Here is a 110,123-nt window from a genome sequence, read left to right on the forward strand (position 1 = left end):
CCCCAAAACCCCCCCCCCCCCCCCCCCCCCCCCCCCCCCCCCCACCCCCCCCCCCCCCCCCCCCCCCCCCCCCCCCCCCCCCCCCCCCCCCCCCCCCCGCGCCCTTTTCCCTGCAGGGCGCTCTGCTCGCCGGAGAGCTAGTGGTCGTAGACCTGGTGGCAGATCCGCGACGCGTCCCCGTCCTTCTGCCACTTGCCGTAGCTGTCGCCGAGGGAGCAGACGGTGCGGCCCTTGGTGCCCGGCCGGTCGGGGGCGGCGGGGGCGGGCGCCGGGGCCTCCTGGTGGGGGGCCTCCGGACGCCGTTCCTCCGGGCGGTGGTTCTCCCGCGCCGGGGGTTCGTGGCGCTCGGGGGGCGCGGGGCGTGGTTCCTCGCGCCGGGATTCCGGTGGCGGCTGCCGAGGGGCGGCGGGGGCGGGGGCCTCCCGGGAGTCCGGGGCCGGCCGGGAGGGCGGGGGAGCGGCGGAGCGCGGGGGGCCGGCCGGCTCCCCGGTCCACCGGGCGGGCCCGCCGGGGCCGGGCGGCGCCGGGGCGGGCAGGGACGGGGGCAGGAGCGGCCCGGGTTCGTGGTCATGGTCCGGGGGGCGACCGGGGAGCCAGGGCAGACCCCAGGGGAGCGGCCGGTCCGGGTCCGCCGGCGGTCCGAGGAGCGGCGGCGGGGCGGACGACGAGGGATCGCCGGCGGGGCCGCGCGCCGTCCCGCCGCCGACGGTGACCAGGGACTCGCGGTCGGGCGCGGGGCCGTTCTCCGGCGCGGAGGAGCGCGCGAGGCGGTGGGGTCCGGACCCGTCGGTGGAGGGGGAGACGGAGACACAGCCGGCGGCGGCCGACATCGCCACCGCCACCAGGACCGCCGCCGCGGGCATTCGCTGCACCCGCCCAACCCTGCACGCGGGCGCGGGCGGTTGTGAACTCCCCGGGGGAGTGGCCCAGGATCACGACCCGCCCCGCACGCCGCCCCGCGCCCCACCGCTCCGGCGCCCAGGCGGGCTTGGCGACGTCCGGTGCGGTTCGGCAGCGCCAAAGGGGCGCGGGCGCGACCGGCCACGACACATCCGCGGCCGGCTCACCGGACTTCCCGCGGAGCGCTCAGCGTTCGCGCCCGAGCATGCCGCGCAGCAACTCCGTCATCCCGGCGCGCAGCTGGTCCTCGTCCGGCACCTCCGCGTGGTACGACCCGGCGGCGCAGGAGAACATCAGCCCCTCGCACCAGGCGATGAGGGACAGGGCGTGGCGCTCCGGGTCGGCCGAGCCCGCCGCGGTCATCAGCGCGACCACCGGTTCGCGGAAGAAGCCCCGGCCCGTCGCGTCGTAGATCTCCCGCAGCCCCGGCCGCCGGGCCGCCTCCAGCGCCAGCTCGTAGCGCGCGAGCAGGAGTTCGCGCTGCCCGGTCAGCGACCGGTGCAGGGCGCGCGCGAGCGCTCCGGCCAGCGCGTCGAGGCCGGCCGCGGGGTCGGGCATCTCCCGGGGCCCCAGCACCGCCGCCTCGCGTTCGGCCAGCCTCCGGACCGCCGTCTCCAGCAGGGCGGCGCGGGTGCGCGCGCGGTTGGACGTCGAGCCCGGGGGCAGGCCGGCGGCCTCGTCCACGGCGCGGTGGGTCAGCCCGCGCATGCCGCGCTCGGCGAGGAGGGCGAGGGCGGTGTCGGCGATGAGCCGGGTGCGGGAGGTGCCCGGGGGCGGGGAGGGGCGTTCCGTGGTCATGGAGCCAACCTAGCCGCTGCACTACGGGCGTAGTAATCTCTCACTACACCTGTAGTTACGAGGAGGAGTCATGGCACAGCCGCACGCCGTCGTCGTCGGCGCCGGAATCGGGGGACTCACCGCGGCCCTCGCCCTCCACCGCCGGGGCTGGCGGGTCACCGTCCTCGAACGCGCGGCCTCCCTCGAACCGGTCGGGGCCGGCATCTCCCTCGCCCCCAACGCCCAGCGCGCCCTGGATGTGATCGGGCTCGGCGACGACGTCCGCGCCCTGGCCGCCTGGCAGGGTGACGGCGGGGTGCGGACGCCGGGCGGCCGCTGGCTCTCCCGGACGAACAGCGCGGCCGCGGCCCGGCGCTTCGGCGGCCCCCTGGTCCTCCTCCACCGCGCCACCCTCGCCGGACTGCTCGCCTCCCACCTCCCCGAGGGCGCCGTCCGCACCGGGAACGCCGCGTTCCTGGCCGACCCCGGCGCCACCGACCGCCCCGCCGTCGTCGGCACGCCCGACGGCGATCTGGAGGCCGACCTCGTCATCGGCGCCGACGGCATCCGCTCCGCCGTGCGCCGCACTCTCTTCCCCGCCCACCCCGGCCCCGCCTACACCGGCTTCACCACCTGGCGCGTCGTCATCCCCGCCCCCGACCGGCCCTTCGCGCCCCACGAGACCTGGGGCGACGGCCGGTTGTGGGGCACCCAGCCGCTGAAGGACGGGCGGATCTACGCCTACGCGGCCGCCCTCGCCCCGGCGGGCGACCGGGCGCCCGACGACGAGAGGTCCGAACTGCTGCGCCGCTTCGGCACCTGGCACGCCCCCGTCCCCGCCGTCCTCGCCGCGATCACCCCCGGCGACGTCCTGCGCCATGACGTGTACGCCATGACCCTGCCGCTGCCCGCCCACCACCGCGGGCGGACCGTGCTCGTCGGCGACGCCGCGCACGCCATGGCCCCCACCCTCGGCCAGGGCGGCAACCAGGCCGTCGAGGACGCCGTCGTGCTCGCCCATCACGCGGATCCCGGCCTGCCGGACCCCGGGGCCGCCCTGGCCGCCTACACCCGCGACCGGCTGCCCCGGACCACGGCGATCGTGCGCCGGTCGGCCCGGGCCGCCCGGATGGCCCTCCTCTCCGGCACCCCCGCCGTGGCCCTGCGCGACCTCGGGATCGCCACCGCCGGCCGCCTCGCCCCGCGGCTCCTGCTGCGCGGCTTCGACGGCATAGCCGACTGGCGGCCACCCGTGCCCACGTATGCTGCGTCAACGGAACCCGTGACTCATCATTCACAGGAGGCACAGTGAAGGTCGGCTGCATCGGACTGGGCGACATCGCGCAGAAGGCCTACCTGCCCGTGCTCGCCGCCCACCCGGAGCTCGAGCCGCACCTCCACACCCGTACGCCCGCCACCCTCCACCGGGTCGGGGACACCTACCGCGTCCCCGGCGCCCAGCGCCACACCGACCTCGACTCGCTGCTCGCGGCCGGCATCGACGCGGCGTTCGTGCACGCCCCCACCGCGGCCCACCCCCGGATCGTCACCCGGCTGCTGGAGGCGGGCGTCCCGGTCTACGTCGACAAGCCCCTCGCCGACTCCTACGACCGGAGCGAGCACCTGGTCCGTCTGGCCCGGGAGCGGAACGTCCCGCTGGCCGTCGGCTTCAACCGCCGCCACGCGCCCGGCTACGTCCAGTGCCGTGAGCACCCGCGCGACCTGATCCTCATGCAGAAGAACCGGATCGGCCTCCCCGAGGCGCCGCGCAGCCTGGTCTTCGACGACTTCATCCACGTCGTCGACACCCTGCGCTTCCTCGTCCCCGGCCCCGTCGACCACGTCGGTGTCCGGGCGCGGGTGCGCGACGGCCTCGTCCATCACGTCGTGCTCCAGCTCGCCGGCGACGGATTCACCGCCATCGGCACCATGAACCGCATGAGCGGCTCCAACGAGGAGATCCTGGAGGTCTCCGGGCAGGACTCCAAGCGGCAGGTCGTCAATCTGGCCGAGGTGATCGACCACAAGGGGCAGCCCACCGTCCGCCGCCGCGGCGACTGGGTCCCCGTCGCCCGCCAGCGGGGCATCGAGCAGGCCGTCCACGCCTTCCTCGACGACGTCCGGGCCGGCCGGCCGGTCGACGCCGAGGACGCACTGCGCACCCACGAGCTGTGCGAGCGGATCGTCACCCTCGTCCAGGAGCAGGCCTCCTGAGGCGGCGCCGCCGGACGACGCCCAGCCCCTCGGCCGCGCCGTAGGCGGCCAGCACCGCCAGGGCCGCGTACACCACCCAGTCACCGAGCCGGACGTACGGGCTGGTGCCGCGCGCCAGCGGCACCTCGTACACGGCCGCCGCGGCGCGGTCGGTGCCGATCCGCTCGCCGACCCGGCGGCCGTGGGCGTCCACCACCGTGCTGACGCCGGTCAGCGTCGCGTGCACCACCGGCCGCCAGGTCTCCGCCGCGCGCAGCGAGGCGAGCGAGGCGTGCTGCGCCGGGGCCCAGCTGTGCTGGAAGGTGGAGGTGGCCGACTGGGCGACGAGCAGCTGGGCGCCGTCGCGCGCCAGCCGCCGGCTCATGTCGGGGAACGCCGACTCGAAGCACACCAGCGGGCCGATCCGCAGCGCTCCGTAGGCCTCCGGCAGCCGCATCACCACCGGCCCGTCGCCGCGCCGGCGGTCCTCGGTGGCCGCCTTCCCCACGGAGGTGGCCCAGCCCAGCAGCGAGCGGGCCGGGACGTACTCGCCGAAGGGGACCAGCCGCATCTTGTCGTACCGCTGACCGGTCGGCCCGTCCGGCCCCACGAGCACCGAGCTCTTGAAGATGCCCGGCCGGTCCGAGCGCCGGGCGTCGACGTTCACCAGCAGGTCGGCGCCGACCGTACGGGACAGCTCGGCCAGCCGCTCCCGGAGATCGGGCCGGTCGCCCAGGTCCTGGCCGACGCTGCTCTCGCCCCAGACCACCAGGTCCAGCCGGTGCCCGGCCAGGGTCCGGGTGAGCTCCTCCTCCTTGTCGAAGCGGCGCCGCACGCTGTCCCGCCCGCCCACCACGCCGGGCTGGACGATCGCGACGCGCGCCGTGCCCGCCGGCTCCGGCACGGGCGCCCAGGCCCACACCCAGCCGACCACGACGCCGCAGCCGATCAGGCCGAGCAGGGCCGTCCTACGGGCCCGGGGCGCCGAAACCAGCGCGGCCAGCGCCACGTTGACGGCCACCAGGAGGAAGCCGACGAGCCACACCCCGCCCACCGAGGCCAGCCGCAGCGCGGGCGCCACCTGCCACTGCCCGGCGCCCAGCAGCCCCCACGGTCCGCCCAAGTACTCCCAGGACCGGACGAGTTCGGCCAGCAGCCAGCCGGACGGCAGCACCACGAGCGCCGCGGCCACCCGCCCGGGGCCGGGCGAACCGCCCAGCAGCCGGTGGGCGAGCAGCCCCCACGGGACCCACAACAAGCCCAGCAGACCGGCCAGTACGAGAATGAAGACATGCAGACTCGGCAGCAGCCAGTGGTGCACCGCCAGCAGGAAGCCGGCGCCGCCCAGCCAGCCCAGGCGGGCGGCGTGGCGCGCGGTGACGGCCGAACGCAGCAGGAGCAGCCAGGGCACGAGCGCCACGTACCCCAGCCACCACAGGGAGGGGGCCGGAAAGGTCAGGGCGGGCAGCGCGCCCGCGAGGACCGCGGCGGCCCCCCGCCACCAGGGCGAGGCGAGAAGTCGCCCTCGCCGTCCCGCAGTCACCGCCATCCGCGCCTCCCTCGTTCCGGCAGGTCACCAGTGTGCGCCAGGGAGGGGGCCGGGCGCAGGGGGAGGCCCGTGCGACACGCGGTGACGCCTTGTCAGGGGGCGCGAATGGCACATGCCCAGCGCCCCCGTCGATCGTCCGCACACCAGGCCCGTGAGCCGGATCCGGCCATGTGGCGAGCGGCCGGAATATCGTCTGCCGTGAGGCCAAAACCCCGACAACGGCGCGCAATTTTCAGTCTTTCTGGTCTTCAAGTAAGGCAAAAATGACTTGTTTTGATCTAAAGTGAAGTCAACCGATCTAGGCCGTGCATGTCAGAAAGGCCCATGCCGGTACGTACCGTGGGTTATCGCTGACGCCCCGTGGGCAGGTACCGGGCAAATCTGGACAGGAACGCTGGTCGTACGTCGCCGTGTCCCGGAGGGAACCCATGGACAATTGCGTTGCTGAAGTGACTGCTGCTGCTGACGTGGTGCGTGATGAGACGCAGGTGCCCTCGTACTACTCCCGGAAGACCGCCGACATCCTCCATAAATACGGCCCCGGGCCACGGGTGCACTTCCACGTGGGACTCTTCGAGCCAGGGTCCGCGCCCAACACCACGGTCTCCCAGAGCATGCTGCGCCGCCGCCTGTTCGAGTCCCAGGAGGCCGCACTCGCCCACGCCGCGACGACCTGGCGGGTGGCCGGGAACCCCCCGGCCCAGCTCTTCGACATCGGCTGCGGGCTCGGCGGCGGATCCATCTACTGGGCCCAGGAGTTCGGCTGCTCGGTCACCGCCATCACCGTCACCGCCAAGCACGTCCCCGTGATGGCCGACCTGGTCCGCCAGGCCGGCGCCGAGGACCTCGTCACCCCGGTCCTCGGCGACATCCACGACCTGCGCGAGGAACGGACCTACGACGCGGCCGTCGCCATCGAGAGCTCCGGGTACATGGACCGCGAGCGGCTGTTCTCGGTGGTGGCCAAGGCCCTCAAGCCGGGCGGCTGGTTCGGCATCCAGGAGCACTTCCTGTGCCGCCCCGAGTGGACGTCGTTCATCGACGGCTACTACAAGACCCGCCTGGGCACCCTGCCCGAGTACATCGCCGCCGCCAACGCCGCCGGCTTCGTCCTGGAACAGGACGAGGACCTCACCGACCGGGTGGCGGAGTTCTGGGTGCAGTCCATGGCCTGGACCACGGCCGAGCTCGACCACCTGGAGCACGGCGGGACCACGTCCCCCATCTCCACCGACCGGCTGCTGGAGTCGGCCGTCGCCCACGGCAAGCTCTTCCGTGTGTGGCGCGACCACGCCGTCGAGACCCGGCAGCTCCTCTTCCGCCTCGAGGGGCGGTGACATGAAGGACGACGACGTGAGCGATACGGTGCGCGCCTCCGCGATCGGCTGGCGGCTGCCCCCGTTCTACTGCCCGATCGAATCGGCCGTCCACCCGCGGGTGGAGGAGCTGGAGCGACGGACGATCGCGTGGCTGGACTCCACCGGCATCTTCCGCGACGAGACCGACCGGGCCTGGAGTATCGCCACCCACAGCACCGACTTCAGCTGCCGGATCATCCCCTACGGGGAGGACGAGCCGCTGCTGCTGTTCATAGCGTGGAACCACTGGGCCTTCGCCCTCGACGACCTGTGGCACGACACCGGCAGCGCCGACATCCGTACCGCCGCCATCGTCGACCTCAACGCCCGGATCTCCCGCTGCCTGGAGGCGCCGGGATCGGCCATGCTCGGCGACACTCCGTTCGACGCGGCCCTGGAGGGCCTCGCCGCCCGGACCCGCGCCCTGGCCACCCCCGTCCAGCTCCGGCGCGTCACCGAGGGTCTGCGGGACTGGCTGCTCGGCGCCGCCTGGCAGGTCAGCAACATCGAGCGCCGGGTGATGCCCACGCTCTCCGACTACGTCGCGCTCCGGCCGTCCATCAACGGCACACGCTTCTCCCTGGCCTGGAGCGAGATCGCGAACGGCCTCGACATCCCGGACGACGCGCTCTTCTCCGCCCCCGTCCAGGCCCTCACCGACGCCGCCGGCTTCATCGTCAGCTGCGACAACGACCTGTTCTCCTACGCCAAGGAGGACAGCCAGGAGACCACGGACCAGAACATCGTCAACGTCCTCGTCCACCACGACGGCAGTTCCCCGGAGCGGGCGCTGCGCGACGCCCTCGCCATAAGGGACCGCGCCATGACGCTCTTCCTCCGGCTGCGCGAGCAGATCGCCCGCGGGGCCGACCCGGAGCTGCTGCGCTACCTGGAGGCGCTGGGCCACTACATCTCCGGCTGCATCCGCTGGATGAACGCCGCGCCGCGCTACGCCAGCCCCCGGAACCGGTACGACCGTCCGGTCCCGGGAGCGACCTACGGCATCACCTGGCGGGACACCCCCAGCGACCCCGACACCCGGCCGCTGCCCATCGCGTCCGCGGCCTGGTGGTGGGACCAGCTCGACGCCACCGCTCAGCGGCGCCGCAGCCACCGGGTCAGCGACGACCACCACGAGGCGCGGGTGCCGGAGGCGCGGACCGGCGGTGCCGGGATCGCGGTGGGCTGCTCGGGCGGCGCGGGCCGGTCGGCCGGGTGATCCGTCTCCGCGGTCGTGTCCGGCTCGTCCTTCTCGGGCGGCAGCGGCTGTGCGGCGGTGAACTTGACCGGCAGGTCGACGAGATGACGTGACATCAGGGAGGAGATCCAGGACAGCTCGTCCTCGGCGACGGCCAGCTGGACGTCGGGCAGCCGGTTCAGCAGCGCCTCGATGCCGGTGTCCGCGATGGCCCGGCCGATGTCCTGGCCGGGGCACTCGTGGGCCCCGCCGCTGAAGGCGAGGTGGGACCGGTTGCCGTGGACGGGGGCGGTCGGGTCGGGCCGCACGGCGGTGTCGACGTTGGCCGCCGCCAGCCCCAGCACCAGGACGTCCCCGGCCTTGATCTTGTGGCCGGCCAGTTCGGTGTCCTGGGTCGCCCAGCGGCCCAGGATGGTGGTGAAGGGAGGCTCGTCCCAGAGGACCTGCTCGACCGCGTCGGGCAGCGTCATGTGCCCGCCGGCCAGATTGGCGCGGCACCGGGGGTCGGTCAGCAGCATCCGCAGCGTGTTCGCGATCAGGTTGGCGGTGGTCTCGAACGCGGCGATGAGCACCAGCCGCAGATGCTGCTGCACCTCGTCGTCGGTCAGCTCGGCCGCGTGCTCCAGCAGCCAGCTGGTGAGGTCGGGGCCGGGGTCGGTGCGCTTGCGGGCGACGAGCTTGCGCAGGGCCTCCTGCACGTACTCGTTGCTGGCCACGGCGGTCTCGGTGCCCTTGATCATGTCGCGGGCCGCCGTGACCAGCCGGGGGCCGTACTCCTCCGGCATGCCCAGCAGCTGGGTCATCACCAGCATGGGCAGCGGCTCGGCGAACTCGTGCACCAGGTCCGTGCCGCCCCGCAGACAGAAGGAGTCGACGAGCTGGTTGGCGAAGCGGGTGATGTGCCGCCGGACCCCGCGCCGGTCGAAGCGGCCGAGGGAGTCGTTGATGGCACCGCGCCACCGCTCGTGGACCTGGCCGTCGGCGAACGCGCAGATGGGCTGCCAGGTGGAGATCGGCGCCAGGGGGTGGTCGAGGGGCAGCCTGCCCTCGCGCATGTCGCGCCAGTTGCGGGAGTCGCGCGAGAAGCGCGTGGGGGTACGGGCGACGTCGAGGTTCTCGCGGTACCCCAGGACCAGCCAGGCCGGCAGGTCGCCGTGGAGGAGCACCGGCGCCACGGCGCCGTGCCGGTCGCGCAGCTGCTCGTAGAGCCCCATCGGGTCGGCCTCGGCGGTCGGACCGTACAGCCGGGCGACGCCTCCCGGGCCGTAGGCGTGGGCCGGGCACTGCGGCGGGGGAGCGGCGAGGGTGGAGTCCGCCGGTGAGGGCTCGTGGGGTGGGGTCACTGTGGCTCCGAGATCTCGTTCGTGAGGTGGTAGAGGTAGCGCATGAGCGCCATGAGCGTGTCCCGGCAGGAGACGCGGTCCCGCGCGTCGCAGGTGAACATGGGGACCGACTCGGGGAGGTCCATGGCGGAGCGCAGCTCCGCCATGGGGTGGACCGGCGACCCCGGGAAGGTGTTGACGGCGACCACGAACGGCACGCCGCGCTCCTCCAGAAGGCCGATCACGTCGTAACTCACCTCCAGGCGGCGGGTGTCGAGCAGGACGACCGCGCCCAGGGCGCCCTCGAAGAGGCCGTCCCACAGGAACCAGAAGCGCTCCTGGCCCGGAGTGCCGAACAGATACAGCACCAGCTGTTCGTTGATGCTGATCCGGCCGAAGTCCATGGCCACGGTGGTCTCGATCTTGTGCTCGATGCCGGCGAGGTCGTCCACCCCGACACCGGCCTGGGTCATCGTCTCCTCGGTGGTCAGCGGCCTGATCTCGCTCACCGTGCCCACCAGGGTCGTCTTGCCGACCCCGAATCCGCCGACGATCACCACTTTGACGGCCGCCGCGGCCGAGGAGGGGAGGATGTCCTCCCTCCTGGGGCCGGCGTACGACTCAGAGGTTTTGTAGTCCATGCATCACCGCCTCCAGGAGTTCGACGTTGGGCAGTGCGGCGACCGGTACGGGGGGCCTGGCTTCCACCTGGTCTTCCTTGAGCAGGTCGGTGACCAGGACGGTCACGGTACTGACGGGTAAGGTGAGATAAGCGGATATCTCGGCGATCGAGAGCGGGTAGTCGCACATCCGCACGATGGCGGCGTGCTCCGGCTGGAGAGCGGGGTCGGGGTCGGCCCGGGCGACGACCAGCGTCACCAGATCGAGCCTGGTCCGCTTGCCGGAACGGCTGCGGCCGCTGGTGATGATGTACAACCGGTCCGGATTGCCGGGGTCCCACGCTTTTCCGGCTTTGCTCATGCCACCGGCCCGCTGACGCGCGGCGGACTGGTGAGATGCTCGCCGATGCGGGCCACCAGGTCACGCATCCGCTGCCCCATCAGACCGGCGTCGACGTCGTCGTCGGCGAGCACCGCCAGGTACGCGCCCGCGCCGGCCGCCATCAGATAGAAGAAGCCGCCGTCGACCTCGATCACGACGAGGCGCATCTTGCCGTCGCCGTTGGGGAATTCGGCGGCCACCGCCGTGGACAGGCTCTGCAGTCCGGCGCAGGCGGCCGCCAGGCGATCCGCGGCGTCCGTGTCCGAACCGTGCTGAGCCATGCGCAGGCCGTCCGAGGACAGCACGATCACGTGGCGCGTCTGAGGGACGCTGGTTGCCAGGTCCTTGAGCATCCAGTCCATGTTGAACCGCGGCTGCGTCACTATGGCTACTCTTTCTCGTCTGACGATTCATCACTGTCCGGCCCCACCGCATCCACCGGTCGGGCCTCGCCGTTGACGGCACTGGTGAAGGCGGCCAGCCACATGCCCGGCTGCGGGGGAGGCTCGGCGGCCGGTTGACGACGGGGGGCGGCCGGGGACGCCGCGGCCCGTACGCCGCGCGCGGCCATCCCCGGGGCCCGCCGGCGGCGCTGCGGGAGGCCGCCGGAGCCGGGAGCGGCGGTCGCCTGGGCGTCGAACGGCAGGTCCGGAAGCGGCCGGCCCGGCTTCTTCCTGACCTTGGGCGGCGGCAGGGTGGCCGCCCGGGCGATCTCGCCGCCCGGTGTGGCGCTCGGGGTGGTGAGGTTCTCCGGCACGATCAGTACCGCGCGCACCCCGCCGTACGCCGAGGGCCGCAGCGACACCCGGAAGGCGTAGGTGCGGGCCAGCCGGCTGACGACCGCGAGGCCGAGCCGCGGGGTCTCGCCGAGGTCGTTGAGGTCGAGTCCGCGGTCGGCGACCTCCAGCACGGCCTCGGCGCGCCGCCGGGCCTCGTCGGTGAGGCCGACGCCGGCGTCCTCGATCTCCACCGCCACCCCCGACTGCACCTCCACGGCGGTCAGGTGGACGCGGGTCTGCGGCGGGGAGTAGCGGGTGGCGTTGTCGAGCAGCTCGGCCAGGGCGTGGATGAGCGGCTCCACCCCGGGGCCCACCACGGCCACGTCCGCCACCGAGTGGAGGTCCACCCGGCGGTAGTCCATGATCCTCGACATCGCGCCGCGCAGGACGTTGTACAGCGGCACCGGGTTCTTCCACTGACGGCCGGGGCGGGAACCGCCCAGCACCGCGATGCTGTCGGCGAGGCGGCCGACCAGCGCGGTCTCGTGGTCCAGGTGCAGCAGGTCGCCGAAGACCTCGGGGTTGGCGCCGTGCCGGTCCTCCATCTCGCGCAGGTCGGTGGCCTGCTGGTGCACGATCGCCTGAACGCGCCGGGCGATGTTGACGAACGCGCGGTGCGCGGAGTCGCGCAGCCCCTCCTCGGCCTGCACGGCCTCCAGCACCGAGCGGAGGACCGCGCGGTGCGCGGCCACGAACGAGGGGTCGAGCGAGCCGTGGGGGGTGACCCGGCGGAGCACGTCCTCCGTCGGGGCGCCCTGCTGCAGCATCCGGATCGCCCGGGGCAGCAGCTCCCGCGCCAGTCGCTGGGTCTCCACCTCCTGCTGGACGAGCCGGTGGCGCAGGACGGCCTCCTGCTCACGGAGCCGCCGGCGGAGCCCGTCGAGGGCCCGGCCCCGGCGCGCCGTCTCGGAGGAGGTGAGGGCGACGGCCACGGTCGCCGCCGAACCGCACCAGAGGGCCGGTTCGCGGGCCGCGGCGGGTGTGAGAAAGGCCGCGGCGGCCGTACAGACCGCGAGCATGACGGGAGGCACCAGCCATATGAGGGAGGAGGCGGTCCGCCTGCCTTGCTGTGACGATCCAGTACCAGCCATCGAGGTCCTCGAGCTCCTGGGAAATGATGTGCCTGTGGCAGGGAGAAAAGGAGGGACGCCGAGGGACGCCGCCCTGCCGGGAATATCGCGCGGCGGTCTCGTCCGGCCGCGCAGCGCGTCAGCGGACAGCGGCGTGCCGCGGCTGCCGCAACCCGCTGCGCGACATGGAGCGTAGCGGGCCGCGCGGTGTGACGACGTGAAGTTGTCATATTCGCGGAATGGGCTGACAGGCGAATTCGAAAGGGTTCACAATGACCCCGTACCGCGACCGTCGAATGAATCTTTGATAACAGGGTTGAGTGTTCGATTCGTTGGTGGGGTCACGCTCCCGGGTGGTTCGGCTGGTGGAACCCTGTCCCCAACGGTGGCCGACGGGTCTAGGCTCGCTGCACCACACTCGTAGGGAGACAGTCTTATGACGGGGCACCAGCGTGAACGACGCCCGCACAACGCCCTGTTCGAGCGGGAGCAGGAGATCGCCGAGGCGCGGCAGGCCCTGGAGGGCCTGTGCGACCGGGTCGCCCAGGGGGACCCGCCCCAGGGCGGTCTGCTGCTGCTCAGCGGGGACGCGGGAGCGGGGAAGACGGCCCTGCTCGGCGAGCTGCGCCTGATGGCCGCCGGGCACGAGCACTGCACCGTGCTCCACGCCCGGGGCAGCGCGTCGGCGGAGAGCGTCCCCTTCCACATCGTCCGGCAGCTGATGCAGCCCGCGCTCGCCGCCATGAAGCCGCAGGAGCGCGAGGAGCTGCTCGGCCGCTGGTTCGACATCGCGGGCCCGGCCCTCGGCATCGCACCGCCCACCGGACCGCCCGCCGACCCCCAGGGCGTGCTCGACGGCATCGACTGGCTCGTCACGCAAATGGCGCTGACCCGCGCCCCGTTGCTCATGGTCGTCGACGACGCGCACTGGGCCGACCCCGAATCGCTGGCCTGGCTGTCGGCGTTCGCGGTGCGGGTGGACGAGCTGCCGCTGCTGATGGCCGTCGCCTACCGGCCCCATGAACTCCCCTCCCACACGCCCTCCTTCCAGGAGCTGGTCGCCGGCCGCGGCCACCGCCCGGTCGTCCTCCACGCCCTCACGCCGCGCGCGGTGGCCGAACTCGTCCGCGTCGCCCTGGGCGAGGAGGCCGACGACCCGTTCTGCCGCGAGGTCTGGGCGGTGACCGGCGGCAACCCCTACGAGACGACCGAGCTGATCGCCAAGGCGTGCGACCGGGGGCTGAAGCCGGCCGAGGAGTCGGCGGTGCTGCTGCGCGAACTGGGCGCCACGGCCCGGGGCAGCGGCCTGGTGACCCGGCTGGAGCGGCTGGGCACGTCCGCCACCCGCTTCGCCTGGGCGGCCTCCGTGCTGGGCACGGAGATCTCGCCCCGCCGGGCCGCGATGCTCGCCGGGATGAGCCCGGCCGAGGCCGAGGACTGCGCGGACCGGCTGCGTGAGGCCCGCATCCTGACCGGCGTCGAGCAGCTGGAGTTCGTCCACCCGCTGATCGCCACGGCCGTCTACCAGGCCGTCCCGCCCGCCACCCGCACCGCCATGCACGGCCTCGCGGCCTGGGCGCTGACCAACGCCGGGCTCGGCGCCGCCGCCGCCTCACGGCACCTGCTGGAGGTCCACCCCGACGGGGACGCCGAGCTCGTCGCGTCGCTGCGCGAGGCGGCCCGCGAACACCTCGCCGTCGGCGCGCCCGAGGCGGCCAACCGCTGTCTTGAGCGTGCGCTCGCCGAGCCGCCGTCCCCGGACGACCGGCCCGCCGTCCTCTTCGAGCTCGGCTGCTCGGCCCTGCTCACGTCACCGCCCACCACCATCAACCACCTGCGGTCGGCACTGGAGCTGCCCGGTCTGCCCGAGGAGCTGCGGGCCGACGCCACCTTCCGGCTCGCGCAGGCCTACGCCCACAACAGCCAGCTGGAGGAGGCCGCCCGGGTGGTGGCCGAGCAGGCGGCGGTCACCCCCGAGGGGCAGGACCGCATGCGGCTGCAGTTCGCGCACTTCATGTGGCGGGGCATCCAGATGGAGGAGGAGGGCGCGCACGAGCGGTCCCGGCTGCTGGCCGAGATCGCCGGGCCCATGCGGGGCCGGGACGACGGCGAACGGGCGATGCTGACCCTGCGTGCCTTCGACGCGATGCTCCGCGGCGAGGACGCCATGGACGCGACCGCGATCCTCGACCGCATCCTGGAGAACGGCCGGCTCCCCGCGGGCATGTCGTGGACCAACAAGGAGTGGGGCTTCGAGATCCCCAGCATGATCGCCATCACCTGCGTCTTCACCGACCGGCTCGACCAGGCGGAGGAGCTCTTCACCGAGGCCGTGCGGTCCTTCGAGATCTCCGGCTGGCGCGGTGCCCACCTGGCCTTCGCCCATGAGTTCCTGGGCCTGGTCCATCTGCGGCGCGGCAGGCTCGACGTGGCGGAGGGCTTCCTGCGGCAGGGGCTGCGGCTGGCCGACCGGCTCGGCCCCGGACTGCCCATCCAGTGGGACGGCACCTGCATGCTGGTCGACACGCTGCTCGCCCGCGGTCGGGTGGAGGAGGCCCGGAGCATCGCCGACAAGTACTCCTTCGGCCCGCCCTACCCGCAGGCGATGGTCATGCCGGACGCGCCCAGCGTCGTCGGCCGGCTGCTGCTGGCGGAGGGGCGGCGCAAGGAGGCCGTCGCCGAGCTGGAGGCCGTCGGGCGGCGGCTGGAGGAGCGCGGCCGCAACAACACCCTCTGGGCGCCCTGGGCCCTCGACCTGGCGTTGGCCCTCGCGCCCGAGGAGCCCGAGCGGGCGCGGACGCTGGCGGACAGGGCCGTGCGGCACGCCGCCGTCTTCGGCACCGACACCGCCCTGGGCGAAGCCCTGCGGCGGTACGCGCGGGTGGCCGAGGAGCACGAGGTGCTGCCCAAGCTGGCCCAGGCCGTGGACTGCCTGCGCAGGTCGCCGTGTCGCCACGAGCTCGCGCTGGCCCTGGTGGACCACGGCGTCGCGCTGCGCCGCGCGGGCCGGGCCGCCGAGGCGGAGGCCACGATGCGCGAGGGCCTGGAGCTCGCCGTGCAGTGCGCGGCGGACGGGCTCGCCGCGACGGCCCGGGAGGAGCTGGTGATGCTCGCGGGGGAGGAGGGCGTGCCGGTCCGCTAGGGCCCGCCCGGTGCCGGGGGCTGTCCTAGCCCGCGCGCCGGCCGCCCGTCCTCTTGGCGGCGGCCGTCTTCCGCGCTGTGCCCTTGGACGTGGTGCTCTTGGCCGCGGCGGTCTTCTTCGCCTTGGCCGTCGTGGACGAGGCTGTCGATTTCTTTGCGGTCGTGCGCTTTCCCGTTTCGGCTGTGGTCGATTTCTTGGCGGAGCGGGTGGCTGATTTCGCGGTCTTCGCGGTCTTCACGGGTTTCGCCGGGGCCTTTCCGGCCGCCGTCCCCTTCCGCCCCGCCGTGTCGATGGAGGCCTGGAGGGCCGCCATGAGGTCGATGACGTTGTCGGGCGCCGCGGCGGTGGCCTTCCGGGGCGCGGGCCGGTGGTCGAGGTGGGCGCTGATGAGTTCGCCGAGGGCGACCTCGTACTCGTCCTCCAGCGCGTCGAGGTCGAAGTCCTCCGACAGGGTGTCCATCAGGCTCGTGGCCATCTTGAGCTCCTGCGGGCGCGCGGTGACGGAGTCCGGCGGGGCCAGCCCCGCGGAGTCGCGGATCTCGTCGGGCCAGTACATCGTGTGGAGGGTCAGCAGGTCGCCGTGGACGCGCAGCAGGGCCAGCGACTCCCGGGTGCGCAGGGCGATCTTGGTGACGGCCACCCGGTCGGTCTGCTTGAGGGTCTCGCGCAGCAGGACGTACGGCTTGTTCGCGGCGGCGCTGTCCGGCGCCAGGTAGTAGGCCCCGGCCAGTTGCAGGGGGTCGATGCGGTCGGCGTCGACGAAGGCCAGCACGTCGATGAGCTTCTTGCTGGGCAGGGGGAGGCCGGCCAGGTCGTTCTGGGTGACCACCGCGGTGTTGCCCTCGTCGTCCTCGAAGCCCTTGGCGACGTGCTCGTACGGGATCTCCTTGTTGCACGCGTCGCACACCCGCTTGAGGTGGATGCGGCCGCCGTCCTCGTCGTGGACCTGGTGCAGCCGGATGCCGTGCTCCTGGGTGGCGGCGTAGAGCCGTACGGGGACGGAGACCAGCCCGAACCCGATGGCGCCCTTCCACATCGTCCGCATAGCTCGTGTCCCTCCGTGGGAATTATCACCTTATGTCCAGCTCTTCGGAACGGCAGTCCGCGGAACCGCAGGCGGAACGGCAGGTGGTGGAGGTCGAGGGCCGCCGGATCTCCCTGTCCCACCTCGACCGGGTGCTCTTCCCGGAGTCCGGCCACACCAAGGCCCGCGTCCTGCGGTACTACGCGGCGGTCGCCCCGGCGCTGCTGCGGCACGCCGCGGGCCGCGCGGCGTCCTTCGTCCGCGCGCCCGAGGGCACGAGCGGCGAGAGCTGGATCGCCAAGACCCCGCCCAACGGTTCGCCCGGCTGGGTGCCCCGGGTGCCGGTGCGGCACAAGGACGGCGTCGCCGAGCAGGTGATGATCGACTCCACCCCCGCCCTGATCGCCATGGTGAACCTGGGGGCGTACGAGGTGCACGTGCCGCAGTGGACCGCCGAGGCGGGGCCCGAGGCCCATGACCGGCTGGTCCTCGACCTCGACCCCGGGCCCGGCACCGACCTCGTCGTCTGCTGCCGCGTCGCCCAGCGGCTGCGCCAGCTGCTCGCGGACGACGGCCTCACCGCGTACCCCGTGGTCTCCGGCGCCAAGGGCCTCCACCTCTACGCGCCCGTCGAGGCCGCCTCCGGCCGGGCCACCGGTCACTACGCCAAGCGACTGGCCACCCGGATGATGAACGAGCACCCGGGGCTGGTGGTGGTCTCCATGGCCAAGACCGAACGGCGGGGCAGGGTGCTCATCGACTGGTCGCAGAACGCCAGCGCGAAGACCACCGCGGCCCCCTACACCGTGCGTCTGCTGCCCGGCCGCCCCGGCGTCGCGGCCCCCGTCACCTGGGACGAGGTCGCCGCCTGCACCGACCCCGGCGACCTCGCCTTCACCCCCGAGGAGGTCCTCGACCGCCTCGGCGCGCACGACGACCCGCTGGCCCCGCTCGCCGGCGACCGCACCCGGGCACCGCTGCCCTGAGCGGCCCCGGCCTCACCCCAGCCGGGTCAGGTCCGGGCGCAACCGGTGCCAGGTCGGGTGGCGCAGCCGCTCGGCCGCCGTCCAGCCGGTGAAGACGATCTCGGCCACCAGGCGTGGTTCGACCCAGTGCGCCCCCGGCACGTCGACCGGCCCGGCGAACGGGGAGTCCGTCCGGGGGATCACCGACAGATAGCGCGCCAGCTCCCGCCGCTCGTACTCGGAGAGCCCGGACCCGACGGAGCCGACGTAGCGCAGGCCGGACGGCTCCCGCAGACCGGCCAGCACGGCCCCGGGGAGCCCGGTGAGCCGGCCGTGCCCCTCGGCCCAGCCGCCGATGACCACGTCGAGGGTGATCACGTGCTTGGTCTTGCGCCAGTCGGGTGACCGGACGCCCGGCAGGTAGCGGGACGTCAGCCGCTTGGCCAGGACTCCCTCGAAGCCGGCGCGCAGGGTGGCGTCCCACGCCTGCCGGCCGTGCCCCTCCAGGTGCGCGGGCACCGACCAGTTGGGGCCGCCCAGGCCCAGCGCGTGGAGCAGGGCGCGGCGCTCCCGGTAGGGGAGCTCGGTGAGCAGCGCGCCGTCGAGGTACATGACGTCGAAGAGCATCAGGTGCACGGGGCACTCCATGGCGAGGTGCGCCGCGCGGCGCGGATTGGTCACCCCCATCCGCCGCTGGAGCAGGCCGAAGTCCGGCCGCCCGTGTTCGTCCACGACCACGATCTCCCCGTCGAACACGGCGGGGCGGCCGGGCAGCCGCTCGCCCAGCCCCTGGAGCTCCGGATAGGTCCGGGAGGCGTCGTTGCCCGCCCGGGTCGTCAGCCGCAGCGTGCCGTCGCCCGGCGCGCCGGCCACGCAGCGCACGCCGTCCCACTTGACCTCGAACGCCCAGGACGCCTCGTCGTCCTCGGCCGGCAGCGGGGCGGGGGTGGCCAGCATGGGCCTGATCCCGGGGAGCGGGGGTGTCGTCGTCATGCGGCCCCGGTCCAGCGCAGCAGCTCGTCCGCCGTCCAGGTGGTGACCACGCGGTCGGCGGGTACGCCGCACTCCTCGGCGCGCGCACAACCGTGGATCTGCCAGTCGAGCTGGCCGGGGGCGTGCGCGTCGCTGTCGATGGCGAACAGCACCCCGGCGTCCATCGCCAGGCGGAGCAGCCGGCGCGGCGGGTCGAGGCGCTCGGGCCGGCAGTTGATCTCCACGGCGGTGTCGAAGCGGGCGCAGGCGGCGAAGACCATCTCCGCGTCGAACTCCGACTCGGGCCGGTGCCCGATGATGCGGCCCGTGCAGTGCCCCAGGACGTCCACGAGCGGGTTGGCGACGGCCGCCACCATCCGGCGCGTCATGGCGTCGGCGTCCATCCGCAGGCCCGAGTGGACCGAGGCGACCACCACGTCCAGCCGCTCCAGCAGCTCCGGCTCCTGGTCCAGCGAGCCGTCGGCCAGGATGTCGCACTCGATGCCGGTCAGCAGCCGGAAGCCGTCGCCGAGCCGTTCGCCGACCTCGGCGACGACCCGGAGCTGCTCGCGCAGCCGCTCCGGGGACAGGCCGCGGGCGATCGTCAGCCGGGGGGAGTGGTCGGTGAGGACGGCCCACTCGTGGCCCAGCGCCCGGGCGGTCCGGGCCATCTCCTCGATCGGGCTGCCGCCGTCCGACCAGTCCGAGTGGAGGTGGCAGTCGCCGCGCAGCGCCGCCCGCAGCTCCCGGCCGCCCTCGGCCAGCGGCCCGCCGGCCTCCTCCGTCAGCCGCGCCAGATAGCCGGGCACCTCGCCGCGCACCGCCTCGGCCACGACCGCCGCGGTCTTCGGGCCGATCCCCTTGAGGTCCGTCAGCGAGCCGTCGGCGGCGCGCCGGCGCAGCTCCTCGTCCGGCAGCGCGCCGACCACGGAGGCGGCCGTGCGGAACGCCTTCACCCGATAGGTGGGCGCCTGGGTGCGCTCCAGCAGGAACGCGATGCGTTCCAGCGCTTCCACCGGCCCGGTGGCCTCTGCTTCCACATCACCACCGTGCGCCCCCGGATGCGCGCACGCATGTGTTCGGAGGCGGCCGGGATGGGCAGAGACCCCGCATGAGCGACCCTACGAGCGGTCCCCTCGCGTCCGGGCCCCGCCGGGCCGTGGTCCTCGGCGGCGGGCTGGCCGGCATGCTGGCGGCGGCCGCGCTGGCCCCCCACACGGACGAGGTGGTGGTCGTCGAACGTGACCGGCTGCCGTCGTCGGCCCTGCCCCGCAGGGGCCTGCCCCAGGCCCGGCACGCGCATGTGCTGCTGTCCGGCGGGGCCCGGGCGATGGAGGCCCTGCTGCCCGGGACGACCGCCGCCTGGCTCGCCGCGGGAGCCCGCCGGGTGGCCCTGCCCACCGGCCTGGTGTCGCTGTCGGCGCAGGGCTGGATCCCCCGCGCGCCGGAGCGGCAGTTCCTCATCGCGTGCAGCCGTGACCTGCTCGACCTGGTCGTGCGGCAGCGGGTGCTGGCCCTTCCCGGGGTGGTTCTGCGCGAGGGCGCGGACGTCCGGGGCCTCGTCGGCGACGCCCGGCGGGTCACGGGCGTACGGCTCGGGGGCGCGGCGTCCGGCGCCACCGAGGAGCTGGCCGCCGACTTCGTGGTGGACGCCACCGGCCGGGGCTCGCGGGCCCCGCGCTGGCTGGCGGAGCTCGGTCTGCCCGCGGTGCCGGAGGAGACCGTGGACTCGGGGCTGGTCTATGCCAGCAGGCTGTTCCGGGCGCCGCCGGGCGCCGAGGACTTCCCGGTGGTGAGCGTGCTGCCGTCGCCGTCGCGCAGCCTGCCGGGCCAGGGGATGACCATGCACCCCGTCGAGGGCGGGCGCTGGCTGGTGACGGTCTCCGGTACGCGCGGCGGCGAGCCCTCCGGGGAGGAGGCGGGCTTCGAGCCGTTCGCGCGCCGCCTGCGCCACCCCCTGGCGGCCGACCTGATCGCCCGCGCCGAGCCGCTCACCGGCGTCCACCTCAACCGCTCCACCGTCAACCGGCGCCGTCGCTTCGAGCGCCTGGAGCCCTGGCCCGCCGGCTTTGTCGTCACCGGTGACGCGCTCGCCGCGTACAACCCCGTCTACGGGCACGGCATGTCCGTCGCCGCGCTGGGCGCCGTCGCGCTGCGCGAGGCCCTGGACGGGCAGGTGCTGGGCGACCCCCGGGTGTCCCGCGCCGCGCAGCGGGCGCTCGCCCGCGGCGCCGGGGCGGCCTGGGACATGGCGGTCGGCGAGGACATCCACTACCCGGGCGCGCTCGGCCCGCGGCCGCCGGCCGCCGCCCGGGTGCTGCGGGGGTACCTGCAGCGCGTGATGCGCACGGCGACGGTGGACCACGCCGTGACGCGGGTGCTGCTGGACGTGATGACGCTGTCGGCGCCGGTGTCGCGCCTGTTCGCGCCCGCCGTGGCGGTGCGCGTGGCGTGCGGCCCCGGGCGGGCGCCCGGGTACGAGCCGCCGGTCACCGCCGCCGAGCTGGCCCGCGCGGGCCTGGCCGGGCGCTGAGCGGGCCGGATCAGCGCGTGGCCAGCCGGGTCGGCGGGAGGTACTCGCGCTCCAGGGTGCGGTGCCACCAGGCGCCGGTCTCCCGCAGCTCCCGCCAGGTCGTGAAGCGGTAGAGGTAGAGCCGGGCGCGGACGTGGGTGGGCGGCGCGGCGGGGAAGGGGTTGTGCCGCAGCAGGCGCAGCGTCGCCGGGTCCCCGGTCAGCAGCCGTTCGACGAAGGGGCCGAACCAGTCGCGCGCGTAGCCCGGGGAGAGTCCCGCGAACCACATCAGCCAGTCCAGCCGCAGGTGGTAGGGCGCGAACTGGCGGGGCAGCCGGCGGGGGTCGCCCGGTTTGCCCTTGAAGCCGTACTCCTTCCACACCGTCTCGGGGGTCACCGTCTCCTCGTCGGTGCCCTCCACCACCACCTCGTGCCGGCTGCGGCTGATGCTGCCGAAGGCGCCGTAGGTGTTGACCAGGTGGAAGACGTTGAAGGACATGTTCATCCGCTGCTGCCGGGAGATCATGTTGCGCACCGGCCACCAGCTGAGCACCACCACCAGCGCGGCCGCCGCGAGGACCACCGCCTCGAACCAGGTAGGTGCCGGGCCGGCCGGCGCCGGGGGCGTGACGGAGAAGAGGTCCGCCATCGCCCGCCCGTCGACGGCGGCGAAGGCCAGGACGATCGTCACCCAGTTGAGCCAGGAGAAATTGCCGGAGGCGACCAGCCACAGCTGGGTGCAGATGATCACGCCGGCGGCGACGCTCGCCACCGGCTGCGGGGCGAAGAGCCCGAACGGCACCACCAGCTGGGCGACGTGGTTGGCGGCCGTCTCGACGCGGTGCAGCGGCCGGGGCAGCCGGTGGAAGAACCAGCTCAGCGGGCCCGGCATGGGCTGGGTCTCGTGGTGGTAGTACAGGCACGTCAGATCCCGCCAGCAGGGGTCGCCGCGCAGCTTGATCAGCCCGGCCCCGAACTCCACGCGGAAGACCAGCCAGCGCATCAGGAAGAGGACGACCACGGGCGGATCCGTCCGGGCGTTGCCCAGGAAGACCGCCAGGAAGCCGGCCTCCAGCAACAGCGACTCCCAGCCGAAGGCGTACCACGTCTGGCCCACGTTGACGATCGACAGGTACAGCACCCACAGCGCCAGCCACATCAGCATCGACGCCCACAGCGGCACCGCGTCCGCCGCGCCCGCCACCACCGCGGCCGACAGCAGCGCCCCGCCCCACGCCCAGGCCGCGAAGAACCGGTCGGAGTAGTGGAGGTGGAAGACGCTGGGCGAGCGCCGCGCGGGGACGTACGCGACGAAGGCGGGCACCGGCAGCATGCCCCGCGCGCCGATGAGCGCGCGGAACTGCGAGGCGGCCGAGAGGAAGGCCACCAGGTAGACGACGGCGAGCGCCCGCGTCAGGACCAGCCGGCTCAGCCCGTAGCCGGATGCCGTGAACCACTCCATGCCGTATCCGTACCACCGGGGGCGCCGGTCCGCTCGGTCACATCGAATCGGTCACATCGAAGAAACCGGCAAAAGGTGGCAGAGTGGCTCTATGGTTGATCGGGGAGCGCCGCCCGCCGCCCCAGCGCCGCCGGACGACTGGCCCGCTCGCCCGGAGCTCATCCACGCCCTCCACCGCACGGGCACCTTCGACTGGGACCTCGTGAGCGGACGGCTCCACCTGGACCCGGTGGCCCTCGACGTCCTCGGGATGCCGCCCGAGGAGTTCCACGGCCGGATCACCGACCTCACCGGTCGGCTGCCCCGCCCCGACTCCAGCCGGCTCGACGCCGAGGTCTCCCGCGCCCTGAAGGAGGGCAGCGAGAGCTACGGCGTCTACTACCGGGTGCGCGCCGACGACGGCACCCTGCGCTGGACGTACACCCAGGGCCTCATCCGGCGCGACGAGCACGGCAGACCCCAGCGCATCGTGGGCCTCGTCCGGGACGCCGGCGAGGAGCTCGGCCGGACCGGGCCGCGCGAGCGGGACCTGGAGCGCCACCACCAGACGACCGTCGTGGAGACCATCACCGCCGCCCTCGCCCACGCCCGCACCGTCCAGGACGTCATCGACTTCTTCAAGGACGCCCAGGCCGTCGAGCACCTCGGCTCCGACCTGCTCGTCCTCGGCCTCGTCGACGCCGGCCGGATCCACCTCGTCGCCGAGGGGCCCTCCGAGCACTTCATCCCCGGTACCCGCTACACCCGGATCGACGACAACTTCCCCATGAGCGACGTCATCCGCACCCTCAACCCGCGCTTCATCGAGTCCCGCGAGGAATTCGCCGCCTGCTACCCCTGGCTGTGGGAGCGCATCAAGGACATCGGCATCTCCTCCGCCGCCTACCTCCCCCTGGTCGCCCAGGCCCGCCCCATCGGCGCGCTGGGCCTGCTCTACCGGGAGACGCGCGGCTTCACCCAGCAGGAGCGCAACCTGTTCATCGCGCTCAGCAGCAGCCTCGCCCAGAGCATCGCCCGCGCCATGCTCTTCGACCAGGAGCACGACATCGCCGAGGGCCTCCAGCAGGCCATGCTCCCGCGCCGCATCCCCGACATCCCCGGCGCCCAGATCGCCGTGCGCTACCGCTCGGCCCGGATGGGCCGGGACATCGGCGGCGACTGGTACGACGCCATCCCGCTGCCCGGCGGCCGGGTCGGCGCCGTCATCGGCGACGTCCAGGGCCACGACACCCACGCCGCCGCCGTCATGGGCCAGCTGCGCATCGTCCTGCGGGCGTACGCCACCGAGGGCCACGCCCCCGCCACGGTCATGGCCCGCGCCTCGTCGTTCCTCCACGAACTGGACACCGACCGCTTCGCCACCTGCACCTACGCCGAGGCCGACCTCGCCACCGGCGTCGTGCAGCTGGTCCGCGCCGGCCACATCGACCCGCTGCTGCGGCACACCGACGGCACCGTCCGGCGGCTGCCCGTCTCCGGCGGTCTCCCGCTGGGACTGTCCGCCGAGTTCGGCCGCACCGCCTATCCCGTGACGACCGTCGAGCTGGACCCGGGGGAGACCCTGATGATGTTCACCGACGGCCTGGTCGAGGAGCCCGGCGCCGACCTCGACGAGGGTGTGCAGCAGCTCGCCGACGCCGTCCGCGAGGGACCGTACGACCTCCAGAAGCTGGCCGACCTGCTGTGCAACATGATCGGCGAGCGGGCCGGCGAGGACGACATGGCCGTCCTGCTGCTCCGCCGGCACGGACCGGCCGTCCGCGGCGGCGGCCGGCTCCAGCAGCACATCGCCCCCGCCGACCCCGAGGCCCTCTCGGCCGGCCGGCACATGATCCGCGCGGCGGTACGGGCCTGGGGCGCCCGGGAGCGTTCCGACGAGATCGAACTGGTCGCCGACGAACTGGTCACCAACGCCCTGCTGCACACCGACGGGGCGGCCGTGGTGACGATCCGGATGATGCCCGGCCCCGAACGCCGGGTCCGTGTCGAGGTCGAGGACAAGTCCAGCAGCCTCCCGCGCCGCCGGGAGCCCGGCGAGGCCGGCGTCTCGGGCCGGGGGTTGCTCCTGGTCGAGGAGCTGACCGACGTGTGGGGCGTAGAGCCGCGCGGCACGGGCAAGTCCGTCTGGTGCGAGTTCGTCGTGCCCGACCGGCACCACCCGGCCGTCTCCGGCAACGGCGACGGCGACCGGCCGGCCCCCGCGCCCGGCGGCCGGGGCCCGGCCTGAAGGCCACCGGGAAGATCGCGCGGGATTGCGCCGGGCGGTGATTTCGGGTGCACTGGCGCCTCACCCTGACGAACCGTCGGAAAGGCCCCCACCCGCCATGCCGATCCCCAGCAGAACCCGCGCCCCGCGCCGCGCCCCGCTGCTCCTGACCGTCGCAGCCCTGGCCCCCACGCTCCTGCTCACCGCCGGGGCCGGACCCGCCCGCGCCTTCGGCACCGTCAACAGCCTCGGCCAGCACGCCGAACACGAGCGGATCACCCGTGCCGCCCTCGCCTGCGCCCCCGGCACCCGCTCCGACGGCAGCTGCTTCGAACCCCGCTCCCTGGACCAGATAGCCGGCCACCAGGGCACCTTCGGAGCGGTCGGCGCACCGGACACCGACGAGATCCTGCGCCCCGAGGCGCACTGCGACAACGCCGACTTCCTCGCGGCGCCCGGCTACGCCCACAGCCGCGAGGAGGCCACCCGGCAGCTGCTGGCCTGCGTCGCCAAGCTCAGCGGCCGCTTCGCGGAGGGGGTCGACGCGGCCGGCGCGACCCTGAAGGCCGACGGCACCCCCGACGCGCGCGAGACCGACCTCGGCAAGGACTGCACCTTCAGCCTCGGGGTTCCCGGCCGCAACAAGTGCGAGGCCATCGAGGGGCTGGGCCGCGCCCTCCACGGCGTCCAGGACTTCTACTCGCACAGCAACTGGACCGACGCGGCCGCCTCCGGTCCCACCGGCAAGGACAACCCGCCCGGACTCGGCCTGCCCGCGCCCTCCCCGCTGCTCGCCCTGTCCACCGGAACGCCGCCCGCGGCGAGCGCCGTCCCCCGCGACCTGACCACCGGCTGCTTCTCGCTCGTCCCCCTCGGCTGCTCGAAGCGCGTCCAGCACTCCGCGCTCAACAAGGACAACGGCCTGATCGACCCGGTCACCGGCGCCGGCACCGGCCCCGGCACCCCGCGCGGCAAGGTGGCCGGCAACTTCGACCGGGCCGTCCGGGGAGCCGTCGCCGACACCCGCCGCCAGTGGGCCGACTTCCGCGCCGCCCTCGGCCAGCGGTACGGCAAGGACCGTGCCGCGACCATCGGTTGCGTCATCACCCACGACGACCCCGCCCGCGACTGCGCGCCCGGGCGCTGAGCCGGGGCCCGTTCACCCCCCGGCCACGGGCAGGACCGGGAAGAGGCCAAGGTCACAGCCGTTGCCCCTGCTGGGGGCGTGCCCGCTCGCCTAGCCTTCCCCCATGACGGTTCTGCCCGACGACGGCTTTCGGCTGGCCGCAGAGTTCCCGGACGCGACCCGCGAGCAGTGGCAGCGCCTCGTCGAGGGCGTGCTGAGCAAGGCGGGGACCGCGGCCGAGGGGCCGGCGGCCGAGGATGCGCTGGCCACCACCCTCCTGGAGGGGGTGACCATCCGTCCGCTGTACACCGCGGACGACGCGGGCGCCCTGCCCGGCCCGCCCGGCTTCGCGCCCTTCGTCCGCGGTGGCACCGCGGCCGGGAACGCCCTCACGGGCTGGGACGTGCGCCAGCACCACGGTGACCCCGACCCGCGCCGCGCCAACGAGGCCGTCCTCGCCGATCTCGAAAACGGCGTCACCTCCCTGTGGCTCACGGTCGGTTCGGCCGGACTGCCGGTCGACGCCCTCCCCGAGGCCCTCGACGGCGTCTACCTCGACCTGGCCCCCGTCGTCCTCGACGCGGGCGCCGAGTTCGAGACCGCCGCCCGGCGTCTGCTGGCCCTCCACGACGAGCGCGGCCTGCCGCGCGGCGCCGCCCACGGCAACCTCGGCGCCGACCCGCTGGGCACCCTCGCCCGTACCGGCGGCGACACCGACCCCGCCGGGGCCCTGGCCGCCGCCGCGGGGCTCGCCGCCCGCTGCCTTCGCGACCACCCCGGCCTCCGCGCCCTGACCGTCGACGCGCTGCCGTACCACGAGGCCGGCGGCTCGGCCGCCCAGGAGCTGGGCGCCTCGCTGGCCACCGGCGTCGCCTACCTCCGTACGCTCACCACCGCCGGGCTCACCGTCGACGAGGCCTGCTCCCAGCTGGAGTTCCGCTATTCCGCCACCGCCGACCAGTTCCTGACCATCGCCAAGCTGCGCGCCGCGCGCCGGCTGTGGGCCCGGGTCGCCGAGGTCAGCGGTGCCGCGCCCGAGGCCCGCGCCCAGCGTCAGCACGCCGTCACCTCCTCGGTGATGATGACCCGGCGCGACCCGTGGGTGAACATGCTCCGCACCACCATCGCCTGCCTGGGCGCCGGCGTCGGCGGCGCGGACGCCGTGACCGTCCTGCCCTTCGACGAGGCGCTCGGCCTGCCGGACGCGTTCGCCCGCCGTATCGCCCGCAACACCTCCTCGATCCTGATCGAGGAGTCGCACCTGGCCCGGGTGATCGACCCGGCCGGCGGCTCCTGGTACGTGGAGCGGCTGACGGACGAGCTGGCCCACGCCGGCTGGAGCTTCTTCCAGTGGATCGAGCGCACGGGCGGCCAGGCGGCGGCCCTGCGCGAGGGGCACCTGGCCAAGGCCCTCGCCGACACCTGGGAGGCGTACGGCGACAGGATCGCCAAGCGGCGCCACCCGATCACCGGCGTCAGCGAGTTCCCGCACCTGGACGAGAAGCCCGTCGAGCGCGAGCCCGCCCCCGCCGCGCCCTCCGGCGGGCTGCCGAGGGTCCGCCGCGACGAGGCGTACGAGGCCCTGCGCGCCCGCTCGGACGCCCACCTCGCCGCCACCGGCGCCCGGCCGCGCGTCCTCCTCGCGGCCCTCGGCCCCGCCGCCGCCCACACCGGCCGGGTCACCTTCGCCGCCAACCTCTTCCAGGCGGGCGGCATCGAGCCCGTGACCCGCCCGGTCACGGCCGAGGACGCCGCCGGCACCCTCACGGCCGAGGGCGCCACGATCGTCTGCCTGTGCTCCAGTGACGCCCTCTACGCCGAGCGGGCCGAGGCCGTGGCCGCGGCGCTCAAGGCCGCGGGGGCCACCACCGTCCTCCTCGCCGGCAAGCCCAGGGGCGAGCAGCGGGAGGCCTGGCTCCGGGCGGGGGTCGACGAGTTCGTCTTCGCCGGCGGCGACGCGGTCGCCGTCCTCTCCTCCGTCCTCGACCAGATGGGAGTGGCGTGATGTCGATCCCCGACTTCTCCGGCATCGACCTGGGGCCCGCGGCCGCCGCCCCCGACGACGCGGCGGCCTGGCGCGCGGCGCTGAAGGAGAGCACCGGCAGGAGCGTCGAGGACCTCCTGTGGGAGACCCCGGAGGGCATCGGCGTCAAGCCGCTCTACACCGCGGAGGACCTCCAGGGCCTGGACTTCCTCGGCACCTACCCGGGCATCGCGCCGTACCTCCGCGGCCCGTACCCGACGATGTACGTCAACCAGCCCTGGACCATCCGGCAGTACGCCGGGTTCTCCACGGCCGAGGAGTCCAACGCCTTCTACCGCCGCAACCTGGCGGCCGGTCAGAAGGGCCTGTCCGTCGCCTTCGACCTGCCCACCCACCGCGGCTACGACAGCGACCACCCGCGCGTCACCGGCGACGTCGGCATGGCGGGCGTCGCCATCGACTCGATCTACGACATGCGGCAGCTCTTCGACGGCATCCCGCTCGACAGGATGACCGTCTCCATGACGATGAACGGCGCGGTGCTGCCCGTGCTGGCGCTCTACATCGTCGCCGCCGAGGAGCAGGGCGTACCGCCCGAGAAGCTGGCCGGGACCATCCAGAACGACATCCTCAAGGAGTTCATGGTCCGCAACACCTACATCTATCCGCCCGGGCCCTCGATGCGGATCATCTCGGACATCTTCGCGTACACCTCGCGGAAGATGCCCCGCTACAACTCCATCTCCATCTCCGGCTACCACATCCAGGAGGCCGGGGCCACCGCCGACCTGGAGCTCGCCTACACCCTCGCCGACGGCGTGGAGTACCTGCGGGCCGGGCTCGGCGCCGGACTCGACGTGGACGCCTTCGCGCCCCGCCTGTCCTTCTTCTGGGCGATCGGCATGAACTTCTTCATGGAGGTCGCCAAGCTCCGCGCCGCCCGGCTGCTGTGGGCCCGCCTGGTGAAGCAGTTCGACCCGAAGAACACCAAGTCGCTGTCGCTGCGCACCCATTCGCAGACCTCCGGCTGGTCGCTGACCGCCCAGGACGTCTTCAACAACGTCGCGCGGACCTGCGTCGAGGCCATGGCCGCCACCCAGGGCCACACCCAGTCGCTGCACACCAACGCCCTCGACGAGGCGCTGGCCCTGCCCACCGACTTCTCGGCGCGCATCGCCCGCAACACCCAGCTGCTGATCCAGCAGGAGTCGGGGACCTGCCGGGTCATCGACCCGTGGGGCGGCAGCGCCTACGTCGAGCGGCTCACCCACGACCTCGCCCGCCGCGCCTGGCAGCACATCCAGGAGGTCGAGGCGGCCGGCGGCATGGCCCGGGCCATCGACGCGGGCATCCCCAAGCTGCGCGTCGAGGAGGCCGCGGCCCGCACCCAGGCCCGTATCGACTCCGGCCGCCAGCCGGTGATCGGCGTCAACAAGTACCGGGTCGACAGCGACGAGCAGATCGAGGTCCTCAAGGTCGACAACTCCTCCGTGCGCGCCCAGCAGATCGAGAAGCTCCGCCGGCTGCGCGCCGAGCGCGACGAGACGGCCTGCCGGGCCGCGCTGGACGCCCTCACCCGGGCCGCCGAGGCCGGCCCCGGCACCGGTCTGGAGGGCAACCTCCTGGCGCTGGCCGTGGACGCGGCCCGCGCCAAGGCCACCGTGGGCGAGATCTCCGACGCCCTGGAGAAGGTCTACGGGCGGCACGCCGGCCAGATCCGTACGATCTCCGGTGTGTACCGGGAGGAGGCAGGGATGTCGTCGGGGGTGGAGCGCACCCGCGCGCTGGTCGAGGCGTTCGAGCGGGAGGACGGCCGGCGGCCGCGCATCCTGGTGGCCAAGATGGGCCAGGACGGCCACGACCGCGGCCAGAAGGTGATCGCCACGGCCTTCGCCGACCTCGGCTTCGACGTCGACGTCGGCCCGCTCTTCCAGACCCCGGCCGAGGTCGCCCGGCAGGCGGTCGAGGCGGACGTGCACATCGTGGGCGTCTCGTCGCTGGCGGCGGGTCACCTCACGCTCGTCCCCGCGCTGCGCGAGCAGCTCCGGGAACAGGGCCGCGAGGACATCATGATCGTCGTCGGCGGGGTGATCCCGCCGCAGGACGTGCCCACGCTCCTGGAGATGGGCGCCGCCGCGGTCTTCCCGCCGGGCACGGTCATCCCGGACGCCGCCCACGACCTGCTGACGACCCTGGCCGGGGTCCTCGGCCACGAGCTGTGAGCGCCCATGGCCTCCCCCGTGCGCAAGGCCATTGACCTCGACGCCTACGTCAAGGGCGTGCTGGACGGCAACCGGGCCGCCGTCGCCCGCGCCATCACGCTGGTGGAGTCGCGGCGCGCCGACCACCGGGCGCTCGCGCAGCGGATGCTGACCGAGCTGCTGCCGCACGCGGGAGCGGCCCGGCGCATCGGCGTCACCGGCGTGCCCGGCGTCGGCAAGTCCACCTTCATCGACGCCTTCGGCACGATGCTCACCGGGCTCGGCCACCGGGTCGCCGTGCTCGCGGTCGACCCGTCCTCCAGCCGTACCGGCGGCAGCATCCTCGGCGACAAGACCCGCATGGAGCGGCTCGCCGTCGACCCGGCCGCGTTCGTCCGGCCGTCGCCCACCGCCGGCACCCTCGGCGGGGTGGCCAAGGCCACCCGCGAGACCATCGTGGTGATGGAGGCGGCCGGCTACGACGTGGTGCTGGTGGAGACCGTCGGCGTCGGCCAGTCCGAGACGGCCGTCGCCGGCATGGTCGACACCTTCCTGCTGCTCACCCTCGCCCGCACCGGCGACCAGCTCCAGGGCATCAAGAAGGGCGTGCTGGAACTGGCCGACCTCGTCGCGGTGAACAAGGCGGACGGACCGCACGAAAGGGACGCGAAGGCCGCCGCCCGCGAACTGGCGGGTGCCCTGCGTCTGCTGAGGTCCCCCGACGCCGCCTGGAACCCCCCCGTCCTGACGTGCAGCGCCCGTGAGAGCACCGGGCTGGACGTCCTGTGGGAGCGGATCGAGCAGCACCGGAGGGTGCTGGACGCCACCGGCGACCTGGCCGCCCGGCGTCGTGAGCAGCAGGTGGAGTGGGTCTGGAGCATGGTCCGCGACCAGCTCCTGGGCGAGCTCCACGCCCACCCCGGTGTCCGCCGGCTGGGACCCGGGCTGGAACAGGAGGTGCGCGAGGGGACCCTGACGGCGAGCCTGGCCGCCGAGCGGCTGCTGGACGCCTTCCGGTCGCCCCCGTGACCCCAGGGCGGCGGCGCGGTACGGGCCGGCCGCGCGCCATGACATCCTGAGCCGTCAGGTTCCGCCCGGGGCGGATCGGCGGATGTCCGGGATATCGAGGATGATGCAGCACATGAGACTCTGCTTCCTGGTGGAGGAGCAGTACCGGTACGACGGCATGCCGGTGGACGTGATCCGCCAACTCACCGCCTGGGGGCACCGGGTGGACGTGCTGCGCCCCGGCGGTTCGCTGCTGCGGCTCTCCGAGACGGTCCGGGCCGGCCGGCACGACGCCTGGGTCCTCAAGACGGTGTCGGGCGGTCCGGGGCTGGCCCTGCTGGAGAGCGCGGCGGCCGTCGGCCTGACCACCGTCAACGACGCCCGCGCGATACGCGGCGTCCGGGACAAGGCGCAGGCCGCGGTGATCGCCGAGTCCCGCGGCCTTCCCGTGCCGCCCACCTGGGCCGCGATGCGGGCCGAGGAGTTCGCGGAGCTCCCCGCGAGCGCCTACCCGCTGGTGGTCAAGCCCGCCGACGGCAGCTCGGGGCGCGCCGTGCGGCTCGTCCCGGACCCCGAACGGCTGGCCCTGCCCGGACCCGGCGCGGACGACGCCGCCCGCGGCGGCATGCTCATCGCCCAGCCGTACGTCCCCAACGCGGGCGTCGACCTCAAGGTCTACTGCGTCGACGGGGACCTCTACGCCACCGAGCGGCGCAGCCCGCTCCACCCCGACCACCCGGCCCGTGAGCGGCACGTCCCGCTGACGCCCGAGATCGCCGCCATCGCCGCCGAGGTCGGCGCGGTCTACGGCCTCGACCTGTACGGGGTCGACGTCGTCCTCGGCCCGGACGGGCCCGTGGTCGTCGACGTCAACGACTTCCCGAGCTTCCGGCAGGTGCCCGACGCGGTGGCCCGGGTGGCCCGCGCCGTCCTGCGCCTCGCCGGTGCCGGCCGGACGTCCCCGGTGCCCGCCCCACGGCGGGCCCCGGCCGCCGCCGCGCCGGCCGCGGGCGGCCCCGCATGAGGATCTGCCTGCTGACACCCGACCCCGAGCACCCCCTCCTGGCCGGCGCCACGACGCTGCTGACGGAGGCCCGGCACGATGTGGAATGGCTGGATCCGGGCCGGTCGGCCGGCTTCCCCGCCCCGGGCGGCCTCGCCGACGTCTACCTGCTCAAGACGCGCACCCCGCGCGCCCTGGCCCTGGCCCGCCACCTGGAGGAGCACGGCGCGCCCGTGCTGAACTCGGCCGCCGCCACCGAGCTGTGCCAGGACCGCACCGCCATGGCGGACGTCGCCCTGCGCGCCGGCCTGCCGTTCGTCCCCACCCGCACCGAGCCCTCACTGTGCCCGACCGGGCCGGAGGCGGAGCCCGTCTGGCCCGTGGTGGTCAAGAGCCGCCACAGCCGCCGCCACGACCTGGTCGCCCGCGTCGACGACGCCGCGCGCCTGCGCCGGCTGGCCGCGGCCTGGCCCGACGAGCCGGTGGTCATCCAGCCCTTCACCCCCAACAACGGCTGGGACCACAAGATGTGGGTGGTGGGCGACGAGGTCTTCGCCGGCCTCCGCCGGTCGGAACTGGCCGCCGGCGGCACGGACAAGCGCACCCGCACCATCGGGCTCGGCGACCTGCCGGGGGAGTGGCTGGACGTGGTGCGGCGGGTGGGCGAGGTCTTCGCGCTGGACGTCTACGGCGTCGACCTCCTGGACGCGGGCGGCGGCGCCCCCGTCATCGTCGACATCAACGCCTTCCCCGGCATCCGGGGGCAGGCGGGCGCCCCCGAGGCCCTGGCCGGCCTCGCCCTGAGCGCCGCGGCGGGGACCCGGCGGCCGCGCGTACCGGAGGTCCCCTGGCCGCCCGCGGCGACCGCGCCGAAAATCTGAGGCCAAGGCTCTCGCTGTCGGGCCGGTCCGGGCCGATACTGCCCACGCTCCGTCGTTCGTCCGCGGTACCGGAGGTGACCGGCATGCTTCACGGCATCGATGTCAGCAGCCACAACAGCGAGAGCTACCCCGTCGAGGGATTCGACTTCGTCTTCGTCAAGGTGACGGAGGGAACCTCGTACACCAACCCCAAATGGGTCGTCCAGCGCGACCGGGCCCGCCGCGCGGGCCTGGTCGTCGGCTACTACCACTACGTCACCCCCGGCTCCATGTCGGCGCAGGGCGACTACTTCCTCGGGAAGATCGCCTTACGCGCGGGCGACGTCCTCGCCCTCGACTGGGAACACCCCGACGTCTGGGGCCGCGACAAGGACCGCTGGCTGCGCTTCGTGCGCGACAGCGCGCCCGGCCACAAGGTCGTCCTGTACTGCAACCGCGACTACTGGTTCAACCGGGACACCACGAGCGACGCCGGTGACGGCCTGTGGATCGCCGACCCCGACCACGCCCCCGGCCAGCCGGCCGTCCAGCACCCCTGGACCTTCCACCAGTACAGCTGGTCCGGGGGCCTGGACCGCAACGTGGCCCGCTTCACCGACCGCGCGGCACTCCGGCGCTGGGCCGGTGCCGTGCGGGAGGGCGACTGAGGGCAGGGCTCAGCCCAGCACGGGCCGCAGCCCCGCCGGCCGTTCCCCGACCGGCAGATGCTCGACGAGACGCACGGCGCACCCGATCGCGGCGGCACCGCCGTCCGCGCGGGCGTTGTCCCCGACCATGAGGACGTCGCCGGGCGCCAGCCCCAGCGCGTCGCAGGCCGTACGGAACAGCCGCGGGTCCGGCTTCACCACGCCGTGCTCGTACGACAGCACATAGGCGTCCACCAGGTCGTCCAGCCCGTGCGCGCGGAACACCGGCCGGAGGTCCCAGCCGATGTTGCTCACCACGGCCGTCCGCACGCCACGCCGCCGCAGCGTGCCGAGCACCTCGGCGGCGTCGGCGTACGGGCGCCAGGCGGCGGGCTCCATGTGCCGGGCGTAGAGCGCCTCGTGGAGCCCCGCGGCGGGCAGCGGCACCGTGCGGGCGAGCCCCAGATAGGCGTCCCGGTGCGGCCCGGCACCCAGGTCGCGGCGCTCCCAGGCTCCGGCCAGGTGCTCCGGTATCCGGCGCGGGTCCGTGCCGCCGGGCTGCGCGCCGGCCTCCTCCAGCAGGGCGGCCAGCCGGTGGACCTCGGCGTCGTCCGCCGTGACACCCGCCCGGTCGAGGACGGTGCGCAGCCAGTCGGTGGCCGGCTCGACGCGGAAGAGCGTCCCGGAGAAGTCGAAGAGGACCCCCTGGATCCCCTGGACTCCCTGGACCCCCTGGACGCCCGTCACCGCGCGCGCCCCCGCGGCTTGAGCGGTACGGGTGGGAGGGCGGGGGCGTCGAGGCGGGGGCCGGCGTAGCCCTCCACCGCGCCGAAGCGGGAGTCGGCCGCCCAGTCCTCGCGGGCCCGTACGATCTCGTCGTTCGTGCGCGCGACGAAGTTCCACCACATGACGATCTTCTCGTCGAACGGCTCGCCGCCCAGCAGCATCAGGCCGGCGTCCGACGCGGCCCGCAGCGGCAGTTCGGTGCGGCCGCACCCCAGGTAGAGCATGGAGCCGGGCAGCACCGGGACCCCGTCGACGTGGACCTCGCCGGACATCGAGAGCACCGCGTACTCGAAGTCCGGTTCGAGCGGAAGGTTCGTGCGCGCCCCGTCCGCGAGCGTGATGTCGGCGCCCACGAGCGGGCTGTAGGTGGTGCCGGGCGAGCGCGTGCCGTCGAGGGTGCCCAGGATCACGGTCGCGCTCGCCCCGGGCGCCGTGACGACGGGCAGCCCGGCGTGGTGCTCGAAGTGCGGTGCCACGTGCCGGTGGGCGTCGGGCAGGGCCACCCACAGCTGGGCGCCGTGGAGGTAGCGGGGATGGGGGACGGGGCTCTCCTCGGAGTGGGTGATGCCCCGGCCGGACGTCATCAGGCCGAGCTCCCGGGGCCCCACGCGCTGGAGGCTCCCCACGCTGTCCCGGTGGAGCACCTCCCCCTCGTGGAGCCAGCTGACGGTCTGGAGGCCCATGTGCGGGTGCGGGGGCACCTGCATGCCGGGTCCGCCGGCGATGTCGTCGGGCCCGTAGTGGTCGACGAAGGCCCAGCCGCCGACCATGCGCCGGCCCAGGTTGGGCAGCAGCCGCCGGACGTAGGTGGATTCGCCGAGTGGCACCCGCTTGGGTTCGAGCAGTTCGTGAACCGGGCCGCCGGGAGTCCCGGCGCGGCCGCCGCACTGCGTGGGAGCGGGGTGCAGGTCGAGGTTGCTCATGGTGACAACGTAGCCGCACCGTGTGCGCCGCGGCGGGCCGGGCCCCCTGCGCGAGGCCGCCGGGGAGCGCGCGAGCGCGATGTCAATGTGGCGTCAGCGGGGCTTGATTGGATCGGTTTCCTTTTGGTCATTTACCCCAGGGGAGACCATGTACGAATTCAGTCATTCCCGCCTGTGCGACTACATATCCGAACAGGCCGACCACTTCGCCGACACGCTGCCGCGCATCGCCCACGACCGGGACATCGACGCCTGTCCCGGCTGGACCGCGGCCCACCTCGCCGCCCATGTGCACACGGCCCTCGTCTGGGCCGCGGGCCTCGTCACCAGCCCGGACGACGAGTTCCGGCCGCCGCACGCCTTCCTGCCGACCATGGCCGAGGAGCCGTTCGACCCCGCGGCGCCCTGGTCGTCCTACGTCGACGCGCTCGCCCGCGCCTACATCGGGGTGCCCTCCGGCGGGCGGGAGGCCGAGGAGCGGCTGGTGCCGCCGGTGGCGGAGTCCGCCCGAGCCCTCGTCACCGCGCTGCGCGCGGGCGGCCCGGACGCGCCCTCCTGGACGGCCTTCGGCGAGCACCGGGCCCGGTTCTGGGCCACCTGGGGCGCGCTGGAGATCGGCGTGCACCGCGCCGACGCGGACCTCGCGCTCGGCCGGGCTCCCCGGCTGGACCCCGAGGTGTCCCTGGACAGCCTGGACTTCTGGTTCTCCTCGCTGGACCAGCCGGGCGTCGCCGCCCTGCTCAACCCGCGCTTCGCGGACCTGCGCCGCACGGGCGAGCACATCCTGTTCCGCGCGGAGGACGGCTCGCCGGAGGGCGCCCGGGAGTGGCTGCTGAGGCTGTCCGACACCGGTCCGGGCCTCGTCGCGCCCGACGCGGGGCGCCCGGACGCCGTCGTGCGGGCACCGGGCGACACGCTGCTGCTCCTGGCCAAGCGCCGGCTGCCGGTCACCGCGCCGGGCGTCCGCGTCACGGGCGACGCCGGGCTGGTGGCGCACTGGCTCGACCACGTCCTCGCCTGACCGGGCAGGCCTGACCGGGCATGAGGAGAGCCCCCCGACCCGGCGGTTCCGCCGGGTCGGGGGGCTCGGTGCCGCCTGTGGCGTGGCGATCAGCCCTTGCGGGCGGTGATCTCCTGCGTCAGCTGCGGGACGACCTCGAAGAGGTCGCCGACGACGCCGTAGTCGACGAGGTCGAAGATCGGGGCCTCGGCGTCCTTGTTGATGGCGACGATGGTCTTGGACGTCTGCATGCCGGCCCGGTGCTGGATGGCACCGGAGATGCCCGCCGCGATGTACAGCTGCGGGGAGACCGACTTGCCGGTCTGGCCGACCTGGTTGGTGTGCGGGTACCAGCCGGCGTCCACGGCGGCGCGGGAGGCGCCGACGGCCGCGCCGAGGGAGTCGGCGAGGGCCTCGACGATGGTGAAGTTCTCGGCGCCGTTGACGCCGCGGCCACCGGAGACCACGATCGCGGCCTCGGTCAGCTCGGGGCGGCCGGTGGACTCGCGCGGGGTGCGGGAGACGACCTTGGTGCCGGTGGACTTCTCGCCGAAGGAGACGGCCAGCTGCTCGACCGTGCCGGCGGCCGGGGCGGCCTCCGGGGCCGCGGAGTTGGGCTTGACGGTGATGACCGGGGTGCCCTTGGTGACGCGGGACCGGGTGGAGTACGAGGCCGCGAAGACGGACTGCGTGGCCACCGGGCCCTCGTCGCCGGCCTCCAGGTCGACGGCGTCGGTGATGATGCCGGAGCCGATGCGGACCGCGAGGCGGGCCGCGATCTCCTTGCCCTCCGCGGAGGAGGGGACGAGCACGGCGGCGGGGGAGACGGCCTTGTACGCGGCCTCCAGCGCGTCCACCTTCGGGACGACGAGGTAGTCGGCGAACTCGGCGGCGTCGGCGGTGAGGACCTTCACCGCGCCGTACTCGGCCAGCGTCGCGGCGGCGGTGTCCGCGCCGGCACCCAGGTGCACGGCCACGGGCTCGCCGATGCGGCGGGCGAGGGTCAGCAGCTCGAGGGTGGGCTTGCGGACGGCGCCGTCCACGTGGTCGACGTAGACGAGAACTTCAGCCATGGATCTGCTCTCCTGCAGGTACGAAGGATCGGAGGGGGGAGGGCCGGGCTCAGATGAACTTCTGGCCCGCGAGGAACTCGGCGAGCTGCTTGCCGCCCTCGCCCTCGTCCTTGACGACCGTGCCGGCCGTACGGGCCGGGCGCTCCGTGGCCTCGTCGACCGTGGTCCAGGCGCCCCCGAGACCGACCTCCTCCGCCTCGATGCCGAGGTCGGACAGGTCCAGGGACTCCACCGGCTTCTTCTTGGCGGCCATGATGCCCTTGAAGGACGGGTAACGGGCCTCGCCGGACTGGTCCGTGACGGAGACGACGGCCGGCAGGGCCGCCTGGAGCTGCTCGCTGGCGGAGTCGCCGTCGCGGCGGCCGGTCACCGTGCCGCCCTCGACCTTGACCTCGGAGAGCAGGGTCACCTGCGGCACGCCCAGGCGCTCGGCCAGCATCGCCGGGACGACACCCATGCCGCCGTCGGTGGAGGCCATGCCGGAGACGACCAGGTCGAAGCCGACGTGCTCCAGCGCCTTGGCCAGCACCAGCGAGGTGCCCAGCGCGTCGGTGCCGTGGAGGTCGTCGTCCTCGACGTGGACGGCCTTGTCGGCGCCCATGGACAGCGCCTTGCGCAGGGCGTCCTTGGCGTCCTCGGGACCGACGGTCAGGACGGTGATCTCCGCGTCGTCGTCGGCCGCCTCCTTGATCTGCAGCGCCTGCTCGACCGCGTACTCGTCGAGCTCCGAGAGCAGACCGTCCACGTCGTCACGGTCGACGGTCAGGTCCTCGGCGAAGTGCCGGTCGCCGGTGGCGTCGGGCACGTACTTCACAGTGACAACGATCCTCAAGCTCACGCCGGCTCTCCTACTGCATCGTCTCTATCAAAGCTGCCTTGGCAGGCAGCATAGGCGCCTTGTGGGGGCGGACCCCGGCGGGTGCGGGCTGCGCCCCCGACCGGAATGTTACTCGTCAGTACATCGAGGGTGTCCGTCGAACGCAAGGCCGCTCGACTGTGATCTGCCCAACGCGGCGCGAGGGGATTCCACGACCCGGCGGAACGTTGGGACACCGGCGGTCGCGACGCGCCGCCGGGCGGGGGTCACGGCACGTCAGAGCACCGCGCCGAGCGCCGCGACGACGTCGGCCCGGCGCGGCTGTCCGGCGGCGCGGCGCACCTCCCGCCCTTCGGCATCGAGCACCAGCGTGGTGGGCGTGGCCCGCACACCGAGCGCCCGGACGAGATCCAGCCGGGCCTCCGCGTCGATCTCCACGTGCGCGACGCCCTCGACCATCGCGGCGACGTCCCCCAGGACGCGCCGGGTCGCCCGGCACGGCTGGCAGAAGGCGCTGGAGAACTGCACCAGCGTCGCCCGCGCCCCCAACTCCGCGCCGATGTCGGCGGCGTCCAGCCGCACCGCCCGTGTCTCCTGCCCCCGCACCCCGGCCCCTTCCGGTCACTCGTCCCACGCCCGTCGCGCGACTGTCCGGTTTCCAGGGTGCAGCACGCCCGGAAGCGGGGAAATTTCCCGACGTGACGAGGATCTCCCGGTCCCGGGTGCCTCCCGGCTGGATCGGGGGACGGACGTTCGGGCACGATCTGGCAAAACCCTACGTTCGCGTAACTTCAGCGTTTCAGCCGGGAGCACCCTCCCCAGGCCGGAAGGATCTTCCCGTAATGGCAGAGCTCGTCTACCCGCCGGTGATCGGTTTCGCCCGCACCATGTTCAAGGCGCTGGACCTGCGCTTCGACATCCAGGGCGGCGAGCACATCCCGCAGCGGGGCGGCGCCGTGCTGGTGAGCAACCACATCGGCTACCTCGACTTCGTCTTCTGCGGTCTCGCCGCCCGGCCCGCCAAGCGCCTGGTGCGCTTCATGGCGAAGGAGTCCGTCTTCCGGCACAAGGTCTCCGGACCGCTGATGCGGGCGATGAAGCACATCCCCGTCGACCGCGCCGCGGGCGCCGGAGCCTACGACCACGCGCTGTCGGCCCTGCGCTCGGGCGAGATCGTCGGCGTCTTCCCGGAGGCGACGATCTCCACGTCGTTCACCCTGAAGAACTTCAAGTCCGGCGCGGCCCGGCTGGCCCAGGAGGCCGGGGTGCCGCTGGTGCCGATGGCGCTGTGGGGCACGCAGCGGCTGTGGACCAAGGGCCGCCGGCGCGACCTCGGCCGCAACCACGTGCCCGTGACGATCCGCGTCGGGCAGCCCGTGACGGCCGATCCGGCCGAGTCCGCGGTCCGGACGACCGAACGTGTCCGCTCCCGGGTCCAGGAGCTCCTGGAGTCCGCCCAGCGTGCCTATCCGGTGCGGGCCGACGGCCCGGCCGACAGCTGGTGGATCCCGGCCCACCTCGGGGGCACGGCCCCCACCCCGGCCGAGGCCCTGGCGTCCGAGCGCCGCTGAACCCACGGAAACGGGAGCGGGGGGGGGGGGGGGGGGGGGGGGGGGGGGGGGGGGGTTTTTTTTTTTTTTTTTTTTTTTTTCCCCCCCCCCCCCCCCCCCCCCCCCCCCCCCCCCCCCCCCGGGCCCCCCCCCCCGGGACCCGTACCGGCAGCGGCGACCGTCAGCGCAGGTGCGCGGTGTCGTTCAGCAGGCGCACCGACGCGTTGCCGTCGGCGTAGTAGGCCACCGCCGACAGCGAGGCGGCCGACAGCTCCATCCGGAAGAGGGACTCCGGCGGGGCGCCCAGGGCGAGCCGGACCAGCGTCTTGACCGGGGTCACATGGGTGACCAGCAGGACCGTGCGGCCGGCATAGCGGGCGAGGAGCTTGTCGCGGGTGACGGCCATGCGGCGGGCGACGGCCGCGAAGCTCTCGCCGCCGCCGGTGGGCGCGGCCTTGGAGGAGGCGAGCCAGGCGTCGAGGTCCTCGGGGTGGCGCTCCTTGACCTCGGCGAAGGTCAGGCCCTCCCAGGCGCCGAAGTCCGCCTCGCGCAGGCCCTCGTCGACGCGGACCTCGAGGTTCAGCGCCCGGGCGACGGCCTCGGCGGTCTCCCGGGTACGGCGCATCGGCGAGCTGACGATCGCCTGGATCGTGCCGCGCGCGGCGAGCGCGGCCGCCACGGCCGCGGCCTGGCGACGGCCCGCGTCCGACAGCTCGGGGTCGGTGCCGCCGCTGCCCGAGAAACGCTTCTGCGGGGTGAGGGCGGTCTCGCCGTGGCGCAGCAGGACGAAGGTCGTGGGCGCGCCCATGTCCGCCGCGGCGCCCCAGCCGACGGGCACGGCCTTCGGTTCGGCGAGGGGCTCGGCGAGCGGTTCGGCGACGGGGGCGGCGGCCGACGCCGCGACGGCGAGGCCCGCCGACGAACGGCCCGGCTCCCACTGCCTGCCCGCCGCTCCCGCGTCCATGGCCTCGTTGGCGAGCCGGTCGGCGTGCTTGTTCTTCTCGCGCGGGATCCACTCGTAGGAGACCTGGCCCGGGGCGAGGATCCGCCGGGCCTCGGCGGCCAGCGGCTTCATGTCCGGGTGCTTGATCTTCCAGCGGCCGGACATCTGCTCGACGACGAGCTTGGAGTCCATGCGGACCCGGATCTCGGCGTCGGGGTCGATGGCCTTCGCGGCCTCCAGCCCGGCGATCAGGCCCTTGTACTCGGCGACGTTGTTCGTGGCCGTGCCGATGTACTCGGCGGCCTCGGCGAGGGCCTCGCCGGTGACGGCGTCGAGGACGACCGCGCCGTAGCCGGCGGGTCCCGGGTTGCCCCGGGACCCGCCGTCCGCCTCGACGATGAAGCGATGTGCCATCCGGGTCTACAGGCCCGACTCGGGCGTGCGGACCAGGATGCAGCTGCAGTTCTCGCAGCGGACGACCTCGTCGGTGGCGGCCTTGCGGACCTCGTTGAGCTCGGTGATGTCGAGCTCCAGACGGCAGCCCTCGCAGCGGCGCTGGTAGAGGCGGGCGGCGCCGACGCCGCCGGAGCGGGCACGGATCTTGTCGTAGAGCTTGATCAGGTCGGCCGGGACGGAGCCGGCGACGACCTCGCGCTCCTTGGTGACGGTGGCGACCTCGGCGTCGATGGTCGCGAGGGCGGCGTCGCGGCGGGCGACGGCGTCGTCGACCTTGGCCTGGACGGAGGCGACGCGGCCGGTCAGCTCGGCGGCGCGCTCGGCGGCGGCCTCACGGCGCTCCATGACCTCGAGGACGACGTCCTCCAGGTCGCCCTGGCGCTTGGCGAGGGAGGCGATCTCGTGCTGGAGCTTCTCCAGGTCCTTGGGGGACATGCCGGCGCCGGAGTCCAGGCGCTGCTGGTCGCGGGCGGCGCGCTGGCGGACCTGGTCGACGTCCTGCTCGGCCTTGGTCTGCTCGCGGGCGCAGTCGCCCTCCTCGGTCTGCGCGGCGACGAGCAGGTCGCGGTGCTGGGCGAGGTCGCCCTCGAGGGAGGTGATCTCGGCGTGCTCGGGGAGGCTCTTGCGCTTGTGGGCGAGCTGGGTGAGGCGGACGTCCAGGGCCTGGAGATCGAGGAGACGGATCTGGTCGGCGGGCGCGGCGTTGATTTGGGGGCTCCTGTTAGTGGTTGTGGGTGGAGGACGCCGCGTGGGCGGTCCAGGGGTCGGTGACCGTTCGCGAGACGTGGGTGCGCAGGCCCCAGCCGTGGCGGTCGGAGATCTCGTCGAGCTGGGCGGCGGCCTGCTCGGTCCAGGGCCATTCGGTGGCCCAGTGCGCGGCGTCGACCAGGGCCAGCGGGCTGTGCTGCTGGGCCTCGGAGGCCGGGTGGTGGCGCAGGTCGGCGGTGACGTAGGCGTCGACGCCGGCGGCGCGGACGTCGTCGAAGAGGGAGTCGCCGGAGCCGCCGCAGACCGCGACGGTGCGGATGGTGCGCGTGGGGTCGCCGGCGACACGGATGCCCTGGGCGGTCGCGGGCAGCCGCTTGGCGGCGCGCTCGGCGAAGTCGGCCAGGCTCATCGGCGGGTCGAGCTCGCAGACCCGGCCCAGGCCCCGGCGGCCGGAGGGGTCGCTCGGGTCGGGCACGAGGGGCCCGGTGACGCGCAGGTCGAGGGCGCCGGCGAGGGCGTCGGAGACGCCGGGGTCGGCGCTGTCGGCGTTGGTGTGCGCGACGTGGAGGGCGATGTCGTTCTTGATGAGGGTGTGCACGGCGCGGCCCTTGAAGGTGCCGGCCGAGACCGTCGTCGTGCCGCGCAGATAGAGCGGGTGGTGGGTGACGAGCAGGTCGGCGCCGAGGCGCACGGCCTCGTCGACGACCTCCTGTACGGGGTCGACGGCGAACAGGACCCGGCGGATCTCGGCCTCGGGGTCGCCGCAGACCGTGCCGACGGCGTCCCACTGCTCTGCCCGCTCCGGGGGCCAGAGGGCCTCGAGGGCGGCGATGACTTCAGACAGTACGGGCACGGGGAAAGGCTACCTTCCCTCGTGCCCACGGTTCGCTGACGCGTGCCGCCCCCGTTTCCCGCCCCCGTTTCCCGCCTCCGTTTCCCGGCCGGGGGCTACTTCTTCACGAGGAAGCCGCGGAGGTCGTCCAGGACACTGTCGGCGGCGGTGACGCCGAGGCCGAGGTACCAGGTCTCGTCCTTGACCATCTCGGCCTGTCCGTTCCTGACCGCGCCGAGGTTCTTCCACAGCGGGTTGTCCTCGGCGGCGTTCCGCTTGGTCTTCTCCGGGTCGCCGTAGACCCCGGTGAAGATCCAGTCGCCGTCGGCCTTGTCGATGTTCTCCGGGCTGATCTCGACGGCGAGCTTGTCGACGGCCTGGATCTTCGGGCGGGGCAGGCCGGCGTCCTTGAGGATGGTGCCGATGAACGACTGCTGGGCGTACAGGCGGGTGAACTGCGGCATGTAGCGCACCATGCTGATGGCCGGCTTCTTCTCGCCGATGTCCTCGCCCAGCTTCCTGGCCTTGGCCTCGTAGGCCTCCAGCTGCTTCTTCGCCTCGGCGGTCCTGTCGAGGGCCGCGGCGTTGAGGAGGTAGTTCTGCTTCCAGGTGAAGCCGGGGCGGATGGAGAACACCGTGGGAGCGATCTTGGAGAGGTCCTTGTAGCTCTTCTCCGCGCGCAGCTTGCTGCCCAGGATCAGGTCGGGCTTGAGCTCGTTGATGGCCTCGAGGTTGAGGTTGTTGATGGTGCCGACGCTCTTGGGGTCACCGGCTTCCTTCTTCAGGTACGCCGGGATCTCCTGGCTGCCCTCGCTGGAGGCCCAGCCGACGGGCTTGATGCCGAGGGAGACGACGTTGTCGAGCTCGCCGACGTCGAGGACGACGACGCGCTTGGGCGCTTCCTTGATCTCCGTCTTCCCCAGCGCGTGGGTGACGGTGCGCGGGAACCGGCCGGGCCCGGCGTCGGTGCCGAGCTTCGCGGTCTCCTCGGCGGCCGTCCCGAAGTCCTTGCCGCCCTGCGCGACGGCCTTGGAGCCCGCTCCGCCGTCCTTGCCGGCCTTGTCCTCCCCGTCGCCGGACGCGCCACAGGCCGTCAGGACGAGCGCGGCGGCGAGGGACAGGGCTGCGGCGGCGCTGCCGCGGCGACGGAGAGACATGGGGGCTCCAGGGGTGGTGCGGTGGGGTGACGGCGTGGGCGGGGGTCGACGGAGATGGCCGGGTCGGCCGAGGTGGCCGGGGACGGCCGAGGTCAAGGGCGCCGGTCGGCCAGATCCGGACGCACTTAGGTTCGCCTTGCCTTACTCGCACTTTAAACATGCGACGCGCGTGAAGCACAATCACCCCCCACGTACCGGGCAAACCAGAAATACGCCACCCTTACGCGTGAAGCGTCGGGAGTCGGAGGGTGGGGCCGCAGGCTCGATAACTACGTTCAGTGCCGGAGGTGACGTTTCTCATGACGGTCTGTGCTCCCCATGACGCCCAGCGCGCCCCGCAAGACACTTCCCCCAGTGCGTTGCCGGTGGACACGAGGCGTACGGCGTTCACTGTCACTGTCGACGGCTCGTACGCCGCCTGGCTGGCCCTGGGTCATGGCACCGACGGCTGGTTCCCCGAGCGCTGGACCCTCGACGGCCCCGAGCCGTACGCCGTGTCCCTGCCGGGCAGCCAGCCCGAGGAGCCGGACAGCCAGGTGCTCCCGCTGTCCGACGGACGGGTGCTCATCCGCCGCCGGGTGGCCGACCGCTACGCCCTTTCCCTCCTCTATCCGGCCGGGCGGGGGACGGGCGAGCTGCCACTGGGCGCCATCGACTGCCCGTATCTCTCCCTGCTGCCGCCCGCGCCCGACGGCACGTCGGCCTACGCGCTGGTGCACGGCGAGGAGCAGACGACGCTCTGGCGGGTCTACGGCGGCCCGGGCGGGCCGGAGCTGCTGGCGACGGTCCCGGGCCGCTGCGAGGGCGGGGCGTGGCTGGATCGCGCCGGGCGTCTGCTGGCGCTCGACCGGGAGCTGGAGGGGCTGACGAAGGCCGTCGTCGTCGACCTGGGCCGGGGCGGCGAGACCAGCCCGCTGCTGCAGATCACGGAGAAGAGCAACGACCGGCTGCTGCTGGCCGAGCCGGACAGCGGGCTGCTGGTCGTCGCGTCCGACGCGCCCGGTGTGGACCGGGTGGGGTGGGGGGTGCTCGGATCGGCGCGCCCGGTGCGCTTCCCCGAGTGCCTGCTGCCGCCGGACGCCTCGCTGACGCCGTTCGCCGCCCAGCCGGGGCAGGGGCTGTCGCCGGAGGGGTGCTCGGTGGCGTTCCGGATCGACCGGGCCGCGGACAGCTGGGTCGGGGTGTGGCGGCCCGGACGGAAGCGGTTGCAGCAGTTCCAGGGCCCGGTGGGGTGGCTGGTGGGCGCGGGGCTGTGGACGGCGGACGGCGAGCTGCGGCTGCCGTTCGTGACGCCGGGCGTTCCATGCGGGCTGGCGCGGCTGTCGCCGGCGGAGGACGGCGCCGGGGTGGTGCCCGGCGGGGCCCGGGAGGACGTCCACGGCGAGACCCCCGACGCGGACGACGACGATCCGCTGTCCGTCCCGGCACCCCGGCCCGTACCGCTGCAACAGGCCCCTTGCGCCCGTACGTCATAACGGGGGACATGGCGGACACGCGCTCGGGTACGGGTGGCTCGTTGATCAAGGTCCCGTTAAACTCGGCCGGGGGTTACGCAGCCGTACCGGCCGGGCACCCGGGTCAGACCGTGGTGAGCGGAACGGTCGTGCGTGGACAGCGTGTTGACGTCTGGTGATGTCCGTGACGCCTGCGCCACTGCGGTGGCCCCGACGCGCAGAGCACGCATCCCCATCCCACGGAGTGTCATTCCCCATGTCCGATGCCCGAACCGACACGACCGAGGCGCGCCCGCTGGAGGCGTCCGCCCAGGCCGCAGCCACTGCCCACGGCAGGCACCGCGGCCCGGCCGCCGCGGACGAGAACCGCGCGCCCGCCCACGGCAAGCACCGCCGCGCCGACGCGAGCTGATCAGCCCGCACGCATCGTTCCCACGGACCGGCCGGTGCGGCCGGTCCGATCCGCCGCCGGGCGGGCTCCTTCACCTCAGGAGCCCGCCCGGCGTCGCAGTTCCAGCACCTCGGGCGCCGCGAACGTCTCACCCACCGGCCGCTCCGCGTAATAAGGGGTCAGCGCGGCCGCCAGCTCCGCCACGTCGAAGACGTCGCCCGCCGCGTCGAACCGCGCGGCCACCCGCGGCCGCTCGACGACGGCCACCATCCCGCCGTGCACCACGAACACCTGCCCGCTCACCCCGGCCGCGGACGGCGACGCCAGATAGGCCACCAGGGGCGAGACGTGCTCCGGGGCGAGCGCGTCCACACCGCCGTCGGCGGCGGAGCGGGGCACGGAGGCGAAGACGTCCTCCGTCATCCGGGTGCGGGCCCTCGGGCAGATCGCGTTCACCGTCACCCCGTACTTGCGCAGCGCGTGCGCGGTGGAGGTGGTCAGGCCGACGATGCCGCCCTTGGCCGCCGCGTAGTTCGGCTGCCCCGGCGATCCCGCGAGGAACGCCTCCGAGGAGGTGTTGACGACCCGTCCGTAGACGGGCGCGCCGGTCGCCTTGGAGCGTTCTCGCCAGTGCTCGGCGGCGAAGCGGAGGGTGTTGAAGTGGCCCTTGAGGTGGACGCGGACGACCGCGTCCCATTCGTCCTCGGTCATCGAGAAGACCATGCGGTCGCGGAGGATGCCCGCGTTGTTCACCAGGACGTCGAGCGAGCCGAAGGTGCCGACGGCCAGCCGCACCAGGTCGCGGGCCCCCTCGAAGTCGGCGACGTCGCCGGCGTGGGCCACGGCCCGGCCGCCCGCGGCGCGGATCTCCTCGGCGACCGCCTCGGCGGGCCCGGCCGACGCCCGGCCCGAGCCGTCGCGGGCCGGCGTGCCGAGGTCGTTGACGACGACGGCCGCGCCGAGCCGGGCGAGCTCCAGGGCCTCGGCCCGGCCCAGCCCGCGTCCGGCCCCGGTGACCACGGCGGTCCGGCCGCGGAGGCTCACGGCGTGCTCGGGGGCGGCGGGCCCGCCGGGGGTCGCGGTCACATCGTCACCCAGGTGCGGAGCGCCTCGCCGGTGCGCATCTGCTCGATGGCGTCGTTGATGCGGGCCAGCGGTACGCGGTGGGTGATGAGCCCTTCGAGGTCGACGCGTCCGGCCCGCCACAGGGCGATGGCGCGTTCGTACGAGCGCAGGACGTCGCCGCCGCCGTAGAGGGACGGCAGGATCTTCTTCTCGTCGAAGAACAGCTCGAACATGTTGAGGCTGAGCTGGTCGTCGAGGGCGCCCGCGCCGACGATGCACAGGGTGCCGCCGCGGCGGGTGACGTCGTAGGCGGTGCGGGCGGTGCCGGACTTCCCGACGACCTCGAAGACGTAGTCGAAGCCCTCGCGGCCGGTGACGCGGCCCCGGGCGTCGGCGAGCCCCTCGGGGGCGACGGCCTCGCTCGCGCCGAAGCGGAGGGCGGCCTCGCGGCGGGACTCCACGGGGTCGACGGCCACGATGTGCGCGGCACCGCACACCCGGGCGCCCTGGATGACGGAGACGCCGACGCCACCGCAGCCGATGACGGCGACGGTCGAACCGGGCGCCACCCGCGCGGTGTTCAGCGCGGCGCCCAGACCGGTCGTGACGCCGCAGCCTATGAGCGCGGCGACCTCGTACGGCACGTCGTCGGGGATCGGCACGGCGCAGCTCGCGTCGACGACGACCTCCTCGGCGAACGTGCCGGTGCCCGCGAAGCCGTAGACGTCGGTGTCGCGCCGCCGGAAGTTGGGGACGCCGGCGTTGCGGAGCGAGGCGAGGCAGAGCTGGCCCTGGCCGCGCCGGCAGGAGGCGCAGCCGCCGCAGGGCGGCAGCCAGCAGATGAGGACGCGGTCGCCCTGCTTGAGGCCGGTGGCGCCGGTGACGCCGGGGCCGGTCTCGGTGACGACGCCCGCGCCCTCGTGGCCGGGGACGAAGGGGGCGTTCTGCGGCAGGACCCCGGACATCGCGGAGAGGTCCGAGTGGCACAGTCCGGCGGCGCGGAGGCGGATCCTGACCTTGCCGGGGCCGAAGCCGACGGCCTCGACGTCGTCGAGGACGTCGAGCGTCTCCTGCCCGGTCTTGTGCTGTACGGCGGCGCGCATGGCGGAGCTCCCTTCACGGGTGCGGGTTCGCTGCGGTGTCGCTGCGTTCGTCGCTGCGGTGTCGCTGCGTTCGTCGCCTCGGGGTCGTCGGGGTGTCACCGCGGCCCCCGCCGTCACACGTACTCGACGACCGTGTCGGTCAGCACCGGCGCGTCCTCGCGCTCGACGGCGGTGGCGGTGAGCTGCACCCGGCCGGGGCCCGGGGTGTCGCGCCACATGCGGACGCGCAGGGTCTCGCCGGGGTACACGACGCCCGCGAAGCGGGTGGCGTAGGCGCGCACCCGGGTCACGTCGCCGTCCAGGACGGTGTCGACGACGGCCTTGAGGGCCATGCCGTAGGAGCACAGCCCGTGCAGGATCGGCCGGTCGAAGCCGGCCTTACGGGCGAAGGCGGGGTCGGCGTGCAGGGGGTTCCAGTCGCCGGAGAGGCGGTAGAGGAGGGCCTGGTCCTCGCGGATCGGGCGGTCGGTGGTGAGGTCGGGCGGCGTGGTGGGGGCGGCGGGCCGGCCCTGGCCGCCCTGGCCGCCGGACGGGCCGCGTTCGCCGCCGAAGCCGCCCGCGCCCTTGACGAAGATCTGGCTCTCGGCGGTCCACAGCGGGCCCTCGGTGTCCGCGACGTCCGCGCGCAGCACGATGACGGCGGCCTTGCCCTTGTCGTAGACGGCGGCGACGCGTGAGGTCTGGGTGGCGCCGGAGGAGCGGACGGGCAGCGGGCGGTGGAGGGTGACGGACTGTCCGCCGTGCAGCACGGCGGCGAGGTCGACCTCGATGCCGGGCAGCGTGAGACCGCCGGCCAGGGCCGTGCCGCCGCCGGCGACCGTCGCGAACGAGGGCAGGACGTGGAGCGCGCTCTCCAGGGTGTAGCGCAGCTCGGCCGGGTCGGTGGCGGGGACGCCGGCGCCGATGCCGAGGTGGTAGAGGAGGACGTCCTTGTGGTCCCAGGCGAGGGGGACGGTCCGCGGCTCGGCGGAGGTGGCCCTGGCGGGGTCGATGGGCATGGAGGGGTGTGCTCCTTACGCCGTTGCGGGTCCGCCGTCGCGCCGCCGGTTTCGGTGGGAACGCGCCGGTCCCGGTGAAGAGAACGTGTTCTACAGCCCTGCGGTACGCCCTGTGTATAGCCGATCTCCGATGGGGTGGGAAGACAAATGTCACGGTTGGCCAGGGACATTCGCTCCTGCCGGGGCGCGGCGGGCGTTCCGTAGGCTCGGCGCCATGAGAAGGAGCTGGTGGGCGGGCGACGAGGAGCGGATGAAGCCGCCGACGATGCGCACGTTCCTGCCCTGGCCGCTGTTCGTCACCGGTGACGTCGTCGATCTGATCCGGGGTCGGCTGCCGCTGCCCTGGCTCGGCGGCCTGGGCGTGCTGGTGTTCGTCGCCCTCTACTACACGGCGGTCCACGCCGGGTTGCACGAGGAGCGGCGGCACACCCGCTTCCCGCTCGTCGCGCTGGGCGGGCTGGCCGCCGTCACCTACGCGCTGGCCCTGGGCTACGGCGGTGACTGGCTGCTGTGCTTCCCGCTGCTGTCGCTCGCCGCGGGCGTCGTGCTGCGGGCCGGGGCCCGGCTCGGGGCGGCGTTGGGTGTGCTCGGCGCCACGGTCGGCGTCGTCATGGCCTCCCAGGACACCACGGCGAATCTGATCGCGGTCGTCTGGGGCACGGCGTTGTCCGGCCTCGTCGCGGCCACGGTGCTGCGCCTCTTCGAGGCCAACGCCAAGCTGCGCGGCACGCGCGAGGAGCTGGCGCACGCCGCCGTCGAGCGCGAGCGGCTGCGCTTCTCCCGCGATCTCCACGACCTGCTGGGGCACACCATGTCGGTGGTCGTGGTGAAGGCGGAGGCGGTGCGGCGGCTCGCACCGCGGGATCTTCAGGCGGCGCTGGGCCAGGCCGCCGACATAGAGGCGGTGGGCCGCCAGGCCCTCACGGAGATACGCGAGGCGGTGACGGGCTACCGCGAGGGTGTCCTCACCGCCGAGCTGGAGAGCGCCCGTTCGGTCCTCGACGCCTCCGGCATCACGGCCGAGATCCGCCAGTCGGGTCCCGTGCTGCCGCCGCAGACGTCGGCGTTGCTGGGGTGGGTGGTGCGCGAGGGCGTCACCAATGTCGTCCGGCACAGCGGGGCCGGGCGGTGTGCGATCGAGGTGCGGTGCGAGCCGGACCGGGTACGGCTGGAGATCTGCGACGACGGCCGCGGCGTAGGCTCGGCGACCGGCGCGTCCGGTGCGGGGGGCAACGGCCTGAAGGGGCTGACGGAGCGCCTGGCGGCGGCGGGCGGGTCCCTGACGTCCGGCCCCGACGGCCGGCGCGGGTTCCGGCTCGTGGCCGAGCTTCCGGTGGACGACAACGACGAGGAGGGGCCGGCCACGTGAGCGGCGAGCTGACCAAGGTGTTGCTGGCGGAGGACCAGGGGATGATGCGGGGCGCGCTGGCGCTGCTGCTGGGCCTGGAGGAGGACCTGGAGATCGTCGCCCAGGTCGGCGACGGCGACGCGATCCTCCCCACGGCCCTGGAGGTCCGGCCCGACATCGCCCTCCTCGACATCGAACTCCCCGGCCGCAGCGGCCTCGACGCCGCCGCCGACCTGCGCCGCCGGCTCCCCGGCTGCCGCATCATGATCCTCACCACCTTCGGCCGGCCCGGCTATCTGCGCCGTGCGATGGAGGCGGGCGCCTCCGGCTTCCTCGTGAAGGACGGCCCGGTCGAGGACCTCGCGGCCGCCATCCGCCGCGTCCTCGCCGGGGAGCGCGTCATCGACCCCGCGCTGGCGGCCGCCGCGCTCAGCGCCGGGCCCAATCCCCTGACCCAGCGCGAGCGCGACGTCCTCGCCGCGGCGGTCGACGGCGCCACCGTCGCCGACATCGCCGCCAAGGTCCACCTCTCCCCCGCCACCGTCCGCAACTACCTCTCGGCGGCCATCGGCAAGACCGGCACCCGCAATCGCATGGAGGCGGTACGGGAGGCGCGGCAGCAGGGGTGGCTGTAGGCGGGGCGCGGGCGGGGCCGGGGCCCCGCCCCCGGGCCGGCCGGGGGCGTACGGCAGCATGGGGGCGCGAAACCGAAAGCCGATGGACACGCAGGACGGGGGACGACATGGCACCCGAGCCCGGGATGATCGACGCCTTCGAGGCGGCGAAGGGGTTCATGCCGCTGGACGAGGGGCTCGCCCTTCACGCGGCCGCCGAGGAGGCGGGGCGGCTGGGGCTGCCGCTGCTGGAGGTGGGCACGTACTGCGGGCGGTCGACGATCCTGCTGGCCGACGCGGCCCGCGCGGCCGGCACCGTCGTGGTGACGGTCGACCACCACCGCGGCAGCGAGGAGCAGCAGCCGGGCTGGGAGTACCACGACCCGTCGGTCGTGGACGACGCCCCCGGCGTGGGCCGGATGGACACGCTGCCGACCTTCCGCAGGACGCTGTACACGGCGGGCCTGGAGGAGCACGTCATCGCGGTCGTCGGGCGCTCGCCGCAGGTCGCCGCGGTGTGGGGGCGGCCGCTGGGGCTGGTGTTCATCGACGGCGGTCACACCGACGAGCACGCCAACGCCGACTACGACGGCTGGACGCCGCATCTGGCGCCGGGCGGTCTGCTGGTCATCCACGACGTCTTCCCCGACCCCGCCGACGGCGGTCAGGCGCCGTACCGCGTGTATCTCCGGGCCCTGGAGTCCGGGGCGTTCACCGAGGTCTCCGTGACCCGCTCGCTGCGCGTTCTGCGGCGTGCGGTGTGACGGCCTTCCTTCCCATACATGTCCCGTAGCCCGGGTGCCGGCGCTAGGCTCGCTCGCGTGTCCTACGGCAGCGGTATCCCCATGACCCGGCGTCTCGCGGCCGGGGCTGCGGTGCTGTTCCTGGCCGCGGGCCTGGCGGGCTGTGGCGACGGCGGCGCCGAGGACAGGGCGCAGAGCGCGCACGGCGGCGGGCACGCGCCGGCCTCCGACGCGTCCCCCGCCGCCGGCGCGGCGGCCTCGCCGCCGGCGCCCAGCCAGCCCAGGGCGGACTCCTCCGCCCCGTCCGCGTCCGCCTCCACCGGCCCTTCCGCCTCCCCCGCGGCCGGCGTCCAGGGTGACGCGCCCGCGGCGGACGGTCCGCTCAAGGGCAAGGTGGTCGTCGTCGACCCCGGTCACAACACCCGCAACAACGAGCACACCGCCGAGATCAACCGTCAGGTCGACATCGGCACCGGCCACAAGGAGTGCGACACCACCGGCACCGAGACCAACTCCGGTTACTCCGAGGCGGCCTTCAGCCTGGACGTCGCGCACCGGCTGCGCCGGATCCTGCTGGAGCGCGGCGCCAAGGTCGTGCTGACCCATGACGGCGACCGGCCGTTCGGGCCGTGCGTGACCGAGCGCGCGGCCATCGGCAACGCGGCGCACGGCGACGCGGCCATCTCGATCCACGCCGACGGCGCGGCGCCCGGACAGCGCGGGTTCCATGTGATCCTGCCCGCCTCGGTGCGCGGCGGCGCGGCGAACACCTCCGCCATCGTCGGGCCGTCGAAGGAGCTGGGGGCGCGCGTCGCGGGCAAGTTCCTGGAGTCGACGCGCAGCGGGCCGTCGAATTACATCGGCGAGGGCAGCGGTCTCGACACACGTGGCGATCTGGGCGGCCTCAACCTCTCGACGATTCCCAAGGTTTTCATCGAATGCGGCAATATGCGCGATTCCGAGGACGCCGCTCGGCTCACCGACGAGGCCTGGCGCGAAAAGGCGGCGCAGGGGATCGCGAACGGCATCACGGACTTCCTGCACGGGTAAGGAACGGCAGGCCACGACCGTGTCACGAGGGTGATACGAAGAGGACGCCCGGGCCGCCCAGGCGATAGGTTCACCGTACGATGGGTGGCCGCCACCCCCGCGTCCGCGCGACCACCGGCATCTCGCGTCCGGCGACAGCGACGATTACTGACAGCACTGACAAAGGATTTTAGGTGAACATCCGCTCCCTCACTCGAGGCGACGGCGGGGTGATCGGAGCAGCGGTGTTGCTGTTCATCGCCTCGTTCCTCAGCTTCCGCTCGTACGACTGCGGACAGAGCTCGTTCTGCCCCAAGGAGCCGTCGGGCTGGAAGAGCGAGCTCTTCCCCGTACTGCCGTCGATCTTCCTCGCCGGGATCATCGCCGCCGGGCTCATCGTCGCCTCGCGCTTCCAGCCCGAGGGCCGCAAGGTGCTCGGCCTGGGTCTCGACCAGTGGGGCACGGTGCTCGCCGTCTCCGCCGCCTGGTCCTCGCTGTGGACCATCTTCGGCGGGCCGGACGCGGACCAGGTCTCCCCGGGCGTCGGCCAGATCCTGGCGCTCATCGCCAACCTCGCGCTGGCGGCCGTCGCCCTGCTCACCCCCCGGACCCCGGCCCTCAAGGCCCCGCTGATGGGTGCCCCGCAGGCCCCGTCCCCGTACGGCGCCCCGCAGGCGGGTTACGGCTACCCGGGCCAGGCCGGCATGCAGCAGCAGCCGGGCGCCCCGTCGCCGTACGGTGCCCCGCAGGCCCAGCAGCCCTACGGTGCCCAGCCGGGCCCGACGCAGGTCCAGCCGCAGGCCGACGCCGGTGCCGCCGCCCAGCCGGCGGCCTCGGGCCAGCCCGCCGCTGCCCCGGCCGGTGACTTCGCGCCGTTCTGGTTCGCCGTGCCGGTGAGCCGTCCGCTCTACGCGGAGGACGGCTCGCAGACGCCGATCGCCGAGCTCGCGCCCGGCACCTGGTACCTGGCGGTGGACCAGCGCGGTCCGGCGCTCGTCGCCCAGACGCAGGACGGCCGTCGCGGCGTCCTCCAGGACACCACGGGCATCCAGCGCGGCTGAGTCGCGCGCCTCTCCGTACGGCGGCCCGCCGGGGTTCCTCCCCGGCGGGCCGCCGTCGTTGTGCGGTCGTCGTCGCGTCCGGCCGCCGGTGTCTTGCCGACGCACCCGGCACGGTCCTACAGTCCTTCCGTCCGCTCAGCTGACGATCCGTCAGTTCAGCGTGTGTCCGGACGGGAGGTCCGCCAATGCGCCTCGGTCTCGCCCTCGGCTACTGGGGCCGGCACCCGGACCCCCGTCAACTGGACGTCGTACGGCTCGCCGAACGGCTCGGCTATCACTCCGTATGGACCGCGGAGTCCTGGGGCTCCGACGCCTTCACCACCCTGACCTGGATCGCCGCCCACACCCGGCGCATCGCGCTCGGCACGGCCGTGGCCCAGATGGCCGCCCGCTCGCCCACCGCCACCGCCATGCACGCCCTCACCCTCGACCACCTCTCCGGCGGCCGGCTGCTGCTCGGACTCGGCCTGTCGGGCCCGCAGGTCGTCGAGGGCTGGTACGGACGCCCGTTCCCGCAGAGCCCACTGACGGCGACCCGGGAGTACGTGGACGTCGTCCGGCAGGTGCTGCGCCGGGAGGCGCCCGTCACCCTGGACGGCCGCTTCCACCCGCTGCCCTACACCGGGCCCGGCGCGAGCGGGCTCGGCCGGCCGCTGCGGTCCATCACCCACCCGCTGCGCTCCCACGTGCCCGTCCTGCTCGGCGCCGAGGGCCCGCGCAACGTCGCCCAGACCGCCCGCATCGCCGACGGCTGGCTGCCGCTCTACTGGTCGCCGGAGCGCACGGACCTGTACACCGAGGCCCTCGCCGGCGCCGCCGAGGGCTTCATGGTGGCACCCATGGCCCGGGCGCACGTATGCGCCGACCCGGTGGAGGGCCTGCGCCCGGCGAAGGCGATGCTCGCCTTCTACATCGGCGGCATGGGCCACGCCACCCGCAACTTCCACGCCGATCTGATGGCGCGCATGGGCTACGAGGACGGGGCGCGCCGCGTGCGGGAGCTGTTCCTGGCCGGGCGCCGGAACGAGGCCGTCGAGGCCGTGCCGGACGCGTTCGCCGACGAGATCTCCCTCGTCGGCCCGCGCGAGCGCATCGCCGAGCGGCTCGACGCGTGGCGCGCGGGCCCGGTCACCGACCTCCTGGTGACGGCACCGGACCCCCACACCCTGCGCGTGCTGGCCGAACTCGCCGCGTAGGGCCGCGCAGGGCCGGCGCCTGCCCGGCGGCCGTCAGAAGGAGGCCTTCTCCAGCCAGCCGTCCAGCACGGCACGGTCACCGACGACCTCGATGCCGGGGTTGTCCACGGGGAGGCGGCGGTAGAGGACGAGCAGAAGGTCCGTCATCGTTCCACGCACGGCGACGGCCGCCTTCTCATGGGCCCGCCGCCAGTGGACCTCCTCGCCGGTGGCGTCGATGAGCCACTCGGCGTTCAGCTCCGCCGGAGTGTCCGTGGCGTGGAGGTGGAGGGTGCGGCCGGGGCCGGTGAGCTCGTTGAGAGCCGGCTTCCAGGCCCTGGGCATGGGCGCGGTGACGATGCTCAGCCATTCGTCGAGGCAGTCGGCGGCGACGTCCGGGGCGACGGTGAACTCCGCGCCGGCGACGGCGGCGACCGCGTCGGCCCGGTGCATGACCGTCTCGTGCGTCATGCGGCGGGCCCAGAAGGCGGACGTCTTCTCCCGGCCGAAGGACCACATGCCGACGTCCGGGCCGGCCTCGCGCAGGACCTTCACCAGCTCCTCGGCGCCCTCGGCCAGGTGGCGGTCGAGGGACTCGTGGTCGAACTCCTCCGCACCCTCGACGCCGGAGACGTCGCCCTTGGGCGGGGTGAAGTCGGTGACGCGGTTGCGCACCATCTCGGTGATGCCCCGGTGCGCGCTGCTGACGTGCGTCACGAGCTGGGCGAGGGTCCAGTCGGGGCAGGTGGGGACGGTGACGGAGAGGTCGGCGCCGCGGAGCAGCTCGCGCATCCGCGCGGTCTGCTCCAGCACCTCGGCACAGTAACGCTCATGGCTGAAGAGGGTCATGACGCCACTGTAGATCGCGGGTACGACAACTCCTCGGCCGCACTCGTCCGTTGACCTGCGAGAACGGAACCGGAGATTACGCCTCCGCGCCGCAGGGGCAGTCCGGCTCCAGACCCACCGGCAGCCGCTCGCCGCCGAAGACCGCCGTCGTCGCCTCGTCGCCGCCGAGCGCCGCGACGGCGAGCAGCAGCGCGCCGGCCGTCCAGCTCGTGAGCTCCTCCGGCCAGATCGCCTTGTCCTCGAAGACGTAGCCGGTCCAGTACATGCCGTCCTCGGCACGCAGGTGCTGGATCCACTGGAGGATCTCCACGGCCCGGTCCGACTCGCCCATCACCCACAGGGCGAGGGCGAGTTCGCAGCTCTCGCCGCCGGTCACCCAGGGGTTGGGCAGCACGCAGCGCACGCCGAGGCCGGGCACGACGAAGTCGTCCCAGTGCGCCTCGATGCGCTCCTTGGCCGCCGGGCCGCTCAGGGCGCCGCCGAGGACGGGGTAGTACCAGTCCATGGAGTAGCGGCTCTTGTCCAGGAACCGCTCGGGGTGGTGGCGGATGGCGTGGCCCAGCAGGCCCACCGCCAGCTCCCAGTCCGGCTGGGGCTCCTCGCGGTGCTCGGCGATGGCCAGGGCGCAGCGCAGGGCCTGGTGGATGGAGGAGGAGCCGGTCAGCAGGGCGTCGGTGACGTCCCGGCCGCCGTCCTCGGGGGCCTCCCGCTTCCAGCCGATCTGCCCGCCGGGCTGCTGGAGCGCTAGGACGAACTCGACGGCGGCGAAGACGGTCGGCCACATGCGGTCGAGGAAGGCGTCGTCGCCGGTGGAGAGGTAGTGGTGCCAGACGCCGACGGCGACGTAGCCGACGAAGTTGGTCTCGCGGGAGCGGTCGGTGGGCTCGTCGGCGGCACCGTCGGCGTACGCGGCGTACCAGGAGCCGTCGGGGTTCTGGTGCTCGGCGAGCCAGCGGTAGGCGGCCTCGGCGCGGTCGTGCTCGCCGGCGGCGTCGAGGGCCATGGCGGCCTCGACGTGGTCCCACGGGTCGAGGTGGTGGCCGCGGAACCAGGGTATGGCGCCGTCGGGGCGCTGGACGGCGGCGATGCCGGCCACCGTGCGGACCGCCTGGTCGGCGGTGAGGACACCGGGCAGGACGAGGCGTTCCGTGCGACCGGGGCCCGGGCCGAAGGCGGTCACTCGGCGGCGCCCGCGGACAGCTTCGGCTTGGTCGCGTAGGCCACGAAACTCTTGCCGATGACGGGGTTGAGCAGCTGCTCGGCGACCCGGGTGGCCTTGGGCCTCTTCATGATGTCCCAGACCAGGAGCTTGTGGTACGCGCGGACGGGCAGCGCCTTGTCGTTGTCGACGCCGAACGCGCACTTCAGCCACCAGTACGGGCTGTGGAGGCCGTGGGCGTGGTGGGTGCCGTAGGGCTCGAGTCCGGCCTCCTCCATCCTGCGCAGGAGTTCGTCCGCCTTGTAGATGCGGATGTGGCCGCCCTCGACCTCGTGGTACGCGTCGCTGAGCGCCCAGCAGATCTTCTCCGGCCCGTAGCGCGGGACGGTGACGGCTATCCGGCCGCCGGGCCTGAGGACGCGCACCATCTCGGCGAGCACGCCCTTGTCGTCGGGGATGTGCTCCATGACCTCGGAGATGATGACGACGTCGAAGGTGTCGTCGGGGAACGGCAGCGCGAGCGCGTCGCCCTCCATGGCCGTGGCCGTGGCGCCCTCGGGGGCCTCACCGGCCTCCTTCATGGCGGCGAACCACTTGGCGACCTCCCGGATCTCCTCGCCGTTGCGGTCGACGGCCACGACGCGGGCGCCGCGCCGGTAGCACTCGAAGGCGTGCCGCCCGGCGCCGCACCCCAGGTCGAGGACGCGGTCGCCGGCGGCGAGCGGGAATCGGGAGAAATCGACGGTCAGCACGTTTTTGCTTTCGTCCGGCGGGTCGGGTGGGTGGCGGCGGTGGCCGCCGGGTACGGGGGACGCGGTGCGTGCCGCCGCATCAGGCACGCCCACGGGCGTGCGCGATCGCCCTGCGGTAGTGCTCCGCCGTGCCGATCGCCGCCTGGCGCCAGGTGAACTTCGCCAGGACGCGTGCGCGCCCCGCCGCGCCGAGGCGGCGCCGCAGGTCCGCGTCGTCCAGCAGCCGGCCGAGGGCGCTGGCCAGCGCGTCCGCGTCGCCCGGCGGCACGGCCAGACAGGTCTCCCCGTCCGGTCCGGCGACCTCGGGGATGGCGCCGCCGGTGGTGGCGACCAGCGGGGTGCCGGTGGCCATGGCCTCGGCGGCCGGCAGCGAGAAGCCCTCGTAGAGGGAGGGCACGCAGGCGACCTGGGCCGAGCGGACGAGGTCGACGAGTTCGGCGTCGGTGATGCCCTTGACGAACTCGACGGCGTCGCCGAGCCCGTGGCGCCGGATGGCCGCGGCGACGGGGCCGTCCTCGGCGCGCTTGCCGACGACGACGAGGTGGGCCTCCGGGTTCCGGGACCGGACCGCGGCGAGCGCGTCGACCAGGTGCACCAGGCCCTTGAGCGGTACGTCGGCGCTGGAGGTGGTGACGATGCGGCCCGGCACCTCGGCGACGGCGGGGTCCGGCGAGAAGAGCCCGGTGTCGGCGCCGATGTGGACGACGTGGATCCGCTCGCCCGGCACCCCGAGGTGCTCGGCGATCTCCTGGCGGGAGGAGCCGGAGACGGTGAGCACGGACGGCAGCCGGCGCGCGACGCGCTTCTGCATCGTGGTGAACCCGTACCAGCGGCGCACGGCGGCGCGGCGCTTCCAGTCCTCGGCGGCGTCCAGCTCCAGCTGCCGGTCGACGGTGATGGGGTGGTGGATGGTGGTGACCAGCGGGGCGCCCAGCGCGGCGGGGCCGCCGAGGAGGCCGTAGCCGAGGGTCTGGTTGTCGTGGATGACGTCGAACTGGCCGAGGCGCGCGGCCAGATGGCGGCGGGCGCGCAGGCTGAAGGTCAGTGGCTCGGGGAAGCGGCCGGCCCACATCGTGCCGACCTCCAGCGCGTCGATCCAGTCCCGGTACTCCTCGCGGCGCGGGGTGCGGAAGGGGTCGGGCTGGCGGTAGAGGTCGAGACTGGGGAGCTCGGTGAGGCGTACGGTGCCGGGCGCGGTGTCGTCCTCGTCGTCGAGGACCGGGTAGGGCTGGGCGCCGATGACCTCGACGCTGTGGCCGAGCCGGGCGAGTTCGCGGGAGAGGTGGCGTACGTAGACGCCCTGGCCGCCGCAGAAGGGGTTGCCCTTGTAGGTGAGCAGCGCGATGCGCAGCGGACGGTCGCCCTCCGCGCCGGCCCCCTCGTCCAGGAGGCCGTGCTCTCGCGTGAGCGATGCCTCCGTGGCCTCAGCGGTCACTCCGGCCTCCTTCTCGCTGGCTGTTCCGCCGGAGCGTAACGGGTCGCGCTAATCTAGAACAAGTTTCAGACTGGGTCGTCGGAGCTTGAATCTACCGGGATGTCAGGGGCGGGAAAGAGCCCTGCCAGGTGATTCGCGCCACGACGCGACCCCTGCCATGCTGTGCCGTCCGGGGCGCACCGACAGCGCCGGTTGGAGTCGTACGAAACGCCATGGAACGGGACATATGACGACGGAACCCAAGTCGGCTTTGACGTCTGCCGCGTCGATGGCGTCCGCCTCCGCGCCGACCACTCCCCTGACGGAACGTCAAGAAGCCCGCCGTCGCAGCATCCTGCGGGCCACCACCCACCTCGCCGGCCGGGGCGGCTTCGACGCGGTGCAGATGCGCGAGGTGGCCGAGTCCTCGGGCGTCGCGCTCGGCACGCTCTACCGCTACTTCCCCTCGAAGGTCCACCTCCTGGTGGCCACCATGCAGGACCAGCTGGCCCAGCTCCACGCGACCCTGCGCAAGCGCCCGCCGACCGACGAGGACCCCGCCGCGCGCGTCGCCCAGACCCTGATGCGGGCCTTCCGCGCGATGCAGCGCGAACCCCACCTGGCCGACGCGATGGTGCGGGCGCTGACCTTCGCCGACCGCTCGGTGAGCGCCGAGGTCGACATGGTGTCCCGGCTGACCACCGCCATCATCCTGGACGCGATGGGCCTGCCGGGCCCCGCCGGACCCGAGCAGCTGTCCGTGGTGCGCGTCATCGAGCACACCTGGCACTCGGCGCTCATCACCTGGCTGTCCGGGCGGGCGTCCATCGCCCAGGTCAAGGTCGACATCGAGACCGTGTGCCGCCTCATCGACCCCGCCCCCGGCCGGACGGCGCCCGCGCGCCGTCCATGACGCCCGTGGCGCCGACGGTGCCGGGAGAGTACGCCCCCACGCCCTTACGCCCCCCGCGTAGCGGGTAACCGCCCCCGAAGCGGTGACTCCGCCGGTATGAATTTACCGACGTGCCCAAGTGGTTCGCGACCGGGAGCGGGAGAGCAACGTGACACGCGTGCTTCTGATACACGACACCTTTCTGCTGCGCACCGCCCTGGCGGCGTGGCTCGGCAGAGAGCCGGACCTCGAGGTGTCCTCGGCGTCGTGGCAGGGCGCCGTCGCCGCCTCCCGGGCCCACGGCCCGGACGTGTACGTGGCCGACATGGACAGCCCCGGGGCGGGTGAGGGGTGCGGGCGCATCAGGGAGGCGGCGGGCGGGCGATGTACCGACGGGGACACCGGGGACGCGCGGGGAGCACTGCTGGCCCTGGCGACCGCCGGACGGCCGGGGCCGCTGCGCCGGGCCTATGAGGTGGGGGCCTTGGGGTTCTTGAGCAAAAACGCTTCTCCCGACCGCTTGGTCGAGGGCATACGACGGGTCGCCAAGGGCGAGCGCTACATCGACGAGTCGCTCGGCTACGGCTTCCTCCAGGCCGCGGAGATCCCGTTCACCCGCCGCGAGCTCAGCGTGCTGTCACTGGCCGCCGAGGGCGCCTCCGTCGGCGAGATCGCGCGCAGCCTCCACCTGTCGAACGGGACCGTGCGCAACTACATGGCCGCCATCACCCGCAAGACCGGCGCCCGCAACCGCGTCGACGCCATCCGCATCTCCCGCTGCGCCGGCTGGGTCTGAGCCGTCGGCGCCCATCAGGTCCCGGTACAGCGCCGAGCGCGCCAGCAGCTCCGCGTGCGTACCCGCCGTCGTGCCGGGGCCGTCCACCACCAGCACCCGGTCCGCGCGCCGGGCCGAGCCCGCCCGGTGGGCGACGACCACCAGGGCGCCCCCGGGCCGCGCCGCGAACGCCCGCTCCGCGCGCGCCTCCGCGGCCGGGTCCAGATGACAGGCCGCCTCGTCCAGCACCGCCAGGGGCGCCGGCGAGAGGTGGGCGCGGACCAGCGCGATCAGCTGCCGCTCCCCCGCCGACAGCTCCTCCGGCACGACCGGCGCCGCGAGCCCGCCCGCCCGGCGGACGAGCCCGGCCGCGCCGACGGCCCCGGCGGCGGCCAGCACCTCCCGGTCGGACGCGTCCTCGCGCAGATAGCGGAGGTTCTCGCCGAGGGTCCCGGAGAACACGTACGCCTCCTGCGGGATGAGCACCCGGCGCGCCGCGGCCCCCTCGGCCCGGGCCGGCACCCCGCCCACCCGTACCTCCCCCGCGTCCGGCGCGAGCAGGCCGGCGACGAGCGCGGCGAGCGTCGACTTGCCCGCGCCGCTGGGCCCCACGACCGCCAGCCGGCCGCCGGCGGGCAGCACCAGGTCGAGGCCGCGCAGCACGGGCTCGGCGTGGGGGCCGTACCGGAAGGTGACGCCCCGCAGTTCGACGGCCGGGGCCCCGGCGGGTGCCGCGCCCGGCGGCGGGGCCGGGAGCGGGGCCCGGATGCCTGCCGCGCCGGACGGTGGGGCGTTCAGCCGGCGCAGGACCACCGCCAGCCGGGCCCCGCTAGTGCCCAGACCGTGGACCAGCGCCTGGAGCGCGGGCAGCAGCGACTGCGTCAGGTACGCGAGGGCGCCCACCAGCGCGCCCGGGGTGACGCCGTGCCGCAGCAGCCAGGGCGTGGCGGCGAGCAGCGGGACGACGGGCAGCCGGCCGGCGACGGTCAGGGCCCCGACCCGGACGACGGACCAGCGGGCCAGGGCGGTCGCGGTGCGCCGCCCCTCGTCGGCGAGGGCGCCCGTCTCCGCCCGTACGAGCTCCTCGGCACCGGCCGCCGTGATGTCGCGCAGGCCGGCGCAGGCCGCGTCCGCCGACCGGGCCAGGGCCTCGTCGGCCGCCAGGTACGCCTCCTGCCGACGGGCCATCGGACGCAGCGTCAGCGCGAACAGCACGAGGCCGAGGACGAGGGGCGGCGCGACGACCGCGAGCAGGACGGGCGCGAGCAGCAGGAGACCGGCCAGGGCGCCGGCCGCGGTGACGACGAAGGTGCGCGCCACCATCAGCAGGCCCGCGCAGGTGTCGCGGGCGATCTCCACCTGGTGCGTCAGCCGGGAGACGGCGGCGCCGTCGCCGTCCGCGAGCGCGCGCGTGACCACGCGCCGGACGAGGCGGTCGCGCAGCGGCTCGACGAGACCGGCGACGCCCCGGTAGGTCCGGCCGGTGGCGTGGGCCCCGGTGACGACGGCCAGGGCGGCGGCCGCGAGCCACGCCGTGCCGGTGCCGGGCCGCCCGGCGAGGTACCCCGCGTCCAGGGCGCGGGCGAGGGCGTAGCCGGTGGTGAAGGTCTGCACGGCCTCGACGAGGGACCAGGCGGCGAGCCCGCCGAGGGCGCGCCGCTCCCCGGCGTCCAGGGCGGCCGCCACCCGGGCCGGCCACCGCTTCCTCCCCGACGTATGCCTCCCCGACCGTTTCCTCCCCGGCGGCCTCATCCGGTGAACACCGCCCGGTACGCCGGGTCCCGCCACAGCTCCGCGTGGGTGCCCACCGCCCGGATCCGGCCGTCGTCCAGCCAGGCGACGCGGTCCGCGCGGGCCGCGGTCGCCGGGCGGTGGGCGACGACCAGGCGGGTGCGGGCCGCGACGTCCGTCAGCAGCGCGGCGGTGACCCGGCGTTCGGTCACCGAGTCGAGGCTGGAGGTGGCGTCGTCGAGGACGAGCAGCCGCTCCGCGTGGGCGAAGGCGCGGGCCAGGCCGAGGCGCTGGGCCTCGCCGCCCGAGAGGGGCGCTTCGGCCGCCGCCGTGGCGTAGCCGGCGGGCAGCCGCCGTACGAAGCCGTCGGCGCGGGCCGCGCGGGCCGCGGCCGTGACCGCCTCCGGTGGCGGGACGAAGGAGCCGAGGGCGATCGTGCCGGCGATGGTGCCGCCGAGGAGGGCGGGGCGGGCGAAGGCGTGGCCGACGGCGCGGCGGAGCTCGTCGTGGGCGAGGTCGCGCAGCGGGACGCCGTCGAGCGTGATCTCACCGGCGTCCGGGTCGGCCAGCCGGCCGGCGAGGGACGCCAGGACGGACTTGCCGCCGCCGGACCGTCCGACGAGGGCCAGCGTGGTGCCGCCGGGGACGACGAGGTCGACCGAGCGCAGCACGGTCCGCCCGCCGCGTTCCGCGCGCACCCCGGTCAGCCGCAGCGTGCCGTCGCCGCCGGCCGGCAGCCGGCGGGTGCCGTACCGGAGGGCCGGCAGGTCCGCCACGCCGGCCAGCCGGGCGGCGGCGGTCCGGGCGTGCACCAGGGCGTTGAGCTGCCCGACGAGCATGCCGGCGCCGGTGGCGAGGGCGGCGTAGCGGTCGGCGGCCAGCAGGTCGCCGACGCTCAGCAGCCCCCGGGACAGCTGGAGTCCGGCGACCGCGAGGACCGCGATCCGCAGCAGCGGCACGAGCGTGGCGGCCTGGGCGGCGGAGCGCCCCTGCACCCGCCACACGTGGTGGCCGTGGCGGGAGAGAGCGGGCAGCGGGGCGAGGACGCGCTCCCGCTCGCGGTCGGCCGTGCCGGCGGCGGCGATGGTACGGGCGCCGCGCAGCGCCTCCAGCAGCCGGGAGGCGATGTCGCCCTGGAGGCGCTGGTAGGCGGTGAGCGAGTCGGTGGAGGCGCGGGCGAACGCGCGCAGCAGCAGGGCGAGCAGGGGCGCCCCGGCGAGGAAGGCGGCGGCGAGCCAGGGGTCGAGGACGCCCAGGGCGACGATGCCGCCGAGGGGGGCGGCGAGCGCGGCGGCGGTGCCGGCCAGGGAGGCGGGCGCCGCACCGGCGTGGGCGGTGTTGCCGACGAGCCGGGTGACGAGGTCGCCGGCGGGGACGCGGGCCGTCGCCCCGGGGCCGGCCGCGAGGATCTCGCCGAGGGCGCGGTGGCGCAGCCGGGTGGTGGCGCGGGCCGTGGTGGTGGCGGTGAGGAGTTCGTCGAGGGCGTCGAGCCCGGCGGGGACGCAGATCAGCGCGGTGCTCAGCAGCACCCAGCGGCCGGCGCCGGGACGCCCCGCGAGCAGCAGGTCGAGGGTGTGCCCGAGGACGGCGGGCAGCAGCAGGGCCGCGCCGGTGCTCGCGACGGAGACGAGGGCGAGGGCCAGGGCTCGGCCGGCGACGTGCCGGAGCGCGGCGGCGAGGACGCGGTCGCCGCCGCGCGCGCCCGCCTCGGGGCGCGGGGCGGTGACGGCCATGGACGACACCCCCCTTCTCTTCACGGGCCGGGGCCCGGCCGGACGTGCCGGTGGGCCCTCCGCCGGGGAGGGCCCACCGGGCCGCGGTCATCCGCGGACGGCGGTCAGCCGGTCACAGGCAGAGCGCGACGCTGGCCGTGCTCCAGCAGAGCAGCAGGCTCACGTTGCTGCCGCCGCCACCGCCGTGGCCACCGCCGTACTGCTCGTCGGACTCGAGGCTCTGGAGGTCGAGAAGCGCCATCGTTCTTCCTTTCATCGGGGACGGATCGCGCGATCGGACGATCGGACGTGGTGGTGCGTCACGACTCCGCGGCGTGGCGGAGCCGGCTCTGGGGCGCCCGGAGGGGCGGCAGGAACGGCAGGCCCGCGGGCCCCTCGCCGAGGGCGGCGCCGAGCGCGAGCAGGCAGCCGGCCGTTCCGGTGGCGAGGTCCATCGACAGGCGCATCATCTGGTGGCCGGGGAAGGCCAGTTCGCCCCGGTAGGGCATGGCGTACCAGCCCATGGCCGAGACCTGCGCGGCGAGGTGCTCGCGGGTGACGCCCGGGGCCGTGGTGCGGGCGAGGTGCCAGATCATTCCGGCGCGGCCCTGGAGGAGCCCGGGCTGGGCGTAGAAGCGGGACCGGGCGGCGAGGACGATGCGGTCGCGGGCCTCGGTGAGGTCGTCGTCCGCCCCGGCGGGGCGGTGGGCGAGGTGGTCGTCGAGCACCGCGCCGATGCCGACGCTGCCGTCGCCGAGGTACGGCATGGTGCGCCGGCCCTCGTCGACGTCGAGGGAGCCGCTCGGTGTACGGACGCATCGCGCGAGGTCGGCGCGCAGGGCGGTGCCGGAGAGCTCCAGGAGGGCCGGGGCGCCGGTGCGTTCGTGGAGCCGGAGGAAGAGCAGCGCGGCGCCGGTGGCACCGTGCATCAGCCCGGCGCGGCGGCCGGTGGAGGCCCCGTCCGATGCCAACCGGTCGGCGAGCAGCTGGGCGGCGCGCAGGGCGTGCTCGCGCAGGGAACGGTCGCCGGTGGCCTCGGCGAGGTCGTCGAGGACCAGCCCCACCCCGGCGAGTCCGCCGTGGAGGCCGGGGCCCAGCCGCTGCCACTGTTCGGCGAGCAGGGACGCGGTGAGGTCCAGGGCGCGCCCGGTGTGGCCGAGGCGGTGGAGGGTGTGGGCGATGCCCGCGATGCCGTCGTAGAGGCCGAGCGGGGTGCCGGGCGGGGTGGGGTCGGTGTGGTCGAGGAGCCAGCGTTCGCCCTGTTCCCAGCGGGGTGCGCCGGTCTCGGCGAGGGCGTGCAGCACCCCGGCGGCGCCGTGCGCGAGCCCGAGCCCGCCGCCGGTGGTGAACTGCGCGATGTCGCCGGGCACGAGCCGGTCGTCACGGTCGGGGGTGGCGGAGGCCAGGATGCCGCGGATCATGGAGTCGCGCGCCGCGGGCCAGTCGCCCGGGTCGGGGAGCCCGGCCGGGGCGCCCCGGCGCCGCGCGCCGGCCGGCGCGGTCCCGGACCCCGGCGCGGTCCCGGACCCCGGCGCGGTGGCGCCCTCCCGGGTGATCTCCGCGACCGCCTCGTCGAGGAACTCCCCCGGTACGGGGAAGTGTTCGGCGATCACCTCGGCCAGGTGGGCCGCCTTGCCGCGGTCGATGCCGAGGAGCGTGGTGATCGGCAGGAACAGCGCGAGGCGCAGGCAGGCCAGCGCGTAGCGGTCGACGTCGGTGCCGGTGCGGTCGGGCGGGGCGACGAAGCCCGGGTGGGCGACGATCTGCCGGCCGGCCTCGGAGGCGGGCGCGGCGGCCTCGAAGTCGATGAGCGTCACGGACCGTTCGTCCGGGGCGACGAGGATGTTGAACATGTGGAGGTCGTTGAAGACCACGCCCCGGGAGTGCACGGCCTCGACCGCCGTCTCGACGGCCCGGTGGATGCGGAGCGCCCACGCGGTGTAGTCGGCCACGGCCTCCGGGTCGGGGTCGGTGGTGAGCAGCGGGTGGCGCTCGGCGAAGAAGGAGTTGAGCGGCCGGCCCTCGACGAAGTCCATGACGAGGAAGCGGTGGTCGCCGACGGCGAGCCAGTCGCGCAGGCCGGGGGCGACGCCGAGGCCGGCGAGCCGCTCCAGCGCGTCCCGCTCGCGTTCCAGGCGGGTGACGGCGTCGGCGCCGTCGGCGGCGAGCCCGGCGTGGGGGCGGCCCTCCTTGAGGACGACGGCGCGGCCGTCACGGGTGTCGGTGCCGCGGTAGACGCCGCCTCCGTTGGAGAAGTGGAGGGCCTTCTCGACGCGGTAGGGCAGCTCGCCGAGGGTGGTGGCGTTGCGGGCGGCGAGGTGGGGTTCGAGGAAGGCCGGCAGGGCGACCCAGTCGGGCGTCCGGAAGGCCGGGGCGCGCAGGTCGGGGACGAGGGTGCCGCTCGGGTCCTCGACGGCGGGCACGAGGGTGCCGTGGGCGTCGGCGCAGTAGCGGGCGGCGAAGGCCCCGTAGCGCACGTGGAGCGGGCCCTCGTGCCAGCGCAGGTCGGTGAGGACGTACGGGCCCGGGGTGCCGCCGACGATCTCGTGCAGCTCGGTGAGCGTGGTGCGCAGTTGCTCCTCGTCCGCCGGGTAGACGGTGACGAACTTGCCGCTGCCGTCGCGCGGCGCGTACTTGCTGTCGCGCAGGTGGAGCAGGTGCGGCGCCGGGACGAACTTGAAGGGGATGCCGCGCGGGACGCAGTAGTCCCATACGGCGGCCGCGGTCTTGTCGGCGTGCCCGGCCGCGGCGGACACATGGATCTTCCAGCCCTGCGCGGGCGCCGGCCGCGGGGTGCCGTCGACGGTCAGCGGGGTGAAGGTGAGCCAGTCGCCGTGGCGGGTGCTCCGCCAGCCCTCGGGGACGTGGCGCCGCGCGGTCTCGAAGAGCCGGACCCGCTCGCCGGCGGCGGTCGCCGGCCGGTCCGGGATCTCGTAGAAGTGCCTGTCTGCCAGGCAGTACACCTCGTACCGCTTCTCCATCGGCCCCCCTTTGCTGCGGACGGGAAGAGAGTTCCACGGGGCGGAGGGCCGGGACAGTCACGCATGTCATGAACATCCCATGAGGAACGCACGCGTCAATCTATGTTCGATCCTGTACGAAGTAGCGCCCCCGTCCGGCCGCGACCGGGTGGCCGCGACCGGACGGCGACGGTCACGCGAACGGCGCCGGCGTCCCGCCGGGCAGGTGGATGGTCTTCTGCTCGAAGTACTCGGCGTAGCCCTCGGGCCCGCCCTCCCGGCCCACGCCGGAGTCCTTGTAGCCGCCGAAGGGCCCGAAGAGGTCCAGGCTGAAGGTGTTCACCGAGAACGTGCCCGTGCGCACCCGCCGCGCGATGTCGACGCCGCGCTCCAGGTCGCTCGTCCAGACGCTGCCGGACAGCCCGTACTCGGAGTCGTCGGCGATGCGGACGGCCTCCTCCTCGTCGTCGTAGGGCAGCAGGCAGACCACGGGGCCGAAGATCTCCTCGCGGGCGACGCGCATGGTGTTGGCGACCTCGCCGAGGAGCGTGGGCTCCACGTACCAGCCGGTGGGCAGCCCGTCCGGCCGGCCACCGCCGGCCAGCACCTTGGCGCCCTCGCGCTGCCCGAGCGCGACGTACTCCAGCGACCGCTCGCGCTGCCGGCGGGCCACCAGCGGGCCCACCTGGGTGGCCGGGTCGAGCGGGTCGCCGACGGTCAGCGCGTTCGCGGCGGCGGCGAGGCGCTCGGCGAGCTCGGCGTAGTGGGAGCGGGGGGCGAGCACCCGGGTCTGGGCGACGCAGGCCTGGCCGTTGTTCATCCAGGCGCTCGGCACGATGCCGGCGACGGCCGCGTCGAGGTCGGCGTCGGGCAGCACGATCGCGGCGGACTTCCCGCCGAGCTCCAGGGTGACCCGGGAGAGCTGCCGGGCCGCGACCTCCATGACGCGCTTGCCGGAGGCGACCGAGCCGGTGAAGGAGACCTTGTCGACCCCGGGGTGGCCGACCAGGTACTCGCTGACCTCGGGTCCGGCGGGCAGGATCGACAGCACGCCCTCCGGCAGCCCCGCCGCCGCGGTGATCTCCGCGAGCACGTACGCGTCGAGCGGCGTCTCCGGGGAGGGCTTGAGCACCACCGAGCAGCCGGCCAGCAGCGCGGGCGCCAGCTTGGCGGCGGCCACGAACTGCGGCACGTTCCACGGCACCACGGCCGCCACGACCCCCACCGGCTCCCGGCGGACGATCAGCGGGCCGAGGACGCCGGCCCGGCGCTCCTCGTAGCGGAAGTCGCGGGCGATGGTCAGGGCGCTGTCCCACACCATCACCGCGCCGAGCGCCTGGGCGAGGACGCTCCAGGAATAGGGGGAACCGTTCTGCGCGGAGATGAGCCGGGCGAGCTCCTCGTGGCGGGCGGCGACGCCGTCCTTGATCCGGGTGACGACCTCGACGCGCTCGGCGAGCGGCAGCCCGGACCAGACGCCCGAGTCGAAGGAGGAGCGGGCGGCGGCCACGGCCCGGTCCACGTCGGCGCGCGAGGCGTGCGGGACGCGGCCGATGACGGCCTCGGTGTGCGGCGAGACCACCTCGATGACCTCGCCGCCGGGGCCGGCGGCCGGGTCGGTGAGGGTGCCGCCGATGACGAGCTGACCGTGCTCCACGAGGCCCTGTCCGGGGCTGTGCCCGGGGTCGGGCCGCGGGCCGTGCTGCGGGCCGTGCTGCGGGCCGTGCTGCGGGCCGCGCTCGGTGGGTCCTGGCATCGCGATCGCCTCCGTCGGTAGCTGACGCTGCATCAGAAGAGCCAGCCGTTGGATAGCAGCTCCACGGTCGCGGGGCAATGGTGCGGACCTTCCCGACCCGACATGAGCATGACCGGATTCCGTCCCCTTCCGTGGCGGTATCGGCGCCCCCCGGGGCTCCGGATAAAGTTGTCCGGCCCCCCGCAAAGCGACGTCGGTCGACCACCGGCACCACCGAGAGGCACCACGTTCATGGCTCCCTCCCTCGCCGCCCGCGCGCGCCGCACCGCCGCGACGTCGGCCACCGCCGCCGTCCTGGCCTCCGCCGTCCTGGGCGCGGTCGCGGCCCCCGCCGCCTTCGCCGACGGTTCGCCGTCGCCGGCGGCCCCGGGCCTGTTCGGCACGGCCGACCCGAAGTTCGACGGTGTCTTCCGGCAGTCGCTGGCCCTCCTCGCGCAGGACGCCACCGGCGTCTCCCCCGCCCCGCGGGCCGTGGACTGGCTGGCGGGCCAGCAGTGCGCCGACGGCGGCTTCGCGGCCTACCGCGCGGACACGGGCAAGCCGTGCGACGCCAAGGCCGGCGAGTTCACGGACTCCACCGCGACCGCCGTGCAGGCGCTGGCCGCCGTCGGCGGGCGCGCCGAGGTCGTCAAGAAGGGCCTCGGCTGGCTGACGTCGCACCAGAACGAGGACGGCGGCTGGGGCATGTCCCCGGGCTCCCCCAGCGACGCCAACTCCACCTCCGCCGCCGTCGGCGCCTACGCCGCGGCCGGCCAGGACCCGGCCAAGGCCACCGCCAAGGGCGGCAAGAGCCCCTACGACTCCCTGCTGTCCCTCCAGGCCGGCTGCGACAAGAAGGAGGACGAGCGCGGCGGCTTCGCCCCCAACGACCTCGCCTCCGCCGCCGCGGCGCTGGGCGTCCTCGGCAAGGGCTACCTGGTCGCCCCGGCGAAGGGCGCGGACAAGCCGGTCAAGCCGCTGGAGTGCGCCGACGACGAGTCCGCGAAGCCGAAGGACGCCGCCGCGTCCGCCGAGGCGGTGGCCGCACACCTCGCGCAGAAGACCGAGAAGAACGGCGGCTTCCTGAAGTCGTCCATGCCCGGCGCCCCCGAGGGCCCGGACCTGGGCACCACCGCCGACGCGACGCTCGCCCTCGCCGCCGGCGGCCACACCGACGCCGCCGCCAAGCCGCTGAAGTGGCTGGAGGACAAGAACAACAAGGCCGCCGAGTGGGCCAAGGGCAACCCCGGCCGCCTCGCCAAGATCGTGCTCACCGTGCACGCCGCGGGCGGCGACCCGCGCTCCTTCGCCGGCACCGACTTCGTCGCGGCGCTGAACGCGACCGGCCCGAAGCCGGAGGCGACCGCGTCGCCGGAGCAGAAGGACGAGAAGAAGAAGGACGACGGCGGCGGCTTCGGCGCCTGGTGGTTCGTCGGCGTCTTCTTCGTCGCCAGCGTCGGCGTCGGCTTCCTGCTGAGCAACCGCAAGAAGAACCAGCTGTGACGGTGGCCGCCGCGCGCCGGGGGGCCGGAGCCCTGCTCCTGGCCGGGCTGACGGCCCTGCTGTGTGCCGCCCCCGCGCACGCCGACGGCTACCGCTACTGGTCCTTCTGGCAGCGCGGCGCGCGGGCCGCCGACTGGACGTACGCCACCCAGGGGCCCGCCACGCTGCGGCCCGCCGACGGGGAGCTCGTCGGCTTCCGCTTCGCCGTGAGCAAGGACGGCGCGGACGCCGCGAAGCCGCGCGAGGCGGCCTCCTTCGGCGCCGTGTGCGACGGCACGCCCGCCGAGGACGGGAAGAAGCGCGTGGCGGTGGTGCTCGACTTCGGCACGCCCGCCGACGCGCCGGGCGGCGAGCGCCCGCCCGCCGGCCGGACGGCCTGCGCGAGCGTCGCCACGGACGCGAGCGCCGCCGAGGCACTGGCGGCGGTCGCGAAGCCGCTGCGCTACAACTCCGACGCGTTGCTCTGCGGCATCGCCGGCTACCCCCGGTCGGGCTGCGCGGAGAAGGTCGCCGGGGACGGCACGGGCGGCTCCACCACCACGCCGTCCGCCGCCGCGGCGGACTCCGGTGAGGGCACGGACGACGGCGGCCCGTCCGCCGGGCTGATCGGCGGGATCGCCGCCGTGGCCGTCCTCGCGGGCGCCGCGGCGTGGCAGGCGCGGCGGCGTCGTCGCGGATGAGGCGGGAGAAGCGGGAGGACCGGCCCGGCGGGGCGGGCGGCCGGGCCTCCGCCCTGCACGCGGGCGCCTGGTGGGTCTGGGCGCTGGGCCTGGCGACCGCCGCCTCGCGCACGACCAATCCGCTGCTGCTGGGGCTGCTGATCGGTGTCGCCGGCTACGTCGTCGCGACGTGCCGCACGGACGCGCCGTGGGCCCGCTCGTACGGGGCCTTCCTCAAGCTGGGTCTCGCGGTCATCGCCATCCGGCTGGTCTTCGCGGTCGTCCCGGGCTCCCCGATCCCCGGTACCCACATCGTGCTGACCCTTCCCGAGGTGCCGCTGCCCGCGTGGGCGCGGGGCGTGCGGATCGGCGGCCGGGTGACCGCCGAGGCCCTGGTCTTCGCGTTCTACGACGGGCTGAAGCTGGCCACCCTGCTCATCTGCGTGGGCGCCGCCAACGCCCTGGCGAATCCGGCCCGGCTGCTGAAGTCCCTCCCCGGAGCGCTGTACGAGGCGGGGGTGGCGGTCGTCGTGGCGATGACCTTCGCGCCGAACCTCGTGGCCGACGTCCAGCGTCTGCGCGCGGCGCGCCGCCTGCGCGGCCGCCCGGACCGCGGTCTGAAGGGCCTGGCGCAGGTGGGGCTGCCGGCGCTGGAGGGCGCGCTGGAGCGTTCGGTGGCGCTGGCCGCGGCCATGGACGCGCGCGGCTACGGCCGTACGGCGAAGGTCCCCGCCGCCGTGCGGCACACCACGAGCGCCCTGACCCTGGGCGGTCTGCTGGGCGTGTGCGCCGGCACGTACGGCCTGCTCGGCGACACGGGGGCCGGCTACGGCGTGCCGCTGCTGGCCGGCGGGCTGGTGCTGGCGCTGGCCGGCCTGTGGCTGGGCGGCCGCCGCTCGGCGCGCACCCGCTACCGCCCGGACCCGTGGGGCGCGCGCGCCTGGCTGGTGTCCGCCTCGGGCGTCGCGGTCGCGGCGCTGACCGTGTGGGCCGGCTCGTTCGCGGCCGGCGCCCTCCACCCGCCGGCCGTCCCCCTCACCTCCCCCGCCCTCCCGCTCCTGCCCGCGGCGTTCCTCCTGATCGGCCTGCTGCCGGCCTTCGTGGCCCCGGCGCCGGACCGGTCGCCGGGACGGCGGGCGACCACCGTCACCCCCGACCGCAAGGAGGAGGCACCGTGATCCGCTTCGACCAGGTGACCGTCTCGTACGACGGCGCCCCGCGCCCGGCCCTCGCGGACGTCGACCTCACCGTCCCCGAGGGCGAACTGTGCCTGCTCGTCGGGCCGTCGGGCGTCGGCAAGTCCACCCTCCTCGGCACCGTCAGCGGCCTCGTCCCGCACTTCACCGGCGGCACCCTGCGCGGCCGGGTGACCGTCGACGGCCGCGACACCCGTACCCACCGGCCGCGCGAGCTGGCCGACGTCGTGGGCACCGTGGGGCAGGACCCGCTCGCCCACTTCGTCACCGACACCGTCGAGGACGAACTCGCCTACGGCATGGAGTCCCTCGGCATCCCGCCCGCCACCATGCGCCGCCGCGTCGAGGAGACCCTGGACCTGCTGGGCCTGGAGGGCCTGCGCGACCGGCCCCTGGCCACGCTCTCGGGCGGCCAGCGGCAGCGCGTCGCCATCGGCTCCGTGCTGACGGCGCACCCCAAGGTGCTGGTCCTGGACGAGCCGACGTCCGCGCTGGACCCGGCCGCCGCCGAGGAGGTGCTGGCCGTGCTGCAACGCCTGGTCCACGACCTGGGCACCACCGTGCTGCTCGCCGAGCACCGGCTGGAGCGGGTGGTGCAGTACGCGGACCAGGTGATCCTGCTGCCCGGCCCGGGCGAGGCGCCCGTCGTGGGCGAGCCCGCCGGGATCATGGCGGTCTCGCCCGTGCACCCGCCGGTCGTGGCCCTCGGCCGCACGGCCGGCTGGTCGCCGCTGCCGCTGTCCGTCCGGGACGCCCGGCGCCGGGCCGCGTCCCTGCGCGAGCGGCTGGCGCCGGTGGAGCCCCCGGCCCCCGGCGGCGCGCCGCGCCCGGAGCCGGGCCCGGACACCGAAGCGCCGGTCGCCTCGGTGGCGGGCCTCGGCGTCCGGCACGGCCGGGTGACAGCTCTCCACGACGTGGACCTGACGGTGCGGGCCGGCGAGACGGTGGCCCTGATGGGCCGCAACGGCGCGGGCAAGTCCACGCTGCTGCGCACGCTCGTCGGCATGCACGAGCCGGCCCGCGGCACGGTGCGCGTCGGCGGCGCGGAGCCGCACCGCACGGGGCCGCGCGAGCTGCTGCGCCGCGTGGGCCTCGTCCCGCAGGAGCCGCGCGACCTGCTGTACGCGGACACGGTGGCCGCGGAGTGCGCTGCGGCCGACCGCGACGCCGGTGCCGGTCCCGGCACCTGCCGGGAGCTGGTGTCGGAGCTGCTGCCGGACGTCCCGGACACCACCCACCCGCGCGATCTCTCGGAGGGGCAGCGCCTGGCGCTGGCCCTGGCCGTGGTGCTCACCGCCCGGCCGCCGCTGATCCTGCTGGACGAGCCGACCCGGGGCCTGGACTACGCGGCGAAGGCCCGGCTGACCGCGGTCCTGCGCGACCTGGCCGGGCGGGGGCACGCGATCGTGCTCGCCACCCACGACGTGGAGCTGGCCGCCGAGCTGGCCCACCGTGTGGTGATCGTCGCCGACGGGGAGGTCGTCGCCGACGGCCCCACGGCGGAGGTCGTCGTCTCCTCGCCCGCCTTCGCGCCGCAGGTGGCCAAGGTGCTGGCGCCGCTGCCGTGGCTGACGGTGTCGCAGGTGCGCGGCGCGCTGGACGGCGCGTCGTGAGCGCGGCCCAGCCCCCGCAGGCCCCTCCCCCGGAGGCCCCGGTCCCCCCGGCGCGGCCCGCGCCGGCCGCCCTCCCGTCGGTGCCGGCCGCGCGCGGAGCGGTCCCGCGCGGCGACCGCCAGGCCCGGGCCGTCCGGCTCGGCCCCCGGTCCGTGGCGGCCCTCGTGCTCGTCTCGCTGACCGGCGTGGCCGCCTTCGGCTGGCCGCTGCTCGCGAGCTCCGGGTCGGGGCTGGCGCACGCGCAGGACGCGCCGTGGCTGTTCGCCGCGCTGCTGCCGCTGCTGCTCGCCGTGGTGATGGCGACGATCGCGGACACCGGGCTGGACGCCAAGGCCGTGGCGATGCTCGGGGTGCTGGCGGCGGCGGGCGCCGCGCTGCGCCCGCTCGGCGCCGGCACGGCCGGCATCGAGCCGATGTTCTTCCTCATGGTGCTGTCCGGGCGGGTGCTGGGGCCCGGCTTCGGGTTCGTCCTCGGGTCGCTGTCGATGTTCGCGTCCGCGCTGCTCACCGGTGGTGTGGGGCCGTGGCTGCCGTTCCAGATGCTGGCCATGGGGTGGGTGGCGATGGGCGCGGGCCTGCTGCCGGGCCCGGACCGGCTGCGCGGCCGGGGGGAGCCGGCGCTGCTGGCCGGGTACGGGGCGCTGGCGTCCGTGGCGTACGGGACGGTGATGAACCTCCAGGGCTGGCCCTACATCGGCTCGCTGGTCTCGGACGTCGCGTTCGTGCCGGGCGATCCGCTGCCGGACAACCTCGCCCGGTTCGTGGCGTACTGCCTGGCGACCTCGCTGGGCTGGGACCTGGCCCGCGCCCTCGTCACGGTGGTGGCCACCCTCACCCTGGGCCCCACGGTCCTCAAGGCCCTGCGCCGGGCCACCCGGCGTGCCGCGTTCGACGCCCGCGCGGACTTCACGGACGCCTGATCGCCCGAGTGCCCGGGCCGGGCGTCACAGCCGCTGGATGATCGTCCCCGTCGCCAGCGCCCCGCCCGCGCACATGGTGATCAGCGCGAACTCCGCGTCGCGCCGCTCCAGCTCGTGCAGCGCGGTCGTGATCAGCCGGGCGCCGGTCGCGCCGACGGGGTGGCCGAGGGCAATGGCGCCACCGTTGACGTTGACCTTCTCCAGGTCCTGGTCGAAGACCTGCGCCCAGGACAGGACCACCGACGCGAAGGCCTCGTTGATCTCGACGATGTCGATGTCGCGCAGCGACATCCCCGCCCGGCCCAGCACGGCCCGGGTGGCGTCGACGGGCCCGTCGAGGTGGAAGTGCGGGTCGGCCCCCACCAGCGCCTGGGCGACGATACGGGCGCGCGGGCGCAGCCGCAGGGCGCGGGCCATGCGTTTGGAGGCCCACATCAGCACCGCGGCGCCGTCGGATATCTGGGAGGAGTTGCCGGCGGTGTGGACGGCGACGGGCATGACGGGCTTGAGGCCGGCCAGCGCCTCCATGCTGGTGTCGCGCACCCCCTCGTCGCGGTCGACGAGGCGCCACATGCCCTGCCCCGCGAACTGCTCCTCCTCGGTGGTGGGCACCTGGACGGCGTAGGTCTCCCGCTTGAAACGTTCCTCCGCCCAGGCGCGGGCGGCCCGCCGCTGGGAGAGCAGGCCGAGCGCGTCGACGCGTTCACGGGTCAGGCCGCGCCGCCGGGCGATGCGCTCGGCGGCCTCGAACTGGTTGGGCAGGCCGACGTTCCACTCGTCGGGGAAGGGCCTGCCGGGGCCGTGCTTGGAGCCGCTGCCGAGCGGGACGCGGGACATGGCCTCGACGCCGCAGCCGATGCCGACGTCGATGACACCGCTCGCGATCATGTTGGCGACGAGGTGGTTGGCCTGCTGGGAGGAGCCGCACTGGCAGTCGACGGTGGTGGCCGCGGTCTCGTAGGGCAGGCCCATGGCGAGCCAGGCGGTGCGCGCGGGGTTCATCGACTGCTCGCCGGCGTGGGTGACCGTGCCGCCGACGATCTGCTCGACGCAGTCGGGCTGGATGCCGGTGCGGGCGAGGACCTCGCGGTAGGTCTCGCCGAGCAGGTAGGCGGGGTGGAGGTTGGCGAGCGCGCCGCCGCGCTTGCCGATGGGGGTGCGTACGGCTTCGACGATCACGGGTTCCGCGGGCATGACCAAGTCGTCCTCTCCTCGCGTCCGCGGGGCGTCCCGGCGCCCCCGGCCGGAAACCGGTACGCGTTCGGCGTGCGCGTTCCAGCACACGTTCCAGAACGCGTTCTAGTTCCTTGGTTCCGTGCGCAGTCTTCCGACCCGTACCCCCGGTACGCAAGGGTCGCGCACCCCCCGCCGCCGCAACAGACGGCGTCATCGGCCTTGCCCCTTCAAGACCCCCTCACTACCGTCGCCCGACACCCTTCTGACGTAGCGTCAGCCAACATCGGGAAACGCAAAGGAAGTGGTGGCCATGGCGTCCTGCCCGGAGCTGCCCGCAGGCTTCGACCCCACCGATCCCGACCTCTACGCGCACCGCGTCCCCCTGCCGGAGTTCGCCCTGCTGCGACGGACCGCGCCGGTGGCGTGGGTCCCCCAGCCGCACGGCCTCGCGGGCTTCGGCGACGACGGCTACTGGGCGGTGACCCGGCACGCCGACGTCCGCCATGTCTCGGCCCGGCCGGAGGTCTTCTCCTCCGCCCGCAACACCTCCGTCATCCGCTTCCACCCGGACATCCGGCCCGAGGAGATCGACGCCCAGAAGCTGATGATGCTCAACATGGACCCGCCCGAGCACACCCGGGTCCGCCAGATCGTCCAGCGCGGCTTCACCCCCCGCGCCGTCCGCGCCCTGGAGACCACCCTGCGCGAGCGCGCCCGCGCCATCGTCGCCGAGGCGGCCGGGCGCGGCAGCGGCGACTTCGTCACCGACATCGCCTGCGAGCTGCCGCTCCAGGCCATCGCCGAACTCATCGGCATCCCCCAGCGCGACCGGGCCAGGATCTTCGACTGGTCCAACCGGATGATCGCCTACGACGACCCGGAGCTGGCCGTCACCCGCGAGACCGGCGCCCGGTCCGCGGGTGAGCTCGTCACGTACGCCATGAACCTGGCGGCCGGGCGCGGCGCGCGCCCGGGCGACGACATCGTCGGGCGGCTGATGGCCGCCGAGGGCGAGGGCAACCTGCGCCCGGACGAGTTCGGCCTCTTCGTGCTGATGCTGGCGGTCGCCGGCAACGAGACCACCCGCAATGCCATCAGCCACGGCATGCACGCCTTCCTCACCCACCCCGAGCAGTGGGAGCTCTACCGGCGCGAACGCCCGGCGACGGCGGCCGAGGAGATCGTCCGCTGGGCCACCCCGGTGGTCTCCTTCCAGCGCACGGCGGTGCGCGACACCGAGCTAGGGGGCGTCCGCATCGCCGCGGGCCAGCGCGTCGGGCTCTTCTACGCGTCCGCCAACCACGATCCCGAGGTCTTCGAGGCGCCCGAGGCCTTCGACATCACCCGCGACCCCAATCCCCACCTCGGTTTCGGAGGCGGCGGCCCCCACTTCTGTCTGGGCCGGTCGCTCGCCGCGCTGGAGATCGGCCTCGTCTTCGACGCCGTGGCCGACGTCGCACCGGGCATCCGGGCGGCGGGCGAGCCCCGGCGGCTGCGCTCGGCCTGGCTCAACGGCATCAAGGAGCTGCGGGTGACGTACGGCGCCTGAATACCGGCACCACCGGCGCCGTATCGCCCCGGCGCTCCAACTCCCTTCATTCAAAAGGGAATTGTCCATACCTGAACCCTTGTCAGGCCCACCCGGCGGACTTACTCTCGGGTACACCTTCTGAGACGGCGCGTTCGCGCTACGCCGCGCCCCGCGCCGGTACCCAGCACCCCACGCACCGCGACAGCGCGGCCGGCGCTGTCCACTCCCCCCGTCGAGGGGAAACGTTTCCGAGGGGACGACGCATGAAGGACGCTCAGGGAAGACAGGTGACGGGACGCGTCAGGTGGCGCAGGTTCGCCGTGCTCGCCGTGCCCGGATTCGCCGCCACCGCGGCACTGGCCGTCGCGCTCGCGCAAGGAGCGCTGGCCGCGTCGTTCGCGGTGTCCGGGCAGGAGTTCAAGGTGTCCGCGAAGACCCTGGAGGGTGACGGCTTCGCCCAGTACGGCGGCATCGACCGCAACGCCCGCGGCAAGCTGCTGCCCGTCGCGGTCACCGCCGTGAAGAAGGCGAAGCTGGAGGACCTCTGCCAGTCGGTGGTCACCACCCTGCCGGGACTCGGCGACATCACGCTGCGGCTCACGGCCGGCTCGGGCGGCAAGCCCGTGGAGGCGGAGAACCTCTTCCTCGACGCCACCCAGCTCGGCGGCGACGCCACCTTCAAGAACATCGAGATCGGGCGCGACGCCTCGACCCTCAACAAGGGCCCGGCCTCGGCCCAGGGCCTCCAGGACGCCTTCGGCCAGCAGGCCGACAAGGTCGTGATGACCGACATGCGACAGGTCGCCTGGGCCACCAACGCCGGTACGTTCAAGCTCTCCGGCCTCAGCATGAAGATCGGCTTCGGCAAGCAGGAATGCTTCTGACGTGGCGGGCGGCATCGAGCCCGCCCCGGCACCGGCGCCGCGCCGCTCATGGTGGGCGGCGTGGCGGCGGTGGCGCAGGGGACGGCCCTTCTGGGGCGGCCTGGCCGCCGTCGTCGCGGGCGCCGAGATCTGCGCCCTCCCGCTGGCACCGCTGAAGATCATGCTCGAACAGGGGATCGCGGGCATCCCGTCGATCCTCATGGGCCTCGTGATGATCGTGATGGGCCTCAGCGCCTGGTTCGCACCCCAGTACCGGACGCTGGCCGGCGTGGTCACCGTGCTCGTCGCCGCGGCCGCGCTGGTCATGTCCAACCTCGGCGGATTCCTCTTCGGCACCGTCGTCGGGATCACCGGCGGCGGCCTCGTCTTCGCCTGGACCCCGGTCGACCCCGTACCGGACCCGGAGCCCGGGCTCTCCCCCGAGCCCCACCTCCCACCCAAGGAGACAGCATGACCCTCCACACCCTCAGACGCGCCCGCACCCCCGGCACGGTCCTCGCCGTCGCGGCCGCCCTCACCCTGGCCGCCGGCACCGCCGCCGGCGCCGCGCCCGCCCCCCGGGAGGCCGGGTCCACCACCGTCGAGCCCGCCGGCCACGCCTTCGCCGCCACCCTCAACGGCGAGGTCACCTTCCAGGCCGGCTCGCTCACCGTGACGTGCACGGCATCCAGCTCCGAACCGGTCGCCGGGAGCGACAACAACCAGGTGCCGGCGGCCCCCGGCAACACCAACCCGGCCGGGGCCGTCGTCAGCAAGGCCAACCCGCCCGCGTTCTCCGGGTGCAGCGCCAGCCTGCCCGGCGTGGCCATCACGGTCACCACCACCGGTGCCTGGGACATCTCCATGCAGCACGGCGCCCCGAGCACGGCCACGCTGACCGCACCGGCCGGCGGCATGGTGCTCAAGAGCAGTGGCCTGGCCAACTGCACCGTCACCGCCTCGCCCAGCGCTCCCGCGGTCATACCCGCGACGTTCACCAACGGAGCGCCGTCGCAGATCACGGTGACCGACGCGGCGGTGCCGGTGCGGATCGAGGGCGGCTTCGGCTGTCCGACGAACGCCCGGACGGCGGTGTTCAACGCCACGTACGACATCACGGACGTGACCGACCCGGCCGCGCAGATCGTCGTCAACGGCTAGCCCGGACCGGGACGCACGGGACCGGGGCGGCGGACCGCGGACCGGCGGTCGCGGCGCGCCGCCCCAGCGGGCCGGGCCGGCTGCCGGCCCGCACCGGTCAGCTCCCGGCCCGCACCCGTCAGCTCCCGGCCCGCACCGGCAGCCGGTCCGGGACGGCCTCGGTCCCCTTGCGGGCCCCGGGGATGGCGGCCAGCGCCACCCGGCCGGGGCCGGTCAGCACGTACTGGATGCCGAACCCGGAGGCGACGACCAGCGCCCCGCCCACCGCGTCGAGGACGTAGTGGTTGGCCGTGCCGACGATGACCGAGAAGGTCAGCAGCGGATACAGCATGCCCAGCCACCTCGTCCACACCTTGGGCGCCACCATCGCGACGACGACGCCGCACCACAGCGACCAGCCGATGTGCAGCGAGGGCATCGCCGCGTACTGGTTGGACAGCTCGGTCAACGGCCCGAAGTCGGGCTTGGCCAGGTCCTGCGGGCCGTTGGCGGTGTCGACGAAGCCCAGGCCCGGCATCAGCCGCGGCGGCGCCAGCGGGTAGAGCCAGAAGCCGGCGAGCGCCATCAGCGTCGCGAAGCCCAGCGCCGTGCGCGCCCACCGGTACGTGGCCGGGCGGCGCACGTACAGATACCCCAGCAGGCACAGCGGCACCAGGAAGTGGAAGGTGCCGTAGTAGTAGTTCATGCTGTCCCGCAGCCAGCCGATCCCCGCCACGACATGGTTGAAGCGGTGCTCGACGTCCAGGCGCAGCAGCTCCTCGACGCCGAGGATCCGCCGGCCGTGGGACTCCGCCAGGGAGCGCGAGTCCGGGGCCTGGGCACGGATGTAGGAGTAGACCCAGTAGCCGATCCGTATCAGCATCAGCTCCAGGAGCAGGTTCGGACGGTTCAGCGCGCGCTTGAAGGAGCGCAGCAGCGGCACCCAGGAGAAGCGGCCGCGCTGCGGCTCGGCGACCGGGGTGGGCAGCGGCCGGTCCCACCGCTCTGAGGAGCGTACGAGGAACGGCACCGCGCAGGCGGCCGCGAGCGCCGCCAGCAGCGGGGCGTTCCGGCCGACCGGACCGAGGACGGGGTTGGGCGGCACCAGGATCGCGCTGGGGAGCGTCATGACCAGGACGACCAGCACGGGCCATCCCCTCCGGTCGGCCCGTCGCCGCCCCACCCGGCCGGCGACGGCCAGCAGGATCCACAGCTGCTGGTGCTGCCAGGCGGTGGGGGCGACGGCGACCGCGACGCAGCCGGTGACCGCGACGGCGAGCAGCGCCTGCCCGTCGGCGGCGTAGCGGACCGCGCGGCGCAGGCCGAGCACGGTGACGACGAGGGCCAGCGACGCGTACAGCGCGAGCTCCGGCGGGCCGTGCAGCCCGGTGCGCAGCAGCAGGCCGTGCAGCGACTGGTTGGCGAGGCCGGCGGGCGCCTCGCCGAGGCCGGCCCCGGCGACGTGGTGCACCCAGTACGTCCACGAGTCGCCGGGCAGGGCCGCCCAGGCGACCGCCGTGGCGGTGGCGAAGGTGACGCCGGTGACGACGGCCGCGCGGCGGCGCCCGGTCAGCCACAGCAGCGGGGCGAAGAGCAGCACGGCGGGCTGGAGGGCCGCGGCGAGACCGACGAGGACGCCGGTGGGCCGGCCGGTGCCCTCGGCGCGCCGGGGCGGGCAGCAGCCCAGGAGCACCAGCAGCACCGGGAGGACGTTGGTCCGGCCGAGGGTGAAGGTGTCGCGCACGGGCAGCGAGGCGACGGTCAGGATGAGCGCCACCGGTGCCGCCAGGGCCTGACGGGCGGGCGAGCCGTCGCCGCGCCCGGGCAGGGCGCGGGCGGCGACGAGCGCGACGGCGGCGACGAGCAGCAGGGTGCCCAGGGTCCAGACGACGCCGAGGCTCTGCTCGGCGGCCCTGGTCAGGGGTTTGAGGACGAGGCCCGAGAAGGGGGTGCCGGTGAACCGGTCGGTGTCGTAGAGGGAGCCCCGTACCCGCGGGACGCCGTGCTCGCCGACCCATGTCTCCAGGTCGGTGAGCCGCCGCTCCGGGGGCAGCCGCAGCACCGCCGCCGCCTGACGCAGGGCCAGCAGCCCGGCGAGCAACCACAGCGCTCCCAGGACCATGCCGGTCCGGGAGCCCGCTCCCGGTGGGCCGGCCGGTCCGCCGCGCTCCGCATCCGCCACGCTCTGCCGCACCTCCTGTCGCCCAGGTGGTCACCCTCGTGGGGCTGTTCGAGACCTGACTGAGTCCTGGGGAGTGAGACGCGGGTCACTCCCAGGTCACCTGACAACCTGCCACAAGTGACCTGATTCCCACCACGACACTGGGGCAGGATGGGGCGCATGAGTATCGTGAAGATCAATGTCCTGACCGTCCCCGCCGAACAGCGCGAGGTCCTCGAACAGCGTTTCGCCTCGCGCGCGGGCACGGTCGAGGCCGCCGACGGCTTCGAGTGGTTCGAACTCCTGCGCCCCGTGGAGGGCACCGACCAGTACCTCGTCTACACCCGCTGGCGCGCCGAGGAGGACTTCCAGGCATGGATGGAGGGCCCGATGAAGGCCGCCCACCAGCGCGGCGGCGAGGGCGCCCAGCAGCGGCCGGCCGCCACGGGCTCGACGGTGTGGTCCTTCGAGGTCGTCCAGCAGACGGGGCCCAAGGAGGGCTGACCGCCCCCGGTGGGTGGCCGGTCCGGCGCACGGACCGAAATCCGGCTGACACCCGGCCCGTCGGATGCGACGATCCGCGCCATGACAGGCGTTCACCCTCCCGCTCCCTGGACCGTCGCCCCGCGACCGGTCGGCTCGCCCGACGCGGCGGCGCTCCTGCGCGCGTACCTCGGGGACGTGGCCGACCGCTGGTACCTCCTCCACCACGACCGGACGGCCACCCCCGAGGAGATGACGCGTCACCTGGCCGACGCGGCCGCCGAGGACGCCCGGCTCGCCCCGCCGCGGGGCGTGCTGCTGGTCGCCCGGCTGGGTGACGAGCCGGCGGGCTGCGCGGGGCTGCTGCGCCGGGAGCCGGGGACGGCGGAGGTGTCGCGGGTCTTCGTCCGGCCGGACCGGCGCGGGCGGGGCGGCGCCGCCGTCCTGATGACGGCGGTCGAGGAGACGGCACGGTCCTGGGGCGTGACGCGGCTGGTGCTGAACACCCGCCGGGACCTCGTCGAGGCGCGGGCGCTGTACGCCCGGCACGGCTTCACGGACATCGCGCCGTACAAGCCGCTGGAGGAGGACCCGTTCGCCGAGGTGTGGCTGGGCAAGGAGCTGGGGGCGGGCGGAGTGTCGTAGCGAGGCAGGTGGTCACGGCGGGCAGGTGGTCACGGCGGGCAGGCAGTCACGGCGGGCAGGCGATCACGACAGGCGGTGGTCGGGGCGCGCGCCGCCGTCGTGCGGCTGCTCGGCGTCGGAGCCGCACATCTCCTCGCTGAGCTCGTGGACGAGGGCCCGCAGGTCGTGCGGGCGGTCCGCGGCCGTCCACCAGTCGCCCAGCAGCTCCGCCAGCATCTGCTCGCGCGCGCCGAAGAGCAGCTCCGCCTGGCGGCGCCCCTCGCCGGTGAGGACGAGCCCGAGGCCCTCGCGGTAGGCCAGTGCCCGGGTCTCCAGCTGAGAGGCGGCGTCCGTGACCACCCGGATCGGTACGTCCACCCGCTCGGCCAGCAGGGACGGCTCGACGTGGCCGTCGCGGTGGAGGCGCAGCAGCATCCAGCTCGCGGCGGGACGCAGGTCCAGCCCGGCGCGTTCGGTGATCTTCTCGTAGGCCTTGCGCCGGCCCTCGCGGCTGCCGAGCAGGGAGAGCGCGCGGGCGCACTCGTCGCGCGAGGTGCGGTGGACGGGGTTGCTGGAGAGGACCTCACTGGTGTCGGGGGCGGTGACGCTGCCCCGCAGCGGCTGCTCCTTCAGCAGCCAGGCCAGGGCGAAGGCGGCCAGCGCGGGCGGCACGGCGTAGAGGAAGACGTCGGTGATCGAGACGGAGTAGGCGTCGAGGACGGCGCCGCGCTGGGCCGGGGGCAGCCGGTCGACGGCCCGCGGGTCGGCCTGGAGGGACCGCGGGGTGACACCGGGCGGCAGGGTGACGCCGGCCAGCGCGTCGGTCAGCCGCGGGCCCAGCTTGTTGGCGAAGATCGTGCCGAAGACGGACACCCCGAACGAGGCGCCGATGGACCGGAAGAAGGTGGCGCCGGAGGTGGCGACGCCGAGGTTCTCGTAGCCCACGGCGTTCTGCACGATCAGCACCAGCACCTGCATGACCAGGCCGAGCCCGAAGCCGAAGACGAAGAGGTACACGCTGGTCTCGGCCGGCCCGGTCGCCGGGCCGAGCCGGTGGAGCAGGAGGAGGCCGACGGTCATGACGGCGGTGCCGGCGATGGGGAAGATCTTGTAGCGGCCGGTGCGGCTGACGATCTGGCCGGAGCCGGTGGAGGAGATCAGCATGCCGGCGACCATGGGCAGCATGTGGACGCCGGACAGGGTCGGCGTGACGCCCTGGACGACCTGGAGGAAGGTCGGCAGATACGTCATGGAGCCGAACATCGCGAAGCCGACGACGAAGCCGATGACCGAGCAGAGCGTGAAGGTGCGGACGCGGAACAGCCCGAGCGGCAGCACGGGCTCGGCCGCCCGGAGCTCGACCAGGACGAACGGGCCCAGCAGCACCACCCCGAGCACACCGAGCATGATGATCCGCCACGACGACCAGGGGTAGGTGGTGCCGCCGAGCGAGGTCATCAGCACCAGGCAGATGGCGACGGCCGCGATGAGGAAGGTGCCGAGGTAGTCGATGCGGTGCGGGGTGCGGCGGGCCGGGATGTGGAGGACGGCGGCGATGACGGCGAGCGCGATGACGCCGATGGGCAGGTTGATGTAGAAGACCCAGCGCCAGCTGAGGCTGTCCGTGAACAGCCCGCCGAGGAGCGGCCCGAGCACGCTCGAACCGCCGAAGACCGCGCCGAAGAGCCCCTGGTAGCGCCCCCGGTCGCGGGGCGGCACGATGTCGCCGACGATCGCCATCGACAGCACGATCAGACCGCCGCCGCCCAGGCCCTGCAGGGCGCGGAAGCCGATGAGCTCGGGCATGTTCCTGGCCAGCCCGCACAGCGCGGAACCGACCAGGAAGATCACGATCGCGGTCTGGAAGAGCCGCTTGCGCCCGTACTGGTCGCCGAGCTTGCCCCACAGCGGGGTGGCCGCGGTGGAGGCGAGCAGATAGGCGGTGACCACCCACGACAGGTGCTCCAGCCCGCCGAGATCGCTGACGATCGTCGGCAGCGCCGTGGAGACGATCGTCTGGTCGAGCGCCGCCAGCAGCATGCCGAGCAGCAGCGCGCCGATCGCCACGCGGACTCCGCCGCGCGTCTGCCCCTCACCGGGTGCGGGCGCGGGCGCGGCGGCCACCGCGGGACCGGGTTCGGGGCCCGGGGCGTCCTGGGCCATGGGGGCTCCTCGGGTGCGGGGGTGTCGGTTCCGCTCTGCCCCCATCGTCCGCCGGACGACCGGTCCCGGCCCGCTGGGGTACGCCGACCAGGGGGCCGCGCGCTGGCGGTGACCAGGGCTGTTGGCGTTACCCCCCGTCCGTTTTGTATCTTTGAGAAACAAAGTGGCTCCGCCCGCACTCCCTGACCGGCGGGTGGAGCCGCTTGTCTTTTTTCCGCGCGCTTGGAGTCCGACGATGACGACCACGACCACGCTCACGGCTCGTGCCCTGCTCCTCGACATGGACGGGACGATCGTCAACTCGGACGCGGTCGTCGAGCGCTGCTGGCGCCGCTGGGCCGCCGAGCACGGCCTGGACGGCGACGAGGCCATGAAGATCGTCCACGGCCGCCAGGGCTACGCCACCATGGCCGTCCTCCTGCCGGACCGTCCCATGGAGCTCAACCACGAGGACAACCGGCGCATGCTCGAGGCCGAGACCGCCGACGTCGACGGCGTCGTCCCGGTCCCCGGCGCCCCCGCCTTCATGGCCGCCCTGGCCGGCCTCCCGCACGCCCTGGTCACCTCCGCCGACCGTGCCCTCTCCGACGCCCGCATGGGCGCGGCGGAGCTGCCGATGCCGGCGGTACGGGTGACCGCCGAGTCCGTCGGCGCCAGCAAGCCGGACCCGGAGGGCTTCCTCAAGGGCGCCGCCGAGCTCGGCTTCGCGCCCGAGGACTGCGTCGTCTTCGAGGACTCCGAGGCCGGCATCGCGGCCGGCCGCGCCGCGGGTATGCGCGTCGTGGGCGTCGGCCCGCGCGCGGCCGCCCACGGCCCGGACGTGGCGGTGCCGGACCTGACGGCCGTACGGGTGGAGACGGGACCGGCGGGGACGATCGTCCTGACGGTCACGGTCTGAACCGGCCCGACGCTCACATGTTGAAGGCCTTCAGCCGGACGAGGGCCGTACCGCCGCCCTCGTAGGTGACGTCCAGCTCGACGTAGAGAGCCTGGCGGGCGGGCCGGTCGGTCTCCTGGGAGTTGGAGAAGCAGAGGTCGGCGGGGGCGTCGCACTGGTCGCGCCGGCGGGTACGGGGGAAGGCCGCGGCGAGCCGCTCGGCGGCGTCCGCGCGCGGCACGCGGAACTCCGCAGTGTAGTTGCGGTCCAGCCACCCGCCGCCGTTGACGCACTTCTTGTCCGTGGCCCCCTCGGGCATGCGCGCCCCGGCGAACGTCATGACCTCGCCGCAGCCGGTGCGGTGTGCGGGGAAGGGGTCGTCGGAGGTGAGCTGGCGCACGGCCAGGCCGAGCCAGACGAGCGGGGCGACGACGACGGCCGTCACGAGGGCGCGCACGGCCCAGGTACGGACCGTGCGCGTCGTGGTGGTGCGTTCCGTCATCGCTTGGCGGGGGCGGCCTTCTTCGGCTGCTGCTTCTTCGGCTGCTGCTTCGGCTTCTTCTGCTCGTCGATCTTGCGGGCCTCGTACTGGCCCTTCTCGAGGAACTGGCGCACGGCGGCGGGGCCGCTCTTGAGCGCCTTGTCGCCGGCGGCCTTCACGGCGGGACCGCCCTTGTGCATGATCGTCAGGGTTTCGAAGCGGTCGTCCTCCTCGCGAGCCGCGTACTGACCCTTCTCGAGGAACTCGCGCACGGCGGCCGGACCGCTCTTGAGCGCACGGTCACCGGCGGCCTTCACGGAGGAACCGCCCTTGTGCATGATCGTCAGAGTTTCGAAGCGGTCATCCTCCTCACGAGCCGCGTACTGACCCTTCTCGAGGAACTCGCGCACGGCGGCCGGACCGCTCTTGAGCGCACGGTCGCCGGCGGCCTTCACGGAGGAACCGCCCTTGTGCATGATCGTCAGAGTTTCGAAGCGGTCATCCTCCTCGCGAGCCGTGAACTGACCGACCTCCAGGAACTGACGCAGCTCGGCCGGACCGCCGTCGAGCGCCTCGCTGCCGGCCTCCTTCACGGAGCGGCCGGCGTTGTTCATGATCCGCAGCACGGCGACACGCAGGTCGTCCAGCGACATGCCGGAGGTGTCGACGGGGGCGGCGGCCGCCGCCGGACGGGCGGGCGCACCGGCCGCCGGGGCGGCGAACGCGGGCGAGGAGAGCAGAACCGCCGGAGCGAGCGCGGCGACGACGACCGCGGCGGAAACGCGTGCGAGCTTCATGAGGGTCCCCCACTTCCAGGTGCCGGATCGACACCAAGATCATTAGTGATGGCGGCAGCGTATGCCACCGTTTTCCGGACACCACGCCAGGGGTCCGCCCATAACGCCCTCTTGACGCCCGAAACCCATGTGACGCACCCGTACCGCGCGGGGGAGGATGGGCGGATGCGATCGACGGAGACAGCCGCGCGGGAGTTCGGGGACCGTGCCGTCCTGTGGAACATCGGGGACGCCGACGCCCACGAGGTGGTCACCGCGGCATGCGACGCCCTGGTAGCCGGGCTCGACGGGCCCTCGCTCCGGATGCTGGCCGCGTGCGAGCGCGCCGACGCCAGGTACGCCGTGCGGGACCTCCTTCCCCCGGCCCTGGAGGAACTGGGCCTGCCCTTCCATCCGCTCGACTCCCCGGTCGGCCAGGAAGCCGCGGTCGTAGCCCTCGCCCGCCGGCTGCTGGCCGGCGAGCTCACGCCCCGGGAGCTGACCGTGCGCGTCCACGACCGCTTCGGCCACGAGCTCCCGGCGGCCGTGCGGCTGTCCGACCTCGACGACGAGTACGACTTCCTCGACGAGTACGGCGCCAGGACGCCGACCGAGGTGGACACGGACGTCCGGGCGGAAGCCCACCGCCTGGACGCCGCGGCCCGCCACGGCCGGCCCGGCCCCGGGGAGTCCCGGTGACCCCGTACTCCCTCACCTTCTACCTGGACGTCATCACCACCGGCAGGCTGCTCGGCCTCGGCCCGGAGGCCGGGCCCGGCCGGGTCACGGACGTCCTCGGGCCCGACTACGCCGAGAACGCCTTCGGCGACCGGCAGATGACCCGCGACTACGGCCTGACCGAGTTCCACTGGGACCGGCACTCGCCGCGGCACCCCTGGGAGGGCCACCACTTCACCCTGCGGGTGCACAGCCTCGCGCGCGTGGGCGGCGGCGTGGTCAACGCCACGCTCCGGAGCCGGTACGGGCGCTTCGGCCGGCACGTGCCGTTCGGCAAGCTGCGGGGCATGCTGGAGCGGCGCGGTGTCCCGCTGGTGGAGGACGCCCGCGCCACGATGGGCTCGTACACCACGGCGTACCGGCAGCCGGCTTCCGGCGTGACCGTGTACGCCGTCACGGGCCGCGAGGCGTACATGTCCCGCCCGTACGCCGACCGCGTCGGCGACGTCTACGCGATCGTCTCGCCGTGGGCCGGGGAGATGAGGCCCCGGTGACCTACGACATCACCTTCGTCCGCGTTCCCCCGGGCCGCACCGTCGAGCAGGCCCTGGAGGAGCGGGCCGCCGCGTGGAACGACGCCGAACCGGCCCCCCTGCGCCTGGACGCGGCCCGGCGTGCCGCGTGGGAGCGCGTGGTGGAGCGGGTGTCGGCGGAGTCGGGCGACGTGGAGCTGACGGAGTACCCCTCCGCCCTGGACCTGTGGTGGCACGGCCCCACCGGCTACGTCCACCTCGAGTACGACGGGGACTCCGCCCACATCGAAATGCCGTACCGCTCCACGGGAGAGGCGGCGCGGCGCGTCATCGCGGACGGCTACCGCGTCGCCCGCATCGTCGAGGAGGAGACGGGCCTCACCGGCTACGACCCCCAGACCGAACGCCCCACGGCCACCGCGGACATCGCCACCGCGGCCACCCACCTGGGCGCCGTCTCAGGCTGGCTACGGGACGAGCTCGCCGGCCGTCACCCGTCCTGACGCGGTCGATTCCGGGGCGGTCGCGGCCCGCTCCCCGGTCAGGACATCGCGTCCGTACGCCGGGCCAGCGCCCGCAGTTCGGCGGAGGCCGAGCGGCCGGCGACGAGCATCAGGTCGCGCACCGCCGAGCGGGCCGCGATGTGCGACTGGACCATCTCGGGTGCCAGCCGCTCGGCTTCGACGAAGCATTCCAGGGCGCCCTCGACGTTCCTCAGCTGTGCGTGCGCCCGGCCGAGGTCGAGAGCGAGCCGCGCCCGGCGCTCGACCGACAGCCCGGACGCGTCCACCTGCCCGCCGATCTCCAGGGCTTCCCCCGCGTCACCGAGGTCCACGGCGACGGAGACGGCCTGGATCTCGACGTTCGTCGGCCCGAACTCGAGGTGGAGGTCGTTGCGGTCCTCACCGAGCTGCGCGGCGACCCGGCGTGCGAGCTCCACTTCACGGCGCGCGTCGGCACGATTGCGGCAGCGGGCGTGGACCAGCGCGAGCGCCAGGTGCAGGGAGCCGAGCAGGGACAGCATCTCCGGTGACACGCCGACCCGTTCGATGTGCCGGGCGAGTGCGTTCACGGCGGATTGCGCGACGTGCTCCGCCTGGTCGTAGCGCTTGAGCCGGACGCACGCGTGGGCCAGGCGAAACGTACCTGCGATGACGTCCGGCAGACGGCCGGACGCCTCTGCGGCGGCGATGGCCCGGTCGGCCGCCACCCAGGCGGCGTCCGCCTCGTTCTGGCGCACGAAGGCCGCCGACATCGCCTGGTACGCACGGGCGAGAAGGCTGTAGGCCTCCGCGCGCTCGTGATCACCGACTGTGCGCACCACGCGCTCCAGGGTCGGGATGAGCGCGCTCAGGGACGCGGTCAGTTCGGAGAACCGATCGCCGTGCGCCAGCGACCAGGCGTGGTCGACGGCGTCCCGGAGGTCGACGAGGGACGGTCTGGTGTTCCACGTGCCCGGGTCGAGCACGACCTCCAGCGCGGGGTGGCCCGAGAGCAGGAGCCGCACCTGGTCGAGGTCGTTCGGCGCGGGCGCGGGCACGGCCGGTTCCGCCGGTTGCGGGGCGTCGGGGCGCAGCTCGTGGAGAGGAACGCCGAGCGCGTCGGCCAGCAGCCGCAGGACGTCCAGCCGGTTGACGGGCTGGACGCCGCGCTCCACCTGGGAGAGCCAGCTGGTCGTGCGACCGATCCCGGCGGCCAGCTCCCTCTAGGTCAGCCCGCGCTCCGCACGCAGTTCCGCGACCCGCGCGCCGAACGCACGCTGCCCTTCGGGGATCACCGGTCTCTTCACACCTTTCCGTCGATGTGCTCCAGGAAGGTCACATCGGTCTGCTGGACGAACTTCTCGCGCTCTTCGAGGAACCGCCTGACGTGAGGCTGCCGCTCGTGTTCGTCGAACGCGGCGCGGTCCTCGTAGAGCTCGTAGAAGACCCGCACGTTCGGCTCGCCCCCCACGGAGTGGTTCTCGTAGACAACGGTGCCACGTTCGCTCCGCCGGATTCCCTCCAGGGTGCGGGACACCAACTCGTCGAAGCCTTCGGCCGCTTCCTCGTCCCGCAACGTGAAGCGCACGACCAGGCCGAAACCTGCGGGCACGTTCGCTCTCCTCTCAGGCGGCAGCGGGGGTCCCAGCAGGTTCCCAGAAGCCGGAGAACCGAGATAGCAGCAGATTTTCTTGACTCGCAGAAAAACTGCGAGTAGCTTCGCAATCAGAGTGCTACTGACGGTGATTCATCCGGGCGGGACCGATGACGGCCGGGACCGCTCCCCCCTGATCCGAGCAGGAGGTCCGATGCGCATCCAGGACGAACGACCGGAGTCCCCGGGCGCCGGAGCCGCCGGCACCGCGTGCCCCAGGTGCCGGCAGATCAAGGCGACGCATCGTGAAGCCGCCCGTCAGGGCGACACCGGTACGGCCGAGACGATGGCCGCCGTCATGGGGCGCCACCTCCGCGCGGCCCACTCATGAGCCCGTCGCGGGCGCTGACATACCGCGCCGGGTGCGCCGTGCACGCGAGAACGCGCGCCCATCCGCCCCGCCGGGACGGGCCTCGGCCCTGTCCCCACCCCGAGTCCGCCTACACCGAGACCGACCCCGGCATGAAGGCCTGCACCGTGTGCGGCACACGGCGGGTCGTCGACTACCGTGCGCTGGGGCGGGCGTTGGAGCTGCCGGAGCGAGCGCACGCCGAGAGCCCGGCGGGCGTATGGACGGCCGCGTGGCGGCGACGCTCCGAACTGCGCCGGAAACTACGCGAAACGAACCGCCGCAGCGTCGAGCGGCCACTCTGAAGCGCGCCTATCTGAAACGCGCCTACGTTTCACGACAGGGGAGCCCCCGAGTCCGTGACGAACGTCCCCTTCGCCGGCAGGGTCACCAGCAGTCCGCGTCCCCGCAGTTCCTGGATGGCGCGGCGGGTCGTGCCGACGGCCACGCCGTACTCCTCGGCCAGATCCCGCTCACCGGGCAGCCGCGCTCCCGGCCGTAGTTCGCCGGCCGCTATCCGCGTGGCGATGTGGTCCGCCACCTGCATGTAGACATAGGCCGCCCGAGTCGGGTCGACGGGCGGAGGGCCCTGCGCTTCTGCCATGAGGGCAACATAGGGCACCGGCCCCCGCCCGCTCAGGCGTCGAAGTCGTATTCCAGGACGTACGACGCCGAGTCCAGCGTCATCTCGTTGACCTCGACCGCCCGGCCGCCCTCCGCGAACGCGGTGCGGCTGATCTGGATGACGGGGGTGCCCGCCGTGAGGGCGAGGCCTTCCGTCTCCTCGGCGGACGGCATGCGGCAGCGGATCTCCTCGCGGAAGTGGACCGGTTTGTGGCCGAGTTCCGCGAGGCGCAGGTACGTGCCGCCGGGGCCGGTGTCCTCGTGGGTGATCGGGGAGTCCGCCACCAGGTCCGCGGGGAGGTACGAGGTGGAGAGCAGCACGGGCCTGCCGTCCAGGACGAAGCGCCGGGTCCGGACGCAGACGGGGGATCCGGGGACGAGGCCGAGGACGTCGGCGATCCGGGCCGGGGCCGTCGTCTCGGCGACGTCGACGCGGTCGATGCCGGGGTCGCGGTCCTCGGCGTCGGCGGACCAGATGGACCGGCCGGAGCCCCAGACCTCCTCGGAGAGCCGCCGGATGCCGCGCCGCCGGACCGGGCGGAAGGAGCGTACGAAGACCCCGGCGCCCTTCCGGGCCTCGGTGATGCCCTCGCTCTGCAGTACGCCCAGCGCCTGGCGTGCCGTCATGCGGGCCACGTTGTGGGCGGCCATCAGCTCGTTCTCGCCGGGCAGCCGGTCACCGGGGCCGTACTCGCCCGCCTGAATCGCGTTTCGCAGTTCGGCGGCGATCCGCCGGTACTTCGGCTGGCGGCCGGTGTCCTGGTGGGCCATCAGGTGATCACCTCTTCTCCTCCGGACAGCGTACGGGCGCCGTGTCGTCGGCGCGGAGCTGGGGGCGCCCCCGAAGAGTGGTAATTCGCCGAAGTCGTTGATTTCTCTAGAGACACACTGCTTCACTGGGCGATGCGTCTCTAGAGACATCCGCGTGCCTTTTCGCGTGCCGGTTCGGAGACGCCCCCGCGCACCGTACCGAGGAGCCCGGATGACCACCGAACACCAGCTGTCCACAGACGTCCCGCGCCCACCCTGCGCGGGCTGCCGGGAGCTCAGGACGCGGCACTACGACGCCGTCCGCCGGCGGGACACCCGCGCGGCCGAGGCGGCGACCAGCGCCATGGGGCGCCACCTCCGGGCGGCCCACTCATGAGCGCCGCGCACGCGGCCTGCGTGGCCGTGTCCGCGCTCATGCTCCTGCACCGCGCGGGCTGCGCGCTGTGGACGGGGTTGACGCGGCCCGGGCCCTCGTCCGCCGCTCCCCTGCCGCCGCACCGTCACACCTGGCGGCCGCGCCGCGGGCCCTCTCCGGCCCGCACGTCACGCCCCGCCCCGGTCGGCGGCAACTGCCCGCACCCCGAGGCGGGATGGGCCGCCGCGGACCCCGGCATGAGGGCCTGCGCGGCGTGCGGTGTCCGCCGCGTCGTCGACTACCGGGCGCTCGGGCAGGCCCTGGAGCTGCCGGAGGGGCCGAGTCCGGAGGGGCTGAGTCCGGAAGGGCCGAGTCCGGAAGGGCCGACCACAGCCGGCACCGGCGTCCCCGACCACAGACCCGACCACGACGCCGCCCGCCGCCGCGCCGAACTCCACGACAAGGTCCGTGAAGCCAACCGGCGCAGCGCCCAGCGGTTGTCGCCCTGAAGCACCCGGGGGTGGGGGGGGGGGGGCGCCCCCCCCCCCCCCCCCCCCCCCACGCCCCGTACGCCCCACCTCAGCCTCGGCCTCAGCCCCTGAAACGGAACCGCAGCGTGTCCGCCCCGGCGTCCCCCTCCTCGCGAAGGAAGCCGGCCTTCTCCAGGACGCGGATCGAGGGCGGGTTGGCGGTCTCGACGCGGGCGACCACCGTCTGGACGTCCGGCGCGGTGAGGGCGAAGCGGGCCAGGGCGCGGGCGGCCTCAGGGGCGTAGCCGCGGCCGCGGCGGGACGGGACGATGCCGTAGCCGAGCTCCAGGACGCCGTCCGAGGGCGGCCAGAAGAGGCCGACCGAGCCGACCACCAGGCCACCGGCGCGCTCCACGACCAGGCGGTGGCCATGGACGCCGAGCCAGGCGGGGAAGTCACCGAACAGCCCGGCGATGGTGCCGTCGCCTTCCGCGGGGAAGTCGTCGGCCCAGTGCGGCAGCCGGGTGGTGCCGCCGGTCACGGCGGCGACATCGGCCTCCGTCCAGGGGCGCAGGACGAGACGGTCGGTGATCAGGTCGCCGTGGCTCCGCGAGGAACCCGGCAGGTGGTGGGAAGAAGACACGTGAGACTCCGGTCGTCGGAAAGAACAACAGAACGGAAATGGGCATGCCGATGACGGCCGTTGGCGGCCATATTCATCAACCTCCCTGGTCACGTGTGCTCGTACGGCTGCTCGTACGACGCGGATGATCACCGCGCCGGGCGGACGGTAACAACGCCCCGTCCGCCCGGCAACTGATTAAGAACCGCCCCGCGGCTCACCCGCGCTGCCGGCGCTCCAGCCGCACAGCCGCCGCGCGGCGGTCGGGGGCGACGACGTCCACCGGGGCGGTCCCCGGTCTCGCCGACCGGGTGCCGAGCTTCGCGACGACCCGGTCCAGGGCGGCGGCCCCGGGCGGGACGTCGATCCAGAAGAGGGCCTCGTACGGCCGGTCGCGGACATCGCCGCCCCAGCGGACGACGCCCTCGCACTCGGCGAGGACGTCGCGCAGCACCAGCATCTCCACGGGGAAGAAGCCGCCGCGGGCCCCGCGCGGGTACCAGTCGGGGCGGATCGCGACCGCCGTGCCCGAGGCGTGGTTGCTCTCGGGTCCGGTGCGCGGCGTCGAGCCGGGGGCCAGGTGGCCGGTGACCTGGCCGGGGCCCAGCGGGGCGATCTCGTAGTGGAAGCGGCGCACCACGTGCAGCAGGACGGCGGCCGGCGCGCCCGCCCGCAGCGGTACGGCGGCGCCGGTGCCCTCGACGGGGCCGCCGCCGCGCACGGACGCCTCCAGCGGCCAGCCGTTGGCGCTGCGCGCCGCCCCTGACGCGGGCGCGGCGGCGGCCACCGTGGGCACGGCGGCGCCCAGCGCCACCGCACTCGCTCCCAGCAGCACCGCGCGACGCGACACCTCGTTCCTGTTCATCTCCCCGCTCACTTTTCCCCGCCCTCCGCCCCGTCGAACTCGTTCTGTCCCATGTCCAGCCCGGACAGGATGTCGTTGTCGATCTCGATCCGGCCGTCCCCCTCGCCCACGCCGATCGTGGCGATCTGGTCGAACGCCCAGTTCTCCGGCATCGGGTGGCCCAGGTTGCCGGAGAAGCCCGTGGACATGTCCGCCACGAAGGAGGACGTCGCGAGGCCGGCCGCCGAGACGCGCGAGCAGGCGTTGCGCGGGGCGTAGACGCCGGTCCGGTACGTGCCGCCCAACTCGTCCAGGCGGCGGGCGATGCCGCGGAAGTGGGGGATGACGTTGTCGGTCACCTGCTGGTCGAGGACGTCGAAGTCCACGGCGAAGTAGATCCAGGTGCCGCTGCGGAAGCCGTAGCCGCGGGCCGCCTCGTGGGCCGCGGTGGCGTCGGCCGCGCCCTGCGCCTCGTTGAAGTAGGCGGCCGAGCCGCCGTAGGTCTGGTAGATGGGGAAGACCCGGAGGCCCTTGCCCGCGATGACGGCCAGCTCGCCGGGCTGGATCTTCTTGTTCCACGACGAGCCGGGGGCGTTGGACAGATAGCGGCCCGCGACGAGGTAGCCGGCCTGCCGCAGGGCGTCGGCGCGGGCCGGGGTGATCTCGGTGACGCAGTCGAGGGCCGTGCCGCGCCGGGTGGTGTCGCCGCAGGAGACGAGGAGCGACGCCCAGGTCGGGAAGTCCCCGGCGCCGGTGACCGGGAGCTTCACGAAGTCCTGGAAGGCCCGTACGGCGTCGGCGAGTCCGTCGGTGAAGGTGTCCGCGAAGGACACGCCGGGCCGCCGGTTGAACACCATGGCGGCGGTGAAGAACCGGACGAACGGGCCGCTCGACCCGGTGGCGACGGTGTTCTTCCGCAGCCCCTCCCTGGTCGCCGGCCCGAACACGCCGGTGGCCACGTCGTCGCTCATGCCCAGTTGGTACTGCACCGCGAGTACCAGGGCCTTCTGGACGTCCCGCGAGTACCGTCCGTCGCAGGGGACGACGAAGAAGTCGCGGCGGTCCACGTGGCGGCCGTTGAGCCACTGCTGGACGGCGCGGACCGCGTCGTCGCCGCCCTCCACCCGGACGTAGGCGTCCATCGTGAGCAGCGCCTTGAAGACCTTGGGCTGGACGCCGTCGCCCGGGAGCGCGGCCGCCACGCCCATGTCACGCTTCAGCCCGCCGACCGCGCCGGCCACCCGGCCGCCGTACACCCCGTCGAGCCCGCCCCCGTCGTAGCCCTTGCAGTAGAGGGCGGACTGCACGAGCCGGACGATGTTCGACGTGCCGTGGTCCCGGTCGAGGACGGGGTACTTGGCCCGCAGCGCGGCCAGGGTGGCCGGGCCGAAGTTGTTCGACATCGGCGAGACGCCGAGTTCGTACTGCAAGGCCCTGGTCAGGGCGTACATGACGTCCCACGACGTCCTGCCGTTCTCCTCCAGCACGGGCAGACCGCTCACACCGGCGTACGTGGCGTTGTAGAGCCTCTGTGCCGTGCGCACCATCTCGTCAGCCATCGCCGCATGCTCGCACCGCCCTCTGGTCCGGACAAAGACGCGGTACGGCCAACTCCGTTCGCCCGAATCCGCACGCCCACCCGAACTTCTCCCCGGACCCGCCTCGCCCCCACCCCTCGGGGACCTCTCCGGGTGGGCTCAGGGCATTCCCCGAGGCCGCCGGGGAGCCCCGACGGAAATGATCAAGACATGACACGCGACGACACCACGGCAGCGTCCTGGCGGCGGACGGCCTTCGCCCTCGCTCCCCTCTGCATGACGGCGTACGGGCTCCTCCGGCTGGCCGACCCCGAGCACGGGCCCGGACCGGCCTGGTCGCTGGGGCACCTCGCCCTGCTGGCCGGAATCGTGTCGTTCGTCCCGGTGCTGCTGGGACTGCGGCGCGTGGCGGCGGACGGGCGGGGCCGGGTGGGCCGGGGGTTCGCCGCGGCCGGGGCGTGGCTCGGTCTGCTGGGCGCGGCGGCGGCGACCGGGCAGACGCTGATCGACCTGCTCGTCGGCTACTGCTCGGTGGACCGGGCGGCGATGGACGCCCTCTTCACCCACGTCCGGGAGGTCCCGGGCGCCGGGCCGGTGTTCTACACGGCCGGGCCGCCGCTCTTCTACGTCGGACTGGTGCTGCTCGTGGCGCAGGCGGCGGTGCTGCGGCGGATCGCCTGGTGGCGCCCGGTGGCGGTGCTCGCGGGCATCGTGCTCGCGGCGGGCGACCTGGACCTGCTGCCGGTGGCGGGCGCGCTGTTCCTGGCGGCCCTGGCACCACTCGGCCACCACCCGCTCGCCGCCGGGGCCGTCCCGAACGGTAAGGAGGCCGTCCCGCCGACCGTGCGGGGGGCCTTCTGAACCGAGAGAAGAGATCCGGACGGCGAACAGGTCGTGTTCATCGATGTCGAGGTCGAGGCCGAGCTCCTCGCGGCCTTCGCGGCGGACGGCGTCGAGGGGGGACTCGAACTGTTCGACGATGCCGCCGGGGAGGTGCCACGCTCCCTTGTCGTCGGCCGGGTGGACCAGCAGCAGGCGGTCGCGCGGGTCCGTGATGAGTGCGGCAGAAGTCACGGGGTGGCCAGGGGCGGGCGAGGTGGCTGGAGACATGCTGCGAACCTTCCATCGCATCGGCGTTCGGGACTTTGCGGCTGTTCCGACGGCCGGCGGTCACGCGGGCAGCCGGAGACGGGGCGGCCTGGATGGCTGGCAGGTGGGCGTGTCGCGATAAGCCGTGTGGGGGGCTCGTTGGTCGGGCACGTGTGCATGACGGGCGCGTAGTGGCGGTGGACGGCGGGCGGCAGGCCTGGGTGCGGCATGGCGGGCGGGTGGGCGAACGGACCGCATGCCTCGGCCCACGACGCCTGCGGCGCAGCCGGTGGGGCGCAGGCGACGCCGTCCGCGTAGCGTGCAGGGCCCGACGCAGCCGGAGCCACAGGCGCTTCATCGGTGTACCGGCATTGTCACGTCAGCGATCGTCACGAGTGCATCACCCGCAGATGACGGCCCAGCGCCTCGTTGAACATGCGGACTTCGACGACGCGACCCGCCTGGTGCGCCTTGCTGCGTTCGGCCTTGAGTCTGTCGATAGTGGCGCACCGCGGCGGGGTGACGACCACGAGGTCGTCACCGGCCGCCTCCCACTCGCGTCCGCCGTCGAGCGGTCGCAGCTGGTAGCGCGGTCCGATCTTGTCCATGACCGTGCCGAGACGGCCTCTCCTGGTGTCCTGGACCACCTTGCTGATCAAATCGTCGGGCTGGGGTTCGGCGTCGACGCCTCTGGTTCCCGTGGTGGGCGTTGCCATGGGTACTCCCCGCACTGGTGAGGTGAGTTCGCGTGTTGCTTAGGCAACATCCACGAGCGATCCGGCGGTACCGTCAGAGGGGGTGTCGAAGGGTGTCGCTTCCGCGATCACGCGCACGAAGGCAGGTAGGGGATGGGGTCGCCGAATGTCGCGTTGCAGAGCTGTTTGGAACGATCGGGTCTGAGCCGCGGGGAGCTCGCGCGAAGGGTCAGGGCCCAGGCGGCTCGGTGGAACCAGCCTCATATTGCCCCGAACACGACAGGTGTTCGTCGTTGGGTCGAAGGGGAACAGCCGCGGCGGCCGGTCCCCGAGATCCTGGCGGCGGTGTTTTCCGATCACTTCGGATACCGGGTCACGACATACGATCTCGGGCTCGGCGACAGCACCACCGCGGACGATGCTCTCGTGTACAACTCCTCGTACACAGATACGGTTGACGTTGTCGCAGACCTGGGGAGAGCGGACGTGGATCGACGTGCATTCCTGGCAGCCGCACCGTTCGCGGCTGTTGCCGGACTCGGGCCCTCCCGGGACTGGCTGTTGAACACGCTTGACCAAGAACCCGACTCCTCCGCGCCACGCGTGCGACTCGAGGACGTCAGTGCCGTGCGGAACATGTTCACGACGTTTCAGCGCATGGACATCTTCCAGGGCGGCGGATCGGGCCGGCTGGTGCTGGCCGAGTACATGAACCACCACGTCTACCCGTTGCTGCGTCGCACGCACGCCGACGACGTCCGGCGGGCCCTGTGCGAGGCCGTGGCCGAGCAGACGTATCTCCTCGGCTGGATGGCCTACGACAATGGCGAGCAAGGGACCGCGCAGCGGTATCTCATCCAGTCGCTTCGGTTCGCGGACGAATCGAAGAACGTAGCGCTCGGGGCGCACGTCCTCGCGGGAATGGCCGATCAGGCGACCTTGATGGGCAACCCCGCCGAGGGGCGCAGGCTGGCGCAGGCCGGCCGTCATGGGCTCGCGAAAGCAACCTCGCCGGCTTGCCTGGCCGACCTCTGGTGCCTCGAGGGGCGAGCGCTGGCCCTGCTCGGCGACAAGGCCGGGGCCGTGCGTGCGGTCGCCGAATCGGAGCGGGCCTACGAGCGGGTCCGCCTTCAGGAGGAACCGGCGTGGGCCGCGTTCATCGATCCGGCCTACCTGCATGGAGAGCACGCGAACACGCTTCGCGACCTGGGGGACTCCAGCGGATCGGAGGAACACGCCCGCCGTTCGATCGACGTCGCCAAGAGGCAGGAGCGAGCGCGGCGCGGTGCGATGTCGCATGCCGCGCTGGCGGCCTCGCACGTGCAGCGGCGGGACCTCGATTCGGCCTACGCCGCTGGTCTCCGCATGCTGACTCTGACGAGGCAGGTGAAGTCGTCGCGTGCCGTTGAGGCTGTGGTGGATGTGCAGAAGCGCATGCAGCCGTTCGGGAAGAGCCGCCTTGTGGCCGACTTCAACGAGCGGGCACGCGAGCTGGTCGCCGCCGCGTAGCTCCACAACGACAAGGCACCCCCGGCGGCGGACCCCACATAGGCCCGCTCACCCACCCCCCGTCCACGGCACCGGCCGCCCTCCCCCGTCGTCCAGCCAGGCGCGGTACGCGGCGCTGGCGCCGGCCGCCTCGGCGTACGCGGACATGAGGTCGGCGAAGAGGGCGTCCAGTTCGCGCAGGGGTAAGGAGCCGTGTCGCGAGGCCAGGGAGAGCTGGGTGGTCAGGGGGTCGCCGGCGAGGGGGCGGACGACGGTGCCGGGGGCGGGTTCGGCGGTCGGGGCCAGGGGGCGTACGGCCTCGCCGCAGGCGACGAGTTCGGCGGCCGTGGTGTTGTCGCGGACGTGGACGAGCCGGGGGTCGAGTCCGGCGGCCATGAAGGCCCGGCGCAGGGACGTGGCCTCGTCGTCGGCCGTGGGGTCGACGATCCAGGCCTCGTCGGCGAGCTCGGAGAGGCGTACCTCGGGGCGCGCGGCCGCGGCGTGCGCGGCGGACAGGGCGACGAAGCGCGGTTCGGAGGCGATGAGGACGCGGCGTTCGACGCCTTCGGGGACGTTCAGCGGGAAGCCGGTCGTCTCGTGGACGAAGGCCACGTCGAGCTGGTTGGTGGCCAGGAGCTGGAGCAGGGTGTTGGAGGACACCTCTATGTGGATGGTGGTGTCGGTGTCCGGAAGGCGCTGGTGGATGCGGTGGAGCCAGCCGGTCACCGCGCGGCTGCCGATGCTGCCGATGCGCAGGCGCAGGCCGCCGACGCCGACGGCCGCGTCCCGGGCGGCCGCCACCAGCGCGGCCATCTCCGCGATGATCGGCCGGGCGCGGGAGAGGACGGAGTGACCCAGGGGGGTGGGGTGGGAGCCGTGCTGGCCCCGGGTGAAGAGGAGACCGCCGATGGTGCCCTCGATACGGCGGAGCTGCGTGGTCAGGGAGGGCTGCGTCATGCCCAGTTGCACCGCGGCCTTCCGCACGCTGCCGGTGTCTGCGATGGCGCAAAGTGCACGGAGGTGTCTGACCTCTAGCTCCACGGCAGGGAGCATATCCGCGCCCCGTACGTCACACCAGACACATCCCGGACGCATCACGGCAGTTGGACGGCCTCATGGCCGACGAGTGGCGCAGGATAGGCGATTGGATGGCGCTATGGCCAACTGGCATCATCCGCACCATTGATAACTCGTCAGAGACTCATGGGGAACACGAGTTCACCCGTGAGCCCCGGTCGGCGTGTCCCACCGCACCCGGCCGAAGCGGCTCCGGTACGAAACGGAGTCCCCCACATGAAGAACTCCACGATGGCGCTGTCGGCCGCCCTCGGCCTCGGACTGGCGGCGGCCCTGACCGCCGTGCCCGCCTCCGCCGCGACGGCGGACGGGCGGTCGGCCCCGCGGACCGCGCAGAGCGGGCAGCACCAGTCGTCCTACATCGGCTCGCAGGCCGAGGAGAAGAACAACAAGGCATTCTTCGAGGCCGTGATGAAGTCGGCGAAGGCCAAGCAGGCCGCGTCGCCGGGCATCCGCGCCGTCACCGTCACCTACGACGCCAGCCAGGCGCCGAGCTTCTCGACGGAGATAGCCCGGAGCGCGCAGATATGGAACAGCTCGGTCCGCAACATCCAGCTGCGCGCCGGCTCGAACGCCGACTTCAGATACTACGAGGGCAACGACTCCCGCGGCTCCTACGCCAGCACCGACGGGCACGGCCGCGGCTACATCTTCCTCGACTACCAGCAGAACGAGCAGTACGACTCCACCCGCGTCACCGCGCACGAGACCGGGCACGTCCTCGGTCTGCCGGACCACTACTCCGGCCCGTGCAGCGAGCTGATGTCCGGTGGCGGCCCCGGCCCGTCCTGCACCAACCCCTACCCGAACTCGGCCGAGAAGAGCCGGGTCAACCAGCTCTGGGCCAACGGCCTGAAGGCCTTCGACAAGGCGCCGTTCACCAAGGTCCACTGACACCGGGACCGACACCGGGACCGACACCGGGCGGGAACGTGACATGAAAGGCGGAGGGGCCCGGTTCCGTACGGAACCGGGCCCCTCCCACGCACTGAGCGCGGCCGCGTCACCGCGCCTGCGCCTCCGCCTCCACCGGGCGGCGCATCAGGAACGCGGCGCCCGAGCCGGCCAGGAAGAGCGCGAACACCGAGACGGCCGTGCTCAGCCATGACGCGCCCAGCCACTGGCCGCCGAAGTAGCCCAGGCTCACGCTGTAGGCGGCCCAGGTCAGGCCCGCCAGCGCGGACCACGGCAGGAACTCCGCGACCCTGCGGTGCATGACGCCCGCGCCGAGGCTGACCACCGAGCGCCCGGCGGGCGCGAAGCGGGCCAGGACCACGAGCGGGCCGCCGCCGCGCAGCAGGGCGGTGCCCAGCCGGGCCTGGGCGGCGGTCAGCCGCCGGGAGCGGGCGATGGCGCGATCGAAGCGGTCGCCGCCCCGCCAGGCGATGCGGTAGGCGACCATGTCGCCCAGCACGGAGGCGGTGGCGGCGCACATCACGAGCGCGAACATGTCGGCGAAGCCGGCGTGGCCCTGTGCGGCCTCCCCCACCGCGCCGGCGGCGGAGCCGGCCGCGGCCGTGGCGGCCGTGATCACCAGGACGCCGCTCGGCAGTACCGGCAGGAAGACGTCAAGGAGTACGGACAAGCCGACGATCACGTATATCCATGGGGTCTCGGCCAAGGCCCCCAGCTGATCCAACACGTCCTACATCTCCCGGTACGGTCCCCCGCCGCGACGTCGCAGGGGAGCGGCAGGGGCGGCCTTGACAACCGTACAGCGTACGCCTTTGCCGGGCGGGGGATGGCGCGGGGGGACGTGATGTTGTTCGCACCCCGGAACAGGAAGAAATCCGGAGGAAGGCCGGACGCCGCGCCGGGAGCGGGTGGCGTCGGCCTTCGCGGAGCCTTCGCGGAGCCCTCGTGGAGCCTTCGCGCCGGCGTCAGCCCTTCGCGCCGCGGCCTATGAAGCGGTCCAGGGACAGGGCGCCGGGGCCGGTGAAGACCAGCAGCAGGAAGGCCCAGGCGAACATCGCGGAGGCCTCGCCGCCGTTCTGGATCGGGAAGAGCCCCCCGGCCTGGTGGACGTCGAAGTAGGCGTAGGCCATCGAGCCGGAGGCGATGAAGGCCGCGCTGCGGGTGCCGGCGCCGAGCAGCACCAGGGCGCCCGCGACCAGCTGGATCACGGCCGCGTACCAGCCCGGCCAGGTGCCCGCCGGGATCGTGCCGCCGTTGGTGCCGGCCGCGCCGCCGAGGACACCGAAGAGCGAGGCCGCGCCGTGGCAGGCGAAGAGCAGGCCGGTGACGATCCGGAACAGGGACAGGGCGTACGGCCGGGCCGTCTCCAGGCGCTGGGCGATGCCGGAGGCGGGGGCGGCGGAGGCGGTCCGCGCGGCGGACGGGGAGGGCGCGGCCGCGGTGGGCGTGGGGGGCATGGGTCGGCTCCTCGTGTCGGGGACGGGAAGAGGGACGGGAGTCCCCCGGGACCCATAGTTAGGCACACCTCAGCAGTACTTGCAAGTTCAAGTTTCTCTGCGCGATGCATCGAAACAGACCGTTCATGAACCACCGGAGGCCCTCGGCCCCGGCACGAAAACGCGACGGCCGGGCCCCGTCCTGCACGTTCCCGTGAAGGTCCGCGGAGGAAGGGGCCCGGCCTGTTCCGCCGGCGCGCGCGGGCGCGGATCAGCAGTGGTTGAGGATGCCGGCCAGCGCCGTCTTCTCGGCGGAGTCGACGGTCAGCTTGTAGTCGTACTTCACCGACACCCACATGCGGGCGTACGTACAGCGGTAGGACTCCAGCGGCGGCAGCCACTGCGCCGGGTCCTTGTCGCCCTTGGCCTGGTTGACGCGGTCGGTGACCGCGATCAGCTGCGGGCGGGAGAGGTCGTTGGCGAAGGCCTGGCGCTGCGCGGTGGTCCAGGTGTTGGCGCCCGACCGCCACGCCTGCGCGAGGGGCACGACGTGGTCGATGTCGATGTCCTGCGCGTCGTCCCAGGTGGCGCCGTCGTACGGGGAGTACCAGGTGCCGCCGACGGCCGCGCACCGCGAGTCCTGCTCGACGTCCTTGCCGTCGCGCTGGAGCACGACCTCGCGGGTGTTGCACTGGCCGTGCTGGGTGATCCAGTGCGGGAACTTGGCGCGGCTGTAGCCGTCCATCGACCCCTCGGGGTTGACCGTCAGCGCGCCCAGCTGCGTACGGGCCGTGGCGGCGTCCGGCGGGGTGGGCGGGGCGGCGTGCGCGGCCGGGCCGTTGAGCACGAGCGTGCCGACGAGGGCGGCGAGGCCCGCCGCGACGGCCGTACGACGCGCGTAGAGGCCGCGCGCGGCCGTGGGGGTGCGGAGTGCGGGCATGAGAACTCCCTTGAGGGTGGAGGGGGTGGGGCCGCTGGGACGCGGCCCAGAATCGCGGCGACGGATGGACAGGGGGTGGTCGCCAGGTGTCAGGATGACGACGCGGCCATGTCAAGGCAAGGGTTCGATGGAGTGAGATCGATCGGAAATCGATCGGAAATGGATCGGAACTCAAGATTCCTGATACTCCGCCAGCAGGACTGTCTCGTAAGGACGTTCGGGTTCCGGATACGTCGGACCACCGGCCTCGCCGCGGGCTCGCGGACCGCGGGCGGACCATAGGGTGGCCGCGTGCACGCCGCCGACGTCCTGCTGCCCGCCGATGCCACCCTCGGGGCGGTCCTCGCCGTCATGTTCGTCGCGGCCGTGACCGTGGCGGCCGTCGCACGCCTCGCCGACGGCCGCGGACGCGACTACGCCCGCCAGATCGCCGCGGCCGGACTGCGCGCGGCGGTCCAGCTGGCCGCCGTCTCCGCCCTCATCGGCTGGGTGGTGGGGTCCGTACCCGCGCTCCTGGGCTTCCTGCTGCTCATGTACGCCGTCGCGGTGGGCACCGCCGGGCGCCGGGTCACCTCCAACCGCACCTGGTGGTGGGCGGCGGCCCCCATCGCAGCGGGCGTGCTGCCGACGGTCCTGGCCCTGCTGCTGGCCGGGCTCGTCCCGCTCCGGGGCGTCGCGCTGATCCCGGTCACCGGCATCCTCATCGGCGGCGCGCTGACCGCGACCGTGCTGGCCGGCCGGCGCGCGCTCGACGAGCTGCGCACCCGGCACGGCGAGGTGGAGGCCGGCCTGGCACTGGGATTCCCGGCCCGCGAGGCCCGTCTGGAGATCGCCCGCACGGCGGCGTCCGACGCCCTGCTGCCAGGGCTGGACCAGACGCGGACCGTGGGGCTCGTCACACTGCCCGGGGCCTTCGTGGGCATGCTGCTCGGCGGCGCTTCCCCGGCGCAGGCGGGCGTGGTGCAGCTGTTCGTGCTGATCGCGCTGATGATGGTGCAGGCGGTGGCGGTCGCGGTGGTGCTGGAGCTGATCGCCCGCGGGCTGCTCCACCGGGAGGAGGGCGGCGGGCGTCCCGTATCCTGAGGGGAGCAGAAGGGGAGTAGCTCTTCGCCGGACCGTCGACATACTGCTGGGCTCGCCCCAGCCGGCGCCCGGAGGCTCTGGATTCGGCGCGTGCGTCACCGGGGCCGGCGAGACCTTCGGCCGCAGTGTCCACGACGCTGCCGTGCCGAAGCGACCCCTGATTCACGCAGGTCACTGTTTCGGTTGCGGCGAGCCCCACCGACAGAGGAATCCACCCGTGTTCAGTCCCACCGTCGCCGCCCTGGTCTTCGGCGTCGTCTTCCTGGCCGAGCTCCCCGACAAGACGGCCCTGGCCGGCCTGATGCTCGGCACCCGCTACCGCGCCTCGTACGTCTTCACCGGCGTCGCCGCGGCCTTCCTCGTCCACGTGTGCCTGGCCATCGCCGCCGGCAGCGTGCTCACCCTCCTCCCCCACCGGATCGTCCAGGCCGTCGTCGGCGTGCTCTTCCTGGCGGGCGCGGCGATGCTGCTGCTGAAGAAGGACGACGACGAGGAAGAGCTCCGCAAGCCCGCCGACCAGTCCTTCTGGAAGGTCTCCGGCGCCGGCTTCATGCTGATCCTGGTCGCCGAGTTCGGCGACCTCACCCAGATCATGACCGCCAACCTCGCGGCCCGCTACGACGACCCCGTCTCCGTCGGCGTGGGCGCCGTCCTGGCCCTGTGGGCCGTGGCGGGCCTGGGCATCGTGGGCGGGAAGACGCTGATGCGGTACGTCCCGCTGAAGCTGATCACGAAGGTCGCGGCCCTGGTGATGCTGGCCCTGGCGGGCTTCAGCCTCTACGAGGCGATCACGGGCTGACGCCACGGCTGACGCCACCCGGTGGGCGCCCTCCCGGCGCCCCACCCCGCGTCCGACGTCCCGTCAGGACCCTATGATGATCAACCGGCGGGGGCCCCTGCGCGGGACAGCCGGACAGGACCCGGTCCTCGCCGCGAGAGCGCGACAGGCCGGCGGGTGCCGGAGCAGGGAGGGTGTCCATGGAAGAGCGGGCGTCGACGGGGGGCCGGTCCCTGGTGGCCGCGATCGCGGCTCTGGCCGGCCTGGTGTCGGCGATCGGCGCGGTCGTCCTGCACCACCGCACCGAGGTGCAGGCCGTACTCACCGGGCTGGCGGTGGTGCTGTTCGCCGTCACCGGGGCCCTCTGGGGAGCCTTCTGGAAGACCCAGCGCAAGCGGGAGGCCGCGTCCCGGTCCTGAGGACGTACGCCGAAGGCCCCTCCGTCGATGACGGAGGGGCCTTCGGTGCGTTCTTCCACGGTGGGCACAGACGGATTTGAACCGCCGACATCCGCTTTGTAAGAGCGGCGCTCTACCGCTGAGCTATGCGCCCTGGCACGAAAGGACAGCCTACATGGCCCGCCCGGGGTCCCGGCAAACCCCACGGAGGTGGGGATAACCCCACCCCGGAAGCGGTAGCAGGTGGGATGCCGCGCGGGGCCCGTCTCCTCCTAGGCTCGCCGGGCAGGCGGAGGACGCCCGCCGCCACCAGCCCGATCGGAGATCCCCATGCTTTCCCGCGCCCGCCGCGCCGCCCGTGCGACCGCCCTCCTCGGCGGCACCCTGATCGCCGCCGCCGTGCTCACCGGCTGCGGTACGGCCGACGCGGACGAGGCCACGCCCGAGGAGAAGACGTTCTCCCTGGAGGGGCGCGAGCTCACCGTCGACACCGACAACTCCGCCATCGAGCTCGTGCCGGCCGCCAAGGAGGGCAAGGAGGTCCGGGTCACCCGCTGGTTCGACGGCCAGGTGCTCGGCGGCAAGGCCGAGGTGTCCTGGAAGATGAAGGGCGGCGACCACCTCGAACTGCGCATGATCTGCCGCGGCCTGAGCGTCGACTGCGAGGCCCGGCACCGCATCGAGGTGCCGCGCGGCGTGGCCGTGAAGGTCGACGACAGCAACGGCTCCGTGTCGGCGCGCGGCTTCGACACCGCCCTGGACATCCGCAGCACCAACGGCTCGCTCGACGTCCGCGACGCCAAGGGCGCGGTGGACCTGCGGTCGACCAACGGCTCCATCACCGCCAAGGGCCTGCGCTCCGCCAAGGTCTCCGCCGTCTCCACCAACGGCGCGATCCGCCTCGACGCCGACCGGGCCCCCGACGAGGTACGCACCCGCTCCTCCAACGGCTCCATCAGCGTCACCCTCCCCCGCACCCCGTACAAGGTCGACGCCGCCTCCCGCAACGGCGGCGTGTCCATCGGCGTCCCCCGCGACGACTCCGCGGCGCGTACGGTGTCCGCGCGGAGCGACAACGGCGGTATCACGGTGCGCGCCGCGGAGTGACCGGCCCGTGTGCCCGCCCCCGGCGGATGGGAGAATGACACCCGGGCCTGGGGCGATCCATCGGGAGTGGCAAGGTGACGGCGACGTTCGCACGTACGGTGACGACCGCGACCCGCGAGACCCTCACCCTGGTGCTGCTCCCCCTGCCCCTCCTCGCCGTCGCGATGGCCGCCGCGCCCGCCGCCTTCGGCGGAGGCGGGACGCGCCGCTGGGGCCGGGCCCGCGGCGAGGGCCGGCGCGCCGAGGCGCAGGCCGCCAAGGACGCGGCGGCGGCCGCCTTCTACGAACTGGACACCGCCCAGCGCGACCTGCGGATCTCCATCGAGACGATCACGGCGGCCGATGCCTCACCGGCCGCCCGGAAGGCCGCCGCCGACTTCGAGGAGCTCGGGCGGCGCATAGACGAGGTGTCCGCCGTCTACATCGGCGCGGTCGACTCCCACGACCTGGACCGTGACGACCTGGAGCCCGCCGCCGCGGACCGGGCCCGTACCGACCTGACCCGGGCCAAGGACGAGCTGCTGCGGGTCCGGGGCGACCTGGACCGGTTCGCGCGGGGCCTGGCGCCGCTGCTGACCCGTGCCGAGGACCAGCTGGCCCAGGTCGCGCCCGCCGTGGAGCGGGCCCGCCAGGGCCTGCTGGCCGCGAGCGGGGCGCTGGACGCCGCCCGGGCCGCCGGGCTGCGCGCCGACGACCTGGCCGCCCGCCTCGCCGCGCTCGCCCCGGATCTCACCCTGCTCAACCAGGGCGCCGGACAGCACGGCGTCCGGGAGACCGTCCAGCGCGCCGAGCGGGTGCTGGGCGAGGCCGGGGCGATCCGGGACGAGGCGGCGCGGCTGCCCGAGCGGGCCGCGGAGACCGACAAGCGGCTCGTGTCGCTGCGCACCCGCGCCCAGGCGCTGGCCACCCGGGCCGCCGGGGTGGAGCCCGTCCTCAGCGAGCTGCGCCGCCGCTACAGCGCCGCCTGCTGGCAGGACCTGCAAGGGGTGCCGCGCGAGGCGGAGCTGGCCGTGGCGCGGGCCGGGGAGAAGCTGGCCGAGGCCCGGACGGCGCGCGACGAACAGCGCTGGGCCGACGCCACCGCCCTGCTGGCCACCGTGCGGGCGCTGCTCAACACCACCGACGAGGCCGTCTCCGCCGCCGGGGACCGGCTCCGCCGGCTGGACGAGGTGTCGTTCGACCACCAACGGGAGGTGGAGCGCACCCGCTTCGCCCTCCGGGACGCCCAGCGCCTGGCGATGGACGGCCGCAGCACGCCGGACCCCCGGCACGCCCGCCCGCTCGACGACGCGGTGGCCCGTCTGGAGCGGGCGGTCGCCGGTCTGGAGGGGCGCCATCCCGACTGGTGGCACTTCCTGACGGAGACGGAGGCGGTCCGGCGGACCGTCGCGGACGTGGTGCGGGAGATCCGCGAGGAGCGCGGCGGCGGCGCGGGCCGGGCCTAGGACACGCCCCCATACGACGGGGCCGGGCCGTTCAGCCGATCCGGCGGGCCAGCGTCAGGCCGTCCGCCACGGTCAGCATGACCGAGTCCATCCGCTTGTCGGCGGCCGCGTGGGTGTTGAACTCCTTGATGTGGGCGCCCGGTCCGCTGGTGACGGCCGGGTCGACGGCCTGGCCCAGGAAGAAGACGTTGTCGACCACGAGCAGGCCGCCGGGGCGCAGGCGCGGCACGATCTCCTCCCAGTAGGCGATGTAGCCGTCCTTGTTGGCGTCGAGGAAGGCGAGGTCGATGTGCGGCTCGGTGGGCAGGGCGCGCAGGGAGTCCAGGGCGGGCGCGATGCGCAGGTCGATCCGGTCGGCGACCCCGGCCGCGGCCCAGGCCTCGCGGGCGTGGGCCGTCCACTCCTCGGAGATGTCGAGGGTGATCAGCCGGCCGCCGTCGGGCAGCGCCTGGGCCATGGCCAGCGCGGACAGGCCGGTGAAGGTGCCGACCTCCAGCACGTTCCGGGCGCCGGTGAGGCGGACGAGGAATGCCAGCAGCGGCGCCTGTTCCTCACCCACCTGCTTGAGCGCGTGGTCGGGGAACAGGGTGTGGGTGGACTCGACGAGGGCGCGCTGCACCCGGTCGAGCGGCGGGTTGTGCGCGAGGACGTAGGCGTACAGCTCGGGGGTGAGCGGGGTCTTGATCTCGGCCACGGGGTCTCCTCGGTCGGTCGGCACGCGTGCGGCTGCCGTTCGCCGAGCCTACGGGCCGGAGCCCGCCCGCCACGAGACCCGCACGCGTGCCGCGCCTCCCCTACGGCGCCTCCGGCGGGGGGCCCACGTCGACGCCGGCCGCCGCGGCGAAGGCCCGGACGATCTCCTCGCCCGCCGCGACCCCGCGCGTGGTGAGGGCGGTGACGTGCGGCGCGGTCCATCCGGCGTCCGCCAGCTCGCCGTGGCCGGGCCGCCAGCCGCGGTCGGCGGCGAGCAGCAGGTCGGCGTCGAGCAGCGAGTCGCCGGCGGAGAGCACCTCGGTGGCGCCGGTGCGGCGCGCCACCTCGGCGACCGCCGCGCTCTTCGTCAGCGGTGCGGGCACGGCGTACACCTTGCGGCCCTGCAGCGAGACCGTCCAGCCCCGCTCGCCGGCCCACACCGCCAGCTCCTTCACCCAGGTCTCGGGCAGCTTCGGGCGGTCGACGACGATGTACGAGAAGAGGTCGGCGGCCGTGCTCTCCTTGAGCAGCCACGCCGGGTCGGCGGTGCGCACCACGCGCGCGTGGACCTCGTCGAGGCCGGCGCACTCGGCGGCGAGCCGGCGCCGCACCTGGTCCCGCCAGGCGGTGTCGGGTTCGCCGCGTACCAGCAGCTCGCCGCCGTTGGCGCAGATGGCGAACTCGGGCGGCGGGCCGGGCAGGTGGACGCGGGCGTACTGCTCGCGGGTGCGGGTGGTCGTGGGGACGAACGTCACCGCGCCGGCCAGGGCTGCGAGCGCGGCGGCGGCGTCCTCGGTCATGTAGGACAGCGGCCTGTGCTCGTACGTCTCGACGCAGAGCAGGCGCGGCGCCCGGGTGTCGGGCATCGCCAGGGCGAGCGCGGCGGTGGAGTAGATCAGGGTGCGGTCGAGGTCGCTGGCGACCAGGGCCCGGGAGGCGGTGGTCACGCGGCCACCGCCTTGCCGTCGGCGCCGGTGGCGCCGCGGGTGTAGCGGGGGTGGATCAGGCCGACGCAGCTGTAGGGCAGGTCGTCCACCTCCTCGACCGGGACGCCGCGCTGGTCCGCGAGCAGGCGGACGTGGTCGAGGTCGGCGCCGGCTCCGCGCCGGGCGAGGATCCGCCAGGGGACGCGGCGCAGCAGGACGCGGGTGGTCTCGCCCACGCCGGGCTTGACGAGGTTGACGTCGTCGATGCCGTACTCCTCGCTGATCCGCTCGACGGCCGCCCAGCCCGCCCAGGTGGGGGCGCGGTCGGCGGCGGCGAGCTCCCGGACCTCGCGGGCGACGGACTCCGCGACGGCGGGGAAGCGGGCCGCGACGGTGTCGAGGAAGCCGCGGGAGACGTCGGCGCCGGCCAGCTCCCGGTAGAACTTCGCGCCGTGGAAGTCGTGCGGGCCGACCAGGTCGGCGCGCAGGACCGTGCGGGAGA

The 110,123-nt window shown here is 74.1% G+C and carries 105 protein-coding genes, 1 tRNA gene and 3 pseudogenes (1 of these 109 running past the window's edge); 54 read left to right on the top strand and 55 right to left on the bottom strand.

Going from position 1 to position 110,123, the window contains the following annotated elements; genetic code table 11:
* Nucleotides 1-137 precede the first annotated feature (137 nt).
* Nucleotides 138-872 (bottom strand): hypothetical protein, encoded by a 735-nt coding sequence (locus tag AC07BS_RS08275; protein ID WP_478647610.1) that lies wholly within the window; start codon nt 870-872, stop codon nt 138-140.
* A gap of 214 nt (nt 873-1,086) precedes the next feature.
* Entirely contained in the window at nt 1,087-1,698 is a 612-nt protein-coding gene (locus tag AC07BS_RS08280; protein WP_478647609.1) for a TetR/AcrR family transcriptional regulator, read from the bottom strand.
* 70 nt (nt 1,699-1,768) lie between these two features.
* Between AC07BS_RS08280 and AC07BS_RS08285 the strand changes: the two genes are divergently transcribed.
* Together AC07BS_RS08285 and AC07BS_RS08290 are read left to right on the top strand one after the other, a co-directional pair.
* Nucleotides 1,769-2,989 carry an FAD-dependent monooxygenase gene (locus tag AC07BS_RS08285; RefSeq protein ID WP_478931011.1) on the top strand — a complete coding sequence of 407 codons (1,221 nt, stop codon included), beginning with the start codon at nt 1,769-1,771 and terminating at the stop codon, nt 2,987-2,989.
* Nucleotides 2,986-3,891: a Gfo/Idh/MocA family protein gene (locus AC07BS_RS08290; RefSeq protein WP_478931013.1), complete on the top strand. Its 906-nt coding sequence runs from the start codon at nt 2,986-2,988 to the stop codon at nt 3,889-3,891. The genes AC07BS_RS08285 and AC07BS_RS08290 overlap by 4 nt, the downstream gene beginning before the upstream one ends.
* On the opposite strand, the gene lnt is transcribed toward AC07BS_RS08290, so the two are convergent.
* Nucleotides 3,863-5,419, bottom strand: a complete 1,557-nt coding sequence (gene lnt / locus AC07BS_RS08295) for an apolipoprotein N-acyltransferase (RefSeq protein WP_478647605.1) — start codon at nt 5,417-5,419, stop codon at nt 3,863-3,865. The genes AC07BS_RS08290 and lnt overlap by 29 nt on opposite strands.
* Nucleotides 5,420-5,868: 449 nt before the next feature.
* On the opposite strand from lnt, the gene AC07BS_RS08300 reads away from it, so the two are divergent.
* On the top strand, nt 5,869-6,756 hold the full coding sequence (locus AC07BS_RS08300) for an SAM-dependent methyltransferase (protein WP_478647604.1): 888 nt from the start codon (nt 5,869-5,871) through the stop codon (nt 6,754-6,756).
* A gap of 1 nt (nt 6,757) precedes the next feature.
* Nucleotides 6,758-7,588 (top strand): annotated as a pseudogene (locus AC07BS_RS08305) (terpene synthase family protein); the annotation flags it as partial.
* 284 nt (nt 7,589-7,872) lie between these two features.
* On the opposite strand, the gene AC07BS_RS08310 reads toward AC07BS_RS08305, so the two are convergent.
* The 5 genes from AC07BS_RS08310 to AC07BS_RS08330 are packed head-to-tail and all read right to left on the bottom strand — an operon-like array spanning nt 7,873 to nt 12,169.
* Nucleotides 7,873-9,318, bottom strand: coding sequence for a cytochrome P450 (locus tag AC07BS_RS08310; RefSeq protein WP_478647603.1), 1,446 nt, complete (start codon nt 9,316-9,318; stop codon nt 7,873-7,875).
* Nucleotides 9,315-9,938 (bottom strand): GTP-binding protein, encoded by a 624-nt coding sequence (locus AC07BS_RS08315; protein ID WP_478647601.1) that lies wholly within the window; start codon nt 9,936-9,938, stop codon nt 9,315-9,317. The genes AC07BS_RS08310 and AC07BS_RS08315 overlap by 4 nt, the downstream gene beginning before the upstream one ends.
* On the bottom strand, nt 9,919-10,278 hold the full coding sequence (locus tag AC07BS_RS08320; protein ID WP_478647599.1) for a DUF742 domain-containing protein: 360 nt from the start codon (nt 10,276-10,278) through the stop codon (nt 9,919-9,921). The genes AC07BS_RS08315 and AC07BS_RS08320 overlap by 20 nt, the downstream gene beginning before the upstream one ends.
* Nucleotides 10,275-10,661 (bottom strand): roadblock/LC7 domain-containing protein, encoded by a 387-nt coding sequence (locus AC07BS_RS08325; RefSeq protein ID WP_478647700.1) that lies wholly within the window; start codon nt 10,659-10,661, stop codon nt 10,275-10,277. Before AC07BS_RS08325 ends, AC07BS_RS08320 begins: the two co-directional genes overlap by 4 nt.
* A gap of 26 nt (nt 10,662-10,687) precedes the next feature.
* Nucleotides 10,688-12,169, bottom strand: a complete 1,482-nt coding sequence (locus tag AC07BS_RS08330) for an ATP-binding protein (protein ID WP_478931017.1) — start codon at nt 12,167-12,169, stop codon at nt 10,688-10,690.
* A gap of 415 nt (nt 12,170-12,584) precedes the next feature.
* Between AC07BS_RS08330 and AC07BS_RS08335 the strand changes: the two genes are divergently transcribed.
* Nucleotides 12,585-15,290 (top strand): ATP-binding protein, encoded by a 2,706-nt coding sequence (locus AC07BS_RS08335; protein WP_478647596.1) that lies wholly within the window; start codon nt 12,585-12,587, stop codon nt 15,288-15,290.
* 25 nt (nt 15,291-15,315) lie between these two features.
* Here the strand turns inward: AC07BS_RS08335 and ku are convergent, their stop codons facing one another.
* Nucleotides 15,316-16,335 carry a non-homologous end joining protein Ku gene (gene ku / locus AC07BS_RS08340; RefSeq protein ID WP_478931019.1) on the bottom strand — a complete coding sequence of 340 codons (1,020 nt, stop codon included), beginning with the start codon at nt 16,333-16,335 and terminating at the stop codon, nt 15,316-15,318.
* A gap of 32 nt (nt 16,336-16,367) precedes the next feature.
* Here ku and ligD (AC07BS_RS08345) point away from each other — a divergent pair, with 32 nt between their 5' ends.
* Complete coding sequence (gene ligD, locus AC07BS_RS08345; protein WP_478647593.1) at nt 16,368-17,300, top strand: non-homologous end-joining DNA ligase; 933 nt, start codon at nt 16,368-16,370, stop codon at nt 17,298-17,300.
* A 12-nt stretch (nt 17,301-17,312) separates the two neighbouring features.
* On the opposite strand, the gene ligD (AC07BS_RS08350) is transcribed toward ligD (AC07BS_RS08345), so the two are convergent.
* Nucleotides 17,313-18,272, bottom strand: coding sequence for a non-homologous end-joining DNA ligase (gene ligD, locus AC07BS_RS08350; protein ID WP_478931022.1), 960 nt, complete (start codon nt 18,270-18,272; stop codon nt 17,313-17,315).
* Nucleotides 18,269-19,291, bottom strand: a complete 1,023-nt coding sequence (locus AC07BS_RS08355; protein ID WP_478647590.1) for a PHP domain-containing protein — start codon at nt 19,289-19,291, stop codon at nt 18,269-18,271. The genes ligD (AC07BS_RS08350) and AC07BS_RS08355 overlap by 4 nt, the downstream gene beginning before the upstream one ends.
* Nucleotides 19,292-19,362: 71 nt before the next feature.
* Between AC07BS_RS08355 and AC07BS_RS08360 the strand changes: the two genes are divergently transcribed.
* A complete protein-coding gene (locus tag AC07BS_RS08360; RefSeq protein ID WP_478931024.1) occupies nt 19,363-20,784 on the top strand; it encodes an FAD-dependent monooxygenase in 1,422 nt (473 codons plus the stop codon).
* Between the two features lie 10 nt (nt 20,785-20,794).
* On the opposite strand, the gene AC07BS_RS08365 is transcribed toward AC07BS_RS08360, so the two are convergent.
* Complete coding sequence (locus tag AC07BS_RS08365) at nt 20,795-22,225, bottom strand: lipase maturation factor family protein (protein WP_478931026.1); 1,431 nt, start codon at nt 22,223-22,225, stop codon at nt 20,795-20,797.
* A gap of 91 nt (nt 22,226-22,316) precedes the next feature.
* Between AC07BS_RS08365 and AC07BS_RS08370 the strand changes: the two genes are divergently transcribed.
* The 8 genes from AC07BS_RS08370 (at nt 22,317) to AC07BS_RS08405 (ending at nt 33,281) form a co-directional block, all read left to right on the top strand.
* Complete coding sequence (locus tag AC07BS_RS08370) at nt 22,317-24,452, top strand: SpoIIE family protein phosphatase (RefSeq protein ID WP_478647586.1); 2,136 nt, start codon at nt 22,317-22,319, stop codon at nt 24,450-24,452.
* Nucleotides 24,453-24,549: 97 nt separating this feature from the next.
* Entirely contained in the window at nt 24,550-25,578 is a 1,029-nt protein-coding gene (locus AC07BS_RS08375) for a CinY protein (RefSeq protein WP_478931028.1), read from the top strand.
* A gap of 103 nt (nt 25,579-25,681) precedes the next feature.
* Nucleotides 25,682-27,562, top strand: coding sequence for a methylmalonyl-CoA mutase family protein (locus AC07BS_RS08380; RefSeq protein WP_478931030.1), 1,881 nt, complete (start codon nt 25,682-25,684; stop codon nt 27,560-27,562).
* Nucleotides 27,562-29,763: a methylmalonyl-CoA mutase gene (scpA, locus tag AC07BS_RS08385; RefSeq protein ID WP_478647580.1), complete on the top strand. Its 2,202-nt coding sequence runs from the start codon at nt 27,562-27,564 to the stop codon at nt 29,761-29,763. The genes AC07BS_RS08380 and scpA overlap by 1 nt, the downstream gene beginning before the upstream one ends.
* 18 nt (nt 29,764-29,781) lie before the next feature.
* On the top strand, nt 29,782-30,771 hold the full coding sequence (gene meaB / locus AC07BS_RS08390) for a methylmalonyl Co-A mutase-associated GTPase MeaB (RefSeq protein WP_478647578.1): 990 nt from the start codon (nt 29,782-29,784) through the stop codon (nt 30,769-30,771).
* A gap of 112 nt (nt 30,772-30,883) precedes the next feature.
* Nucleotides 30,884-31,774 (top strand): ATP-grasp domain-containing protein, encoded by an 891-nt coding sequence (locus tag AC07BS_RS08395; protein ID WP_478647577.1) that lies wholly within the window; start codon nt 30,884-30,886, stop codon nt 31,772-31,774.
* Entirely contained in the window at nt 31,771-32,634 is an 864-nt protein-coding gene (locus AC07BS_RS08400; protein WP_478931033.1) for an ATP-grasp domain-containing protein, read from the top strand. The genes AC07BS_RS08395 and AC07BS_RS08400 overlap by 4 nt, the downstream gene beginning before the upstream one ends.
* Nucleotides 32,635-32,717: 83 nt before the next feature.
* Nucleotides 32,718-33,281 carry a glycoside hydrolase family 25 protein gene (locus tag AC07BS_RS08405; RefSeq protein ID WP_478931035.1) on the top strand — a complete coding sequence of 188 codons (564 nt, stop codon included), beginning with the start codon at nt 32,718-32,720 and terminating at the stop codon, nt 33,279-33,281.
* A 9-nt stretch (nt 33,282-33,290) separates the two neighbouring features.
* Here AC07BS_RS08405 and AC07BS_RS08410 read toward each other — a convergent pair whose 3' ends face one another.
* Entirely contained in the window at nt 33,291-33,971 is a 681-nt protein-coding gene (locus tag AC07BS_RS08410) for an HAD family hydrolase (protein WP_478647699.1), read from the bottom strand.
* 32 nt (nt 33,972-34,003) lie between these two features.
* Nucleotides 34,004-34,969: a pirin family protein gene (locus AC07BS_RS08415; RefSeq protein WP_478931037.1), complete on the bottom strand. Its 966-nt coding sequence runs from the start codon at nt 34,967-34,969 to the stop codon at nt 34,004-34,006.
* Between the two features lie 148 nt (nt 34,970-35,117).
* Here AC07BS_RS08415 and AC07BS_RS08420 point away from each other — a divergent pair, with 148 nt between their 5' ends.
* Entirely contained in the window at nt 35,118-35,990 is an 873-nt protein-coding gene (locus tag AC07BS_RS08420) for a maleylpyruvate isomerase N-terminal domain-containing protein (protein WP_478931039.1), read from the top strand.
* Between the two features lie 89 nt (nt 35,991-36,079).
* Here AC07BS_RS08420 and AC07BS_RS08425 read toward each other — a convergent pair whose 3' ends face one another.
* The 3 genes from AC07BS_RS08425 to AC07BS_RS08435 all read right to left on the bottom strand — a co-directional run bounded on the left by AC07BS_RS08425 (nt 36,080) and on the right by AC07BS_RS08435 (nt 38,465).
* Nucleotides 36,080-37,042, bottom strand: coding sequence for an electron transfer flavoprotein subunit alpha/FixB family protein (locus tag AC07BS_RS08425; protein WP_478647569.1), 963 nt, complete (start codon nt 37,040-37,042; stop codon nt 36,080-36,082).
* Between the two features lie 49 nt (nt 37,043-37,091).
* Nucleotides 37,092-37,880, bottom strand: coding sequence for an electron transfer flavoprotein subunit beta/FixA family protein (locus AC07BS_RS08430; protein ID WP_478931041.1), 789 nt, complete (start codon nt 37,878-37,880; stop codon nt 37,092-37,094).
* Nucleotides 37,881-38,135: 255 nt separating this feature from the next.
* Nucleotides 38,136-38,465 (bottom strand): TlpA family protein disulfide reductase, encoded by a 330-nt coding sequence (locus tag AC07BS_RS08435; protein WP_478647566.1) that lies wholly within the window; start codon nt 38,463-38,465, stop codon nt 38,136-38,138.
* Between the two features lie 236 nt (nt 38,466-38,701).
* On the opposite strand from AC07BS_RS08435, the gene AC07BS_RS08440 reads away from it, so the two are divergent.
* A complete protein-coding gene (locus AC07BS_RS08440) occupies nt 38,702-39,430 on the top strand; it encodes a lysophospholipid acyltransferase family protein (RefSeq protein WP_478647564.1) in 729 nt (242 codons plus the stop codon).
* A 160-nt stretch (nt 39,431-39,590) separates the two neighbouring features.
* On the opposite strand, the gene AC07BS_RS08445 is transcribed toward AC07BS_RS08440, so the two are convergent.
* The 4 genes from AC07BS_RS08445 to AC07BS_RS08460 form a co-directional block, all read right to left on the bottom strand.
* The gene (locus AC07BS_RS08445; RefSeq protein ID WP_478641262.1) at nt 39,591-40,766 is read right to left on the bottom strand and encodes a bifunctional RNase H/acid phosphatase; all 1,176 of its coding nucleotides are present in this window, start codon (nt 40,764-40,766) and stop codon (nt 39,591-39,593) included.
* A 6-nt stretch (nt 40,767-40,772) separates the two neighbouring features.
* A complete protein-coding gene (locus AC07BS_RS08450; RefSeq protein WP_478642067.1) occupies nt 40,773-41,516 on the bottom strand; it encodes a zinc ribbon domain-containing protein in 744 nt (247 codons plus the stop codon).
* Between the two features lie 13 nt (nt 41,517-41,529).
* Nucleotides 41,530-42,369 carry a Nif3-like dinuclear metal center hexameric protein gene (locus tag AC07BS_RS08455; protein ID WP_478641263.1) on the bottom strand — a complete coding sequence of 280 codons (840 nt, stop codon included), beginning with the start codon at nt 42,367-42,369 and terminating at the stop codon, nt 41,530-41,532.
* 95 nt (nt 42,370-42,464) lie between these two features.
* A complete protein-coding gene (locus AC07BS_RS08460; RefSeq protein WP_478931045.1) occupies nt 42,465-43,505 on the bottom strand; it encodes an ABC transporter substrate-binding protein in 1,041 nt (346 codons plus the stop codon).
* 365 nt (nt 43,506-43,870) lie between these two features.
* Here AC07BS_RS08460 and AC07BS_RS08465 point away from each other — a divergent pair, with 365 nt between their 5' ends.
* Nucleotides 43,871-44,980, top strand: coding sequence for a hypothetical protein (locus tag AC07BS_RS08465; RefSeq protein WP_478641265.1), 1,110 nt, complete (start codon nt 43,871-43,873; stop codon nt 44,978-44,980).
* Between the two features lie 235 nt (nt 44,981-45,215).
* Complete coding sequence (locus AC07BS_RS08470; protein WP_478641266.1) at nt 45,216-45,371, top strand: hypothetical protein; 156 nt, start codon at nt 45,216-45,218, stop codon at nt 45,369-45,371.
* Between the two features lie 75 nt (nt 45,372-45,446).
* Here the strand turns inward: AC07BS_RS08470 and AC07BS_RS08475 are convergent, their stop codons facing one another.
* The 3 genes from AC07BS_RS08475 to AC07BS_RS08485 all read right to left on the bottom strand — a co-directional run bounded on the left by AC07BS_RS08475 (nt 45,447) and on the right by AC07BS_RS08485 (nt 48,516).
* Nucleotides 45,447-46,436, bottom strand: coding sequence for a 3-oxoacyl-ACP reductase (locus AC07BS_RS08475; RefSeq protein ID WP_478931047.1), 990 nt, complete (start codon nt 46,434-46,436; stop codon nt 45,447-45,449).
* A complete protein-coding gene (locus AC07BS_RS08480) occupies nt 46,433-47,518 on the bottom strand; it encodes a Zn-dependent alcohol dehydrogenase (protein WP_478641267.1) in 1,086 nt (361 codons plus the stop codon). Before AC07BS_RS08480 ends, AC07BS_RS08475 begins: the two co-directional genes overlap by 4 nt.
* Nucleotides 47,519-47,631: 113 nt before the next feature.
* Nucleotides 47,632-48,516, bottom strand: a complete 885-nt coding sequence (locus AC07BS_RS08485; protein ID WP_478641269.1) for a MaoC/PaaZ C-terminal domain-containing protein — start codon at nt 48,514-48,516, stop codon at nt 47,632-47,634.
* Between the two features lie 214 nt (nt 48,517-48,730).
* Here AC07BS_RS08485 and AC07BS_RS08490 point away from each other — a divergent pair, with 214 nt between their 5' ends.
* The 6 genes from AC07BS_RS08490 to AC07BS_RS08515 all read left to right on the top strand — a co-directional run bounded on the left by AC07BS_RS08490 (nt 48,731) and on the right by AC07BS_RS08515 (nt 54,507).
* On the top strand, nt 48,731-49,885 hold the full coding sequence (locus AC07BS_RS08490) for a sensor histidine kinase (RefSeq protein ID WP_478931050.1): 1,155 nt from the start codon (nt 48,731-48,733) through the stop codon (nt 49,883-49,885).
* Nucleotides 49,886-49,893: 8 nt separating this feature from the next.
* Entirely contained in the window at nt 49,894-50,499 is a 606-nt protein-coding gene (locus tag AC07BS_RS08495; protein WP_478931274.1) for a response regulator, read from the top strand.
* A 107-nt stretch (nt 50,500-50,606) separates the two neighbouring features.
* Nucleotides 50,607-51,242, top strand: a complete 636-nt coding sequence (locus AC07BS_RS08500) for a class I SAM-dependent methyltransferase (RefSeq protein WP_478641271.1) — start codon at nt 50,607-50,609, stop codon at nt 51,240-51,242.
* Nucleotides 51,243-51,323: 81 nt separating this feature from the next.
* Nucleotides 51,324-52,271 carry an N-acetylmuramoyl-L-alanine amidase gene (locus tag AC07BS_RS08505; RefSeq protein ID WP_478931276.1) on the top strand — a complete coding sequence of 316 codons (948 nt, stop codon included), beginning with the start codon at nt 51,324-51,326 and terminating at the stop codon, nt 52,269-52,271.
* Nucleotides 52,272-52,444: 173 nt separating this feature from the next.
* Nucleotides 52,445-53,311 (top strand): hypothetical protein, encoded by an 867-nt coding sequence (locus tag AC07BS_RS08510; RefSeq protein ID WP_478641273.1) that lies wholly within the window; start codon nt 52,445-52,447, stop codon nt 53,309-53,311.
* Between the two features lie 185 nt (nt 53,312-53,496).
* Nucleotides 53,497-54,507, top strand: a complete 1,011-nt coding sequence (locus AC07BS_RS08515) for an LLM class F420-dependent oxidoreductase (protein WP_478931052.1) — start codon at nt 53,497-53,499, stop codon at nt 54,505-54,507.
* A 33-nt stretch (nt 54,508-54,540) separates the two neighbouring features.
* On the opposite strand, the gene AC07BS_RS08520 is transcribed toward AC07BS_RS08515, so the two are convergent.
* The 4 genes from AC07BS_RS08520 to AC07BS_RS08535 all read right to left on the bottom strand — a co-directional run bounded on the left by AC07BS_RS08520 (nt 54,541) and on the right by AC07BS_RS08535 (nt 58,681).
* On the bottom strand, nt 54,541-55,335 hold the full coding sequence (locus AC07BS_RS08520) for a maleylpyruvate isomerase family mycothiol-dependent enzyme (protein WP_478641276.1): 795 nt from the start codon (nt 55,333-55,335) through the stop codon (nt 54,541-54,543).
* Nucleotides 55,336-55,411: 76 nt separating this feature from the next.
* Complete coding sequence (locus AC07BS_RS08525) at nt 55,412-56,515, bottom strand: prenyltransferase/squalene oxidase repeat-containing protein (RefSeq protein WP_478931054.1); 1,104 nt, start codon at nt 56,513-56,515, stop codon at nt 55,412-55,414.
* Nucleotides 56,512-57,246 carry a class I SAM-dependent methyltransferase gene (locus tag AC07BS_RS08530; RefSeq protein ID WP_478641278.1) on the bottom strand — a complete coding sequence of 245 codons (735 nt, stop codon included), beginning with the start codon at nt 57,244-57,246 and terminating at the stop codon, nt 56,512-56,514. The genes AC07BS_RS08525 and AC07BS_RS08530 overlap by 4 nt, the downstream gene beginning before the upstream one ends.
* 79 nt (nt 57,247-57,325) lie before the next feature.
* The gene (locus AC07BS_RS08535) at nt 57,326-58,681 is read right to left on the bottom strand and encodes a glycosyltransferase family 4 protein (RefSeq protein WP_478641280.1); all 1,356 of its coding nucleotides are present in this window, start codon (nt 58,679-58,681) and stop codon (nt 57,326-57,328) included.
* Nucleotides 58,682-58,907: 226 nt separating this feature from the next.
* Here AC07BS_RS08535 and AC07BS_RS08540 point away from each other — a divergent pair, with 226 nt between their 5' ends.
* Nucleotides 58,908-59,573, top strand: coding sequence for a TetR family transcriptional regulator (locus AC07BS_RS08540; protein WP_478641281.1), 666 nt, complete (start codon nt 58,908-58,910; stop codon nt 59,571-59,573).
* A 304-nt stretch (nt 59,574-59,877) separates the two neighbouring features.
* Nucleotides 59,878-60,264 (top strand): annotated as a pseudogene (locus AC07BS_RS08545) (LuxR C-terminal-related transcriptional regulator); the annotation flags it as partial.
* On the opposite strand, the gene AC07BS_RS08550 reads toward AC07BS_RS08545, so the two are convergent.
* The 5 genes from AC07BS_RS08550 to AC07BS_RS08570 form a co-directional block, all read right to left on the bottom strand.
* Nucleotides 60,190-62,079: an ATP-binding cassette domain-containing protein gene (locus tag AC07BS_RS08550; protein ID WP_478641283.1), complete on the bottom strand. Its 1,890-nt coding sequence runs from the start codon at nt 62,077-62,079 to the stop codon at nt 60,190-60,192. The pseudogene AC07BS_RS08545 and the gene AC07BS_RS08550 overlap by 75 nt on opposite strands.
* Nucleotides 62,076-63,791, bottom strand: a complete 1,716-nt coding sequence (locus AC07BS_RS08555) for an ATP-binding cassette domain-containing protein (RefSeq protein WP_478641284.1) — start codon at nt 63,789-63,791, stop codon at nt 62,076-62,078. Before AC07BS_RS08555 ends, AC07BS_RS08550 begins: the two co-directional genes overlap by 4 nt.
* Nucleotides 63,792-63,903: 112 nt before the next feature.
* Nucleotides 63,904-64,032: a SapB/AmfS family lanthipeptide gene (locus tag AC07BS_RS08560; RefSeq protein WP_478641286.1), complete on the bottom strand. Its 129-nt coding sequence runs from the start codon at nt 64,030-64,032 to the stop codon at nt 63,904-63,906.
* A gap of 58 nt (nt 64,033-64,090) precedes the next feature.
* Nucleotides 64,091-66,751, bottom strand: coding sequence for a class III lanthionine synthetase LanKC (gene lanKC, locus AC07BS_RS08565; protein WP_478931057.1), 2,661 nt, complete (start codon nt 66,749-66,751; stop codon nt 64,091-64,093).
* Nucleotides 66,752-66,923: 172 nt separating this feature from the next.
* Nucleotides 66,924-68,486 (bottom strand): aldehyde dehydrogenase, encoded by a 1,563-nt coding sequence (locus tag AC07BS_RS08570; RefSeq protein WP_478931059.1) that lies wholly within the window; start codon nt 68,484-68,486, stop codon nt 66,924-66,926.
* Nucleotides 68,487-68,717: 231 nt separating this feature from the next.
* Here AC07BS_RS08570 and AC07BS_RS08575 point away from each other — a divergent pair, with 231 nt between their 5' ends.
* The 5 genes from AC07BS_RS08575 (at nt 68,718) to AC07BS_RS08595 (ending at nt 74,356) form a co-directional block, all read left to right on the top strand.
* On the top strand, nt 68,718-69,968 hold the full coding sequence (locus AC07BS_RS08575; RefSeq protein ID WP_478931061.1) for a prenyltransferase/squalene oxidase repeat-containing protein: 1,251 nt from the start codon (nt 68,718-68,720) through the stop codon (nt 69,966-69,968).
* A 2-nt stretch (nt 69,969-69,970) separates the two neighbouring features.
* On the top strand, nt 69,971-70,648 hold the full coding sequence (locus tag AC07BS_RS08580) for an SCO2322 family protein (protein ID WP_478931278.1): 678 nt from the start codon (nt 69,971-69,973) through the stop codon (nt 70,646-70,648).
* Nucleotides 70,645-71,805, top strand: coding sequence for an energy-coupling factor transporter transmembrane component T (locus AC07BS_RS08585; RefSeq protein ID WP_478931062.1), 1,161 nt, complete (start codon nt 70,645-70,647; stop codon nt 71,803-71,805). Before AC07BS_RS08580 ends, AC07BS_RS08585 begins: the two co-directional genes overlap by 4 nt.
* On the top strand, nt 71,802-73,436 hold the full coding sequence (locus AC07BS_RS08590; RefSeq protein ID WP_478931064.1) for an ABC transporter ATP-binding protein: 1,635 nt from the start codon (nt 71,802-71,804) through the stop codon (nt 73,434-73,436). The genes AC07BS_RS08585 and AC07BS_RS08590 overlap by 4 nt, the downstream gene beginning before the upstream one ends.
* An 80-nt stretch (nt 73,437-73,516) precedes the next feature.
* On the top strand, nt 73,517-74,356 hold the full coding sequence (locus tag AC07BS_RS08595) for an ECF transporter S component (RefSeq protein ID WP_478931280.1): 840 nt from the start codon (nt 73,517-73,519) through the stop codon (nt 74,354-74,356).
* 24 nt (nt 74,357-74,380) lie between these two features.
* On the opposite strand, the gene AC07BS_RS08600 is transcribed toward AC07BS_RS08595, so the two are convergent.
* On the bottom strand, nt 74,381-75,550 hold the full coding sequence (locus AC07BS_RS08600; RefSeq protein WP_478641296.1) for a steroid 3-ketoacyl-CoA thiolase: 1,170 nt from the start codon (nt 75,548-75,550) through the stop codon (nt 74,381-74,383).
* Between the two features lie 292 nt (nt 75,551-75,842).
* Here AC07BS_RS08600 and AC07BS_RS08605 point away from each other — a divergent pair, with 292 nt between their 5' ends.
* From AC07BS_RS08605 to AC07BS_RS08620, 4 genes are all read left to right on the top strand, one after another.
* A complete protein-coding gene (locus AC07BS_RS08605; RefSeq protein WP_478931066.1) occupies nt 75,843-77,081 on the top strand; it encodes a cytochrome P450 in 1,239 nt (412 codons plus the stop codon).
* Between the two features lie 245 nt (nt 77,082-77,326).
* Nucleotides 77,327-77,947, top strand: coding sequence for a DUF6230 family protein (locus AC07BS_RS08610; RefSeq protein WP_478641300.1), 621 nt, complete (start codon nt 77,327-77,329; stop codon nt 77,945-77,947).
* Nucleotide 77,948: 1 nt separating this feature from the next.
* Nucleotides 77,949-78,401 (top strand): DUF6114 domain-containing protein, encoded by a 453-nt coding sequence (locus tag AC07BS_RS08615; protein WP_478641302.1) that lies wholly within the window; start codon nt 77,949-77,951, stop codon nt 78,399-78,401.
* Complete coding sequence (locus AC07BS_RS08620) at nt 78,398-79,087, top strand: hypothetical protein (RefSeq protein ID WP_478931069.1); 690 nt, start codon at nt 78,398-78,400, stop codon at nt 79,085-79,087. The genes AC07BS_RS08615 and AC07BS_RS08620 overlap by 4 nt, the downstream gene beginning before the upstream one ends.
* A 118-nt stretch (nt 79,088-79,205) precedes the next feature.
* On the opposite strand, the gene AC07BS_RS08625 is transcribed toward AC07BS_RS08620, so the two are convergent.
* Nucleotides 79,206-81,188, bottom strand: a complete 1,983-nt coding sequence (locus AC07BS_RS08625; protein ID WP_478931282.1) for a bifunctional glycosyltransferase 87/phosphatase PAP2 family protein — start codon at nt 81,186-81,188, stop codon at nt 79,206-79,208.
* Between the two features lie 219 nt (nt 81,189-81,407).
* Between AC07BS_RS08625 and AC07BS_RS08630 the strand changes: the two genes are divergently transcribed.
* Both AC07BS_RS08630 and AC07BS_RS08635 read left to right on the top strand, forming a co-directional pair.
* Nucleotides 81,408-81,731 carry an antibiotic biosynthesis monooxygenase family protein gene (locus AC07BS_RS08630; RefSeq protein WP_478641305.1) on the top strand — a complete coding sequence of 108 codons (324 nt, stop codon included), beginning with the start codon at nt 81,408-81,410 and terminating at the stop codon, nt 81,729-81,731.
* Between the two features lie 81 nt (nt 81,732-81,812).
* The gene (locus AC07BS_RS08635) at nt 81,813-82,355 is read left to right on the top strand and encodes a GNAT family N-acetyltransferase (RefSeq protein WP_478931071.1); all 543 of its coding nucleotides are present in this window, start codon (nt 81,813-81,815) and stop codon (nt 82,353-82,355) included.
* A 63-nt stretch (nt 82,356-82,418) separates the two neighbouring features.
* Here the strand turns inward: AC07BS_RS08635 and AC07BS_RS08640 are convergent, their stop codons facing one another.
* Complete coding sequence (locus AC07BS_RS08640; protein ID WP_478641309.1) at nt 82,419-84,497, bottom strand: MDR family MFS transporter; 2,079 nt, start codon at nt 84,495-84,497, stop codon at nt 82,419-82,421.
* A gap of 235 nt (nt 84,498-84,732) precedes the next feature.
* On the opposite strand from AC07BS_RS08640, the gene AC07BS_RS08645 reads away from it, so the two are divergent.
* The gene (locus AC07BS_RS08645; RefSeq protein WP_478931073.1) at nt 84,733-85,395 is read left to right on the top strand and encodes an HAD-IA family hydrolase; all 663 of its coding nucleotides are present in this window, start codon (nt 84,733-84,735) and stop codon (nt 85,393-85,395) included.
* Between the two features lie 13 nt (nt 85,396-85,408).
* Here the strand turns inward: AC07BS_RS08645 and AC07BS_RS08650 are convergent, their stop codons facing one another.
* Both AC07BS_RS08650 and AC07BS_RS08655 read right to left on the bottom strand, forming a co-directional pair.
* A complete protein-coding gene (locus AC07BS_RS08650; RefSeq protein ID WP_478931075.1) occupies nt 85,409-85,876 on the bottom strand; it encodes a hypothetical protein in 468 nt (155 codons plus the stop codon).
* Complete coding sequence (locus tag AC07BS_RS08655) at nt 85,873-86,652, bottom strand: ALF repeat-containing protein (protein ID WP_478931077.1); 780 nt, start codon at nt 86,650-86,652, stop codon at nt 85,873-85,875. Before AC07BS_RS08655 ends, AC07BS_RS08650 begins: the two co-directional genes overlap by 4 nt.
* 165 nt (nt 86,653-86,817) lie before the next feature.
* Here AC07BS_RS08655 and AC07BS_RS08660 point away from each other — a divergent pair, with 165 nt between their 5' ends.
* Genes AC07BS_RS08660 through AC07BS_RS08670 form a run of 3 tightly spaced genes read left to right on the top strand, consistent with a single transcriptional unit; the run spans nt 86,818 to nt 88,345 of the window.
* Nucleotides 86,818-87,330 (top strand): hypothetical protein, encoded by a 513-nt coding sequence (locus AC07BS_RS08660; RefSeq protein ID WP_478641315.1) that lies wholly within the window; start codon nt 86,818-86,820, stop codon nt 87,328-87,330.
* Nucleotides 87,327-87,863: a hypothetical protein gene (locus AC07BS_RS08665; protein WP_478641317.1), complete on the top strand. Its 537-nt coding sequence runs from the start codon at nt 87,327-87,329 to the stop codon at nt 87,861-87,863. The genes AC07BS_RS08660 and AC07BS_RS08665 overlap by 4 nt, the downstream gene beginning before the upstream one ends.
* Nucleotides 87,860-88,345 (top strand): hypothetical protein, encoded by a 486-nt coding sequence (locus AC07BS_RS08670; RefSeq protein ID WP_478641319.1) that lies wholly within the window; start codon nt 87,860-87,862, stop codon nt 88,343-88,345. Before AC07BS_RS08665 ends, AC07BS_RS08670 begins: the two co-directional genes overlap by 4 nt.
* Before the next feature lie 38 nt (nt 88,346-88,383).
* Here the strand turns inward: AC07BS_RS08670 and AC07BS_RS08675 are convergent, their stop codons facing one another.
* Entirely contained in the window at nt 88,384-89,499 is a 1,116-nt protein-coding gene (locus AC07BS_RS08675) for a helix-turn-helix domain-containing protein (RefSeq protein ID WP_478931080.1), read from the bottom strand.
* Nucleotides 89,500-89,627: 128 nt separating this feature from the next.
* The gene (locus AC07BS_RS08680; RefSeq protein WP_478641323.1) at nt 89,628-89,936 is read right to left on the bottom strand and encodes a putative quinol monooxygenase; all 309 of its coding nucleotides are present in this window, start codon (nt 89,934-89,936) and stop codon (nt 89,628-89,630) included.
* A gap of 196 nt (nt 89,937-90,132) precedes the next feature.
* Between AC07BS_RS08680 and AC07BS_RS08685 the strand changes: the two genes are divergently transcribed.
* Both AC07BS_RS08685 and AC07BS_RS08690 read left to right on the top strand, forming a co-directional pair.
* The gene (locus AC07BS_RS08685; protein WP_478931082.1) at nt 90,133-90,309 is read left to right on the top strand and encodes a hypothetical protein; all 177 of its coding nucleotides are present in this window, start codon (nt 90,133-90,135) and stop codon (nt 90,307-90,309) included.
* Nucleotides 90,306-90,632: a DUF6255 family natural product biosynthesis protein gene (locus AC07BS_RS08690; protein WP_478641327.1), complete on the top strand. Its 327-nt coding sequence runs from the start codon at nt 90,306-90,308 to the stop codon at nt 90,630-90,632. Before AC07BS_RS08685 ends, AC07BS_RS08690 begins: the two co-directional genes overlap by 4 nt.
* 29 nt (nt 90,633-90,661) lie before the next feature.
* Here the strand turns inward: AC07BS_RS08690 and AC07BS_RS08695 are convergent, their stop codons facing one another.
* On the bottom strand, nt 90,662-90,931 hold the full coding sequence (locus AC07BS_RS08695; RefSeq protein ID WP_478931084.1) for a winged helix-turn-helix domain-containing protein: 270 nt from the start codon (nt 90,929-90,931) through the stop codon (nt 90,662-90,664).
* A 32-nt stretch (nt 90,932-90,963) separates the two neighbouring features.
* Entirely contained in the window at nt 90,964-91,722 is a 759-nt protein-coding gene (locus AC07BS_RS08700; RefSeq protein ID WP_478641331.1) for a GntR family transcriptional regulator, read from the bottom strand.
* A gap of 211 nt (nt 91,723-91,933) precedes the next feature.
* On the opposite strand from AC07BS_RS08700, the gene AC07BS_RS08705 reads away from it, so the two are divergent.
* Entirely contained in the window at nt 91,934-92,098 is a 165-nt protein-coding gene (locus AC07BS_RS08705) for a hypothetical protein (protein WP_478931086.1), read from the top strand.
* The gene (locus AC07BS_RS08710) at nt 92,095-92,586 is read left to right on the top strand and encodes a DUF6255 family natural product biosynthesis protein (RefSeq protein ID WP_478931088.1); all 492 of its coding nucleotides are present in this window, start codon (nt 92,095-92,097) and stop codon (nt 92,584-92,586) included. The genes AC07BS_RS08705 and AC07BS_RS08710 overlap by 4 nt, the downstream gene beginning before the upstream one ends.
* A gap of 82 nt (nt 92,587-92,668) precedes the next feature.
* On the opposite strand, the gene AC07BS_RS08715 is transcribed toward AC07BS_RS08710, so the two are convergent.
* The 3 genes from AC07BS_RS08715 to AC07BS_RS08725 form a co-directional block, all read right to left on the bottom strand.
* The gene (locus tag AC07BS_RS08715; RefSeq protein WP_478931090.1) at nt 92,669-93,190 is read right to left on the bottom strand and encodes a GNAT family N-acetyltransferase; all 522 of its coding nucleotides are present in this window, start codon (nt 93,188-93,190) and stop codon (nt 92,669-92,671) included.
* A gap of 196 nt (nt 93,191-93,386) precedes the next feature.
* Nucleotides 93,387-94,034: a hypothetical protein gene (locus tag AC07BS_RS08720; protein ID WP_478931092.1), complete on the bottom strand. Its 648-nt coding sequence runs from the start codon at nt 94,032-94,034 to the stop codon at nt 93,387-93,389.
* Nucleotides 94,035-94,042: 8 nt separating this feature from the next.
* Nucleotides 94,043-95,572, bottom strand: a complete 1,530-nt coding sequence (locus AC07BS_RS08725) for a glycoside hydrolase domain-containing protein (protein ID WP_478931093.1) — start codon at nt 95,570-95,572, stop codon at nt 94,043-94,045.
* Nucleotides 95,573-95,761: 189 nt separating this feature from the next.
* Between AC07BS_RS08725 and AC07BS_RS08730 the strand changes: the two genes are divergently transcribed.
* Nucleotides 95,762-96,412: a hypothetical protein gene (locus tag AC07BS_RS08730; protein WP_478642171.1), complete on the top strand. Its 651-nt coding sequence runs from the start codon at nt 95,762-95,764 to the stop codon at nt 96,410-96,412.
* A 36-nt stretch (nt 96,413-96,448) separates the two neighbouring features.
* Here AC07BS_RS08730 and AC07BS_RS08735 read toward each other — a convergent pair.
* Both AC07BS_RS08735 and AC07BS_RS08740 read right to left on the bottom strand, forming a co-directional pair.
* Nucleotides 96,449-96,682 (bottom strand): annotated as a pseudogene (locus AC07BS_RS08735) (NUDIX domain-containing protein); the annotation flags it as partial.
* 347 nt (nt 96,683-97,029) lie between these two features.
* Nucleotides 97,030-97,356: a hypothetical protein gene (locus AC07BS_RS08740; RefSeq protein WP_478641340.1), complete on the bottom strand. Its 327-nt coding sequence runs from the start codon at nt 97,354-97,356 to the stop codon at nt 97,030-97,032.
* A gap of 132 nt (nt 97,357-97,488) precedes the next feature.
* On the opposite strand from AC07BS_RS08740, the gene AC07BS_RS08745 reads away from it, so the two are divergent.
* Complete coding sequence (locus AC07BS_RS08745; protein WP_478641342.1) at nt 97,489-98,844, top strand: transcriptional regulator; 1,356 nt, start codon at nt 97,489-97,491, stop codon at nt 98,842-98,844.
* A 48-nt stretch (nt 98,845-98,892) separates the two neighbouring features.
* Here the strand turns inward: AC07BS_RS08745 and AC07BS_RS08750 are convergent, their stop codons facing one another.
* Nucleotides 98,893-99,876, bottom strand: a complete 984-nt coding sequence (locus AC07BS_RS08750; RefSeq protein ID WP_478931095.1) for a LysR family transcriptional regulator — start codon at nt 99,874-99,876, stop codon at nt 98,893-98,895.
* A 240-nt stretch (nt 99,877-100,116) separates the two neighbouring features.
* On the opposite strand from AC07BS_RS08750, the gene snpA reads away from it, so the two are divergent.
* Nucleotides 100,117-100,794, top strand: coding sequence for a snapalysin (gene snpA / locus AC07BS_RS08755; protein ID WP_478641346.1), 678 nt, complete (start codon nt 100,117-100,119; stop codon nt 100,792-100,794).
* A gap of 109 nt (nt 100,795-100,903) precedes the next feature.
* Here snpA and AC07BS_RS08760 read toward each other — a convergent pair whose 3' ends face one another.
* The 3 genes from AC07BS_RS08760 to AC07BS_RS08770 form a co-directional block, all read right to left on the bottom strand.
* A complete protein-coding gene (locus AC07BS_RS08760; RefSeq protein ID WP_478641348.1) occupies nt 100,904-101,542 on the bottom strand; it encodes a DedA family protein in 639 nt (212 codons plus the stop codon).
* A 238-nt stretch (nt 101,543-101,780) separates the two neighbouring features.
* Entirely contained in the window at nt 101,781-102,272 is a 492-nt protein-coding gene (locus tag AC07BS_RS08765; RefSeq protein WP_478931098.1) for a DoxX family protein, read from the bottom strand.
* 250 nt (nt 102,273-102,522) lie between these two features.
* A complete protein-coding gene (locus AC07BS_RS08770) occupies nt 102,523-103,191 on the bottom strand; it encodes an HNH endonuclease family protein (RefSeq protein WP_478641351.1) in 669 nt (222 codons plus the stop codon).
* 351 nt (nt 103,192-103,542) lie between these two features.
* On the opposite strand from AC07BS_RS08770, the gene AC07BS_RS08775 reads away from it, so the two are divergent.
* The 3 genes from AC07BS_RS08775 to AC07BS_RS08785 all read left to right on the top strand — a co-directional run bounded on the left by AC07BS_RS08775 (nt 103,543) and on the right by AC07BS_RS08785 (nt 105,471).
* A complete protein-coding gene (locus tag AC07BS_RS08775; protein WP_478642086.1) occupies nt 103,543-104,274 on the top strand; it encodes an ABC transporter permease in 732 nt (243 codons plus the stop codon).
* A gap of 217 nt (nt 104,275-104,491) precedes the next feature.
* Entirely contained in the window at nt 104,492-105,073 is a 582-nt protein-coding gene (locus AC07BS_RS08780) for a TMEM165/GDT1 family protein (RefSeq protein ID WP_478931100.1), read from the top strand.
* Between the two features lie 179 nt (nt 105,074-105,252).
* Complete coding sequence (locus AC07BS_RS08785; RefSeq protein WP_478641354.1) at nt 105,253-105,471, top strand: hypothetical protein; 219 nt, start codon at nt 105,253-105,255, stop codon at nt 105,469-105,471.
* Between the two features lie 61 nt (nt 105,472-105,532).
* Here AC07BS_RS08785 and AC07BS_RS08790 read toward each other — a convergent pair.
* A tRNA-Val gene (locus tag AC07BS_RS08790) sits at nt 105,533-105,604 on the bottom strand.
* Between the two features lie 176 nt (nt 105,605-105,780).
* Between AC07BS_RS08790 and AC07BS_RS08795 the strand changes: the two genes are divergently transcribed.
* Nucleotides 105,781-106,557 (top strand): DUF4097 family beta strand repeat-containing protein, encoded by a 777-nt coding sequence (locus AC07BS_RS08795; protein ID WP_478931102.1) that lies wholly within the window; start codon nt 105,781-105,783, stop codon nt 106,555-106,557.
* A 164-nt stretch (nt 106,558-106,721) separates the two neighbouring features.
* Nucleotides 106,722-108,002, top strand: a complete 1,281-nt coding sequence (locus tag AC07BS_RS08800; RefSeq protein ID WP_478931284.1) for a coiled-coil domain-containing protein — start codon at nt 106,722-106,724, stop codon at nt 108,000-108,002.
* A 31-nt stretch (nt 108,003-108,033) separates the two neighbouring features.
* Here AC07BS_RS08800 and AC07BS_RS08805 read toward each other — a convergent pair whose 3' ends face one another.
* From AC07BS_RS08805 to AC07BS_RS08815, 3 genes are all read right to left on the bottom strand, one after another.
* A complete protein-coding gene (locus tag AC07BS_RS08805) occupies nt 108,034-108,696 on the bottom strand; it encodes an O-methyltransferase (protein WP_478641360.1) in 663 nt (220 codons plus the stop codon).
* Between the two features lie 100 nt (nt 108,697-108,796).
* The gene (locus AC07BS_RS08810; RefSeq protein WP_478931104.1) at nt 108,797-109,642 is read right to left on the bottom strand and encodes an HAD family hydrolase; all 846 of its coding nucleotides are present in this window, start codon (nt 109,640-109,642) and stop codon (nt 108,797-108,799) included.
* Nucleotides 109,639-110,123 carry the end of a phosphoribosyltransferase gene (locus AC07BS_RS08815; protein WP_478931106.1) on the bottom strand. 1,993 nt of this gene lie beyond the right edge of the window, so the window shows 485 of its 2,478 coding nt (coding positions 1,994-2,478); the start codon falls outside the window, past its right edge; its stop codon occupies nt 109,639-109,641. Before AC07BS_RS08815 ends, AC07BS_RS08810 begins: the two co-directional genes overlap by 4 nt.

This window comes from Streptomyces sp. NPDC044063, assembly GCF_056434285.1.

Bases quoted from the DNA above. Each gene is read 5' to 3' on its own strand.
- AC07BS_RS08610 (WP_478641300.1), top strand. From the start codon at position 77,327: ATGAAGGACGCTCAGGGAAGACAGGTGACGGGACGCGTCAGGTGGCGC.
- AC07BS_RS08585 (WP_478931062.1), top strand. From the start codon at position 70,645: ATGAGGCGGGAGAAGCGGGAGGACCGGCCCGGCGGGGCGGGCGGCCGG.
- AC07BS_RS08770 (WP_478641351.1), bottom strand. From the start codon at position 103,191: ATGCCCGCACTCCGCACCCCCACGGCCGCGCGCGGCCTCTACGCGCGT.
- AC07BS_RS08470 (WP_478641266.1), top strand. From the start codon at position 45,216: ATGTCCGATGCCCGAACCGACACGACCGAGGCGCGCCCGCTGGAGGCG.
- AC07BS_RS08490 (WP_478931050.1), top strand. From the start codon at position 48,731: ATGAGAAGGAGCTGGTGGGCGGGCGACGAGGAGCGGATGAAGCCGCCG.
- AC07BS_RS08650 (WP_478931075.1), bottom strand. From the start codon at position 85,876: ATGACGGAACGCACCACCACGACGCGCACGGTCCGTACCTGGGCCGTG.
- AC07BS_RS08700 (WP_478641331.1), bottom strand. From the start codon at position 91,722: ATGGCCCACCAGGACACCGGCCGCCAGCCGAAGTACCGGCGGATCGCC.
- AC07BS_RS08605 (WP_478931066.1), top strand. From the start codon at position 75,843: ATGGCGTCCTGCCCGGAGCTGCCCGCAGGCTTCGACCCCACCGATCCC.
- AC07BS_RS08400 (WP_478931033.1), top strand. From the start codon at position 31,771: ATGAGGATCTGCCTGCTGACACCCGACCCCGAGCACCCCCTCCTGGCC.
- AC07BS_RS08575 (WP_478931061.1), top strand. From the start codon at position 68,718: ATGGCTCCCTCCCTCGCCGCCCGCGCGCGCCGCACCGCCGCGACGTCG.
- AC07BS_RS08630 (WP_478641305.1), top strand. From the start codon at position 81,408: ATGAGTATCGTGAAGATCAATGTCCTGACCGTCCCCGCCGAACAGCGC.
- AC07BS_RS08660 (WP_478641315.1), top strand. From the start codon at position 86,818: ATGCGATCGACGGAGACAGCCGCGCGGGAGTTCGGGGACCGTGCCGTC.
- AC07BS_RS08800 (WP_478931284.1), top strand. From the start codon at position 106,722: ATGGCCGCCGCGCCCGCCGCCTTCGGCGGAGGCGGGACGCGCCGCTGG.
- AC07BS_RS08740 (WP_478641340.1), bottom strand. From the start codon at position 97,356: ATGGCAACGCCCACCACGGGAACCAGAGGCGTCGACGCCGAACCCCAG.
- AC07BS_RS08325 (WP_478647700.1), bottom strand. From the start codon at position 10,661: ATGGACTGGATGCTCAAGGACCTGGCAACCAGCGTCCCTCAGACGCGC.
- AC07BS_RS08365 (WP_478931026.1), bottom strand. From the start codon at position 22,225: ATGGAGTGGTTCACGGCATCCGGCTACGGGCTGAGCCGGCTGGTCCTG.
- AC07BS_RS08335 (WP_478647596.1), top strand. From the start codon at position 12,585: ATGACGGGGCACCAGCGTGAACGACGCCCGCACAACGCCCTGTTCGAG.
- ligD (WP_478931022.1), bottom strand. From the start codon at position 18,272: ATGACGACGACACCCCCGCTCCCCGGGATCAGGCCCATGCTGGCCACC.
- AC07BS_RS08720 (WP_478931092.1), bottom strand. From the start codon at position 94,034: ATGAACAGGAACGAGGTGTCGCGTCGCGCGGTGCTGCTGGGAGCGAGT.
- AC07BS_RS08600 (WP_478641296.1), bottom strand. From the start codon at position 75,550: ATGCCCGCGGAACCCGTGATCGTCGAAGCCGTACGCACCCCCATCGGC.
- AC07BS_RS08695 (WP_478931084.1), bottom strand. From the start codon at position 90,931: ATGGCAGAAGCGCAGGGCCCTCCGCCCGTCGACCCGACTCGGGCGGCC.
- AC07BS_RS08360 (WP_478931024.1), top strand. From the start codon at position 19,363: ATGAGCGACCCTACGAGCGGTCCCCTCGCGTCCGGGCCCCGCCGGGCC.
- AC07BS_RS08330 (WP_478931017.1), bottom strand. From the start codon at position 12,169: ATGGCTGGTACTGGATCGTCACAGCAAGGCAGGCGGACCGCCTCCTCC.
- AC07BS_RS08375 (WP_478931028.1), top strand. From the start codon at position 24,550: ATGCCGATCCCCAGCAGAACCCGCGCCCCGCGCCGCGCCCCGCTGCTC.
- AC07BS_RS08685 (WP_478931082.1), top strand. From the start codon at position 90,133: ATGCGCATCCAGGACGAACGACCGGAGTCCCCGGGCGCCGGAGCCGCC.
- AC07BS_RS08635 (WP_478931071.1), top strand. From the start codon at position 81,813: ATGACAGGCGTTCACCCTCCCGCTCCCTGGACCGTCGCCCCGCGACCG.
- AC07BS_RS08480 (WP_478641267.1), bottom strand. From the start codon at position 47,518: ATGCGCGCCGCCGTACAGCACAAGACCGGGCAGGAGACGCTCGACGTC.
- AC07BS_RS08645 (WP_478931073.1), top strand. From the start codon at position 84,733: ATGACGACCACGACCACGCTCACGGCTCGTGCCCTGCTCCTCGACATG.
- AC07BS_RS08445 (WP_478641262.1), bottom strand. From the start codon at position 40,766: ATGGCACATCGCTTCATCGTCGAGGCGGACGGCGGGTCCCGGGGCAAC.
- AC07BS_RS08500 (WP_478641271.1), top strand. From the start codon at position 50,607: ATGGCACCCGAGCCCGGGATGATCGACGCCTTCGAGGCGGCGAAGGGG.
- AC07BS_RS08460 (WP_478931045.1), bottom strand. From the start codon at position 43,505: ATGTCTCTCCGTCGCCGCGGCAGCGCCGCCGCAGCCCTGTCCCTCGCC.
- AC07BS_RS08370 (WP_478647586.1), top strand. From the start codon at position 22,317: ATGGTTGATCGGGGAGCGCCGCCCGCCGCCCCAGCGCCGCCGGACGAC.
- AC07BS_RS08710 (WP_478931088.1), top strand. From the start codon at position 92,095: ATGAGCGCCGCGCACGCGGCCTGCGTGGCCGTGTCCGCGCTCATGCTC.
- lnt (WP_478647605.1), bottom strand. From the start codon at position 5,419: ATGGCGGTGACTGCGGGACGGCGAGGGCGACTTCTCGCCTCGCCCTGG.
- AC07BS_RS08395 (WP_478647577.1), top strand. From the start codon at position 30,884: ATGAGACTCTGCTTCCTGGTGGAGGAGCAGTACCGGTACGACGGCATG.
- AC07BS_RS08285 (WP_478931011.1), top strand. From the start codon at position 1,769: ATGGCACAGCCGCACGCCGTCGTCGTCGGCGCCGGAATCGGGGGACTC.
- AC07BS_RS08520 (WP_478641276.1), bottom strand. From the start codon at position 55,335: ATGACCCTCTTCAGCCATGAGCGTTACTGTGCCGAGGTGCTGGAGCAG.
- AC07BS_RS08785 (WP_478641354.1), top strand. From the start codon at position 105,253: ATGGAAGAGCGGGCGTCGACGGGGGGCCGGTCCCTGGTGGCCGCGATC.
- ku (WP_478931019.1), bottom strand. From the start codon at position 16,335: ATGCGGACGATGTGGAAGGGCGCCATCGGGTTCGGGCTGGTCTCCGTC.
- AC07BS_RS08795 (WP_478931102.1), top strand. From the start codon at position 105,781: ATGCTTTCCCGCGCCCGCCGCGCCGCCCGTGCGACCGCCCTCCTCGGC.
- AC07BS_RS08315 (WP_478647601.1), bottom strand. From the start codon at position 9,938: ATGGACTACAAAACCTCTGAGTCGTACGCCGGCCCCAGGAGGGAGGAC.
- AC07BS_RS08555 (WP_478641284.1), bottom strand. From the start codon at position 63,791: ATGGCCGTCACCGCCCCGCGCCCCGAGGCGGGCGCGCGCGGCGGCGAC.
- AC07BS_RS08405 (WP_478931035.1), top strand. From the start codon at position 32,718: ATGCTTCACGGCATCGATGTCAGCAGCCACAACAGCGAGAGCTACCCC.
- snpA (WP_478641346.1), top strand. From the start codon at position 100,117: ATGAAGAACTCCACGATGGCGCTGTCGGCCGCCCTCGGCCTCGGACTG.
- AC07BS_RS08515 (WP_478931052.1), top strand. From the start codon at position 53,497: ATGCGCCTCGGTCTCGCCCTCGGCTACTGGGGCCGGCACCCGGACCCC.
- AC07BS_RS08560 (WP_478641286.1), bottom strand. From the start codon at position 64,032: ATGGCGCTTCTCGACCTCCAGAGCCTCGAGTCCGACGAGCAGTACGGC.
- scpA (WP_478647580.1), top strand. From the start codon at position 27,562: ATGTCGATCCCCGACTTCTCCGGCATCGACCTGGGGCCCGCGGCCGCC.
- AC07BS_RS08620 (WP_478931069.1), top strand. From the start codon at position 78,398: ATGACCCTCCACACCCTCAGACGCGCCCGCACCCCCGGCACGGTCCTC.
- AC07BS_RS08750 (WP_478931095.1), bottom strand. From the start codon at position 99,876: ATGCTCCCTGCCGTGGAGCTAGAGGTCAGACACCTCCGTGCACTTTGC.
- AC07BS_RS08505 (WP_478931276.1), top strand. From the start codon at position 51,324: ATGACCCGGCGTCTCGCGGCCGGGGCTGCGGTGCTGTTCCTGGCCGCG.
- AC07BS_RS08765 (WP_478931098.1), bottom strand. From the start codon at position 102,272: ATGCCCCCCACGCCCACCGCGGCCGCGCCCTCCCCGTCCGCCGCGCGG.
- AC07BS_RS08485 (WP_478641269.1), bottom strand. From the start codon at position 48,516: ATGCCCATCGACCCCGCCAGGGCCACCTCCGCCGAGCCGCGGACCGTC.
- AC07BS_RS08440 (WP_478647564.1), top strand. From the start codon at position 38,702: ATGGCAGAGCTCGTCTACCCGCCGGTGATCGGTTTCGCCCGCACCATG.
- AC07BS_RS08655 (WP_478931077.1), bottom strand. From the start codon at position 86,652: ATGAAGCTCGCACGCGTTTCCGCCGCGGTCGTCGTCGCCGCGCTCGCT.
- AC07BS_RS08640 (WP_478641309.1), bottom strand. From the start codon at position 84,497: ATGGCCCAGGACGCCCCGGGCCCCGAACCCGGTCCCGCGGTGGCCGCC.
- AC07BS_RS08625 (WP_478931282.1), bottom strand. From the start codon at position 81,188: ATGGTCCTGGGAGCGCTGTGGTTGCTCGCCGGGCTGCTGGCCCTGCGT.
- AC07BS_RS08320 (WP_478647599.1), bottom strand. From the start codon at position 10,278: ATGAGCAAAGCCGGAAAAGCGTGGGACCCCGGCAATCCGGACCGGTTG.
- AC07BS_RS08745 (WP_478641342.1), top strand. From the start codon at position 97,489: ATGGGGTCGCCGAATGTCGCGTTGCAGAGCTGTTTGGAACGATCGGGT.
- AC07BS_RS08540 (WP_478641281.1), top strand. From the start codon at position 58,908: ATGACGACGGAACCCAAGTCGGCTTTGACGTCTGCCGCGTCGATGGCG.
- AC07BS_RS08425 (WP_478647569.1), bottom strand. From the start codon at position 37,042: ATGGCTGAAGTTCTCGTCTACGTCGACCACGTGGACGGCGCCGTCCGC.
- AC07BS_RS08775 (WP_478642086.1), top strand. From the start codon at position 103,543: ATGTTCGTCGCGGCCGTGACCGTGGCGGCCGTCGCACGCCTCGCCGAC.
- lanKC (WP_478931057.1), bottom strand. From the start codon at position 66,751: ATGGAGAAGCGGTACGAGGTGTACTGCCTGGCAGACAGGCACTTCTAC.
- AC07BS_RS08415 (WP_478931037.1), bottom strand. From the start codon at position 34,969: ATGAGCAACCTCGACCTGCACCCCGCTCCCACGCAGTGCGGCGGCCGC.
- AC07BS_RS08280 (WP_478647609.1), bottom strand. From the start codon at position 1,698: ATGACCACGGAACGCCCCTCCCCGCCCCCGGGCACCTCCCGCACCCGG.
- AC07BS_RS08550 (WP_478641283.1), bottom strand. From the start codon at position 62,079: ATGAGGCCGCCGGGGAGGAAACGGTCGGGGAGGCATACGTCGGGGAGG.
- AC07BS_RS08570 (WP_478931059.1), bottom strand. From the start codon at position 68,486: ATGCCAGGACCCACCGAGCGCGGCCCGCAGCACGGCCCGCAGCACGGC.
- AC07BS_RS08725 (WP_478931093.1), bottom strand. From the start codon at position 95,572: ATGGCTGACGAGATGGTGCGCACGGCACAGAGGCTCTACAACGCCACG.
- ligD (WP_478647593.1), top strand. From the start codon at position 16,368: ATGTCCAGCTCTTCGGAACGGCAGTCCGCGGAACCGCAGGCGGAACGG.
- AC07BS_RS08730 (WP_478642171.1), top strand. From the start codon at position 95,762: ATGACACGCGACGACACCACGGCAGCGTCCTGGCGGCGGACGGCCTTC.
- AC07BS_RS08420 (WP_478931039.1), top strand. From the start codon at position 35,118: ATGTACGAATTCAGTCATTCCCGCCTGTGCGACTACATATCCGAACAG.
- AC07BS_RS08380 (WP_478931030.1), top strand. From the start codon at position 25,682: ATGACGGTTCTGCCCGACGACGGCTTTCGGCTGGCCGCAGAGTTCCCG.
- AC07BS_RS08705 (WP_478931086.1), top strand. From the start codon at position 91,934: ATGACCACCGAACACCAGCTGTCCACAGACGTCCCGCGCCCACCCTGC.
- AC07BS_RS08690 (WP_478641327.1), top strand. From the start codon at position 90,306: ATGAGCCCGTCGCGGGCGCTGACATACCGCGCCGGGTGCGCCGTGCAC.